The organism is Martinezella tropici, from assembly GCF_008370325.1.
GTDB lineage: Bacteria > Pseudomonadota > Alphaproteobacteria > Rhizobiales > Rhizobiaceae > Rhizobium > Rhizobium tropici_B.
Genome location: NZ_VNIP01000006.1, coordinates 54,893 through 170,235, shown reverse-complemented (window position 1 = coordinate 170,235; position 115,343 = coordinate 54,893). Strand labels below are relative to the sequence as shown.

Below are 115,343 nucleotides of genomic sequence, written 5' to 3'. Positions count from 1 at the left end.
CTTGGCAACTGCGCCCGACAGCATGGCGCCGGCCGAACGGTCGACGTTCCTGATATCGACCTCAAAGGCAACGGGCGTCTTCGAAGAAAGCGCCGGCTCCGCCTTCTCGATCAGCTTGCGGTCGAGAATGTCGTCGATCGGATGCTTCTGCACCGTCGTCCAGTAGGTCTCTTCCTTCGGCGCATCGACCTTATGGAAGATGCGGCTGAAATCGAGGCCTTTGGCCTTCCAATGGGCCAGCATCTCATCCTTCTCGAGAAGCTCGGAAGCGCCGATGATATCGTCCAGCTTGGCGACGCCAAGCGAGGCAAGGATCTCGCGCACTTCTTCGGCCACGAAGAAGAAGTAGTTGATGACATGCTCCGGCGCGCCCTTGAAGCGCTTGCGCAGAACCGGATCCTGAGTGGCGACGCCAACCGGACAGGTATTGAGGTGGCACTTGCGCATCATGATGCAGCCGGCCGCGATCAGCGGCGCGGTGGCGAAGCCGAATTCGTCGGCGCCGAGCAGCGCGCCGATGATGACGTCGCGGCCGGTCTTCAGACCACCATCCACCTGCAGGGCGATGCGCGAACGCAGGCCGTTCAGCACCAGCGTCTGCTGGGTTTCGGCAAGGCCGATTTCCCAAGGCGAACCGGCATGCTTCAGCGAAGTCAGCGGCGAAGCGCCGGTGCCGCCGTCATAGCCCGAGACGGTGATGTGGTCGGCGCGCGCCTTGGCGACGCCGGCGGCAACCGTGCCGACGCCGACTTCCGAGACGAGCTTGACCGAGACATCCGAAGTCGGGTTGACGTTCTTCAGGTCGTAGATCAGCTGCGCCAGATCTTCGATCGAATAGATGTCATGGTGCGGCGGCGGCGAGATGAGGCCGACGCCCGGCGTCGAATGCCGGGTCTTGGCGACCGTGGCATCGACCTTGTGGCCGGGCAGCTGGCCGCCTTCGCCGGGCTTGGCACCCTGCGCGACCTTGATCTGCAGCACATCGGCATTGACCAGATATTCGGTCGTCACGCCGAAACGGCCGGAGGCGATCTGCTTGATGGCGGAACGTTCCGGGTTCGGCGAGCCGTCAAAGAGCGGCATGTAGCGGTCGGACTCTTCGCCGCCCTCGCCGGTGTTCGACTTGCCGCCGATGCGGTTCATGGCGATTGCCAGCGTCGTATGCGCCTCGCGGCTGATCGAGCCAAAGGACATGGCGCCCGTCGAGAAGCGCTTGACGATATCGGCGGCCGGCTCGACCTCATCGACCGAGATCGGCTTGCGGCCGAGGGCTTCCGCACCCTTGATCTTGAAGAGACCGCGGATGGTGTTCATCCGAAGCGCCGACTCGTTGACCATTTCGGAGAATTCGCGGTAGCGGTCCTCGGCATTGCCGCGCACGGCATGCTGCAGGGCAGCCACGGCGTCCGGCGTCCAAGCGTGGCTTTCGCCGCGCATGCGGTAGGCATATTCGCCGCCGATATCGAGCGTGCTTGCAAGCAACGGATCGCGGCCGAAAGCAGCCTTGTGACGGGAGACGGTTTCCTCGGCGATCGTCTCGAGGCCGATGCCCTCGATCATGGTCGCCGTGCCGAAGAAGTACTGGTCGACCAGCTCCTGCTGCAAGCCCACAGCATCGAAGATCTGCGCGCCGCAATAGGACTGATAGGTCGAGATGCCCATCTTCGACATGACCTTGAGGATGCCTTTGCCGACAGCCTTGATGTAGCGGTAAACGACCTCGGTCGCGTCCACTTCCTTCGGGAACTCGCCGCGCTGATGCATGTCGAGCAGCGTGTCGAAGGCGAGGTAGGGGTTGATCGCTTCCGCGCCATAGCCGGCCAGCAGGCAGAAATGATGCACTTCGCGCGGCTCGCCGGTCTCGACGACGATGCCGACGGAGGTGCGCAGGCCCTTGCGGATCAGGTGATGGTGGACGGCGGCCGTCGCCAGCAGCGCCGGGATCGCGATGCGGTCCGGACCGATCTGGCGGTCGGAAAGCACGATGATGTTGTAGCCGCCGCGAACGGCCGCTTCCGCCCGCTCGCAAAGACGGTCGAGCATCTCAGGCATGCCTTCGGCGCCACGTTCGACATCATAGGTGAAGTCGAGCGTCTTGGTGTCGAAGCGATCCTCGGTGTGACCGATCGAGCGGATCTTTTCGAGATCGCCATTGGTCAGGATCGGCTGGCGCACTTCCAGGCGCTTGGCGTTGGCCATGCCGGTATGATCGAGCAGGTTCGGGCGCGGGCCGATGAAGGAAACGAGGCTCATGACGAGCTCTTCGCGGATCGGGTCGATCGGCGGGTTCGTCACCTGCGCGAAGTTCTGCTTGAAATAGGTGTAGAGCAGCTTCGGCTTGTCGGACATGGCCGAGATCGGCGTATCCGTACCCATGGAACCGACGGCCTCCTGCCCCGTCGTCGCCATCGGCGACATCAGGAGCTTGGTGTCTTCCGTGGTGTAGCCGAAGGCCTGCTGGCGATCGAGCAGCGACACGTCGCGGCGCAGCGCCCGCGGCTCCACCGGCTTCAGGTCCTCGAGGATCAGCTGCGTGCGATTCAGCCAGTTGCGATAGGGGTGCTTGCTTGACAGTTCCGACTTCACCTCGTCGTCGGAGATGATGCGGCCCTTTTCCATGTCGATCAGCAGCATCTTGCCCGGCTGCAGACGCCACTTCTGGATGATCTTTTCTTCCTCGACAGGCAGAACGCCGGCTTCGGAAGCCATGATGATGCGGTCGTCGTTGGTGACGAGATAACGGGCCGGACGCAGGCCGTTACGGTCGAGTGTCGCACCGATCTGCTTGCCATCGGTGAAGGCGACGGCGGCCGGGCCGTCCCACGGCTCCATCAGGGCGGCGTGATATTCATAGAACGCCTTGCGTTCCGGCGCCATCAGCTGGTTGCCAGCCCATGCCTCCGGGATGAGCATCATCATGGCATGCGCCAGCGAATATCCGCCGCGCACGAGGAATTCGAGCGCGTTGTCGAAACAGGCCGTGTCCGACTGTCCCTCATAGGAGATCGGCCAGAGCTTGGAGATATCCTCGCCGAACAGCGGCGAAGAGACCGATGCCTGGCGGGCAGCCATCCAGTTGACGTTACCGCGCAGCGTGTTGATTTCGCCGTTATGCGCGACCATGCGGTAGGGATGCGCGAGCTTCCACGACGGGAAGGTATTGGTCGAGAAACGCTGGTGTACGAGCGCGACCGCCGTTTCGAAACGCGGGTCGGACAAATCCTTGTAATAAGCGCCGACCTGATAGGCGAGGAACATGCCCTTGTAGACGATGGTCGAGCTCGACAGCGACACGGGGTAGAAGCTGCTCTCCTCGCCCTCATATTCCGCATAGATGCGGTTGGAGATCACCTTGCGGAGGGTGAAGAGGCGGCGCTCGAATTCTTCGTTCGTGCCGGCATCGCGGCCGGCACCGATGAAGACCTGCACATGGTAAGGCTCGGTGGCAGCAATATCGGGTGCCTTCGACAGCGACGAATTGTCAACAGGCACGTCGCGGAAGCCGAGCAGCACCTGGCCCTCTTCGGCAACGACCTGCGTGATAGCGGTCTTGAAATGCTCGATCAGCGCCTCGTCGCGCGGCAGGAAGAAATGGCCGACGCCGTACTCGCCAGCCTTCGGCAGGATGACGCCCTGCATCGCCATCTCCTCGCGGAAGAAGCGGTCGGGAATCTGCACGAGAATGCCAGCGCCGTCGCCCATCAGCGGATCAGCGCCGACGGCGCCGCGATGTGTCAGGTTCTCGAGAATGAACAGGCCGTCGCGCACGATCTGGTGCGACTTCTGGCCCTTCATGTGCGCGACGAAGCCGACACCGCAGGCGTCATGTTCGTTGCGCGGATCGTAGAGGCCCTGTTTCGGCGGGAGGCCGCCCGATGTCGGACGATTGGCGCGTTTCGACGTCTTGGCCGTAGCGGCAGCATTCACTGCAGCGGCCTGGTCAAAACTCGTGGACGTCGTCCTGTTCGTCATCGTCTTCCCTCCGGTAAGGCCCGCGTCGCGGGCGCTCCTTCGTCCCGCGCGGTCCGTTTCCGGGGCCGACGCGCGACAGCGCTGTTGCATTGTGAAGATCCGGCCGCGAACCGCGACTCCCTAAGTGGAGCCCGTCGTCAGCGTTCCGCGCCTTGCTATTCCACCGCCGCATTGCCCCCGCCTGAAAGGCTTGAAAGGGCACGCTCCGGATAACTATAGCTCGAAATCCCGACATCGTCAGGACCCTGGGGCACATCTTCGGCCTCGGCGGCCAAAATAGGACAGCAACCCTGTCCTAATTCATCAGCTCTATGCCAGAAAGCTCAGGCCTTCGCAAGAGCAAAACGGCAAAAATTCGTCAACGAAAGACGGAAGATTGCCTTTGTTGTGTAAATCGAGCAATAAAGTTTCGCTGCGACGCATCATTTTATTTGTTGATTGCGTAGATCAATTTCTGTGATGCATTCTTCAGCTTCAGGCTCTTGATAGGTTTTTGCATTGGCATAATGTCCGGCCGATCCTATTTATCACGCCGTAACTCACTCTTTTTAATTGGTGCATTTCCATGTTCTTTGCCTCCGATAATTGGGCGGGCGCCCATTCCAAGATCGCTGAACGTCTGCTTGCCGAGTCCGGAGGCTTTGCCACCGCCTATGGCTTGAGCGAACTGGATCAGAAGGTCGAGGCAAAGTTTTCGGAGATCTTCGAGCGCGAAGTCGCCGTCTTCTTCGTCGCGACCGGTTCCGCCGCCAATTCATTGTCGCTCGCCAGCGTCCAGAAGCCGGGCGGCATCACCTTCTGCCACAGCGAGGCGCATGTCGCCGAAGACGAATGCGGCTCGCCGGACTTCTTCAGCTCTGCGCGTCTGGCAACTGTTAAGGGTCCGGCCGGCAAGATCGATCCTCGGGCGCTCGCCGCCAAGATCGCCCGCTTCCCGCAGGATGCCATACATCACGGTCGTGCCGCTGCTGTGACAATCACGCAAGCAACGGAAATCGGCACCGTCTATTCACTTGACGAGATCGATGCCGTCGCTGCCGTCGCCAAAGCGAACGGCCTGCCGCTGCATATGGATGGCGCGCGCTTCGCCAACGCCCTGGTTGCGCTCGGTACAACCCCGGCCGAAATGACATGGAAGCGTGGCGTCGACATTCTTTCTTTCGGCGGCACCAAGAACGGCTGCTGGTGCGCCGAAGCGATCGTCGTCTTCGATCCTGAAAAGGCAAAGGAGATGCATTTCATCCGCAAGCGCGCCGCCCAGCTCTTCTCCAAGTCGCGCTTCATCGCCGCCCAGTTCGACGGCTATTTCCAGGATGGTCTTTGGCTCGATCTGGCCCGCCATTCCAATGGCATGGCCGATCGTCTGCGCGCCGGCATCGAAAGGGCGGGGGGCGCCCGCCTCGCCTGGCCGACGGCTTCGAACGAGGTTTTCGCGATCATACCGAAATCCTCCGCCAAGACAGCCGAGGACAAGGGGGCAAAATTCTACGAATGGCCAATCCCGGAATCGCAACCGGATCTGATCGGCAATGATGAAACCCTGATCCGTCTCGTGACGAGCTTCGCCACGACCGAGGCCGATGTGGCGAACTTCCTCGCCTGCCTGGCGTGACCCGCACGAAAAAAGCGCCGGAGCCGGATTCGGACCGGACGGCGCTCAAAATGGCGACAACGAGGGTTAGTTTTGATTCCGATGGGCGAACATTGCAAAGTTCGATAAATCCTCGCGATCGGACGCGGGCTTATGATGAGCAATCATCGTCATTGCCACGACGCAGGCTACAAGTCCGGAAATGAAGATGGCACCATATATCACCGAGACGAATATCCTCCCGCAGTTCACCCATCGCCACCTAAGATAGCAGCGGAAGCTGACTTTGAACTGAATCCGGCGCCCCGAAAGGCAAAGGAAACGACAGCCGGCAATGAAAATCCCGGAAAATTCCCAGCGTTATCCGCAAGATCCGTATTGCTTTTATCGAGAGGCCGTGAGCGGTATCGTTCTCAGTGCGATCTCGGCCCTCGGACCTTTGTCAGAATGTCTTCCGACAGGGCGTTGATCAGGAGTTGATTGGCACCCTTGCGCGGCACGAGCACGAATTCGACATCCTCCAGCGCCGGCAGCCAGCCCGGCGCAATTTCGCTCAGGCCGGCGGGCGCCATGCTCTGCGGCTGAACGAGAACGCCCATGCCGGCGCGGGCAGCGGCCGTCAGCCCGCTGAGGCTGCCGCAGGTGCAGACGATCCGCCATGGCACCTGCTGCCGGCGGAGTGCCTCCAGCGCTGCCGCACGGGTGACGCTGGGCGCGGGAAAGGCAATCAACGGCAAAGGTGCCGCAAGCCTGCGAATGCGCTCCGGATCGCGCGCCAGCCAGACCAGCGGCTCGCGATAGACGAGCTTGCCCCTGGTATCGCCGAGCCGGCGCTTGGCAAGCACTAGATCGAGATCGCCATTGTCCTGCATCTCATAGAGCGTACCGCTGAGCGCGACCGTCAGTTCGAGATCGACCGACGGATGCGAACGCACGAACTCCTCCAGCACGTCAGGGAGCTGGCTGGTGACGAAATCCTCGGAAACGCCGAGCCGAAGATTGCCGCGCAGGCTGTTGCCGGCAAAAAGCTGCCGCACCTCCCCTTCGATCGACAGCATCTGGCGTGCATGTCCGAGCAATGCCTCACCGTCATCGGTCAAAACGACGCGATGTGTGTCCCGCGCCAGTAATTTGCGCCCGATCTCCGTTTCCAGTCGCTGTATATGCTGGCTGACGGTCGATTGCCCGAGACCGAGCCGCTCCGCCGCCAGCGTGAAGCTGCCCATCTGCTCGACGGCGACAAAGCTGCGCAACTGCGTGAGATCAAGCATAGCTTATCCTGTATCACGATAACTGTTATTCCTTGCATCGTGGATCACAATAGGTCTATCTGCAAGAAGTAATCATCAAGACTTGCAATGCGATTGGGGTAGGCACGATGCGCCGCTTTCTTCCAGACACCTTCACCATGCTGCTGGTGCTCACCGTTCTGACGGCATCGCTCTTTCCGGTGCAGGGGGCAAGCGCCCACTATTTCGGCATCGCCACCAATTTCGCCATCGGGCTCTTGTTCTTCCTGCATGGTGCGCGCCTGTCGCGCGATGTCGTTATCGCCGGCATACTGCATTGGCGGCTGCACCTCGTTATCCTGCTGACGACCTTCGGGATCTTTCCGTTGCTGGTACTAGCTATGGGCCATGTCGTCCCGAACAGCATCCTGCCCGTGTCGCTCTATACCGGCATGCTATTCCTGAGTGTGCTGCCCTCGACGGTGCAATCCTCCATCGCCTTCACCTCCATCGCCGGCGGAAACGTGTCCGCCGCGATCTGTGCTGCCTCCGCCTCCAACATCTTCGGCATGTTTCTGACGCCGCTGCTCGTCGGCATCCTGTTTTCCGTCGGCGGCCAGGGCGGCTTTTCCTGGGATGTCCTATGGCAGATCATGCTGCAGCTGCTCGCTCCCTTCATCGCCGGCCAGGTGCTGCAGCCATGGATCGGCGACTGGATCCGCTCGAAGAAGAAGATCCTGATGCCGGTCGACCGCGGTTCGATCCTGATGGTCGTCTATTCGGCCTTCAGCGAAGCGGTGGTCGAGGGGCTGTGGCACACGTTTTCGGTGGCCGACATCGCCACCGTGATCGTCGCGAACATGGTACTGCTTGCCATGGTAATCTGCATCACCATGTTCGGCAGCCGCGCCCTCGGTTTCACGAAGGCTGACGAAATTACCATTACCTTCTGCGGTTCGAAGAAGTCTCTGGCGAGCGGCGTGCCGATGGCCAACGTCATTTTCGCCGGCCAGGGTATCGGCGCCATCGTGCTGCCGCTCATGCTGTTCCATCAGATCCAGCTGATGACCTGCGCCGTGCTTGCCCAGAAATATGCCGATGCGGCCAAGCGGCGCGAGGCTGCTAAGGCACAGGCGGATGCAAAATCCGGCGAAGCCACCAACGCGGCCTGAGTCCTTCGACATCGCGACAAAACAAAAGCGGCGCCCCCCGATGGAGCGCCGCTTCTTTTTGATCTTGGGAGGATCAGAGGCGCGACGGTTTAAGTCCGTCAGCCCGGACATGACGGTCGGGGACCGCCAGCTCGCGTTAGTTGATGTGAGCCTCGATGGACTTTGGAGCATCCACCTGTTCGGCCGCGATGGAGATGCGGCGGGGCTTCATGGCTTCCGGAATGTTGCGCAGCAGATCGATGTGCAGCAAACCATTCTTCAGCGAAGCAGCCTGGACCTCGACATGATCGGCGAGCTGGAAGCGACGCTCGAAGGCGCGCTTGGCGATACCGCGATAGAGATATTCGCTGGTTTCAGCCGGCTCTTCGCTCTTTTCGCCCTTGACGTGAAGGACATGGGCGTGAGCCTCGATGCTCAGTTCCTTTTCATCGAAACCGGCAACGGCCATGGTGATGCGATAGGTGTTTTCCCCGGTGCGCTCGATGTTGTAGGGCGGATAGGTCTGTGCCTGATCCGGCTGGGCCAAGCTGTCGAGCATGGTGAACAGACGGTCGAAACCGACGGTGGAACGATAAAGGGGAGAGAAGTCTACGTGACGCATGGAGTCCTCCTGTGAGCGACAATTGCGATTTCAAGTTTTGCCCCACGGCCCCACTCCGGGCAGCCTCGGGACGGTTCTGCGAGCCCGTTTGGCGCCCGCGAAAAAGAGATGGTGATCGCTTTTGCAGAGTTCAAGACCCCTGCGCGGTTCGGGAAATTCCAAGGAAAAACCTGCGTGAACCGCAGATGAACGCATGGTTCGGAACCGGTTCAGGCTGGCAGCCCTATCTTCAAATCATCGGAACACCATCGTCCGATGACTGAAGTGTATCGTCCCTTCTTCTTCAGTCCTTGCTCGGCCGGCGAAGCGGATCTCTCTATCTCCGCAAGCCGGCCTTTTTTCTTTTGAGCGCCCAAGCAATTCCAGGACCCAAGCAATTCCAGGAAAAGTGTAAAACGGTTTCCGCCCGGAATTGCATCAAAGCCCGCAGCTACCGCAGCAATTTCAGCGAGCCAGTCAGCGACTTCACCCATTTCGAAGGCCCCGCCAGCCCCAGGCCGTCGATCGCCTCGCCGGCGAGGTCGCGATCGGGAAACGTCGCCTCATAGTCCCTGTAATCGTGCAGCGAGCGGGCAAAGGCAGGAAACGGAACGATCGCTCGGTCGTTTTCTACCGGCAAGGTCTTCAGCAACAGAGATCGTATGGTTTCCGCATCCGCCTGCAGTATCGGAACGGGCATGTTCGAGCTGATGTCGATCGTACGTTCCTCCCTGTCGGTCAATTGCCTGGCCGCGAGCGCGGGAAACTTTGCACCCAACCCGATCGAGATGGCGCCGGCGGTGTTGGCGATCAGACCGAGCGGCAATGCCGGATTGATGACGATGGCAAGACGAATATCGGGAAGCATGGAGACCTGCTGCTGTTGAGATTATGTGCGTACAGGATATCCCCGAGATCCGGGACATTCTTACCTTTCATTGCAGCCAGTAACGCGATTATGGTAGAGCCTACCAAATTTCACTGAAATTGAGATCGGATATGCCTGAAGCCCTTGAACCCATCGATCTGCGGATCCTCGGAGCGCTGCAGAAGGACGGGCGCCTGACGAATCAGGCGCTTTCCTCCGAAGTCGGGCTCTCGACGTCGCCATGCTGGCGGCGCGTGCGCCAACTGGAGGAAACAGGCGTGATCCAGGGTTATGCGGCAACCCTGGACAGGCGCCGGATCGGCCTTGGCGTTCTCGCCTTCATCAGGGTGAAGATCGACAGCCATAGCGAAGTGGAGGCCGAGGAATTCTCGCGCGACGTCCTGAAGCTCAGCGAAGTCGTAGCCTGCTACAGCATCGCCGGCGACGCGGATTTCCTGCTGCAAGTGGTCGCGACCGATCTCGACAGCTATGCGGATTTCGCCATGGCGGTCGTTCGCCGGCTGCCGCGCATCAAGGAAATGCAGACGACCTTCGTGCTCAAGGAAATCAAGCCTTTCAAGGGGTTTCCGCTCGAGGTCGGGCAGCGATAACACACAACGCTTGGCCGCTGCGCATATCCTGCCAGCCCTTTACGTTTGGATCGAAGCCATCCTATTCTAGAGCAATTCCAGGAAAAGTGCGTAGCGGTTTTCCGTCCGGAATTGCGTAAAAACAAGAGGATAGAGCGTTTTTGCGTTTCGAAGAAAGGCGGAAAGGCTTTAGGTAAGTGGCAGCCCACCCCGGGGTATTGAATGTCGGCGCTCCCTTTTTCGAAGATTTCCGCATCGCTGAACGCGGTGCTCGCCGCAATCGGCCTGTTGACCGTGGCGGCACTGACGACGCCTGATATAGCTGGACAGACCAGGCTCATCCTGCAAGTTCTGCTCGCCGGCATCTGGGTTGCCTTCGGCCTGCAACTGATTGAGACGCTGATCGTGCAGCGGACGAAAGACATTCGCGGCAGCACACCGGAAATCGCCGTCGACATACTGGCTGTTTTAGTCCCTCTGGCCGCCTTCCTTCTCGTCCACGGCCGCGACCAAAGCCTCTATTGCGCCATATGGCTCTTGAAGCCGCTGCGCGGCTCGATCTTCTTCCGGCTGCTGGGGAGGGTCCTGACCAAGGAAGCGCGCAACCTCATCGGCGTCACCTCGATCTTCGGCATCGTTCTGTTCGGCGCGGCGCTCGTGGCTTATGTCATCGAGCGCGACGTCCAGCCGGACAAGTTCGGCAGCATCCCGCTGGCGATGTGGTGGGCGGTGGTGACGCTGTCGACGACGGGTTATGGCGACGAGATTCCGCAAAGTTTCGCCGGCCGCGTCCTCGCGGGGCTGGTCATGATGAGCGGAATCGGCATCTTTGCGCTCTGGGCCGGCATCCTCGCCACCGGCTTCTACGAAGAGGTCCGTCGCCAGGACTTCGTGCGAAATTGGCAGCTGGTTGCGGCGGTGCCGCTCTTCCAGAAACTTGGTTCGGCCGCGCTCATAGAGATCGTTAGAGCGCTAAGACCGCGTGTCGTGCCGGCCGGCGGCATCATCTGCCGCAAGGGCGAGGCCGGTGACCAGATGTATTTCATCGTCGAGGGCCGCGTCAGCGTCGCCACGCCGAACCCTGTTGAGCTCGGCTCCGGTAGCTTCTTCGGCGAGATGGCCCTGATCAGCGGCGAGCCCCGTTCGGCCACCGTCAGCGCCGCGACCGAGGTCTCCTTGCTGTCGCTCTATTCGTCGGATTTCCAAATGCTGTCGAGCAGCAGCCCTGAGATCGCCGACGTCATCCGCAAGACTGCGCTCGAACGACGCGGCGCGACACCGAAGGCCTGATGCGGACGGATATCGCGATCGAGATCATGCCGCAGGCGCCTTCAAGGGCACCGCGAATTACGGGCACCGTTGGCCAGCTTTTTTCTGATCTTCCGGCGACCATCCCGTGTTGCATTGACGTCGATATAGGGGATGTGGCAGCCTGACCGGTATTGGCGTCGCCTCGCTTTAAATGGCGGTCTCACTTTAAATGGCGCTTGTCACTTTGGTTCGGCACGACTCGATGCACCCCCGATTACTCAAGACATTCCTGGCGGTCGCCCGGACCCGGAATTTCACCCGCGCAGCCGAAGAGGTCCATCTCGCACAATCGAGCGTGAGCGATCAGATCCAGTCGCTCGAAGCCGAATTAGGCGCCGCGCTTTTTATCCGGTCGAGATCGAGCTTGGAGCTGACGGCAGCTGGCGAGGCACTGAGACCCTATGCCGAAGAAATACTGGCAATCGGCAACGAGGCGCGCGCTGCCGTTGAAGCAGTCTTGGGGGCTGCGGTTGGGACGGTGACGATCGGCGCACTCGAGACCATTGCTTCCATGAAGCTTCCGCAATGGTTGCCGGCCTTTCAGCGCGATCACCCCGATATCGATCTGCGGGTTAAGGTTGCGGGCAGTGGCGATCTGTTGCGCAAGCTCGAAGTCGGTGAGATCGATGTCGCCTTCTGCTTTGACAGAGGCGACGTCGATGAACGCCTCGCAAAGCGGGTGATATCGACGGAGCCGATGATCCTCATTACCCCTCCCACACGGGAGGCATCATCGAAGACAAGCGGTCTGGCAGCACCTGCTTCGATGAGCTTCGTGGCAACAGAAATCGGCTGCGTCTACCGGCACCTGTTCGACAAGGCATTCGAGGCGGCAGGGACAGCAGTACCAAAGCTCGCCGCCGAAGTCGGCAGCATCGGTACCATTGCTCGCCTCGTGGCTGCCGGTACGGGCTCGAGCCTCGTTCCGCGGTTTGCCATCGCGGACGCACTCCATCGTGGCGAACTTGACGAAATGCCCTGGCCGGGGCCAATGCGGACAGCCTCGCTTGTGATGATCTGGCGGCGCAAGCGTGTTCAGCCGCAAGCTCTGAAGCTGCTGCTGGCGGTCGCAAGCACCGGCTTTGCATCCGCTAAATCAGCCGATGTCCGCCCTCGACATGCAGTATCGTCCCCGTTGTAAAGGCGTTGCCCATCAGGAAGCTGATGGCATCGGCGATATCTTCCGGTTGTCCTACCCGCCCGACCAACAGCCGTTTTGCCATGGCGCCCAATGTTTCTTCTTTCTGGTCACCGGCAACGAACGTCCAGATGGGCGTATCGACCCAGCCAGGTGAAACGGCGTTTACCCGAATGGGCGCCAACTCGACTGCGAGTGCGCGAACCAATCCTTCCAGTCCAGCATTGACGGCAGCGACCACCGACCCTCGTGCGGCCGGTCGATAAGCGGCAATGCCTGACGTGAACGTGATGGAGCCAGTGGCAGAGAGTAAGGGTGACCCATATTTTGCAAGCAGTAACGGACCGTAGAATTTACTTTCCACGACCCTCTGCGCAGCCCTGAGGTCCAGCGAAGGCAGCAGCTCGTAAGCACCTTCGATATCGGCGGCAGTGCTTACGATATGATCGAGCCGGCCGATGCGTTCAAACAGATCGGCGACTTGGCTTTCTTGCGTGATATCGACTGTCTCAATGGAAAGCGATGGGTTTTGGAGTTCCGCGCAAGCGCGCTGGAGCTTGTCCGTGTTCCGTCCAGCGATGATGACCTTAGCGCCGGCGGCAAGCGCGCGTTTTGCCAGCGCCAGCCCCATTCCGGAGCTACCGCCGATAATAAGAATTCTTGGTTCCGCAATTTCGGTGATTGGCATGTCTTTTCATTCCAGCAGATGATGACCACGGCCGAACATTCGCAAAGACGTGCAAGAAGATGAAACGGAGAAAAACGATAATGTCATCGGAACCTCCGATGAAAGGAATACCGTCTTTGGGGGCACCGAGTTCGATTGCCGGAACCGCCAACAAACCTGTTGCAATTCCTCCGGGCTGCGCTATCCCCTTGAGACGAGACATTTGTCAGCGAGGCGCGACACCGTCATGGATTCGGTCCTCTATTCCACAGCAGACAATCCTGTGCCGGAGAACCGCACCGAGGGGTTCTTCGAGAGCTTCGACGGGCGCAAGCTGCGCTATGCCATCTTCCGCTGCGAGCAGCCGGTCGCTAGAGGAACCGTGGTTCTGCTGCAGGGCCGCAACGAATTCATCGAGAAATATTTCGAGACGATCCGCGACCTTAACGCCAAGGGTCTCTGGGTTGCGACATTCGATCTTCGTGGCCAGGGCGGATCGGAACGGCTGCTGAAGGATCCCTTGCGCGGCCATATCCGACACTTTTCCGATTATGAACGCGATCTCACGGCTTTCCTCGACAAAATCGTCCTGCCGGACACGCGCCTGCCCTTCTTTCTGCTGGCCCATTCGACGGGCGCGCTGATCGCGCTCTCGGCGGCACCGGGGCTGGCAACGCGCATCGACCGGATGGTGCTGTCCGCCCCCTTCATCGGCCTGACCGGTCACGGCGTATCGCCGGCCTTCATCCGCTTTCTTTCCGGCACCGTCAGCGGCATCGGCCTTGGCCGAATGCAATTCAGCAAGAAATTCAAGGAAAGACCCTTCGCCGACAATCCATTGACGACGGACGAGCAGCGCTATCGGCGCAACATCGGCATCGGTACCGCCTATCCGCAGCTTTGCCTGGGTCCGCCGACGGCGCGCTGGCTGTCGCAGGCCTTGCGGGCGATCGAACGGGTCAACAGGCCCGAACACCTGTTTTCGATTCACGTCCCCACTGTCCTGCTCGCGCCGACGCGGGACGGTGTCGTGCCCTATGCCGATCAGGAGCGGCTGTCGCGTTATTTCCGCGCCGCACAACTCGTGCCCATTCACGGCGCCAAGCATGAGATTCTGCAGGAGCGCGATATCTACCGAAATCAGGCTCTCGCCGCGATCCATGCCTTCATCCCCGGCAGCGATGCGAAGACGAATGCTTATGAGGCGGAAGCGGAAGCCTGACGCCAAGCGAATGGAGTGATTTGGCTATTCGGTGAAACGCCAAATCGCTCCATTCGCTTGTTTCCACAACTGCGGACGGAAACCGCTACGCACCTTTCCTGGACTTGCTCTAGCGAGACAGGACAGCCAAAGCCTGTTCATAAACGGCGCGGCTGCCGGCTGCGATGATCGTTCCACCCATCTCCGGTCGGCCGCCATTCCAGGTGGTCATGATGCCACCGGCCTGCTCGACGACGGGAATGATGCCGCCGACATCGTAGGGTTTCAGCGAATTCTCGATGACGAGATCGATATGGCCTGCGGCCAGCAGCGCATAGGCATAGCAATCCGTGCCATAGCGGAAAAGCCGGACCTGGCTTTCGATCTCGCGATATCTGGCAAGCTCCTCGCCAACGAAGAGATGCGGCGAGGTGGTGAAGAGGATGGCGTTCGAAAGGCTGCCGCAATCGCGGACCTGCAACCGCTTTTCACCATCCGGCCCCGAATAGGTAGAACCATTGCCATCGGCAAAATAGCGCTCACCCGTAAAAGGCTGATCGATCATCCCCATGATGGCGCGGCCGTTCTTCTGCAGGCCGATCAGCGTTCCCCAAACCGGAACACCCGAGATGAAGGCGCGCGTGCCGTCGATCGGATCGATCACCCAGACATGTTCGCGATCAAGCCCGACGCTGCCGTGCTCCTCGCCCAGAATGCCATGCTCGGGAAACTCGGCCTCGATCAATGCGCGAATCGCCTCTTCGGCGGCGCGGTCTCCTTCCGTCACCGGATCGAAGCCGCTGGCTTCCTTGTTGACCACATCGACGCCGGCGCGGAAGCGCGGCAGGGTTTCGGCCTTGGCCGCCTCGGCCAGACGATAGAAGAACGAGCGATCGGGAAGCATGGTCAATCCGCGTAAATGACAGGATGGGCGATGTCATATCCCATATGAGCCGTGAAGCAAACCGGATGATGACGCGGCGGGTACCTGCCCGCCAATCAGGCATGATCTTCAAATCTGCCCAAATATTTTGCAGCGCAATAAAATGCTTGACATTTGTGCAATGCGATATCAATATCCAGCTACAGTCTTCTGACTGTAAATACCCTCCTTGGGTGTTTCCTCCCTAGACTTAACCGCGCCACGAGCGCGGTTCTTTTTTTGGAATAGCACGGCAGGCGCAAAGCCATTCGCCTCTCGCGCGATCTAGGCCTTTTACGGCACCGCAACCGGCACTTTAGATCGTAGAAAGTCACGGTCCTCGGCTGATACCGCTTGGAGGGGGAGCGTCATGAACTGGTTTGGAGCCGTGAATATCATCCAGTAGGCCGGTCGCTCCCAAATCTCGGTAATGCCAGACCATGGGATTTTCGCAGACCCCAGTTCGGATGCCACCTCAAGCCCTTCGTCAAGAAACGTGAAGTCCGCCCGACGGCTCGGCATCCTGTGGAATTTTCCCACTGTGTTGCGATGATGTGCAATCCACATCGCGATGATCAGGCAAGGAGGAAGAAGGGCGACAACGCTGATGACCCCAAGCAGCCAACCTTGCTCACCCCTCAAAGGCAGCCAAATGAGGAGAGCGATCAGCATGGCCTCTGCGGCCCATAGCCCTTTCTGACGCACCACACCCTGCCGCCAAACACAAGTTCGAACGGCGTCACGCAGGATTTCCTCGCTATAGGTGACTTCAACGGCTCTCTTACACATCAATCCTCGTCGCGCTTCACGTTGTCGCCAATGTCCCGCGGACCGTCCGAAAACCCAAGCAAGGACTCCGAAAGTTAGAGCATTTCCGCTTTTCTTCGAATCGCGAAAACGCTCTATCTTCTTGTTTTTACGCAGTTCCGGACGCAAAACCGCTTCGCACTTTTGCTGGAACTGCTCTAGCTCGCGCCCTGGTTTTCGGATCGCTTGCGGGACTGCCGCGATATTTCGGTGATCTTCCTGACTTGCCCTTAGCTTTTTCCTGTAGATATTCAGTGGATCATTACCGGGTCACCGGCGAATTATGAAAAAACGTTCGAGCGCTTTCCATCACATTACCCAATAATATGACTGCCGCTCCCGTGAATGGCGAACCACTCTGGAATTTAGCTCGATATGCCTGGTACGAAAATCCTGATTTTTTCGTCGTGAGGCTCTGCGCTTCAGGATGACTTGGCCTCGGAAAGGAACTCTGCTTGAACCTTGATCATCCTTTGCTCGGACTAATTAAGAATTGCGAGACTATGTGTGAAGCCGCTTGTTGCGGGCGTGATGCTTTCGATTTTTCTCCCATTCACGTCGCGTCGTTTCTTCTTCGCTATTCAGGATGCGCCGAGGATGATGAAGTTGCGAAGATTCGCCTTCAACTGGATAGACTTGCTGAAGACAGTCGACAGCTGCCAACCGAAGGCGGAACAATATCGATTGCGGAAATGAACCAGCTTTTTACCGGGGAAGAATTGGCAGAGCTCAGCGCCATAATCTCAACTGCATTGGATCAGGCGTTGCAGCTTATCTCGATCGCGGAGCAGATGCCCCGAATATCCTGACTTGCGATCGTGATTGAGTTCCATAGACAGCCGCGGTGCCTCGCAGCCAAGATTAAAGGTTGATTTTCCTTGCCGCTCGCCCCTCCGACAAGCCCGGAGTGCGAGATATCCCTACTCCGCAGCCAGTGCCGGATCGCCCGTATAGGATTCCACGTGCTCGGCCATGCGCTTCATGAACAGCGTAATGGCGGCGGCCACCTCATTGAAGTCCGGGCGCTTCTCAAGCGTCGTCTCGTCGACATAAAGCGAACGGTTGACTTCGATCTGCAGGGCGTGAAGCCCGCGCGTGGGACGGCCGTAATGCTCGGTGATGAAGCCGCCAGCATAGGGCTTGTTGCGCACGGCGTTGAAGCCGAGCTCCTCGAGGATCTGCATGGCCGCGCGCGAGAGCTCCGCCGAAGCGCTGGTGCCGTACCGATCGCCGAGGATGAAATCAGGCCGCATATTGCTGCCGGCGATCCGGATATTGCCCGGCATGGAATGGCAATCGACCAGCACGCCGAAGCCGAATTTGACATGGGTGCGCGCAATCAGCCGCCGAAGCGTCGCATGATAGGGCTTGTAGATCGTGTCGATGCGCCTCAGCGCGTCCTCGACCGGCACGCGGCGCGCATAGATCTCCATGTTTTCGGCGACGATGCGCGGGATCGTCCCGAGCCCGCCGGCGACCCGCAGGGAATTGATGTTCGCGTAAGGCGGCAGGGCACCCTCGAACATGCGCGGATCGAGCTCATAGGGCTCGCGATTGACGTCGATATAGGCGCGCGGAAAATTGGCAAGCAGCAGCGGTGCGCCCAGGGAACTCGCCGCCGAAAAAAGCTCGTCGACGTAATGATCTTCCGAGCGGCGGATGGCGATGCCCTGCAGGCGGGACTGGGCGATGAAATCGGGAGGATAGATGCGACCACTATGAGGCGAGCTGTAGACAAACGGTATGGTCTGGGAGGCGGGCTCCAATACCTCGAAAATCTCGAAACTACGCATTTCCGCGGACATCAACGTCTTTACCATGTCAACAACTTGTCGCAGTAATCATGTTGCCAGTTGCATGACCGCAAGTCCATAGTAACTTGACCGAAATGGCCTTAATCCAAAGCGCCGTATTCGAAATCTCCCGATGTCCGCTCAGCGGAAACGCAGGGCGTTTTCGCAGAACGAAGTCATGCTTTGAACAAAAGCAGGATTGGCGCGTTTTGGCCGACTATTCACGGCTTGTTTACGGCGTGGCGCTAACCTAAAAGCTGGACAAGTCCAACAGACAAAGTTGATTAGCGATAGAGATGATGACCCAGAAGATACTTCTTGCCGAAGACGACAACGACATGCGTCGCTTTCTCGTGAAGGCACTCGAAAAAGCCGGCTACAAGGTCTTGTCCTTTGACAATGGAGCAAGCGCTTACGACCGGCTGCGCGAAGAGCCGTTCTCGCTGCTTTTGACTGATATCGTCATGCCGGAGATGGACGGCATCGAGCTGGCGCGGCGCGCCACCGAACTCGATCCTGACCTGAAAGTGATGTTCATCACCGGCTTTGCCGCCGTCGCGCTGAACCCCGATTCGAAGGCGCCGAAGGATGCCAAGGTCCTTTCCAAGCCTTTCCACCTCCGCGAGCTGGTCGACGAGGTCAACAAACTCCTTGCCGCGTAAGGCTTTCGGCGGCAACGTCACAAAACCGAAAAAAAGCCTATTGACGGCCACCGAGGTTTTGTGATCTATGCGCCGCCATCGGATGGGCGTGTAGCTCAGCGGGAGAGCACTACGTTGACATCGTAGGGGTCACAGGTTCAATCCCTGTCACGCCCACCATCCTAATTCGCTGAAAAGCAAAGGCCTTTCGAGAAATCGAAAGGCCTTTTTAGTTTGCGACAATCTGCTGAGTTTCAAGTTTGCCTTGGAGCGGATCGCCCAAAGAGCTCGCCGGGAACCAGGGCGAACGGAAAGCGGTCAGCGATCCAGAAAATGCCGGAACACCGCCGTCGTCGGGTATGCGTAGGCACCGCGATCGATAAAGCCCTGACGATAGAGGCAGGCTCTCAGTGCCAGCCAATAGAGCGTGCTGTTCGGATCCGGCGAGCCGCGGTGCCAGGAATAGGCCTCGGGCTCGCAGCGATTGAGGGCCCTGTCGTATTTTGCCAGCACCACCGGATCGCTGTCGGCGCGAATGCCGTGATAGGTCTGATAGTTTGAAGGCGCCTCACCTGCGGAGACGCATGCCAGGCTCAAAATCGCTCCCAGCGCTAACATCATTCTCATGTGCTTCGATCTCCAACTTGCCGCGTCTCGAAAATTCGAGCGCAGGTCGAGAATAATCGCCTTTTGGAAGATAGCCAATCACATGCTGATGTTCGTGGCGATTGCGAGTTGCGCGCCGCCTGCGACACAAGTTCCCGCCAGAAGCCGCTTGACTTCCGGCCGCGCCGTCATCCTACTGTCATATCAGCGCATCGATCATACGGGAGGATGAGATGACGGTGATGAAGCGGCAGTTCTACAAGAACCATAAGTCCAATGGTGATGAATACATGTTCCATCTCGCCCGCGACACCGAGAGCGGCGAGGTCTACGTCATTCGCCAGGCGGATTATGTCGTCGACGGCGGCAGCGAGAAAACCATGACCCTCTACGAATTCCTGGCTGGCGGCGGCAACCGCCAGAATGCCTTGCTGCAGCTGATCGGCTCGCTCGTTCAGGAATCAGCCCCACACTGAGATCCTCACAACCCTGAGCGGTCGTTTTGCGATAACGGCGTGCTCTGATCACCAGCCTGAAGCGCAATGAGCGATCGGATCGACGCCGGTTGCCTGGGCTTGCGCCGCGCCTTGGGTTGACTGCCACATTTTGATCGGCGAACCTGTATGGGCTTGAAAGGAGCCCTTCTTATGCGATTCGCAGGCATTGCTTTTGGATTGACCGTCTTGGCCGCCACCTCGGCCGGCGCAGTGGAAAATTTTCCGTCGCAAGGCGTCACCGTCGTCAGTGGAAAATGTTCCAAACTCATGGTCGGCAAACTCGATGCCTCCAAGGGGTGTAAGGCTGAGATCGCCAGCGTGACGGGTCCCGACGGCTCGGTGACCTTCATCTTTACGTCAGGCGGCAAGATGCTGGGATTCCAGGGCAACGGCAAGGGCATCAAGCCCGGCAACGAGAAGGGAACCGCGCAGCTGCCGATCGATGTCATTTCGACCGGGGCCGGCAGCAAGATATCCAGCCAGGTCGAAGCAAAGGGTACATGCACCTTTGCCAATCCTTATGCAGGCAAGCCGGTTGCCATCCAATGCTCGGCAAAATCGACGGAGATGAGCTTCAACGGCAACTTCACCTCCGACGGCAAGGCGCCCCAGCACAAATAAATAAGCATTGTCGTCGCACTAGCCGCGGCCCGGCTAATGCTGCGAGCCGCTCTTCCGCTTGTGGCCATGGTTGGCATCGGCCGGCGCTTCGCGCGAGAGGTCGGCGCCGTTGACATGGGCGGGGACATGCACGTCCTCGTGGGTCACGGGATGCAGCGTCAGATCTACTTGATGCGGCGGCAAGACCTGAGCCTGGCGAAGCGTATTCGGCCGCGCCTTCTTCTGCCGCTCCGTCAATTCCGGCTTCTGCGATTGTTCCTTGCGGTAAATGGGGTCAGGGCTCATCGGAGCTTCTCCTGTCGATTGCTGTTTTGAAGGTGATGGATACGCCCGAGGGATCCGCTTGGCGGACGGCACAAACGTGCTTGAGGGCCAAACGCAGCCTTTTCCGTTTGGTTCCCAAAATTCGCAATTATGAGTTCGCAATTATTGGGAGCAGTCCGAGCGACCACTATTTCAACTCTTGACCTGTGTCGCGACTTCACTAACTATGGACTATCTCCGCGCCTTCCTGACATCGGCGACGGATTGAACTTTGGTGCCGGGCCCCTCTGGCGAGAGTTTTTACGGCGCTCTCGCGATGTCGGTACCGCCTGCAGATGAGCCGGCGGACTTCTTTCATGAACAGCTTGACCATGCCTCGCCCGCATGCCGTCCTCGGCATACGGCTGCCCGCCCCATCCGAAAATCATCAGTTCCTTTGTGGCGAGGTGCGCCCATGACACCGCAAGCCGCCTCCAAATCCGTACTCGGCTATTTCGGCTGGGCCTTCGTCGTCACCATCGGCGGCCTCGCTCTCGGCGCCTTCCTGGGCTGGAACACCACCGGCACGATGGGTGGCCTCGCCACGGCCTTCTTCATCTGCGCGGTTCTCGCCGTATTGGAAATTTCACTCTCCTTCGACAATGCCATCGTCAATGCCAACAAGCTGAAGGAGATGACGCCAGTCTGGCAGCATCGCTTCCTGACATGGGGCATCATCATCGCCGTCTTCGGCATGCGCATCGTCTTTCCGCTGGCAATCGTCGCGATCGCCGCCTGGATCAATCCGTGGGAGGCGCTGAAGCTCGCCGCCACCAGGCCGGAGCAATATGCTGAGATCATGCAGAATGCGCATCTGCCGATCGCCGCCTTCGGGGGCACATTCCTGATGATGGTCGGCCTGACCTATTTCTTCAATCACGAAAAGGATGTGCACTGGATCGGCTTCATTGAGAAGCGCATGGCGCATTTCGCAACCGTCAAGGGCGTTGAAATCGCCTTCGTGCTGGTTCTTGTTCTCATCTTCAGCTCCGTGCTCGACGGCGGCGATTCAACGGCCTTCCTGCATGCCTCCATCTACGGTCTCCTGACCTTCCTCCTGGTCGAAGTCCTGGCCGGGTTCCTGGATGCCTCGCAAAAGACGATGAGTGCTGCCGCAAGGGGCGGCTTCGGCGCATTTCTCTATCTGGAAATCCTCGATGCCAGTTTCTCCTTCGACGGCGTCATCGGCGCATTCGCCCTGACGCAGAATCTGTTCATCATCGCCATCGGCCTCGGTATCGGCGCTATGTATGTCCGCTCCATGACGATAATGCTGGTGGAAAAGGGCACACTTGCCCATTACCGCTATCTCGAGCACGGTGCCTTCTATGCCATCCTGATCCTCTCGGTGATCATGTATGTGCAGACGCTGTTCCACATTCCGGAAGTCATCACCGGCCTCGGCGGCGCGGCTCTGATCGGCATCTCACTCTGGTCGTCGATCCGCTACAACAGGCGCAACGCCCTCAACCATGTGCCCGCACATGGCGAACAGCACGAAGAACAGCACGACAGGGCGGAAGCGTAGACAGCGAAGCGCTGAAGACTGCTGTTTGCGAGTGAGCAATCCTGCATCAATGGCGGAGACCGTTTCCCGACGGCCTCCGCCTTTTCATTCAGAACAGCGCCTTGAACGGATTTTCATTGGAGTTTCCGAGCCGAGATCGCCGAATGTTTACATTGCCGGCATATTAGCGCTAGCGTTTTGCCGAAAAATATCGCAATGGCGATTGACGTTGTCGAAGGAGCATGGCGGAAAGCGCAGCGGTTGCGCTTCCTAGCGGCCGGCTCTCGAATGAAGTGTCTAGGAGAGGCAGAGTATGGCAGCAAAGATCGTTCCGGTGATTATGGCAGGCGGCAAGGGTACACGGCTGTGGCCGCTATCGCGCGCATCCGCTCCGAAGCAATTCATCCAGTTCATCGGCGACAAGACGCTGTTTCAGAACACGTTGGAGCGCGTTGCCGATCCTGAGCTTTACGAAGCGCCGATCGTCCTGACCAATGAGGAATTCCGCTTCCTCGTTGCGGAACAGGCCCGCGAGCTCGACCTTAAACTGGCAGCCGTGCTGCTGGAGCCGGTCGCCCGCAATACCGCTGCCGCCGTCGCAGCTGCAGCCGCGCTCGTCACCGAGCTTTTCGGCAAGGACGCGATCATGCACGTCCTCGGCTCGGACTATGAGATCGACGCCAACGCGACCTATTACGATTGCGTGCGCCAGGCGCGCGACACCGCCCTTCAGGGCAAGCTCGTCACCTTCGGCATCAAGCCGACGGAACCGGCCACCGGCTATGGCTATATCGAAAGCGGCAAGGCGCTTTCGACCGGCGCTCATGCCGTCAAGCGCTTCGTCGAAAAGCCGGCGCTGGACAAGGCTCAGGAGATGGTGGCAAGCGGCAGCTTCTACTGGAACTCCGGCATGTTCATGTTTTCGGCCGCTCAGCTTCTGGACGAAATGAAGGAATATGCGTCCGACGTCGAGAAGACCGCCAGCAAGGCCGTTTCCAAGGCAACCCGCGACCTCGATTTCACCCGTCTGGATGCCGACGCCTTCTCCAAGAGCCCCAACATTTCCATCGACTACGCGCTGATGGAAAAGACGGCGAATGCCGCCGTCGTTCCCTCGCCCTTCACCTGGTCCGACCTCGGCAGCTGGGACGCGGTCTGGAAAGTCGGCAATCGTGACGAAAGCGGCAACGTGTCGGCCGGCGCCACGACACTGGTGAACACGAAGAATTCGCTCGTGATGACGCATAGCCTTCACGTCGCCGTGCAGGGGCTTGAAGACGTCGCCGTCATCGCCAGCGAGGACGCCGTCTATGTCGGCCATCTCAAGGACAGCCAGGAAGTCGGCAAGCTCGTCAAGCTGCTCGCAAGCGAGAAGAAGACGGCCAAGCTCACCGAGACGCATCCGACCTCCTATCGCCCGTGGGGCGGCTACACGTCGGTGCTGAACGGCGAGCGTTTCCAGGTCAAGCGCATCTTCGTCCTTCCCGGCAAGAAACTGTCGCTGCAGAAGCATCACCATCGCTCCGAGCACTGGATCGTCGTCAAGGGCACGGCCGAAGTGACGGTCGGCGAAAACGTGCAGATGCTGCGCGAAAACGAGTCGGTCTATATCCCGCTCGGTGAAGTGCATCGCCTGTCGAACCCCGGCAAGATCCTGCTGGAGCTCATCGAAGTGCAGACCGGCTCCTATCTCGGCGAGGACGATATCATCCGCCTCGTCGACGAGTTCGGCAGAAGCTGATTGCAAGCAGCAAGCCAGGGATTTCAGAACGGCGGGCGAAAACCCGCCGTTTTTGTTTTGGCGTTACACGGCAAGAGCTTCCCAAGCACCGAGAGATGCCTTGCTTTCTTTCGCTGCATTGCACACACTGCCTTCGGGAACAGCAATCACCGCACAACGATGCGGGCTAGGCGAAGAGACATATGGCGATCAAGGCAAGCATCTATCATCTCACCCATTATAAATACGACAATCCGGTTCGCCTCGGTCCCCAGATCATCCGCCTGAAACCCGCCTCGCATTCCAAGACGCGCGTGCTGAGCCACGCGCTGAAGGTCACGCCGTCAAATCATTTCGTGAACCTGCAACAGGATCCCTACGGCAATTATCTCGCCCGCTTCGTCTTTCCCGATCCGGTGACCGAGCTGAAGATCGAGGTCGATCTCGTTGCCGACATGACGGTCTACAATCCCTTCGACTTTTTCGTCGAAGAGGAGGCCACGAAATGGCCCTTCGACTATCCCGAGACCATCCGCGAGGATCTGTCCATCTATATGAAGCCGGAAGAGCCCGGCCTCCGGCTGAAAGCCTTCCTCGCCACGCTCGACCGCTCGGAACAAAAAACCGTCGACATGATCGTCGGCCTCAACGCACGGCTGCAGCAGGAGATCGGCTATGTCATCCGCATGGAAGCCGGCGTCCAGATGCCTGAGGAGACCTTGGAAAAGGCGAAAGGCTCCTGCCGCGATACGAGCTGGTTGCTCGTTCAGGTTCTGCGCCATCTCGGCCTCGCCGCCCGCTTCGTCTCCGGCTACCTCATTCAGCTGACACCCGACCTGAAGGCGCTCGATGGCCCTTCCGGCACCGAAGTCGATTTCACCGACCTGCATGCCTGGGCCGAAGTCTACCTTCCCGGCGCCGGCTGGGTCGGCCTCGACCCGACGTCGGGCCTTTTGACCGGCGAGAGCCATATCCCGCTTGCGGCCACGCCGCATTACCGCAACGCCGCGCCGATCTCGGGCGGCTATTTCGGCGAGGCCAGGACCGAATTCGACTTCGCGATGAGGGTCGCCCGCGTCGCCGAGCATCCTCGCATCACCAAGCCTTTCTCCGACGAAAGCTGGGATGCGCTGAATGCGCTCGGTGAGGAGATCGATCGTGTCCTGCAAGCCGACGACGTGCGCCTGACCATGGGCGGCGAGCCGACCTTCATCTCGATCGACGACTTCGAGTCGGACGAATGGAACACGGCCGCCGTCGGCCCGACCAAGCGTGAAAAGGCCGATACGTTGATCCGTCGCCTGCGCGAACGCTTCGCGCCTGGCGGCTTCCTGCATTATGGTCAGGGCAAATGGTATCCGGGCGAAAGCCTGCCGCGCTGGACCTTCTCGCTTTACTGGCGCAAGGACGGCAAGCCCGTCTGGCAGAACCCCGCCTTGATTGCGCAAGAGACCGTCAAGACCGGCGCAAGTGCGGACGACGCCGGAAAGCTTCTGACTGCGATTGCCAAAGAGCTGGCGATCGAGCCAGAGATGGTGCTGCCGGCCTATGAAGACCCGGCCGAATGGATCATCAAGGAAGGCAGCCTGCCGGAAAATGTCGACCCGTCCAATTCGAAGCTGAAGGACCCCGAGGAACGCAGCCGTATTGCCCGCGTCTTCGAGCGTGGCCTGACAACGGCGACCGGCTATGTCCTTCCCGTGCAGGCATGGAATGCGCGCGCCTCAGGCACACGCTGGGTCAGCGAAAAATGGAGCACGCGCCGCGGCAAACTTTATCTGGTGCCGGGTGACTCGCCGATCGGCTACCGTCTGCCGCTCGGCACCCTGCCTTATGTACCGCCGTCGCGGTATCCCTATATCCATACCGTCGATCCCTCCATTCCGCGCACGCCATTGCCTGAAGTCATCGTGCCCGCCGGCCGTGCCATGCCGGAAGCCTCGTTCCAGGCCGATGAAGGCGCGCAATCACGCGTAGAACAGACGCTTGGCGATATCCGCGGCGCGGTGCGCACAGCCATCTCTGTCGAGCCGCGCGATGGCCGGCTCTGTGTCTTCATGCCGCCGACCGAAGGGATCGAGCAGTATCTCGAACTTTTGGCTGCAGCGGAAAATGCAGCGGCTGAGCTCGGACTACCGGTCCATATCGAGGGCTATTCGCCGCCGCAGGACGAACGCATCAATGTCATCCGCGTCGCGCCCGATCCGGGCGTGATCGAGGTCAACGTCCATCCCGCATCGAATTGGCAGGACTGCGTCAACATTACGACGGCGGTTTACGAAGAGGCGCGGCAGACGCGTCTAGGCACCGACAAGTTCCTGATTGACGGCCGTCACACCGGCACCGGCGGCGGCAACCATGTCGTCGTTGGCGGGGCCAATCCGAACGACAGTCCCTTCCTGCGCCGTCCCGACCTGCTGAAGAGCCTGGTGCTGCACTGGCAGCGACACCCCTCGCTCTCCTATCTCTTCTCCGGCCTGTTCATCGGCCCGACCAGCCAGGCCCCACGCATCGACGAAGCGCGCCATGACAGTCTCTACGAGCTGGAAATTGCGGTAGCCCAAGTGCCTGCGCCCGGCCGCGGCAACCCGCCGCTGCCCTGGCTGGTGGACCGCCTGTTCCGCAATCTTCTGACCGATTCCAGCGGCAATACCCACCGCTCGGAAATCTGCATCGACAAGCTCTTCTCGCCGGATGGGCCGACGGGACGCCTCGGCCTCGTCGAATTCCGCGGCTTTGAAATGCCGCCCAACGCCCGCATGAGCCTTGCCCAGCAATTGCTGGTCCGCGCCCTTATCGCCCGCTTCTGGCGCAATCCCCTCGACGGTAAATTCACCCGATGGGGCACGACGCTGCATGATCGTTTCATGCTGCCACATTATGTCTGGCAGGATTTTCTCGATGTGCTCGCCGATCTCAGTGAGAACGGCTTCGGCGTGCTTCCGGAATGGTTCCAGGCGCAGCTCGAATTCCGCTTCCCCTTCTGCGGCGAGGTCGAATATGAAGGCAACAAGCTGGAGCTGCGCCAGGCGTTGGAGCCATGGCATGTGCTCGGCGAAGAAGGCGCGGTTGGGGGAACCGTCCGCTATGTCGATTCGTCGGTCGAACGCCTGCAGGTGCGGTTCGAAACATCAAACCCATCGCGTTATACGGTGAGCTGCAACGGCCGCCCCGTGCCGCTGACGGCAACGGGCGTGTCCGGCGTTTCGGTCGCCGGCGTGCGCTACAAGGCATGGCATCCGGCCTCGGGCCTGCATCCCGTTCTCCCGATCGATACGCCGTTGACCTTCGATATCTATGACACATGGTCACGGCGCTCGATCGGCGGCTGCATCTACCATGTCGCCCATCCGGGCGGCCGGAACTATGAGACATTCCCGGTCAACGGCAACGAGGCGGAAGCGCGACGACTTGCGCGATTCGAACCTTGGGGGCATACAGCGGGTGGCTACGCCTTGAGACCGGAGACTGCGTCGGTGGAATTCCCGCTGACGCTCGACCTCAGGCGGCCGGCAGGAATTTGAGACGGAACTGTGAATGGCTAGAAAACCGGCGACGGAACGGCGGGGCGACGTAAAGACCGGAACCGGCAAGGATCCGGCCTTTGCCTATCGTCCTTTGCCCGGCGTCGCCGACGAAATGGTCGACAACAAAGGCGCTGTGCGCCCGGTCTGGCAAAACCTCCTTTCGGCGCTGTCGCGCATGTCGGAACTGGAGCTGACGGAGCGTTTCGCCCGGGCCGACCGCTATCTGCGCGATGCAGGCGTTTTCTATCGAGCCTATGGAACGGCTGGCGTCAGCGAACGCGGCTGGCCGATCTCGCATATTCCCGTGCTTATCGATGAACGCGAATGGCAATCGCTTTCGGAAGGGCTGCGCCAGCGCGCCGATCTGCTCGAAGCGGTCATGGCCGATATCTACGGCGACAGCCGGCTTGTGAGCGAGGGTTTGCTGCCACCGGCCTTGATCGCGGCCAATCCGGAATTCCTGCGTCCGCTCGTCGGCGTCAAGCCCGCGAACGGTCACTATCTGCATTTCCTGGCGTTCGAAGTCGGCCGCGGCCCGGATGGAAACTGGTGGGTGCTGGCCGACCGCGCGCAGGCTCCGTCAGGCGCCGGCTTCGCGTTGGAGACCCGCGTCGCCACCACCCGCGCTTTCTCCGATATCTATGCGGAAACCAAGGTTCATCGCCTCGCCTCCTTCTTTGGCGCTTTTCGCGATGCCCTGCTGGGCGGCAAGCGCGGTGGCGAGGGACGCGTCGCTGTGCTGACGCCCGGCCCGGCCAACGAGACCTATTACGAACACGCCTATATTGCCCGCTATCTCGGCTTCATGCTGCTCGAGGGCGAGGACATCACCGTCGTCAACGACCAGCTGATGGTGCGCACCGTCGCCGGGTTGCGGCCGATCAGCGTGCTCTGGCGCCGCCTCGATGCGGCCTATGCGGACCCGCTGGAACTCAACCAGCACTCTCATATCGGCACGCCCGGCTTGGTCGAGGCCCTGCGGGCGCAGACCGTGACCATCGTCAATGCGCTCGGCTCCGGCATCCTTGAGACGCGCGCCCTGCTCGCCTTCATGCCGACCATCTGTCGGCATCTGCGCGGCGAGGAATTGAAGCTGCCGTCGATCGCGACCTGGTGGTGCGGCCAGAAGAGCGAGCGCGAACATGTCGCCGAAAACATCGAGAAGATGGTCATCGGCCCGGCCTATTCCCGCATGCCCTTCTTCGACGACAACGGCCAATCCGTGCTCGGCTCGACGCTGCGCAGCACCGCCCGCGATTCGATCGCGGACTGGCTGGCGACAGAGGGTCACAAGCTGGTGGGCCAGGAGGTCGTGACACTTTCCACGACGCCCGCCTGGGTCAACAACAAGCTGACGCCGCGGCCGATGAGCCTACGTGTCTTCGCCGCCCGCACGGAAAACGGCTGGCAGATCATGCCCGGCGGCTTTGCCCGCATCGGCAGCGGCGACGATGTTGCCGCCATTGCCATGCAGGCCGGGGGGGCGGCTGCCGATGTCTGGATCGTCTCCGACAAACCCGTCGAGGCGCACACGCTGCTGCCCGCCGAAGAGACCTTCACCCGCAATATGCCGGGAAGCCTACCAAGCCGCGCCGCCGATAACCTCTTCTGGCTCGGCCGCTATATCGAGCGGGCCGAAGGGGCCCTGCGCATCCTGCGCGCCTGGCATGGGCGGTTTGCCGAATCGGCGGACCCGACACAGCCGCTACTTGCCGACGTCAGCGCCTATCTCGCCGCCATCGACATCGATACCAAGCAGGCCGTGCCGGAAAACCTGCTTCGCAACATCGACAGCGCCGTCTATTCGGCCAGCAACATCCGCGACCGGTTTTCCCCGGACGGCTGGCTGGCGCTGAACGACCTCGCCAAGACGGCACGCCGCTTCAAGGAACGGGTGAAGCACGGCGATGACGCCAGCCATGCCATGACGATCCTGTTACGTAAGCTCGCAGGCTTTGCCGGTCTCGTGCATGAAAACATGTACCGCTTCACCGGCTGGCGCTTCCTGTCCCTCGGCCGCTATATCGAACGCGGCCTGCACATGACGCGGCTGCTCGGCCATATGTCCGGCCCCGATGCCCCCGATGGCGCGCTCGACATGCTGCTGGAAATCGGCGACAGCGTCATGACCCATCGCCGCCGCTACAATGTCAATACCGCCCGCCTGACAGTGACCGACCTTCTGGCGCTCGATCCCCTTAATCCGCGCTCGATCCTCTTCCAGATGAACGAGATCCACCGCGAGGTCGAGCAACTGCCGAATGCTTTCGTCAACGGCCAGATGTCGCCCTTCTTCCGCGAAGCCATGCGCCTGCATTCCGGCCTGGCAGTGATGACGCCCGAAGCAATGACTGTTGAAGTCTATCAGCAGCTGGCACGGGAACTGGAGCGGCTTTCCGACCTGCTGGCACGCACCTATCTCGGATGACGTAATGCTCTACGATCTCTCGCTTCACATGGGCTATATCTATGACGTGCCGGCAAGCGGCGCGCGGCATATATTGCGCGTCATGCCGCTATCCCTGCCCCATCGGCAACGGCTGATCGCCGGCTCGGTGAAAATAACCCCAGGCCCGGACGAGCAATCGAACTTCACCGACTTCTTCCAGCACCCGGCAACCTCGATCCTGATGCGCGAGCCGCATGAAAGGCTCGATATCCGCATGCAGGCGCGTGTGCAGGTGGAAAGCCAGCCCGTCGGGGCAGACTTCTCGCCCCTGCTCGCCAAATTGCCTGAAGAAATCGACGATTGCTGGTCAATTGATCCTTCCTCGCCCCATCATTTCCTCGGCAGCAGCCCGCGTCTGCCTGAGACGAGTGAAATCACCGATTACAGCAGGCAGTGGCGATCGACCAATCTGACGACGCTGCAGATCGCCCATGCGGTCTGTGCGCAGATACACAAGGATTTCACCTACGACGCGAAGGCGACGACGGTGGATACCACGCCGAAGGAAGCCTTTCGTCTCAAGCGCGGTGTCTGCCAGGATTTCTCGCATGTGATGATCATCGCGCTGCGCAGCCTCGGCATCCCCGCCGGCTATGTCAGCGGCTTCCTGCGCACCATCCCGCCGCCCGGGAAGGAACGGCTTGAGGGCGCCGATGCCATGCACGCCTGGGTGCGCGTCTGGTGCGGGGAGACGGCAGGCTGGATCGAGCTTGATCCGACCAACAATATTCCCGCCGGAATGGACCATATCGTCGTTGCTTATGGCCGCGATTATTCGGACGTTGCCCCCGTCATCGGCGTGCTCAAAGGCTATGGCAGCCAGAAGGCCGTTCAGGCCGTAGATGTTATTCCACTAAAATAGAATATACTTAAAGTAGTAAAAGCCAGAAGCAAATCGCGCCAGATTATGTAGTTTGTTAAAAATCAACTGGCCGCTTAAACCTTCAACTAATATTTGTAATTGATAGTCCCGCTGTTCTTAGAATCTAACTCTTTCTAATAGGCGGACATGATGATTGCCGGCTCTGATATACTTTGCGCATTAAAACAACTTCTACGCGACAGAGCCGGGAATTTTGGCATCCTAACGGCGATTGCCGTACCCGTATTGGTAGCGGCGGGCGGCATGGCGGTAGACGTCACCAATATGTCGCTGTCGCACAGCGAGCTTCAGGAAGCAACGGACTCCGCCGCGCTCGCTGCGGCGACAGCGCTCGCCGACGGTAGCGCGACCACGACATCAGCCAAGGATCTCGCCAACAACTTCGTCCTTGGCCAGATGTCTAATTATCTCGGCGGGGATACAAATACTACGAGCTCGCTGAAGGCCGGCACCAACACCGCAGTAACAAAGACCACTGATTCCTCCGGAAATTCCGCCTACTCAGTCGTCGTGAGTGCGTCATATTCAATGCCCGTGAACGGCATGACCCGCCTGCTCGGCCAAAGTTCAATGAATATCGCCGCCTCTAGTACCTCGATCAGCGGCAAAACTTCCGAAACCCAGAAAAACGCGTTGTCGATGTATTTCGTTCTGGACCGCTCCGGCTCAATGGATGAAGCCACCGATACCGTCAACACCGAGCAACCCACCAAAACCTATACGTATGGATGTTTAAAAACAAATACGAACGGCTGGCAGGTGTGGGGTACATGCACCGCAACCACGGCGAATTACTATACGAAAATGGAATCGCTAAAAATTGCGACGTCCAATCTCGCCGCGCAACTGAATAGCGCCGATCCCAACATGATATACGTTCGCACCGGTGCGGATTCCTATAATTCTGTCGCCCAGACCGCGACTTCTCTGGCTTGGGGCGAGAGCGGCGTCACAAGATATGTCAACAACCTGACGTCAGATGGCTCTACAAATTCGGCGCCCGCTTTTACGGCGGCAGTCGATGCGTTGACGAAACCGTCTACAACAGCAGGACTGACGAATGAGCAGCTCCAACATAAGAATAAGAGCGGCGTCACAAATCCGACCATGTACATCGTGTTCATGACCGACGGCAACAACAACGTAGCAAATGCTGACACAGATACCAAAATCCAATGCGATAAGGCACGCCGCAACGGCATCCATGTATATACCATTGCCTTTATGGCACCAGAAAATGGCCAAGCACTGCTGAAGTACTGCGCTACCTCGCCTTCCGACTATTTTACGCCCCAAAGTGCGGCCGATCTCTTCAAGGCCTTTGCGACAATCGCCACCGAAACATCGAAGCAAATGACGCTCCTGACCAAGTGATCGCGCCCGGCATTCATGCCAAGCAACCACAGATACCCATCAAAGAAAAAGCCGCGCGATACGAGTATCGCGCGGCTTTTCGTTTGTTCGATGCGCGAATAACAGCCCGAAACATTATCGAAATCAAGTCTTTTCCCGCAAAGGGGAAATCTTTCGCGGCTATTTTCGCATCCGCTCAACTCGCGTGTTGCAACTGCTTTACATCAGTGCGTAAACTGATAGTGAAACGGAAAGGCAATTTGATTTTACGCAGGCGTAACACCCTGAATATAAATCACAAATGGCGAGAGTTGATAATATGAATAACTTGACGACGGCCGATCTCCCCGTTCCAGCCCCACGCAGTTCCCGCCCCGAAATCCTTGCTGAAGAAATCATCGAGCGCCTGACCTATCGTATCGGCAAGGACGCCAAGGTCGCCAAACCGCATGACTGGCTGACGGCAACAATCCTCGTCATTCGCGACCGCGTCATCGACAAGTGGATTGAATCGACCCGCAAGACCTATGAGACCGGTGCCAAGCGTGTCTACTATCTATCGCTCGAATTCCTGATCGGCCGCCTGATGCGCGATGCCGTCTCCAATCTCGGCCTGATGGAGGAGATCACCAACGCGCTTTCCTCGCTCGGCGTCGACATCCGTGTCATCGCCGGCATCGAGCCCGATGCGGCCCTCGGCAATGGCGGCCTCGGCCGTCTCGCCGCCTGTTTCATGGAATCCATGGCAACGGTCGATGTGCCGGCCTATGGCTACGGCATTCGTTATGTCCACGGTCTGTTCCGCCAGCAGATGGCCGATGGCTGGCAGGTGGAACTGCCCGAAACCTGGCTGGCGCACGGCAACCCCTGGGAATTCGAACGTCAGGAAAGCTCCTATGAAATCGGCTTCGGCGGCGCTGTCGAGACCGTCAACGGCCATGACGATCAGCCGCGTTACGTCTGGAAGCCGGCCGAGCGCGTCATTGCCACCGCCTTCGACACGCCCGTCGTCGGCTGGCGCGGCAAGCGCGTCAACACGCTGCGCCTCTGGTCGGCGCAGCCGATCGATCCGATCCTGCTCGATGCCTTCAACGCCGGCGACCATATCGGCGCGCTGCGCGAGAGCAACAAGGCCGAAAGCCTGACGCGCGTCCTCTATCCGGCCGATGCGACGCCCGCTGGCCAAGAGCTGCGCCTGCGCCAGGAGTTCTTCTTCTCTTCCGCATCCCTGCAGGACATCTTGCGCCGCCATCTGCAGCAATATGACGATCTGACCAATCTCGCCGACAAGGTTGCGATCCAGCTCAACGATACGCATCCGGCCGTTTCCGTCACCGAGATGATGCGCCTGCTGGTCGATGTCCACGGCTTCGACTTCGACAAGGCCTGGGATATCACCAGAAACACCTTCGGCTACACCAACCATACCCTGCTGCCGGAGGCGCTGGAAAGCTGGCCCGTTCCGCTGATCGAGCGGCTTTTGCCGCGCCACATGCAGATCGTTTACGCCATCAACGCCAAGATTCTTGTCGAGGCACGCAAGCTGCGCAACTTCAGCGATACGGAAATTCGCTCGATCTCGCTGATCGACGAAAACGGCGATCGTCGTGTGCGCATGGGCAACCTTGCCTTTGTCGGCTCGCATTCGATCAACGGCGTTTCGGCGCTTCACACCGACCTGATGAAGGTCACGGTCTTCGCCGACCTGCACAAGCTCTACCCCGACCGCATCAACAACAAGACGAACGGCATCACGCCGCGCCGCTGGCTGATGCAGTGCAATCCGGGCTTGACCAGCCTCGTGCGCGAAACCATCGGCGACGCGTTCCTCGACGATGCCGAGCAGTTGAAGCCGCTGGATCAGTTCGCCCGCGACAGCGCCTTCCAGGAGAAGTTCGCCGCCGTCAAGCGTGCCAACAAAGTGCAGCTCTCCAACCTCGTCGCCAGCCGCATGGGCATCAAGCTCGATCCGAATGCGATGTTCGATATCCAGATCAAGCGCATTCACGAATACAAGCGCCAGCTTCTGAACGTCATCGAAGCCGTGGCGCTCTACGATCAGATCCGCTCGCATCCCGAACTGGATTGGCAGCCGCGCGTCAAGCTCTTCGCCGGCAAGGCGGCACCGAGCTATCACAACGCAAAACTGATCATCAAGCTGATCAACGATGTCGCCCGCGTCATCAACAACGATCCATCCGTGCGCGGCCTGCTGAAGGTCGTCTTCGTGCCGAACTACAATGTCTCGCTTGCCGAGGTCATGGTTCCGGCCGCCGACCTCTCGGAACAGATCTCCACCGCCGGCATGGAAGCATCAGGCACCGGCAACATGAAGTTCGGCCTCAACGGCGCCTTGACGATCGGCACGCTTGACGGCGCCAATGTCGAAATGCGCGACAATGTCGGCGAGGACAATATCATCATCTTCGGTCTCAAGGCCGATGAGGTCGCCAACCTCCGCAGCGACGGCCACGATCCCCGCGCCATTATCGAGCGTTCGCGCGAGCTCGCGCAGGCGCTATCGGCCATCGCCTCGGGCGTCTTCTCTCCTGATGACCGCAATCGCTATGCCAGCCTGATAGACGGCATCTACAGCCACGACTGGTTCATGGTCGCCGCCGATTTCGACGCCTATGCGTCGGCGCAGCGCGAAGTCGATATTCTCTGGGCCAATCCGTCGGAATGGTATGCCAAGACGATCAACAACACCGCTCGCATGGGTTGGTTCTCTTCCGACCGTACGATCCGCCAATACGCCAAGGAAATCTGGAGAGCCGGATGAAGAAGCCGAAAAAGCCCGGCGATGGCGCCAGCTTGAGGGATATTTCGGCAGACGAGATCGCTGCGATTCTCAAAGGCACCCATTCCGATCCGTTCGCCGTCCTCGGCACCCACAAGACGGATGACGGCTATGTGGCACGTTGTTTCATCCCCGGCGCGGAAGCCGTTACCGCCTTGGCGCTGGATGGCTCGGTCATCGGCGAGCTGGATTGCCTCGATCCGGCGGGCTTCTTTTCCGGTGTCGTGAAGCTCGGCAAGCAGCAGCCGCTCCGTTATCGCGCCAGGCGCGGCGATGCCGAATGGGCAGTGACCGATCCCTATAGCTTTGGCCCGATCCTCGGGCCGATGGATGACTATTTCGCCCGTCAGGGCACGCATCTGCGCCTGTTCGACAAGATGGGTGCGCACCCGATGAAGCATGAAGGCGTCCAGGGCTTCCATTTCGCCGTATGGGCGCCGAATGCGCAGCGGGTTTCGGTGGTCGGCGATTTCAACAATTGGGATGGCCGCCGGCATGTCATGCGCTTCCGCTCCGACTCCGGCATCTGGGAAATCTTCGCTCCGGACGTGCCGGCCGGCGTGGCCTACAAGTTCGAGATCCGCGGCCATGACGGCGTGGTGCAGCCGCTGAAGGCCGATCCCTTCGCCCGCCGCAGCGAATTGCGCCCCAAGACCGCTTCGGTCACGGCCGCCGAACTCAGCCAGGCCTGGGAGGATTCGGCTCACCGCGAGCATTGGGCAAGCGTCGACCAGCGCCGCCAGCCCATCAGCATCTACGAGGTGCATGCCGGCTCCTGGCAGCGTCGCGATGACGGCTCGATGCTCTCGTGGGACGAGCTTGCCTCGCGTCTCATCCCCTATTGCGTCGACATGGGCTTCACCCATATCGAATTCCTGCCGATCACCGAGCACCCCTATGATCCATCCTGGGGCTATCAGACCACCGGCCTCTATGCGCCAACCGCCCGCTTCGGCGAGCCGGAGGGCTTTGCCCGTTTCGTCAACGGTTGTCACAAGGTCGGCATCGGCGTCATACTGGACTGGGTGCCGGCTCATTTTCCGACCGACGAGCATGGCCTGCGCTGGTTCGACGGCACGGCGCTTTATGAGCACGAAGATCCGCGCAAGGGCTTTCATCCCGACTGGAACACGGCAATCTACAATTTCGGCCGTACCGAGGTGCTCGCCTATCTCCTGAACAATGCGCTCTACTGGGCCGAAAAATTCCACCTGGACGGTTTACGCGTCGATGCCGTCGCCTCGATGCTCTACCTCGATTATTCGCGCAAGCATGGCGAATGGATACCGAACGAATATGGCGGCAACGAAAATCTCGAGGCCGTCCGCTTCCTGCAGTCGATGAACGCCCGGATCTATGGGGCTCATCCCGGCGTCATGACGATCGCTGAGGAATCGACCTCCTGGCCGAAAGTGTCGCAGCCCGTCCATGAAGGCGGCCTCGGCTTCGGCTTCAAGTGGAACATGGGCTTCATGCACGATACGCTGAGCTATCTCTCCCGCGAGGCCGTGCATCGTAAGTATCACCATAACGAGCTGACCTTCGGGCTGATCTACGCCTTCTCGGAAAATTTCGTCCTGCCGCTCTCGCATGATGAAGTCGTCCACGGCAAGGGATCGCTGATCGCCAAGATGTCAGGCGACGACTGGCAAAAATTCGCCAACCTGCGCGCCTATTATGCCTTCATGTGGGGCTACCCCGGCAAGAAGCTGCTGTTCATGGGTCAGGAATTCGCCCAATGGAGCGAGTGGAGCGAAGAGCGCGCGCTCGACTGGAACCTTTTGCAATACCGCATGCATGAGGGCATGCGGCGTCTCGTGCGCGATCTCAACTTCACCTATCGCAGCAAGCCGGCGCTCCATGCCCGCGACTGCGAGGGAGACGGCTTCGAATGGCTTGTCGTCGATGATTTCGAAAACTCGGTCTTCGCGTGGCTGCGCAAGGCGCCGGGCGAAAAGCCGGTTGCCGTAATCACCAATTTTACGCCAGTCTATCGCGAGAACTATACCTTGCGCCTGCCAGCTGAGGGGCGGTGGCGCGAAATATTGAATACCGATGCCGATATCTACGGCGGCAGCGGCAAAGGAAATGGCGGGCGCGTACAGGCCGTCAGTGCAGGTGGGGGCGTACAAGCGATAATAACGCTGCCTCCGTTAGCGACCATCATGCTCGAACCGGAATTTTGAGACCATTACGGACAGGGAGGAATAAAATGGTAGAAAAACGTTTCCAGCCGCTGGCGCGCGATGCCATGGCCTACGTTCTTGCCGGCGGGCGCGGGAGCCGCCTGAAAGAACTGACCGACCGCCGTGCCAAGCCGGCCGTCTACTTCGGCGGCAAGACGCGAATCATCGATTTCGCGCTATCCAATGCACTCAATTCCGGTATCCGCCGCATCGGCGTCGCCACGCAGTACAAGGCGCACTCGCTGATCCGCCACATGCAACGCGGCTGGAACTTCTTCCGTCCGGAACGGAACGAAAGCTTCGACATCTTGCCGGCATCGCAGCGCGTCTCGGAAACACAGTGGTACGAAGGCACGGCCGACGCCGTCTATCAGAACATCGACATCATCGAGCCCTATGGTCCGGAATACATGGTCATCCTCGCTGGCGACCATATCTACAAAATGGACTATGAGTGGATGCTGCAGCAGCATGTCGATTCCGGCGCCGAAGTCACCATCGGCTGCCTGGAAGTGCCGCGCATGGAGGCTGTCGGCTTCGGCGTCATGCATGTCGATGAAAAGGATCAGATCATCGACTTCGTCGAGAAGCCGGCCGATCCGCCTGGTATTCCGGGCAATCCGGATTTTGCGCTGGCTTCGATGGGCATCTACGTGTTCCACACGAAATTCCTGATCGAATGCCTGCGGCGCGACGCGGCCGATCCGAACTCCAGCCGCGACTTCGGCAAGGATATCATTCCCTACATCGTCAAGAACGGCAAAGCCGTCGCCCACCGCTTCGCGCAATCCTGCGTTCGCTCCGATTTCGAGCGCGAAGCATACTGGCGCGACGTCGGCACGATCGATGCCTACTGGCAGGCCAATATCGACCTGACCGCCGTGGTGCCGGAACTCGACATCTACGACAAATCCTGGCCGATCTGGACCTACGCGGAAATCAGCCCACCGGCCAAGTTCGTCCATGACGATGAAGACCGCCGCGGTTCGGCCGTCTCCTCGGTGGTGGCAGGCGATTGCATCATCTCCGGCGCCAGCCTCTACAACAGCCTGCTCTTCACCGGTGTGCGCGCCAATTCCTATTCCAAGCTGGAGGGTGCCGTCGTGTTGCCGAGCGTTAAGATCGGCCGCCGCGCGCAGCTCAAGGACGTCGTCATCGACCACGGCGTCACCATTCCGGAGGGACTGATCGTCGGTGAGGACCCGGAACTCGATGCCAAGCGCTGGCGCCGCACGGAAAGCGGCATTTGCCTGATCACCCAATCGATGATCGACAAGCTGGATTTGTAACCTATGAAGGTTCTCTCGGTTTCGTCCGAAGTCTTCCCTTTGATCAAGACAGGGGGCTTGGCCGATGTGGCTGGCGCCCTGCCTATCGCGCTGAAGCCCTATGGCGTCGAAACCAAGACCCTCATTCCGGGCTATCCCGCCGTTATGAAAGCCATCCGCGATCCTGTTGCTCGCCTGGAGCTTCCGGATCTCCTCGGCGAGCCGGCCACCGTTCTCGAAGTCGAGCACGCGGGCATTTCCTTCCTCGTCCTCGACGCGCCGGCCTATTACAGCCGTACCGGCGGCCCCTACGTCGATGCGACGGGCAAGGATTATCCCGACAACTGGCGGCGTTTCGCCGCGCTGTCGCTGGCCGGCGCGGAAATTGCCGCCGGCCTTCTGCCGGGCTGGCTGCCGGATCTCGTGCATGCCCATGACTGGCAGTCGGCCATGGTGCCGGTCTATATGCGCTACTATCCGACGCCGGAGTTGCCGAGTGTCCTCACCATCCACAACATCGCTTTCCAGGGCCAGTTCGGCTCCGATATCTTCCCGGGCTTGCGCCTGCCGGCGCATGCCTTTTCGATGGAGGGTGTGGAATATTACGGTGATGTCGGGTTTCTCAAGGGCGGGCTGCAGACCGCGCATGCACTAACCACGGTCAGCCCTTCCTACGCCGAGGAAATCCTGACGCCGGAATTCGGCATGGGTCTCGAAGGCGTCATCACCAGCAAGGCCTATAACCTCTACGGCATCGTCAACGGCATCGACGGCGACATCTGGAACCCGGCGACCGATCCGATGATCGCACAGACCTATAGCGCGGCGACGCTGAAGGATCGCGCCGTCAACCGCCACCGGGTCATCGAACATTTCGGCCTCGACGACGATGATGGTCCGATCTTCTGCGTCGTCAGCCGGCTCACCTGGCAGAAGGGCATGGATCTTCTGGCAAGCGTTGCCGGCGAGATTGTCCACATGGGCGGCAAGCTTGCCATTCTGGGCGCGGGCGATGCGGCGCTAGAGGGCGCACTGTTTGCTGCAGCCGGCCGCCATCGCGGCCGTGTCGGCGTTTCCGCCGGCTATAACGAGCCCATGTCGCATCTGATGCAGGCCGGTTGTGACGCGATTATCATCCCCTCGCGCTTCGAACCCTGTGGCCTCACGCAGCTTTATGGCTTACGCTACGGCTGCCTGCCGATCGTTGCGCGGACGGGTGGGCTCAACGATACGATTATCGACGCCAACCACGCCGCACTGCAGGCAAAAGTCGCGACTGGCATTCAATTTTCGCCCGTCACCGCCGAAGGGTTGCTGCAGGCCATACGCCGTGCCATGCACCTCTTCCAGGATCGAAAGGTCTGGACGCAGATGCAAAAGCAGGGCATGAAATCCGACGTATCCTGGGGCAGGAGCGCAGAACGCTACGCCGCACTCTACTCCAGTCTAGTCTCGAGAGGCGCTTAACCCGATGATTAAAACTGTACCCACCACCCCCTACGCGGATCAGAAGCCCGGCACCTCGGGCCTGCGAAAGAAGGTTCCCGTATTCCAGCAGCCGAATTATGCGGAGAACTTCATCCAGTCGATCTTTGATTCGCTCGAAGGCTATCAGGGCAAGTGCCTGGTCATCGGCGGCGACGGCCGCTACTACAATCGCGAAGTCATCCAGAAGGCCATTAAGATGGCCGCCGCGAATGGCTTCGGCAAAGTGATGGTCGGCAAGGGCGGCATCCTCTCGACGCCCGCGGCCTCCAACATCATCCGCAAGTACAAGGCCTTCGGCGGCATCATCCTGTCCGCGAGCCACAATCCCGGTGGCCCGACCGAAGACTTCGGCATCAAATACAACATCAGCAATGGCGGTCCCGCGCCGGAGAGGATCACCGACGCCATCTATGAGCGCTCGAAGGTCATCGACAGCTACAAGATATCCGATTTCCCGGACATTAACCTCGATCGCATCGCCCGCGAAGATGTGGGCGGCATGATCGTTTCCGTCATCGATCCCGTCGAAGACTATGCGGCCCTGATGGAAGAGCTGTTCGATTTCGGCGCGATCCGCAATCTGATCAGCCTCGGTTTCCGCCTGAGCTTCGACGCGATGAGCGCCGTCACCGGTCCCTACGCCAAGGAAATCTTCGAGATCCGCCTCGGCGCGCCGGATGGGTCGGTTCGCAACTTCCTGCCGCTGCCGGATTTCGGCGGCCATCACCCGGATCCGAACCTCGTCTACTGCAAGGAGCTTTACGACGACATGATGAGCGACGATGCGCCCGATTTCGGCGCGGCATCGGATGGCGACGGCGATCGCAATCTCATCATCGGCAAGGGCATCTACGTCACCCCGTCTGACAGCCTGGCGATTCTCGCGGCCAACGCCAATCTCGCTCCCGGCTATTCGCATGGCATTGCCGGCATTGCCCGCTCGATGCCAACAAGCGGCGCCGCCGATCGCGTTGCCGAAAAACGCGGCGTCGGCATCTACGAAACGCCGACCGGCTGGAAGTTCTTCGGCAACCTGCTCGATGCCGGCATGGCCACCATCTGTGGCGAGGAAAGCTCCGGCACCGGCTCCAACCACGTTCGCGAAAAGGATGGGCTCTGGGCCGTGCTGCTCTGGCTGAACATCCTGGCCGTTCGTGGCGAGAGCGTCATCGATATCGTGACGCAGCATTGGGCCACCTATGGCCGCAACTATTATTCCCGCCACGACTATGAGGGCGTCGACACAGATGCCGCCAACGGCCTGATCTCGGCGCTGCGCGAAAAGCTGCCGACCCTTCCGGGCACGAAGTTCGGCGATCTCACCGTTTCCGCCGCCGACGACTTCGCTTATCACGATCCGGTCGACAAGTCGGTCAGCCAACATCAGGGCATCCGCATCCTCTTCGAAGGCGGCTCCCGCGTGGTCTTCCGTCTCTCCGGCACCGGCACGACGGGCGCGACGCTGCGCGTCTATATCGAGCGCTACGAGCCCGATCCGACCCGTCACAATATCGAAACCCAGGAAGCGCTGGCCGACCTCATCGTCGCCGCCCAGGATATCGCCGATATCAAGGGCCGCACTGGCCGTGACGCACCGACGGTGATCACCTGAATCTGCGATCTAAGCTCCTTCTCCCCGCGGATGCTGGGAGAAGGTGGCCAGAAGCTGCCGAACGAAGCGAGGCGGCGACTGGTCGGATGAGGGGCTTTCCCAAAATTCACCGCGACTGCACAATTCGCCGAACGCTCCGCCCCTCACCCTAGCCCTCTCTCCGCTGCCGGGGAGAGGGGATCACCCTAGCTATCCGGAAAGTCCGACATGTCAGAGCCGACAACCCGCTGCCTTGGCGCGACCCTCACCGACTCGGGTGTCGAATTTGCCGTCGCATCCAAACATGCCGAGCGCATGGAACTCTGCCTGTTCGACGCGGAAGGCCACAAGGAAATCGCGCGGCTGCCGTTCACCCGCGACGGAGATGAGCATCGTCTTTTCGTCAAGGACGCAAAGGAAGGCACGCGCTACGGTCTGCGCGCCCATGGCGCCTATGATCCCGATCGCGGCCTGTGGTTTGACCCATCCAAACTGCTGGTCGATCCCTATGCCAGGGAAATAGACCGGCCGTTTCGCTATGATCCGCGCCTGGGGGTTTTCGGTGCCGACACGCAGGATCTGATGCCCAAAGCGCTCGTCTCGCGCGATGTCGCCGTCAAGCCGGCCAAGCCTTTGTTTCAGCCCGGCGGCCTGATCTACGAAATCGCCGTGAAGCCCTTCACCATGCTGCATCCCGATGTGCCTGCAAAACAACGCGGCACGCTCGGCGCCCTCGCCCATCCCTCGATCATTGCGCATCTCAAGCGCCTGCAGGTCGCCGCCATCGAGCTGATGCCGATCACCGCATGGATCGACGAACGGCACCTGCCGTCGCTCGGCCTTACCAATGGCTGGGGCTACAACCCGGTCGCCTTCATGGCGCTCGACCCACGCCTCGTGCCCGGCGGCATGAAGGAGTTGCGCGAGACGGTCGCCGCCCTTCACACCGTAGGGATCGCCGTCATCCTCGATCTCGTCTTCAACCATACCGGCGAAAGCGACCGCCAGGGACCGACCCTGTCATTGCGTGGCCTCGACAACCCCACCTATTTCCGCCATTTGCCTGACCAGCCCGGCACGCTGGTCAACGATACCGGCACGGGCAACACCATCGCCTGCGACCAGCCGGCGACGCGCAAGCTCATCATCGACAGCCTGCGCCATTTCGTCCGGAATGCCGGCATCGACGGTTTCCGCTTCGATCTCGCCACGGTGCTCGGACGCAACGGCAAGGGCTTCGATCCGGAAAGCATGACCCTGCGCACCATGCTGGCGGATGATGTGCTGCAGGACCGGATCATGATCGCCGAACCCTGGGACATCGGTCCCGGCGGCTATCAGCTCGGGAATTTCCCCGCACCTTTCCTCGAATGGAACGACCGTGCCCGCGACGACCTGCGCCGCTTCTGGCGCGGCGATGCCGGCATTGGCGATCTCGCGACCGTGCTTGCAGGCTCCTCCTCCATCTTCGGCCGTGACGGGCGCGCGCAGACGCGCACGGTCAATTTCCTCGCCGCCCATGACGGCTTCACGCTGATGGACCTCGCTTCTTACGAGAACAAGCACAATGAGGCCAATGGCGAGAACAACCGCGACGGTCACAACGAGAACTTCTCCTGGAACAACGGCGTCGAAGGCAAGACGGATGACCCGTCGATCCAGAGCAAGCGCCGCGCCGATATCGAAGCCATGCTATCGACGCTCCTTGCCACGCGCGGCACGATCATGCTGACGGCAGGCGATGAAGCCGGGCGCAGCCAGCAGGGCAATAACAATGCCTATTGCCAGGACAATGCCATCACCTGGATGGACTGGAAGACGCTGGACGAGGAACTGATCGGCCATACCGCTTGGCTTGCCGGTCTGCGTCGCCGTTTCACCGCCTTTGACGACATGGATTTCTTTCACGGCGATGGCGATGTGCTCTGGTTCTCAAGCACGGGAACGCCGATGGCGGTGCGCGATTGGGAAGCGCCGAAGGCGGCCGTGTTCGGCATGGCGCTCAAAACGCGGGATCTCGCCACGAACCGATCGACGCGGCTCGTCGTATTATTCAACCGCGCTGCCGACGAGTGTCCAGTCACACTGCCCGCCTCTGAAAGCGGCGGCTGGTCTCTGCTGACCGCGACAGGCGAGAATGCGGTAAGCGACCAAATCACCGTATCAGCACGTTCCGTCGCCTTCCTTCTCGAAAACTGATCGCGGTTGCACTTTCCGTTTCGATTCGCCAGAAAGGATTCTGACGACGCAGACTGACGAGGATGGAATGCCCGGCGATATCTCGCTTGTAGAGATCATGAAACTTGCGGGAACGGAGATAGGCGTTTCCGACTGGATCATCGTGGACCAGACGATGATCGACACCTTTGCCGACGCGACGCTCGATCATCAGTTCATCCACGTCGATCCAGAACGCGCCAAGGCGGAAACGCCCTATGGCGGCACCATCGCCCACGGCTTCCTGACACTCTCGCTGCTCTCGGCGATGAACTACAGCGCCCTGCCGAAGATCCGCGAACAGACCATGGGCATCAATTACGGCTTCGAGAAGATCCGCTTCATGTCGCCGGTCAAGTGCGGCGCGCAGGTTCGCGGGCGTTTTACACTCGCTGAAACGCGACTGCGCGGCGCCAATATGCTGATGCTGACCTACGATGTGACCGTCGAGATCGAAAACGAGCGCAAGCCGGCACTGACTGCAACATGGACGACCATATCGCAGTTCGACCCGAAAGATCGGCCGGAATAGGGTTAGAGCATGATGCCGAAAAGTGTGCTCGGTTTTCGGACGACATCATGCTCTACTTCTTTGAGTTTAGAGCGGATTCAGATTTTAGGTCGATCCGACCTAAAATCATCCGGCTCTAATGCTCGCATCCTCCGCGCCCTCGGCCAGAAGACCGAAAGCGAAGTCGGAGAAGGAGCGCCAGACTTCGACGCGGAATGTCTCTTCATCGAGCCGCAAGATCACGACTTCCGCCTTGCCGAGCAGCGTGCGAGAGCAGGCGCCGACGGGGAATGCGATCAACGAAACATCCTGCGGGCAACCTGCGGCAAGCGTCGCTTCCGCGCCGGGACCGGACACGATGACAGCCGTATTGCGATGCGAGACATCGGTCGCCGAATGCAGAGCGCCAGCCGATGCCGCCAGACCGACCAGCTCGGCACCGTTCTCATCGATGACGAGCCATTCGTCCGGGCCGAGCCACAGGGCATGACGCCCGTTGGCGCTGGCCGAGGTCTTCGGCCGGGTCGGTAGCTGAAGGCCAAGCGCCTGCGAAAGAGCGCCGACGGAATCGGCGGGTGCACGCAGCGAAATGCGGCTTGCGGGTGCTGCCGGCATCAACCGGACTGTGGAAGAACCGCCGTGGCGGCCGGCGAGCGGCAGTTTGCGGGTAGCGAGATCAGCCATTGATCCGGCCTCCTTCCTTGTCAAAGAACACCAGATCCGTCACCTCGACGGCAATTGTCTTGTCGGGCATCGGTACATAGAGCGTCTTGGCCATGCGCTCGCGCCCACCTGCAACCAGCGCGAAGGCGATGGAGCGGCCAAGATTTTCGGACCAGTAGGAAGAGGTGACATGGCCGAGCATGGTCATCGGCTTCTGCTCGTTCGGATCGGCGACGATCTGTGCGCCCTCCTCCAGCACCACCTTCGGATCGCGGGTGACGAGACCGACGAGCTGCTTGCGGCCTTCCTTGACGAGATCCGGCCGCTTCAGGCCACGGATGCCGACAAAATCGGTCTTCTTCTTGGAAACGGCCCAGGAAAGCCCGGCGTCATCGGGTGTCACCGTACCGTCGGTATCCTGGCCGACGATGATGTAGCCCTTCTCGGCGCGCAGCACGTGCATGGTCTCGGTGCCGTAGGCGCAGGCGCCCAGCGGTTCAGCGCGAGCCCAGACGGCCTCCCATACGGACTGGCCGTAATCGGCCGGCACGTTGATTTCATAGCCGGCTTCACCGGTGAAGGAGACGCGGAACAGCCGTGCCGGCACGCCGCAGACCTTGCACTCCGCCACGCTCATATGCGGGAAGGCCTCGTTGGACAGATCCTGACCTTCGATGAGCGGCTCGATGATCTCGCGCGCCTTCGGTCCCTGCACGGCGATAACGGCCCATTGCTCCGTGGTGGAGGTCAGCCATACTTTCAGATGCGGGAATTCGGTCTGCAGATAGTCCTCCATATGATGCAGCACGCGTGGCGCGCCGCCGGTCGTGGTCGTCACATGGAAGCGATCGTCGGCCAGACGCCCTACAACGCCGTCGTCATAGACGAAGCCGTCTTCGCGGGTCATGATGCCGTAACGGCAGCGGCCGGGCTTCAGCGTATCCCAGGCATTGGTGTAGAGGAGGTTCAGGAATTCCGCCGCATCCGGCCCGACTACTTCGATCTTGCCGAGCGTCGAGGCATCGAACACGCCGGCCACTTCGCGCGCCGTGCGGCACTCGCGATTGACGGCCTGATGCATGGTCTCCCCGGCGCGCGGATAGAACCAGGCGCGCTTCCAGTTGCCGACATCTTCGAAGATCGCGCCATGTGCCTCTTCCCAGGCATGCATCGGCGTCTTGCGGGTAGGGTCGAACAAGGACCCACGCGAATGGCTGATCAGCGTGCCGTAGGTGACGGGCGTGTAGGGCGCGCGGAAGGTGGTGAGACCGACCTGCGGAATATCCTTGCCGAGCATTTCGGCGGCAATCGCCAGCCCGTGCATGTTCGAAAGCTTGCCCTGGTCGGACGCCATGCCGTTGGTGGTGAAGCGCTTGATATGCTCGATGGAATGCATGCCCTCGCGCACGGCAAGACGGATATCCTTGGCGCAGACGTCGTGCTGGAAATCCACGAAGGCCTTCGCATTCGTGTCCGGTCCAGCGCCTTCCGCCGCACCGATCATGCCGCCCGTCCACTCGAAAGCCTGCTCGGCATGGAGCTGGATCTTCTCGCCGCCATTGGTGCTGCCTGTGGCACGCGCCATCAGCTCGCCGGCGGCAAGCGATTCCTCGATCGCGGCCTGCAGCCCGTCCGTGCCGTTGCAGGCACCGACCGAAAGGCAATCCTGAACATAGGTGCCCGGCAGGAAGCGCTGCTTCTCGGCATCGAACTTCAGCTTACCGCGCGACTGCGAAAACATGTGGACCGACGGCGTCCAGCCGGCTGAAACGAGCAGAGCGTCGATCGCGATCTTGCGCTTGGCGGAGCTGCCGTTGCGCGCGACCGTCATGGAGGAGACGCGAAGCTTGCCGGCGGTGTCGATGACGGCATAATCGGTCATCACCTCGATGCCGAGCCGCTTTGCCTCGGCGAGCACAGCCTCGCCCGGCCGCACGCGGCTGTCGACGATGGCGGCGACGGAAACGCCGGCACGCTTCAGATCGAAAGCTGCCTCATAGGCCGAATCATGTGCCGTATAGACGCCGATCTTGGCGCCGACGGCGACACCATAGTGATTGAGATAGGCGCGTGCGGCAGACGCCAGCATGATGCCCGGGCGGTCATTATTCGGAAACACCATATGGCGCTCTATGGCGCCTGTCGCCAGGATGGCCCGCTTGGCGCGCACCTGCCACAAGCGCTCACGCGGCAGGTCGCGGCCTGGCCTTGCCAGGTGGTCGGTCACCCGCTCGGCAAGGCCGAAGAAATTGTGGTTATAATAGCCGAAGGCCGTCGTGCGGGTCAGCACCTGCACGTTCGCCATTGCCTTGAGCTTGGCGAGGATAGTCTGCGCCCAGTCATAGCCTTCGATGCCATCGATCTTGATGCCGGTATCGAAGCGCAGCGCGCCGCCGACCTCCGGCTGTTCATCGCAGAGGATGACCTTGGCGCCGGTTTCGGCAGCCGCGAGCGCCGCGGAAAGACCGGCAACTCCGGCACCGACGACGAGCACGTCGCAATGCGCATAGCGGCTGGCATAATGATCCGGATCTTCTTCCGTCGGCGCGACACCGAGGCCTGCCGCACGGCGGATGAAGGGCTCGTAAATATGCTTCCAGGCCGACTTCGGCCACATGAAGGTCTTGTAGTAGAAGCCGGCGGCAAAGAACGGTGACATCAAATTGTTGACGCCGCCGACATCGAAGACGAGCGACGGCCAGCGGTTCTGCGACTGCGCCTTCATGCCGTCGAAGACTTCCTGCACGCTGGCGCGCACGTTCGGCTGCCGCCGCGCCGCATCGCGGGAGATATCGAGCAGCGCGTTCGGCTCTTCGGCGCCGGCTGACAAGATGCCGCGCGGACGGTGATACTTGAAGGACCGGCCGACGAGATGGACGCCATTGGCAAGCAGCGCCGAGGCGACGGTATCGCCTTCGAGCGCCGTATAGCTCTTGCCGTCAAAAGTGAAGCGAGCGGTTCTGGCCGGCGTCAGACGTCCCTTGCCCGCGATACGATTGGCGCCGCTCATTCAACAAATCCCTCTGTTTGTGCCGTCTGTTCTTGTTCGTTCTTAGGCTGCGCAACTGGCTCGGACGCCCCCGGCAGCAGCGTCGCGGCATTCGGCTTCGGCTCGCCGGCTTTATACGTGCGATAGAAATGATCACTTACCGTGTCGCGTGCGGCATTGAAGAAGCGGCCGCAGCCATGGATATGCCGCCAGCGCTCGAAGATCAGGCCCTTCGGATTGTCGCGCAGGAAGAAATATTCCTCGAACTCCTCATCCGAGATTCCGGCAATATCGGCCGGCCGCACGATATGCGCATCGCCGGCGTTGCGGAATTCGAGTTCCGAACGCTCTTCCTCGCAATAGGGGCAGTAAATCAGCAGCATCGTTTTCTACCTGTGTTAAAGCTCGGAGCCCGTAAGGCTTGTGCCGGGAGGCTGAGCGCAAAGCCGCCGTCCCATGATGACGAAAGGTGTTATGCGCTTCAGCAGCGCTTCCAGCGATCCATAGGGTTTCAGCACGTCGGTCATCCCCATATTGACCAGGCTCATGCCGAGCAGATCGGTATCGAGCACGAAAGCGCGCGTTGCCTCGGGCTTCTGCTCCGGCAGGAAATAAACGGCCGGCTTGTTCAGCACCTTGGCGCAGGCAAGCACGCCGCTTTCGGCCACGAAGGGCCATTCGGCCTCATCCTTTGCCTTGTGGATCACCTGCATGCGAAAATCCTTGGCCCCTGGAACGAGATCGTTGACTGCGGTCACGATCGTTCCGGCCGGCAAGGAAAGCCCCACCGCAAGAACGATCCCGACCGCCGCCGGCATCAGTGCGCCACGGCGGCCGCTGCCGCCTCATCGATCAGGCGGCCAGTGCGGAAGCGATCCAAATTCAGCCCGGCATTGAATTTGTGCGGCTCGTCGCGTGCGATGAGATGGGCAAAGAGATTGGCCGAACCCGGCGTCGCCTTGAAACCGCCCGTGCCCCAGCCGCAATTGACGTAGAGCCCCGGCACCGGTGTCTTCGACTGGATCGCAGAACGATCCGGCGTATTGTCGACGATACCGCCCCAGGAGCGCATCATCTTGACGCGGCGGAACATCGGGAAGAGCTCGCAGATCGCATCCAGCGTATGGGTGATGATCTGCAAGCCGCCGGTCTGGCTGTAGGAATTATACTGGTCCGTGCCGGCGCCGATGACGAGCTCGCCCTTGTCGGACTGCGAGATATAGGCATGCACCGTGTTCGACATGACGACGCAAGGGAAGATCGGCTTCAGCGGTTCGGAGACCAACGCCTGCAACGGGCTAGACTGCAGCGGCACGCGCACGCCGGCCATCTGCATGACGACGGTCGTGTGTCCTGCCGCGGAAACGCCGATCTTCTTGGCGCCGATGAAGCCCTTGCTGGTATCGACACCGGTGACGCGGCCGTCCGGACCGCGGCGAATGCCGGTCACTTCGCAATTCTGGATGATATGCACGCCGCGATCGGAAGCGGCGCGAGCAAAGCCCCAGGCAACCGCATCGTGCCGCGCCGTGCCGCCGCGACGCTGCAGGGCGGCGCCGTTGATCGGATAGCGCGCCGTCTTCGAAATATCGAGCGGCGGACAGTAAGCCTTGGCCTGCTCCGGCGTCAGCCATTCATTGTCGATGCCATAGAGACGGTTGGCGTGGATATGCCGCTTGAAGGACTGCTGATCGTGCACATTGTGCGACAGCATCATCACGCCGCGCGGCGAATACATGACGTTATAATTGAGATCCTGAGATAGCCCCTCCCAGAGCTTCATCGAATGCTCGTAAATGTGCATGCTCTCTTCATAGAGATAGTTCGAGCGGATGATCGTCGTGTTGCGGCCGGTATTGCCGCCGCCGAGCCAGCCCTTCTCGATGACGGCGACATTGGTGATGCCGTGCTCCTTGGCGAGATAGTAGGCGGCACCCAGGCCATGACCGCCGGCGCCGACGATGATGACATCATACTCCTTGCGCGGCTCCGGCGAGGTCCATTGAGCCTCCCAGCCCTTGTGAGCCCGCATCGCTTCCCGTGCCACGGCAAAAACCGAGTATTTACGCATTCGCCCTCAACTCCTTCAGGCAAGACGCCCTTCTTGTGGGTCATACAAATCGCAAATCGAAAACCGACACAACGGCTCTTTTGCGACGCATTAGGGACCGTCTTTCGACACGGCTAAAATTGCCGCGTTCCCGGCTGCCCTGCTTATGACTTCTTAACGATTCTATTTCCGCTGTAGATGGCAGACCTTCACTCGACCGCCATGACCATCCTTGCGCCAGACACATCCCTCTTTCCGCGGCTTCCCATTGTAAAGATAGATCCTCGCACGATGCTTGCTGTCGAAGGTCTGATTGGAAAAGTCGTGGCCGCCGATGCGGACATTCTTGCCGAGCCGCACTTCGCCGGCCACGGCAGGCGCAAGCGCTGCGGCGAGAATGACGAGGACAAGCATTGGCGCTGCAAGCAATCTTCCAACGACAGCAAAATCGAGCGATTTCATAAAGCGATTCTCCTTGGCTTCCGGCAATTGCCTAAATCCCGCACCTGCCATAACGCATGAACGACTGTGATCCCAAATACTCACATGAGCATGTCAATGCCGCAAAGACCGGGGCGGTTAATCCCAAATTCAATAGCTTCGATGCACCGACATAGGCAGCGCCGGCTCGACTCTCCCCTCGACAAACCGCTTTTTCCTCTGCAAACTCACGATCTGGCTAGACTTTGACAAACCGATCTGCTATCTCGCCTAACCAATCGCAAGGCTGCGGCTGCGCGAACGTTATATTTTTGCCTCCTGGCGCTGCAGTCGCCGCCGGCATCAACCAAACCAAAGGAACGTGATTCTCGTGCAGGTACTTGTCCGCGATAACAATGTCGACCAGGCTCTCCGCGCTCTCAAGAAGAAGATGCAGCGCGAAGGTATTTTCCGCGAAATGAAGATGCGCGACTATTACGAAAAGCCGTCGCAGAAGCGTGCTCGCGAGAAGGCTGAAGCTGTTCGTCGCGTTCGCAAGCTTGCTCGTAAGCGCGCTCAGCGCGAAGGCCTGGTTGCCAAGTAATCGCCGTTTTTTCGACGTTTTCAGATGCATGTGTGGCGGGGGCGAGTCGTTCGCCGCCGCCTTTTTGATTTATTCTCTGGGCAAATCGGATTAAATCAGAACAGCCTGATATGACGCATGGGGAAAGCGACCCGATAATGGCAATGACGACTTCCGTAAAGTTCCGCACTTCGAACCTCTCCTTACTCGTTTCGAAGCGCGCCGCGGTGCTGCCTGCTTTGGCGATGCTTGCCGCAATCAGCCTTTCCGGCTGCCAGACCGCCTCCACCGATAACGTGATCCAGATCGACAAGGCGCAAGGCTCCTCGGGAAATATCGCGTCGCTGACTTCGGTCATCAATTCCAATCCGCAGGATCCTGAAGGTTACAATGTTCGCGGCACGGCCTATGGCCGCGGCGGCGATTTCAACCGGGCCCTCGGCGACTTCAATCAGGCGATCCAGCTCAATCCGAAGTTCTACCAGGCCTACGCCAACCGCGCGCTCATCTATCGCAACATGGGCAAGCTGCCGGAAGCGATCGCGGACTATAATGCCGCGCTGCAGATCAACTCCAATTACGACGTCGCCTATATCGGCCGGGGTAACCTCTACCGCCAGGCCGGCCGCGACAACGACGCCTTCAACGACTATTCGAAGGCCATCAGCCTCGGCACCACGGACGGCCGCGCCTATAATGGCCGCGGCGTGATCTTCCAGAAGCGCAATCAGCAGGACAAGGCGATCGACGATTTCTCCAAGGCGATCTCGCTGTCGCCGAACTCGCCGGAGCCATACAACAGCCGCGGCATCTCCTATCTCGCGCAGAACGACGACGACAACGCCTTCGCCGATTTCAACCATGCCATCGAGCTCAACAACAAGGTTGCCGAATCCTGGGCGAACCAGGCCTTCGTCTACGAGCGCAAGGGCGACAAGGCGAAAGCACGCCGCTCCTATCAGCACGCGGTCAATCTCGATCCGAACTACCAGCCGGCCAAGGACGGCCTGGCGCGTGTCGGCGCCGGCGCCTGATACGAAGATCGCATAGCGATAAGACATCCAGCCGCCGGCGATCCTTCGCCCGGCGGCTTTTCTTTGCCTCGGCGAACGCCTAGTCTCGGTCCATTCCATCCGAACGAGACAGAGACATGCCCTCCCCCCAGAAGATCATAGTCATCGGCGCCGGTATCATCGGTGCGTCCATTGCCTGGCATCTCCAGCGCAAGGGCGCGTCCGTCACCGTGGTCGCGGAGCAGACCGGCGGCGTGGCGACACCGAATTCCTTCGCCTGGATCAATGCGAGCTGGGGCAATCCGGAATTCTACTTCCATTTCCGCCGCCGCTCGATGCGCGAATGGTCTAGGCTTGCAGCCGAGCTTCCGGGTCTGCCGCTATCCTGGTGCGGCGGCCTATGCTGGGATCTCCCGGAGACAGAACTGGATGCCTATGCGGCCCAGCATCACGGCTGGGGCTATGGCATACAGCCGGTCAATCGAGCCACCAGCGCGATGATCGAACCGAATCTTATCAATCCGCCGGACTATGCGCTGCACGTCGCCGAAGAAGGCGCCGTCGAACCCGTCGCCGCGGCAGAGCAGCTCTTGAAAGATGCCGCACGGCATGGCGCGATCCTTTTGTTCGGCGTCGAAGTCAATCGCCTGCTGAAACAGGGCGAGCGAATCATCGGCATCGAAACGAGCGAAGGTGAGATGCGCGCCGACCATATCGTTCTTGCCGCCGGCGCGGGCACCGCACCGCTTGCGGCATCGGCCGATATCCACGTGCCGCTGGAAACGCCGCCGGGGCTGATCGTTCATTCCCGCCCCGCGCAGAAGTTGCTGAACGGCCTGGTGATGGCGCCGGAACTGCATCTGCGCCAGACGGCGGAAGGGCGGATCATTGCCGGTGGCGACTTCGGCGGTACCGATCCCGGTGATAATCCACAGGCGGCTGCTCGCGAACTTTTCGCCAAGGTCCGGGCAACCTTGAAAGGCGGCGAGGCGCTGGAGCTCGATTTCCATACTATCGGCTATCGTCCGACACCCAAGGATGGCCTGCCCATTCTGGGCGGCGTCGATCGCGTAGCCGGCCTCTATCTCGCAGTGCTGCATTCGGGCGTCACGCTGGCGCCACTGGTCGGCCTGCTTGCGGCCGAGGCAATCGTCGATGGCACGGACGACGATCAACTCGCTCCTCTCTGCCTTTCACGCTTTGCTTAACCCTCAAAAGGCAGGGGGCAACGCAACTCAGGGGATGCATTGCCACAGCCGTAAATACCCGGGATCGCTTATGATTTCAAAGCAATGACTTTTCAGATGTTGCAAGGCAATTTACCGAGCCCTAACATGGAGACTTCGAGAGCATGTAGCTCGGGACTGGGGCACGGGGGCGCTTGGCATGATGACCAAAACCATTCTTTTCGCGTTTGCCAGCGCTTTGGATTGTCTCGGGGGCACGATCGGTTGATCGGCCTATGAGGAAGCCGTATTTCCCGAAAGCGTCGATTGGCGCCTATCTGATCGCCATAGCCCTGGCGATTGCCTTGCCTATCCTGGCCTTCGTCGCTCTCCTCCTCGTTCAGCTGGAAAACAATGAACGCGATGCGCTGAAAGGCGATACGGTTCAGGACGCCCAGGCTCTGGCACGCGTCATCGACCGCCAGCTGCAGGACATGGCGACAACGTTGCGGCTGCTGTCCTCTTCGCCCGAACTCGAGCGCAACGATATCGCCACTTTCTTTGCCCGGACGGAAACGGTTCTGCGCACCGACTCTCTTTTCGTCCTGCTCATGGAAAAGGATGGCGAGCTGAGGCTGAATACCCGCTGGCCGCTCGGTAAGCCGCTCGGCAAGACCGGCAATATGGCGGCGCTGCAATCGGCGCTGACCTCCGGACGAATCGAGGCGTCCGATGTTTTCATCGGTACGAATGCCCGCCGCTGGGTCTATAACGTCACCCTGCCGCTCGAACATTCCCCCGCCGGAGCTGCCTTGGCGGTAACCCAGGATGCGGACGAACTCGCCAAGCTCGTGACCACGGAAGCCCTGCCACCCGGCTGGTCGGCTGCCGTGTTGGACAAGTCCGGCCACGTCGTCGCCGCCGGCGGCCCGACGACCCTCGCGCCGGGCGACGCATTCAAAAAGGACATCCTGCCGAAGCTGATCGCATCCAGCGGCGTTTACCAGGATGACAAGATCCTGCCGAATGCGGTGCTCGGCTATGCGCAAATTTCCGGCTGGTCCTGGAAGGCCGTCGTCTGGGGGCCGATCGCATCGGCGCAGGCGTCACTGATGAGCACCTGGCGCTTTCTGATCTATGGCGGCGTGACCCTGCTGTTGATCGCCCTGATCGCCGTCTATGCCCTGGCGCGGCAGGTGCGCATCACCATTCAAAGCATTGCCGACATGGCCGACCGCATGGGCCGGGGCGAGATCGTATCGCCGATCGACACCAGTGTCGTCGAGGCGAACCAGGTGGCTGTGGCGCTTTCCAACGCGTCCTTCGACCGTAGCGTCACGGAAGATCGGTTGCATTTCGTCATGCACGAACTCGTCCATCGTACCAAGAATCTGCTGGCGCTCGCCCAGGCGATGACGCGGCAGCTCGCGCGCCAGACCGATAGCGTCGACAGCTTCCAGCGCGCCGTCGCCGACCGGCTGGAAGGGTTGGCGCGTTCGATCGAGGTCTTGACCAGCGAACAATGGTCCGGCGTTTCGTTGCGCCGCGTGATCGACATCCACCTTGCGACCTTCCTGCAGGGACCGCAGCAGCTCGATGTTCTCGGCAACGATTTCCTGCTGAAGCCGGAGGCCGTGCAGAACCTCGGCCTCGTCCTGCATGAGCTCGCGACCAATTCAGTGAAATATGGGGCGCTTTCGGCTCCCGAAGGCAAGATCACCATCGAATGGACGACGGAGGCCGGTGAAAACGGGCCGATGATCCGCTTCGTGTGGACGGAAAACGATGGCCCCCCGGTCAAGCCGCCAAAGGAAACCGGCTTCGGCACCACCGTGACGAAAACGCACGCCGCTGCGTCCTTCAGCGGCAGCGTCGAGGTCGATTTCCGCCCAACCGGCCTCGTCTGGAGATTGACCGCCCTGCGCAGCACGATGGAACGCGAACGGAGCTGAAGCAGCGTCCGCGAGCATTGGTTTCACATATGCCGTTTTTCCAAAACCTACTCGTTCATCGCCTTGACGATTTCCTCGGTCACCTTCTTCGCATCGCCGAGCAGCATCATCGTGCCGTCCTTGTAGAACAGCGTATTGTCGATGCCGGCATAGCCGGAGCCGAGCGAGCGCTTGACGAAGAGGCAGGTTTTGGCCTTGTCGACGTCGAGGATCGGCATGCCATAGATCGGCGAGGTCTTGTCGTCGCGCGCCGCCGGATTGGTGACGTCGTTCGCGCCGATGACATAGGCGACATCGGCCTGGGCGAATTCCGAATTGATATCCTCGAGTTCGAAGACCTCGTCATAGGGCACATTGGCTTCGGCGAGCAACACGTTCATATGGCCGGGCATGCGACCGGCAACGGGATGGATGGCATATTTCACCTCGACGCCATGCGCCTTCAGCCTGTCGGCCATCTCACGCAGGGCATGCTGCGCCTGTGCCACAGCCATGCCATAGCCCGGCACGATGATGACCTTGGAGGCATTCGCCATCAAATAGGCGGCATCCTCGGCAGAACCGAGCTTGACGGTCTTGTCGGAATTATCGGCCCCACCCGATGCCGTCTCGCCGCCGAAGCCGCCGAGGATGACCGAGACGAAGGAGCGGTTCATGCCCTTGCACATGATGTAGGACAGGATCGCGCCTGAGGAACCGACAAGCGCGCCGGTGATGATAAGCGCCAGGTTACCGAGCGTGAAGCCGATGCCGGCGGCTGCCCAGCCGGAATAGGAATTCAGCATCGACACGACGACGGGCATGTCGGCGCCGCCGATCGGCACGATCAGCAGCACGCCGAGCGCCAGCGACAGCAGCACGACGGCCCAGAAGGCGAAATGGCTCTCGCTTGCCGCGAGGCTGATGATGAAGAACACGATCAGCACAAGTAGGGCAGCATTGATGATATGTCGGTTCGGAAGCAGGATCGGCTTGCCGGACATGCGCCCGTCAAGCTTCAGGAAGGCGATGATCGAGCCGGTAAAGGTCAGCGCACCGATCGCCACACCGATCGCCATTTCTATGAGCGCTTCCGTATGGATATGGCCGATTTCGCCGATGCCGAAGGAAGACGGCGCATAAAGCGCCGAAGCAGCCACGAGCACGGCGGCAAGGCCGACCAGCGAATGGAAACCGGCAACGAGCTGCGGCATCGACGTCATCGGAATGACGCGGGCAATATAGGCGCCGGCCCCGCCACCGATGGCAAGGCCGAGAATGATCAGCACGAGGCCGCCGAAGGATGGCGTCGCCAGCACCAGCGTGGTGGCGATGGCAATGCCCATGCCGATCATGCCGTAGAGATTGCCGCGCCGGCTGGTTGCCGGATGGGAGAGCCCGCGCAGTGCCAGGACGAACAGGACACCGGAAACGAGATAGAGGAAAGCTGCGATATTGCTCAGCATGCCGCCCTCACTTGTCCTTCTTCTTGTACATCGCCAGCATGCGCTGGGTGACAAGGAAGCCGCCGACGATATTGACCGAGACAAGCACCAGCGCCACGAAGCCGAAGCCGGTGGCGAGACCGCTCGCCGAAATGCCGACGGCCAACAAGGCACCGACGACGATGACCGAGGAAATGGCATTCGTCACCGCCATCAGCGGCGTGTGCAGGGCCGGCGTTACCGACCAGACGACGTAATAGCCGACGAAGATTGCCAGCACGAAGATCGCAAGCTGGAAGACGAAGGGATCGATCGTCCCGCCCGTTGCGGCGCTGGCGACCTGCGGTGCCTGTGCGGCGGCGGTCGTGACAGCGGCAACGGCATCATTCAGTTGCTGGAGTGCCTGGTCCATTGCTTGGCTGGCCATCTCAGAGATCTCCCTTATTGACGGTCGGCTGGTCGGGATCGACGAAACTCGGGTGCACGACCTCGCCGTCATCGGTCAGCATCGTCGCCTTGATCAGCTCGTCGAGGCGGTTGAGGCCGAGGCTCTTGCTATCCTTGTCGACCATCGTTTCCAGGAAGGTGACAAGGTTTTTGGCGTAGAGGGCCGAAGCGCTGGCTGCGATCCGGCCTGCCATATTGGGATAGCCGACCACTCGAACGCCTTCGACTTCGGCGACCTTGCCGTATTCGGCGCCCTCGATATTGCCGCCACGCTCGACCGCGAGGTCTACGGCAACCGCACCCGGGCGCATCGCTTTCAGCATGTTGCGACTGACGAGCCGCGGCGCAGGACGGCCGGGGATCAGCGCCGTCGTGATGATGATATCCTGCTTGGCGATGTGATCGGCAACGAGCGCGGCCTGCTTGGTCTGATACTCCCCGGACATTTCCTTGGCATAGCCGCCGGCGGTCTCCGCCGCCTTGAACTCCTCGTCCTCGACGGCGATGAATTTCGCGCCGAGCGAGGCCACTTGTTCCTTGGCCGCCGGCCGCACGTCGGTCGCCGATACCAGCGCACCCAGACGCCGCGCCGTGGCGATCGCCTGCAGGCCGGCAACGCCGGCACCCATGACGAATACCTTTGCCGCCGGCACCGTGCCCGCAGCCGTCATCATCATCGGAAGCGCGCGATCGTAGACGGCCGCAGCCTCGATGACAGCTTGATAACCGGCGAGATTGGCTTGCGACGACAGAACGTCCATCGACTGAGCCCTGGTGATGCGCGGCATCAACTCCATGGCGAAGCTCGTGAGCCCCGCGCGCGCCATCACGGCAAGTGCTGCCTCGTTGCCATAGGGATCCATGATGGCGATAACGATCGCGCCGCTCTTGTAGCCGGCGATTTCCTTGGTCGTCGGGCGCCTGACCTTGAGGATGACATCCGCCGCCTTCGCATCCTTGACGGAGCCGATCCGCGCGCCGGCAGCTTCGTATTCCGCGTCCGGAATACGCGATGAAGCCCCCGCGCCGGCTTCGATCACGATATCGAAGCCGAGCCCCCTCATCTTCTTCACCGTCTCGACGGAGGCTGCAACACGCGTCTCTTCCGTCACGCTTTCCTTGGCCACGAAAACCAGATTGCTCAACAGCACCACCCCACATGAAACCGCAGCCCTGCTTGACGCAGCAGGGCAAACACCTGCGAAATCAGGTCATAATTTTCAGCAAAGGCGCGGGCCGGACGGCCCGGCGTGGGTCAACGTGACAATAGGAAGCCAAGGAACGAGAGGACGACGAAAATGATGAAGCCGCCCAACAAGCCGGCATGACCGAAAAAACCGGCCGCCATAGCAATCAGCAAAGCAGCGACGATCGCCGATCCCAGCCTGGCCACGAACAGGAACCCGTTATAGGTTTTCTGATGTTCCTTGTAGTCCATGGCGGCGCCAGTTTCGACTGGTCCGGTATGATGTTCGGCCATTCAGAAGTCTCCCCTCAATTCCCTCTTCGACCGGCCATGCGGGCCGGCGGCTGGAGCTAATCCTCAAAGGCTGAGGCATGGCAGATGCCGCAGCCGAATTTCCTCCATCGAGGGGTTACACAAAGCGAGGAAAAATGCAATGCACGAGAAGGTCGCACAGGCGCGCAGCCTGGAACAGGATGCCGAAAAGTCGATTTCGAACGACATCATGCTCCAGCTGTCTGATTCCAGCGCGGATACGGATTTTGGGCCATTCGACCCAAAATCATCCAGTGCTAGCCGAATTGCCCGCGAATTTCGCGGCGACCGCCATTTGCCAGCCGCGCCGTCGGCAGGATGGTCAACGGAGGCGAGCCGTTGTCCTCGTTGCGGGAAAACATCATGCGTCTTTCATAGGGCTCTGAATCAAAGAACGGATATCGCTGCATCAGCTTGCCCCGAATTTCCCTCGAGCGTGACGCCAGCAGCGTCAGCTCGAAGCCATAGGTCTTGGTCATCCGCGGCGGCACGATCGTATCGGCATAGAAGACGCGCTTGTAGAAGGCGGCATGCGCCGGGCGGATGTGCTGCATCACGCGATCCGTGTTGAAGTAGACGGCGCCGACGATCGCGGGCCGCAGCGTCAGATAGGGCAAAGCCGGCAGCTCCAGCTCGAAATCGGGATCGACGGCAAAGCGTGCGGGGTCGATCAACGTCATGCCGGCATCGAGGAAGGCGTGAATTTCCTCGGGAAAAATACCGGTCGATTGACATACACGGTGATCCGGCGTGACATGGTGTATCCGCACCGTGCTCACCAGTTCTTCGTCATAATAGACCCCGAAAATATAGGCGTGATCGTCGAAATCGATGTCGTCGATCAAGTTCTTGGCCGCCACCGGCAAGACGTCGCGGGCCTTGTAGGCCTTGTAGCGTAGCCGCGCGACACCCTCCATGTCCTCGCTGCTTTCGATCCGGCGGTATTCTACGTGATCGAGCACCTCCATCAGCTTGCCGGCAAAGCTGTCTTTCCAAGCACTCATATGAGTCATGATGAATGTTCCATGATGGTTAACGGAACATAATTGGTATTAACTCGCAGTTTGATCAATATTTGATTTAATTTTTATTAACTATTAATTCCATTAAGGTTAATTTTTTTAACAAATACCGGTATAAGCTCGGGCACGCGCTGCAACCAAGTTTTCGTTGTTACGACATGGGAAATAAGCAGATTTGCCCGTCTATCTGATCCGCACAAAACAAGCGCGGATCTTCAACTTACAATTCTCATAAACAGCCTGCGGCAGGATGATCGATTGATCCGGGTCATTATGGTGGCGTGATACGATCGCCAGCTTCCGGATTATTTTAGCGTCAGCGCAATGATACGCGTTGGCTCCTTGCGTCAGGCGACATGATCCGCGCGCACGCCCGACTGCCGGCGGCTGAGGCCACCCATCATCTCAACCACCTGTTCCCGTGCCACGGGTGCGGAAAATACATAACCCTGGATGATATCGGCTAGGTTCTTCTCAACGACGAGCGCCAGTTGTTCGAGCGTCTCGACACCCTCGATCACGATATGGAGGCTGAGCGCGCGGGAAAGATCGACGATGCCGCACAACAGCTTGAAACGGCGGCTGTCCGTCGTGATGTCACGAACGAAGGACCGGTCGATCTTGACGACATCCACCGGCAGCGAATCCAGGTAGCTGAGGCTGGAAAAGCCCGTTCCGAAATCATCGATCGCGATCGTAATGCCTTTGGCGCGCAGATCGGCAAGGATTGAGCGAACGGTTGCCACCTCATCCATCAGGCAGCTTTCCGTGATCTCGAGATGCAGCCGCGACGGCTCCAATCCCGACGCCTCGAGCGCCTCCACGACGACGGTGACAATATCGTCGTTGCGCAGATCCTGCGCCGATAGGTTGACCGAGACCGCAAGCGGCGCCGGCCAGGAAACGCAATCCCGACAGGCCTGGTTGACCATGAAGCGGGTGATGCCGGCAACGATGCCCATTTCCTCGGCGATCTGCACGAAGATATTGGGCGGGATCGAGCCCTTTTCCGGATGGACCCAGCGCGCCAGCGCCTCGCAACAAACGATGCGGGAGCCGTCCGGCATAAACATCGGCTGATAGACGGCGTGAAGCCTGCCCGCCTCGACGGCTTCGCGTAGGTCTTCCTTCAGCTTCTGGCGCTCGACGTAGCGCGCATCCATCTCTTCTTCGAAGGCGCTGCATCCGCCTTTCAAGCGCGACTTGGCGTCGAACAGCGCCAGATCGACCTTGACCTGCCATTCCTCCGAGCGGAACTCCCGGCTCGGCATGGTCACATATCCGCCGCTGAAGGAAATGCGGAAGCTGTTGCCGTCGACATTGTAAATGCCAGTCATCGCCGCGTGCAGCGCGCGAATGTGGCCATCGATCTCCGGAGCATTGTCCTCGTTCGGAAAGAACAGGACGAATTGATCGCCCACCAGCCGTGCCGCAAGCGCCGCCGTACCCGCGAGCTCCTTCAGGCGCTCGGCTATGGCAACCAGAAGCCGATCGCCGGCCAGATGTCCCTTTGTATCATTGACATGCTTGAAGTCATCGACATCGAGAACCAGGATGCCGATCCGGCCGTCCCGCATGCGCGTTGCAAGCTTTTCCTTGACCAGCTCGATGAAATATTCGCGGTTCGGCAGCCCCGTCAGGGGATCATAGCGCACCATATGCAGGATCTTGCGCTCCGCCCGGATACGCACGGTGACGTCTTCGAAGATCAGAATGACGATGCCGTCGGCGCGACGGCTGGCCGAGAATTCCAGAAATTGATCCTCGTTGAACTGAATAAGCGTGCGGGAAAGCGTACCGCTGACGAGCTGCGCCATTTGCCGGTGGATGAGCCCGGGCAAGGATCCGTCGATGAAGGCGTGGCGCGCGCCGTAACGCAGAACGACGTCGAATTCGCAGTCCTTGAGCTGCTCCGGATGCGCGAAATTCAGGAGTTCGCAAGCCTTGCGGTTGACGACGAGGATGCGGTTCTGGGCATCCAGCATGAAGAGCCCATGCGTCATATTGTTGAGCGCGGTATCGAACCGGTCGGCGATCAGGGATATCTCGCGCGAGGCGATGACGTTCTTGTAGAGAAATTCGCGCACACCGTTCGCCATCGCACGCGTCGTCAGCCCGAAGGGGACGAGCATGATGGAGACGATCGCCTTGTAAAGCTGCTGCGACATCAGGCAGGCGATGATGATCGGCAGGCAGCAGGCGAGCGTCTGCAGATCGATCGCCTTCTGGGACCCGTAGTTGCGGCCGACGATCGACACCATCGACGCCATCGTCACGGCGATGCAGATGAATTCCGCCAGCGGATCCTGCACGATCAGGATGGCATAGCCGCTGCCGATGCCGAGGATGGATGCCGTCGCGGCGGCGCCGATCACATAACGCGTTTCCCATCTGGCGATATCGGCCCGCGTAAAACTATGCTTGTCCGCCGCATCGAATTGCCGGAACGAATACATTCGCAAGGCAAACACGGCAGCGAAAGCCAGGCAAAGCGTGAGATAGATATTTGCGCGCGTGCTTAGGAAAACGATGACATAGGTGAGGATATGAACGAACACTCCCGTAAACAGCGTTTTACGGTTTCCGAAAAGCGAACTGACGAACGACAGATAAACATCCGTCGGCACAGTGTCCGGGCTTGGAGGCTTCATTCAGACTTCCCCTGATGCGGCGGACACCCTAGTGGAAACGTTTTAAAATTTGATTGCCCAATAGCACCCATCTGGACAGATTTATCAATCGTGTCGGTAACTTACATCGAAGTTAGGCTACGGTCCGCATCGTATTAGTGCAATTGCTCCCGGCTCATTCTACCTCGAATATAACGTTTAAGTCACTAATGCATAAAACAAGACATCACTAAAGACTTATAGAATACGATTACAACTTGCCCGCCCGCTGCTGGATCATCATAAAAGTATCGAAAGTATACTCCGAAAGCTGCATCCAAAGATACGCATCTTTTTTATAGGAAACCTGATCCTCATAGATACGCTTGAAATAAGCGTTGGATTTGGAAAGATCGGCATAGAGGGCGCCGGCTGCCTGGAAACACGCCTCCATGATCTCCTGGCTGAACGGACGCAGCGTCACGCCCTGCTGCACGATATCCTTCAGCGCCTGGGGGTTCTTCACATCGTATTTCGCCAGCATGTTGGTATTGGCGAAGGCACAGGCATCCGTGAGGATTGTCTGGTAATTTTTCGGCAAGGCATTCCATTTCTCCAGATTGAAGAAAGCGTGCACTACCGCGCCGCCTTCCCACCATCCGGGATAGTAGTAGTATTTGGCGATCTGCTGCAGCCTGAGTTTCAGGTCGTCATAAGGGCCGACCCATTCGGCGGCATCGATCGTGCCCTTGCTCAGCGCATCGTAGACCCCGTTGGCCGGAATATCCTGCTGAGGCACCACGCCGATCTTTTCGATCACCTTGCCGGCTAGGCCGGCGATGCGCATCTTCAAGCCCTTGAGATCGTCGAGCGTATTGATTTCCTTGCGAAACCATCCGCCCATCTGCGCGCCGGTGTTCCCCGCAGGCAGGCCCAGTATGCCCTGCGTTGCGTAGAACTCGTTCATCAGCTTGTTGCCGTTGCCCTGATAGAACCAGGCATTGGTCAGCCGGGCATTGAGGCCAAACGGCAGCGCCGTGCCGATGGCGTAGGTCGGGTCCTTGTTCCAGAAATAGTAGGAGCAGGTGTGCGCCGCATCGACGCTACCGGCGCTGACCGCATCGGCGGCCTGAGCGCCGGGTACGATTTCGCCGGCTTCGTAAGTCTGGATGACGAAATTGCCGTTCGTCGCATCGGAAACATGCGAGGCAATATCTTCCGCACCGCCATAGATCGTATCCAGGCTCTTCGGAAACGACGACGTCATTTTCCAGGTGACCTTCGGAGATTCCTGGGCCAGGGCCGGGCTCGCAAGCGCGGAGGCTGCAGCGCCTGCGCCAACGGTCCCTGCCCGCCTCATGAAGGAACGGCGATCCATCGAATTCTCCCATACGGACGGCATTGCTGGGAAACGGCTCGTTCCCCCATCATGGCGCAAGCGATGGAACTAACCACGCCGCACCCAGTCTTTCAAGCTAGCTCTCTTGCACCGCATTATGGCGATTCCTGTACATCCGCATGACGAAAGGAAACAAAGCCTTATGGAAGCCGCCGCACGTTGCCGCCTGCGCCGTCTTCGCGTAAATTCATGACGTGGATAACATGCCTTTGGATTGACATCGTGATCATCCAGAGGTCTTGCCGCTTAGAGCCGGATGAATTTAGGTCGGTGCGACCTAAAATCTGAATCCGCTCTAGAATCGAGAAAGCAGAGCATGATGTCATCCGAAATCCCCTGACACTTTTCGGCATCATGCTCAACCGTTTCGCATCCTTCGGAGCCCTGAATGCCCAGACCGATCATCGCCATCCCCGCCGACATTCGCGAATTCGACGGCACGCGCTGGCACGCGGTGCAGCTGCAATATGTCCATGCCGCCGTGAAGGCTGCGGGATTGATGGCGCTGATCGTGCCGGCGCTCGAAGACGGCCCCGAAGACGGCAATAATGCGGATGCCATCCTGGACCGGGTCGACGGGCTGCTCGTTTCCGGTTCGGCCACCAATGTGCACCCGTCCCTCTACGGAAAGGAAGCACTTGACAGCGACGGCCCCTTCGATCCGGCGCGCGACGCGACATCGTTGCCGCTCATCCGCCGCGCCATCGACCGCGCCATTCCGATGCTCGCCATCTGCCGCGGCATTCAGGAGCTGAACGTCGCCCTCGGCGGCACGCTCGCAAGCGAAATCCAGGACCAGCCAGGCATCTGGGACCACCGCAAGCCTCAGGATGTCGATCGCGACACGATGTATGCGATCCGCCAGAGCGTTTTCGTCAAGGAAGGCTCCTGCATCGCCCGTGTCGTCGGGCCGGGTGAAGTGCGCGTCAATTCGCTGCATCGCCAGGCGATCGCCGATACCGCGCCGAGATTGCAGGTCGAGGCCCTGGCCGAGGACGGCACCATCGAGGCCGTCTCCGTCATCGGTGCAAAGGCCTTTGCCGTCGGCGTACAATGGCATCCGGAATATTGGGCGGAAACGGATTCGTCGTCGCGCAAGCTCTTCATGGCCTTCGGCGATGCCGTGCGCGACTATGCGGCGGGCAAGGAGCGGCTCAAGGCCGCTCCCTATCAGCAGAAAGCCTTGTGATCAGCCGCGCGGCTTGACCGGCGTTTCGGGCACCGGCGCGACAGGCCTGCCCTTTGCGAACCATTCGATGATATTGTCGGAGACGAGATCGGCCATGGCATCGCGCGTCGGCACCGAGGCGGATGCCACATGCGGCAGCAGCGAAACATTCGGCAGCGTGAGATAACCGGCCGGGACATTGGGTTCGTCATAGAAGACGTCGAGGCCGGCAGCACCCAACGTTCCATTACCGAGGGCTGTTATCAGCGCGTCGTCATCGACGGACCAGCCGCGTCCGACATTGATGAACACGCCCTGCGGCCCAAGCGCCGACAGGATCTCAGCATTGATCACCTTGTGCGTTTCCGGCGTCTTCGGCACGATGGAGATCAGTGTATCCACCGATTGCGCCATCTCCTTCAGGATCGGATAGTAGTCGTAAGGCAACGAGTCGCGCGGCGAGCGGGTGTGATAGCCGATCTTCACCTTGAACGGTTCCAGCCTTCTTGCGATCTCCAGCCCGATGCGACCGAGCCCGTAAATGCCGACGCGGCGCCCTTTCATGGAAAAAGGCGAGAGCGGAAACGCCCCTTCCTTCGCCCAACGCCCCTCGCGCAGCCAGGTCTCCGCCTTCGAAAACTGCCGCAGCGTGTTCAAGAGCAGGGCGATCGCAGTATCGGCGACCTCGTCGTTCAGGACGTCGGGCGTATTGGTAACGACGATCCCCTTCGAGGCGGCATGCTTGACGTCGATCCCGTCATAGCCGACGCCGAAATTGGCGACGATCTCGACATTCGGAAAGGCATCGATCCAGGCGGCATCGAACCCGCCTGCGACAGCAACGCCGCGGATGCGGGCCGCGCTCTCCGCATCGATCTTCGGACCGCCACCGCGTTCGACGGAAACGATATCGAACTGTTTCTCGAGCCTTTCGAGAACACGCGGGTGTATCTTCCCCGGAACGAGGATGGCGATGCGACTGTCGGACATGGATCTTTCCTCTTGAGAGACGGTTCGGCGCCGAACCGCTGCTAGCGAGCTTTGTAGGGCGCCGTGGATTGGCGGATGCGCATTTCCGGTTTGATAAGATGGATACCATCCGGCTCATGGCTTCCTGCCAACCTATCCAAAAGCGCCCGCGCCGCAAGCCTTCCGACTTCGGCCTGACCGTTCCAGACGGTCGTCAGCGCCGGCGTCGCAATCGCCGCTTCCTCCAGATCGTCGTAGCCGGTAACCGAAATATCCCGTCCTGGCACAAGGCCGGCGCGTGAAATGCCGTTCATCAGGCCGATGGCGACCAGATCGTTCCAGCAGACGGCAGCCGTCGGCTTCTGCGGCAGCGACAGGAAATGCACGGCAGCCTCGAAGCCGCCCTGCTTGGAGCGCGCGCCGGGAATACGCAGATTGGGATCGACCTCGATGGCAGCCTTGCGCAGCGCATTGACATAGCCCTGGTAACGGTCGCGCCCCGTCGAGGTCTGGTCGGTACCGCCGATCATCGCGATGGAGCGGTGGCCAAGGCTGATCAGGTGATTGGTCGCAAGCGAAATGCCGTAGCTGTCGTCGCCGCGAAAAGTCGGCAGATCCAGCGCTTCGATCTGTCGTGCCACAAGGATGGCCGGCATGCCGTTTTCTTCCGCCAGCTCGAAATCTTCCGGCGGCGTCCCGATCGCCGGCGACATGATGACGCCATCGCCGCCGAGCTGCAGCAGCGTCTCGATGAAGGTCCGCTGCTTCTCGACCGAATCATAGTGATTGGAGAGAATGAAGGTATGGCGGCTACGGTCGAGCTCGCTTTCGATCGCCTTCAGAATCTCCCCGTAGAAGGGGTTCATGATGTCGTGCACGACGACGCCGATAATGCCCGACCGCGATGTCCTGAGGCTCGCCGCGCGGCGATTGTAGATATAGCCTAGCGCGCGGGCCTGGTCCTTGATCTTCTCGCGGGTATTGACCGCGACCAATGGGCTGTCGCGTAAGGCCAGGGATACAGTTGCCGTTGAAATACCGAGCGTTTCCGCAATCGTAGAAAGCTTAATCTTTTGCGCCACGCACTCCCTCCCCCGTGAAACGCAGCCGTCAACATATTCCGTCCTTTTACAATTCCGGAATTTAAAATCTTTAATTAAAAGCTTTAATCACATCGCGCAACACGAATTCGCGAGGATTCTCAGAATTCCTCGTCGTCGTCTTCGTCGTCGCCGGCCTGAAGATTACTCTCGATCGTCTTGAGAAGGCGCACGAGCGAGCGGATTTCCTTTTCGGAGAAGCCGCGGGTGGCCAGTTCATCGCAGGTAGCGGCGGAGCTTTCGATCTCGCTTACGCTATTGCGGCCGGTCTCGGTGAGATAGACCTTCGTCAGCCGCGCATCCTCCGCATCCGGCCGCCGCTCGACGAAGCCTTGCGCCTCCATGCGGCCGATCGTCCTCGTCATGGTCGGCGCCTTGACGCCGAGCTTCTGGGCCAGCGTGCCAGCCGGAAGCCCGTCATTTGCCGCCAGCGCCAGAATGACGCCGTCCTGCCCGGCATAAAGACCGCTCGCCGTCAGGCTGCGCGTCATCACCGTGCGCATGGACCGCGCCGCCTGCGTCAAGGCCGGCGACAGATCGGCAAGCGTATAGTCCCGGTGATCCTTCTTTTTACCTGACTTACTTTTCTTCCCGACCTTGTTCTTCTTGCCCATCGTGATTCCATTGACCTTTTCGCCGCTAAGTCATCACGCTATGACATTGCGCAGGTTACTGACATAAACAAGAGGAACATCCTCAGATGGCGTATCCTTTGCCATGTTTCGATGACAATGATGAAACATTGACACCGCAGGAGCGATCAAAATGGATCGCCGTGCTGCCGCTTGGCGCCTATGAGCAACATGGGCCGCATCTGCCATTCGAAACCGATACGCTCATTGCCGAGGGAATCGTTTCACGTCTCAAGGTTGCTTTGCCGGCCAAACTGCCGGTTACCTTCCTTTCCGTCGAGGCCGTCGGCTACTCGATCGAGCATATGGATGTCGCCGGCACGAAGACGCTGACCTTCGACGAGGCTATCGGGCGCTGGCTCGGTATCGCCGAGCGGTTGAGCGGGCTCGGCATCCGCAAATTCGTCATGCTGAATGCCCATGGCGGCAACTCGCCGCTGATGACCATCGTCGCGACGGAGGCGCGCGTGCGCTTAGGCATGCTGGCGGTCGCCACCAGTTGGACCCGCTTCGGCGTGCCGGACGGACTGATTAGGCCTGACGACAAGGCCATCGACATTCACGGCGGCGACATCGAGACATCGGTCATGCTCGCCCTCCATCCGGAGAAGGTTGATATGTCGAAGGCGGCGAACTTCCCGTCGCGCCAATCGGAGTTCATCGAGGGCTTCAAGCATCTGCGGGCCTACGGCCCGCATGCCTTCGGCTGGAAGATGTCCGATCTGAGCACGCAGGGCGTTGCCGGCAATGCAGGCGTCGCGACGGCTGCCAAGGGCGAGCGACTGATCGCGCATGCGGTGCAAGGCCTGTTGGAACTCTTGCAGGATGTCAATGAGTTTGATGTGAAGGCGTTCAGATAGCGGATTGCTTGTATCAAGCGGCACAATCCATCATATTATCGGCAATCTTCTTTATCCGCCGGGAGGCAGATATGCGTATTTCCCTCGATGATGCTGAGGGCCAACTCAAAGAATTGGTGCGACTTGCAAAGCAAGGCGAGGAAGTTGTGCTGACACAGGATGGTATGCCGGCTGCGCGCATACAGCCGATGAAAAGGCCCATGACATCAGCAGAAAAGGGAAACCTCATCAAAAAGCTGCAAGAGGAGGTTAAGAGGAAAAACTTACCTCCAGGCCCCGATGCCGCCAGAAGCCAAGACTTCTTATATGATGAGCATGGTTTGCCCAAGTGATTGTCGTCGATACTTCGGCTCTTGTTGCGATGCTTGCAAATGAGCTGCACGCTTCGGCATGCGAAATCGTGTTTCAGAGTGAAAATCGCGTTCTTATTTCAGCAGGAACAATGCTTGAAGCACTCATCGTTGCGACACGGCGGGGCTTCGATAAGCAAATGCGAGAACTTCTGACTTCGCCTGCGGTCGAAGTGATCGAAGTCACGTCGGAACGCTCGCAGCTTGCGGCTGATGCGTATTCACGTTGGGGTAAGGGAATTCACCCGGCCGCCCTAAATTATGGCGATTGCTTTGCCTATGCGACCGCCAAGGAATTTGGATGCCCTCTTCTCTTTGTCGGCGATGATTTCTCGCAAACCGATATTCAGCCAGCCATCCCGGACCTAATGTGATCTTATAACATATAAAAGCCTTTGAACTGGCGTCCTCAACTCCTTATATGGAACCCGACCAATATCTGCTCCCCGGGGCAACCTTCCATATTTCGAGGCTCCCATGACCGAAACAGCCACGCAAAAGCCCGTACCCGTCACCGTTCTCACCGGCTATCTCGGCGCCGGCAAGACGACGCTGCTCAATCGCATCCTGTCTGAAAACCACGGCAAGAAATATGCCGTCATCGTCAACGAATTCGGCGAGATCGGCATCGACAACGATCTCATCGTCGAATCGGACGAAGAAATCTACGAAATGAACAATGGTTGCGTCTGCTGCACCGTCCGCGGCGATCTGATCCGCGTCGTCGAAGGCCTGATGCGCCGCCCCGGCCGCTTTGACGGCATCATCGTCGAAACGACAGGCCTTGCCGATCCGGTTCCCGTCGCCCAGACCTTCTTCATGGACGACGACGTCCGCGCCAAGACCGAACTCGACGCCGTCGTCGCGCTCGTCGATGCCAAGCACCTGCCGCTGCGCCTGAAGGACAGCCGCGAGGCCGAAGACCAGATCGCCTTTGCCGATGTCGTCGTCATCAACAAGTCCGATCTCGTCTCTCCGGAAGAACTGGCGCAGATCGAGGATATCGTTCATGCGATCAACCCGGCTGCCCGCGTCTACAAGACGACTCGCTCCGGCGTCGATCTCGCCCGCGTGCTCAACCAGGGCGCCTTCAACCTGGAACGCGCTCTCGAAAACGACCCGCATTTCCTCGAACACGGCCATGAGGATCATGTCTGCGGCCCGGATTGCGACCATGACCATGATCACCACCACCATCATGATCATGACCACGATCATCACCACCATGATCACGACCATCACCACCACCACGCTCCTTCGCCGATCCACGACGTGACCGTGCAGTCGGTTTCGCTGCGCGGCGGCGAGATGAATGCCGAGCGCTTCTTCCCCTGGATCCAGAAGATCACGCAGACGCAAGGCCCGAACATCCTGCGCCTCAAGGGCATCATCGCCTTCAAGGACGACCCGGAACGCTATGTCGTCCAGGGCGTCCACATGATCATCGAAGGCGATCATCAGCGTCCCTGGAAGGATGGCGAAAAGCATGAGAGCCGCCTCGTCTTCATCGGCCGCGAGCTCGATCGCGAAAAGCTGGAACAGAGCTTCAAGGCGTGCGAGGCGTCCGCCTGATGCCGACTGTTGCTCCGCTTGATATCGACGGCCACGTTCTGGCCGTCGAATTTTTAGGTGACACCCCCTTCTTCGCCAGCGCCGCCGGCGCAGTCCATCGCCTCGAAGGCGGCGAGAAGGTCACCGAAGCCCATCACGGAATGCTGACCTGTATCCGCGATCCCCATAGCGAGAGCCTGATTTCGGGCGGCGAGGACGGCAAGGTCCTCCGGATTACCGCGGACGGCAGCGCGGCAACGCTGGCTGAAGCGCCGCGCAAATGGATCGGCCAGGTCGCCGCCGGACCGCAGGGCGCCGTCGCCTATTCCTATGGCAAGAGCACCTTCGTGCGTCTCGCCGACGGCACGACGAAGGAATTTACCGAGGAGCGCACCGTCGAGGGTATCGCCTTTGCGCCCAAGGGCATGCGGATCGCCGTCGCACGCTACAACGGCGTGTCGCTGCATTGGGTCGGCATGAGCGCCCAGCCGATCAATCTGGAATGGAAGGGCGCCCATACCAGCGTCACCTTTTCGCCGGATGGCCAGTTCATCGTGACGACGATGCAGGAAAATGCCCTGCATGGCTGGAAGATGGATGCGAAGCCGGGCGCCGAAGCCAGGCACATGCGCATGACCGGCTATCCCGCAAAGGTGAAGTCGCTCTCCTGGTCCAATAAGGGCAAATGGCTCGCTTCGTCGGGCGCGCCGGCAGCGATCGTCTGGCCCTTCCAGGGCAAGGATGGCCCGATGGGCAAGGCGCCGCTGGAGCTCGGCACGCGCGCCAACATCATGGCGACTTCGGTGAAGTTCCATCCTGCCGAGGATATCCTCGCAATCGGTTTCATCGATGGTATGATCCTTGCGGTTCGCATCGGCGACGCCAAGGAGGCGCTTCTGCGCAGGCCTGGCAAGGGTGCGATCACGTCGATGAGCTGGAGCAAATCCGGCAAGCTGCTCGCCTTCGCCTCCGAAGCCGGCGATTGCGGCGTCATCGACATTTCCGCCTAAGAGCAATTCCAGGAAAAGTGCGTAGCGGTTCTCCGTCCGGGATCGCGTAAAAGCAAACAGATAGAGTGGTAGAGCAATACAATGAAGCGTCCAACCACTCTGAGCAGAAAGGCAGGATCATGCCCCAGTCAGGAACGGTAGCCGCCGGAAATAATCCTGCCTCCGTCCAGAATGTGTGGGACGTGATCCGTTGCGAAGCCACTGAGCTTGCGGCGCGCGAGCCGACGCTCGCCCCGCTGCTGCAGGCGCAGGTACTAGCCAGCCGCTCCGATGCGGAAAGCCTTGCCAATGTGCTCGCCGCACGGCTCTGCGTCGTCGGGATCGACCACGGAGATCTGCTTTCGCTATTGTCCGATGTGCTGGCTCGCCACGAAGCAATCCTGCGGGCAACGGAAGCCGATCTCGTGGCGGTGCGAACCCGCGATCCGGCCTGCACCACCTATCTGCATGCGCTTCTGAACCTGAAGGGCTTCCACGCCCTGCAGGCCCATCGCATCGCCCATGCGCTCTGGACCGAAGGCCGCACGGAAATCGCCAGCTGGCTTTCCAACCTCGTCTCGCTCGTCTTCGGTCCGGACATCCATCCGGCTGCTGAGATCGGCACGTCGATCATGCTCGATCATGGCTCCGGCATCGTCATCGGCGAAACCGCCGTCATCGAGGACGAGGTGTCCATTCTGCAGAACGTCACTTTGGGCGGCACCGGAAAGGAAAGCGGCGACCGCCATCCGAAGATCCGCCACGGCGTGATGATCGGCGCCGGCGCCAAGATCCTCGGCAACATCGAAGTCGGCGCCTTCAGCAAGGTCGCGGCCGGCAGCGTCGTGGTGAAGCCCGTCCCCCCCCATTGCACCGTCGCCGGCGTTCCCGCCACGGTCGTCCGCATCCATCGCGCCGATGAAATTCCGGCCGAGACGATGGATCAGAATATCTAGCTTTCGTATTTGGGTGACGGGGCCGCCTCGTCCTTCGAGGCTCCGCTCTTCGAGTTCCGCACCTCTGGAGGGGCGGAGCAAATCATGTGGTTGGGTAACATCCGGCGCAAACCCGGCCATCTCGTGGTTCGAGGCATCGCCGTTTTCGCTGCGCTTAACGTCGATGCACCTCACCATGAGGTGGAGCAAGTTCCGTCGCGAAGCACACAAGATCAGCCCTCATGCTGAGGAGGCCCGAAGGGCCGTCTCGAAGCACGATGGCGAATGGAAGGCACCGACGCCGTCCGTGACATAAGGTAGCATCGCAAACACACAAGACGGGTACCTCCCGCATGCTTCCTGCCAACACAGCAAAATCAATTGCTTGCCAGAAATGCGATGGCAAAAGCTGAATGGCCTCACCTCACCCTTCATGGAACTGTCATGCTCCGTTGATAGCTCGAAAGGGTTCTCTATGCCCGGCGTGGCGCAACATGCGCCGGAGCAATGCCCCCACTCGAAGAGGATATGACGATGACCAGTCTTTCACGTCGCGCCGCCCTTACCGCCGGCAGCGCGCTTACCCTTGTTTTGCTCTGTTCTACCGCCGGTGCCGCCGACGTGGCGCCGGCGCCGAATACTGCGACGCCGATCAAGCATCTTGTCGTTATCTTCCAGGAAAACGTTTCTTTTGACCATTATTTCGCGACCTACCCCAAGGCCGCAAACGTCGCCGGAGAGCCGGAATTCAAGGCGGCCGACAACACGCCGACCGATATCAATACGCTCGCCAATGCCGGTCTTCTCGACACCAATCCGAACAAGACCAACACGGCGAACGGCGCCGATGCGGCCGCCCCCTTCCGGCTCGACCGTACGCAGGCGGCGACCCAGTCGCAGAACCACGGCTATACCGCCGAACAGGCGGCTTATGACAACTTCGCCATGGACCTTTTCCCGGCCAACACCGGCAAAGGCACCAAGGGTGCCGCCGGCGCCTTCGGCACCAAGGGTCAGGTCATGGGCTTTTATGACGGCAATACCGTCACGGCCCTCTGGAACTACGCCCAACACTATGCGCTGAGCGACAATTCCTTCTCCACCAATTTCGGCCCCTCCACCCCCGGCGCGCTGAACCTGATCTCCGGCCAGACCAACGGTGCAATCCTGCCGCCCGGCTATACGCTGGAAAGCGACGGCACCTATTCCAAGGGTCGCATCGTGCCCGACGGCAATGGCGGCTGGACCGTAATCAGCGATTTCGACCCGACGGGCGACGTCTGTTCGGTCGGCCAGACGGCGCTGATGTACGGCAAGAACATCGGCGACATGCTGAACGAGCATAAAATCACCTGGGGCTTCTTCGAAGGCGGCTTCGACCTCTCGCTGACCAACCCGGACGGCACGACCGGCTGCAAGCGCGCGACGACCTCGGCCGTCACCAAGATCAATTACGGTGATTACATCCCGCATCACCAGCCGTTCCAGTACTACGCCTCGACCGCCAATCCGACGCATGCGCGTCCGTCTTCGGTCGCTGCAATCGGCACCACCGATGCAGCCAACCACCAGTATGACATGACAGACTTCTATGCGGCCCTGAAGAACGGCAACATGCCGACTGTCAGCTTCCTGAAGGCCCCCGCCTATCAGGATGGCCATGCCGGCTATTCCGATCCGCTCGACGAGCAGGAATTCGTGACCGAAGTGGTCAACACCGTGCAGAATTCGCCGGACTGGAAGGACACCGCGATCATTATCCTCTACGACGATTCCGACGGCTGGTATGACCATACCCATGCGGTCGTCAATCCGTCGAAACTCCCGGTCAAGGGTTACGACGTGCTGAGCGGCGACGGCTGCTCCACCGGCACACCGCTGCCCGGCGTCAACGGCCAGCCGGCTCAGGGACGTTGCGGTTATGGCACGCGCCAGCCGCTGCTCATCATCTCACCCTACGCCAAGGTCAACTTCGTCGACCATACGCTGACCGACCAGACCTCCGTCATGCGCTTCATCCAGGATAACTGGATGGCCGGGGCCCGTCTCGGCGGCGGCTCCTTCGATGTGCTCTCGGGCTCGCTGAACAGCATGTTCGACTGGTCCAAGGGTGATGCACCGAAGCTGATCCTCGATCCGAAGACCGGCAACCAGGCATCTTAAAATTACAGGGGAGACGGAAATGCCCTCGATCAACCGCCGTCTCCTGCCGCTCCTCGCACTCGCGGGCCTTTCGCTTGCGGGTGCGGCTATCGGCATGGCAAACGAACCGGCGGCCAGTGCTTCGGCAACCGGCGGCTATGATGACCAGGCGCCACTGAGTGCGGTTGCCCAACTCGGCAAGAAGCTGTTCTTCGATCCGTCGCTCTCGGGCGGCGGCCAGATGTCATGCGCGACCTGCCATGATCCCGCCAACCACTACGCGCCCGCCAACGACCTTACGGTCCAGCTTGGAGGCGCGCATCTCGATCAACCTGGCATCCGCACGGTACCCAGCCTCGCCTACAAGATGTCGACGCCTTCCTTCTCGATCGGAGAAGAGAGCGCCGCCGATGAGGCAGCGGAAGCCTCGCCGATGACCGAAGCATCGGGCGTAGCTCTGGCCAATGCTCCCGCAGCCGTCACCGGTCCGCTGACGGCCCAGGCCGTGATCAAGGCCGATGCAGCGGCCGCGAACCTCGTGCCGCAAGGCGGCATGTTCTGGGACGGGCGCGTCGATTCACTCGAAGAACAGGCGCTGCAGCCGATGATCTCGCCCTTCGAGATGGCAAATGCCGATGCCGCCACCGTCTATGCCAAGTTGAAAAAGGGATACGGCAAGGACATTTCGGCGCTCTTCGGCGACAATGTCCTCAACGATCAGGACATGACGATTTCGGAGATCGGCTTCGCGCTCGCCCGCTATCAGATCGAAGAGCCTTCCTTCCATCCCTATACGAGCAAGTATGATTATTACCTGCGCGGCAAGGCAGTGCTGACGGATGCGGAAACGCGGGGATTGAAGCTGTTCGACGATGCGAACAAGGGCAATTGCGCCTCCTGCCATCTGGATAAGATGACGGGCGACGGGCAGATGCCAAACTTTACCGATTTCGAATTCGAGGCGCTCGGGGCGCCGCGCAATCCGGCCATTCCGGCCAATGCCGATGCGCGCTATTATGACACCGGCATTTGCGGCCCGCTGCGCAACGATACATATTCGGCCCAGCAACAGAATTGCGGGCTCTTCAAGACACCGACCCTGCGCAACGTCGCCACCCGCCATGTCTTCTTCCACAATGGCATCTACCGCACGCTCGAGGATGTGACCCGATTCTACGTCAAACGCGACACCAATCCGGACGAAATCTATCCGAAGGATGCGAGTGGTAAGGTCCTGAAATATGATGACCTGCCAGCCCAGTACCAAGCCAATATCGACGTCATCGACGCACCGATGAACCGCAAGCCCGGCGACACCCCTGCCCTGAACGATGCCGAGATCGCCGATGTCGTCGCCTTCCTGAAAACGCTGACGGATGGCTACGAGCCGGCAACGGATGGCATGAAGGCTGCCAAATAAAAACGCCTTCGCTCAGGCGGGCGAAGGCGTAGCAGAATCTCAAAGCTGTTCGTGCGTTTTACGCAGCCTTGGCGACCGGCGGCTGTGCGAGCTTGCGGCCGCTGGCAACGATCATGCCGGCGGCGCTGTCAAGCCAGCCTTCCTTGAGCTCGAGAGCCAGGAAACGATCGCGCTGGAACGGACCCGGCATGACAAGATGGCGGGTCTTCACGGCAAAGAAGCCGAAACGCTCGTAGTAGGGCGCATCGCCGACGAGCAGGATGGCGCCATGCCCGCGTTTCTTGGCTTCCATGATGGCGGCACGCATCAGTGCCGAACCAATGCCCTTGCCTTCATAGGCAGGATCGATCGCCAGCGGGCCGAGCAGCAACGCATCGACCGGACGCGTCTCGCGATCGACACCGGCTTCGACGTTCCACAGGCGGACCGTGCCGATGACATGGCCGGCACGATCGCGCGCGACCAGCGCCAGACCTTCGGCCGGAACACGGCCGTGGCGCAGCTTTTCGGATGACTTCTTGCGGCGATCTGCGCCCATGGCGCGATCCAGCAGGTTTTCGCGCGCGACGACATCGCCTGCGTTTTCCAGGTCGAGGGTGAAAGTGGACGGCGCAAAGAATGCGCGGACAGAATCAAGAACAGCGGCCATCTCGGCCTCCCGTACCCAATACCGTTATCAGCGGTGGTGACGAACTATTGTGAGGGTGCCGCCCCGGTTGGCTACGGGGGCGGCGATATCGGACTCAGATAATATAAGCCTTCAGAGGATCGAACCCGTTGAAGGCAACAGCCGAGTAGGTCGTGGTATACGCGCCGGTGCCTTCGATCAGGACCTCGTCGCCAATGGTGAGCGTCACCGGCAGCGGGTAGAGGTTCTTCTCATAGAGCACGTCAGCGGAATCGCAGGTCGGACCGGCGATAACGCAGGCTTCCATCTCGTCGCCGTCGCGCTCCGTGCGGATCGGGTAGCGGATCGCCTCGTCCATGGTTTCGGCGAGGCCGCCGAACTTGCCGATGTCGAGAAAAACCCAGCGAGCGGCGTCATTGTCGGACTTCTTGGAAATCAGGACGACTTCAGCCTTGATCACGCCGGCATTGCCGACCATGCCGCGGCCCGGCTCGATGATCGTGTGCGGGATCTGGTTGCCAAAATGGGCGCGCAGAGACGCAAAGATCGCCTTGCCATAGGCTTCGGCCGACGGAACGTCGCGCAGATACTTGGTCGGGAAACCGCCACCCATGTTGACCATCTGCAGGTGGATGCCCTGCTTGGCGAGCGAAACGAAGACGCGCTTGGCATCGGCAAGAGCATCGTCCCAGGCATCGACCTTGGTCATCTGCGAGCCGACGTGGAAAGACACGCCGTAGGATTCCAGACCCAGCTGATGGGCGTAGACGAGAACGTCGACGGCCATCTGCGGCACGCAGCCGAACTTGCGCGACAGCGGCCATTCCGCACCTTCGCCATCCGTCAAGACGCGGCAAAACACGCGAGCGCCGGGGGCTGCACGCGAAATCTTCTCGACTTCCTCGTGGCTGTCGACGGCGAAGAGGCTGATGCCGAGTGCATGCGCACGGGCGATATCGCGCTCCTTCTTGATGGTGTTGCCGAAGGAAATGCGAGCCGCGGTCGCACCGGCATCGAGCGCCATTTCGATTTCGGCGACGGACGCGCAATCGAAATTGGAGCCGAGGCTTGCGAGCAGGCGCAGCACTTCCGGAGCCGGATTGGCCTTGACGGCATAATAGATGGCGCTGTCCGGCATGGCATGACGGAAGGCGTGAAAATTGTCGCGGACGACATCGAGATCGACCACCAGGCAAGGACCGTCCGGACGTCGGGTAGCGAGGAAATCGCGAATACGTTGCGTGGTCATGTCAATTCCCTTTCAAATTCCAAAGGCTCCGGGAAAACCCAGAGGACAAAGGGCGACGCTCATTCGCTCAGGAACCAGCCGGTGGAGACCCCGGTACCGTGCAAATGCGCGAAGCGCGGATAATGAACGAGTGCCGCAAGCGGCGCTAATTCGCTTTGTCTGCCATGGATTGGAGGGAATATCCCAACCGCACTTCCGGCAATGAAGGTGTGCCTCTTCAGTATCCCCAGCTGATGGAAAGCCGGGAGAGAACAAAAAGGCCCGCACCGTCGTTGCTTCAGATGTCCTCGCATTTTTCGGTTGGCCGAAATAGCGACTGGAGGGGTTAGTTCCAGGTACCTTACCGATTTTCTCACCACATCGAGGATCGGCGGACACCCACGGGCACGTGCGACTTTGGGCTGATCGGGAAATAGGAATATTCGCCGTAATAATCAAGAAAATTTTTCAGCCATGCCCTAAAAAAATAATTGAACAAATCAGCACGTTTTGTTCAACATCCAGAAACAGTTAACGGGAGGCTTCGCCATGGACACTTTGACCCGGATTCGCGCCTTTATCGACGTGGTCGAAGCGGAAGGATTTTCGGCCGCCGCGCGCAAGACGGGACGATCCAAGGCGCTGCTGTCGAAATATGTCCGCGAGCTTGAAGACGAGCTCGGCGCGCTGCTGCTCAACCGCACGACACGCCAGTTCTCCATGACGGAGGCTGGCCATACCTATTATCGCACCGCTTCCGACATATTGAAGGAGATCGACAATCTTGCCGACCTCGTGCGCGAGAACAATCAGCAGCTCAAAGGTCGGCTGCGCGTTTCCGTGCCGCGCACCTTCGTCGATGCCGATGTCGGACAGTCGTTGATCGATTTCGCCAAGGAGAACCCCGATCTCGCGCTGGAAATCTCCGCCGACGACCGTTTCGTCGATCTGATCGAGGAAGGATTCGATGTCGCCGTGCGCATCACCAAGCTCGAGGATTCCGGCATGATCGCCCGCAAGATCTCCGACTTCCGCATCCATCTCTGCGCGACCCCGGCATTCCTCGATCGCTATCCAACGCTGGTGCATCCGACCGATCTTGCCCGCGTGCCTTTCATCATCGATACCAACACCCGCTCGCAGGGCAACATCCGCTTCGTCGATGCCGACAGCACCAATTTCAACGTCGCGATCAACGGAACGCTCGAGGTCAACAGCCCGCATGCGACGCTGCGTGCAGCACTTTCCGATCTCGGCGTTGCCGCCGTCCCGGATTTCATCGGCCGCAAGGCGATCGAGAGCGGGCGGCTGCTGACCTTGTTCAACGACTATCTCCCCACCGACCGCGGCATCTATGCGGTCTATCCGCACCGGCGCTATCTCCCGGCCAAAGTGCGCATCTTTGTGGACTATCTGCACAACTGGTTCCGCAAGAACGGCTGAACGACGCTGGACGCAAGGGCCGGTCCCAATTCCGTCTCATTTCCTGACCAGAAAACGAAGCGAATCAATGCTCACGAAACCTATCGGACGCATGAGAAAATCCACGACCGCCTATGCTCTTGCCCTAACCGGCGGCCTGCTTCTCGTGCCGGCCGCAGCATCCGCGCATCCGCATATTTTCGTCGAAGCCCGCCTGGAAGTACTGGCAGGCGCAGACGGCAATGTGCAGGAGCTGCGCAACGTCTGGCGCTTCGACGAGGTCTTCTCCTCTTCCGTATTGATGGATTTCGACAAGAACACCAATCTGAAGCTCGACCCGGACGAGCTGAAGGAGGTCGGCAAGACGGTGCGCGAGTCGCTTGCCGACTACGATTACTACACGAACCTGACGCTGAACGGCAAAACGATCAAGGTGGCCAAGCCCGACGTCATCAATGTCGATTATCGCGACGGCCAGCTCTTGATGTTCTTCGCCGTCAAGCCCTCCGAGCCGATGCCGCTCGCCAAGGGCAACAAGCTGAGCTTCGGCATTTACGATTCGACGCTCTATACCTCCATCGATTTCCCGAGCGACAACGAGTTGGTGACGGAGGGCAATGCCTTCAAGAGCTGCACGCAGAAGGTCGTTCGCCCCAATCCGGACGAGGTTATCGCCGAAAACAGATCGACATTGACGGATGCCTTCTTCAACGATCCGACGGGAACGACCATGTCGAAACTCTTCGCAACGCGGATAGACGTCGAATGCTGATTTCGAGACTAAGGAAGCTCGCTCCGGCCGCAGTACTCGCCCTTTTGGCGGCCGCCGGTCTGGCACATGCCGCAGGCTCGCCGCTCGGCATCGGCACGGCGGAACCGAGCTTCCAGCCGATCGGCGGCCCGCTTGCGCCGATCTTTCTCTATGTGAACTACGAGCAGCAGGCTTTCTACCGCGCGCTCACCAAGTCGATCGAAGCCATGCGCCAGGACCCCTGGCAACTCTGGACGCTGATCGGCCTTTCCTTCGCTTATGGCATCTTTCATGCCGCCGGCCCGGGCCACGGCAAGGCTGTCATTTCCTCCTACATGGTCGCCAACGAAATCGAGCTGAAACGCGGCATCGGTATCTCGTTCGTTTCCGCGCTCATCCAGGGCCTTGTCGCCGTCCTTGTCGTGGGCGCTGCCTATTTCGTCCTGCGCGGCTCGGGCATCACCATGACGATGGCGACCAACGCCATGGAAATCACCAGCTTCGTCATGGTCATCCTGTTCGGCAGCTGGCTGCTGTTCCGCAAGCTGCGGGCGATGCTGCAGAGCCGGGCGCAGCGCCAGGAAATGCAGCTCGCGACATCGGCCGGCCCGATCGGCCTCTCTCTGTTCGAAGGAGCGGCAACGGGCACGGATTCAAGAAGTTTTGCACGCGCCCGCGCAACGATGCCGGCGCCCGGCGGCTATCACTGCTATGATCCCGCACATGCAACAGGCGATGGCGGTTATTGCGAGGCATGCGGGCACGCCCACCTTCCCGATCCGAAGATGCTGTCGAACGAGAAATTCAGTGTCCGCGAAGCCTGGTCGGCCATCATCGCCGTCGGGCTGCGCCCGTGCTCTGGCGCACTGCTGGTCATGACTTTTTCGATGCTGAACGGGCTCTATCTCGGCGGGCTTCTGTCCGTGCTGGCCATGTCCATCGGCACGGCGCTGACCGTCTCGCTGCTTGCCATCATCGCCGTCTTCGCAAAAGGCACCGCAGTCCGTTTCACCGGCAAGGGATCGAGGCTTTCGGCCTGGGTTGGCAATGGCATCGAAATTCTCGGCGCGCTGCTGGTCATCGGCACCGGCGTCATTCTACTCGGCGCCTCGCTGCAGAACTGACGGCCGCTAGAGCAATTCCCGGAAAAGTGCGAAGCGGTTTTCCGTCCGGAATTGCGTAACAACAAAACGATAGAGCGTTTTCGCGATTCGGAGAAAAGCGGAAAGGCTCTAGGAGTCCCTGCGCCGCTGGTAGCGGGCTCTCAGCCAGAACACCAGGAAGAAGGCCAGGATGACCAATACGCCGAAGCCAGTGCCGAGCCATGGCGAGATCGAACCGAGCCGGACGATGACATTCGGCATCAGGTAAAGCGCGACCGTCGCCACCACCAAAATAATGCCGGCGGCGATCGCCGCCGAGCGGGTGTTGCTTTTTTTGTCCGTCAAATCGCCGATCCCTAGCACGCCATGAAATGTTTCGGCGAAGGCTTAGGCCAGCCGCTGCCGAAAGGCAATCGGCGCTATCCGTCAGAGCTGGACTTTGGCGCCCGCAACCGTCGCCTCGATATGGTCGACCAGGGCATCGGCCAAACCGAGCCTGCCGGCCAGCAGATCGAGATAGCCGCGCTCAGCCCGGGAATCAGGCTCGATCGCCAGCCGCGACGCGGTATAGACCTGCACCCGCTGCTCCTCGGTCTTTGCCGAAGCAACGATGGCATCAAGATCGACGGGATTGGCAAGCTCGCGCTGGAAGAAGGCTTCCGCCTCGGACCCGACGCCCGCCTCCTGCACTTTGCCGAGAATACGCTGACGCTCCACATCGTCGATATGGCCATCGGCGCGCGCAGCAGCGATCATGGCCCGCACGAGCGAAAGCGTAAAATCATTGCTGGCGACGGCCGGCGCTGTGCTGAAACCGGAATCTGACGGCGGCGGCAGGAATTGCGGCTCGGCCTGCTGGGTCGATTGGGATGTCGGCTGAGGCTGATTGCCATCACGATAATTCTTGTAGGCTTGATAGCCAAGTCCGGCGATAGCGGCGAGGCCGCCGAGCGCCAACGCATTGCCGGCAACCTGACGCCCGGTTTTCGTCCCGAGCAGCACGCCGGCGATAGCGCTTGTCGCCATCGGATTATCCCTGGCGAGATTGATGGCCTGCGTTGCCCTGTCTTTCACCGTTCCTTGCATTCCAGGGACCTGCGATCCCAGGAACTGGTCAAGAAGCTTGCGGGCGTCGATCATATGGATGGTCCTCCGTCCTTGTGATGGTGAAGGGGAGATAGGAAGCGCAACCGCAAATACCAATCCACATCATGCAAAAAGGCGCGCAGAAAGCTCCACGCGCCTTTGAAATTGGACAGAGGGATGTCTTAACCCTTGAGGGCTGCGGCCTCGGCGGCAAGCTTGGTGATACCGGCCCAGTCGCCGGCGGCAACCAGCTCCTTCGGCGCCACCCAGGAGCCGCCGACGCAGATCACGTTCGGCAGCGACAGATAATCATGAGCATTCTTCAGCGAGATACCGCCGGTCGGGCAGAACACCGTACCGGCGAGCGGCGAAGACAGAGCCTTGAGATAGGACGCGCCGCCGGCCTGCTCGGCCGGGAAGAACTTGAGCACCGTATAGCCCTCCTCCCGCAGCGCCATGACTTCGCTTGCGGTCGCAGCACCCGGCAGCAGCGGCACATGTGAGGAGCGCGCGGCGTCCAGCAGTTCCTGGGTCGTGCCGGGGCTCACGATGAACTTGGAACCGGCTTCGACGGCTGCATCCCACTGGCTGACATTGAGGATCGTACCAGCGCCGACTTCGGCCCCTTCCACCTCTTCGGCGACCGCCTTGATGGCATCGAGCGCGCCAGCCGTGCGCAGCGTGATCTCGATGGCCTTCAGACCGCCGGCAACGAGCGCCCGCGCGAGCGGCACGGCCGATTTCGCATCATCGACGATCAGCACCGGAACGACGGGCTGCAGTTTCAGAATGGAAAGAAGCTTTTCGGTTTTCTCGCCCATGGTCGGTGCGCTCCTTTAAAACGATTGAAACCGGCTCTCGAATAACCTCCCCGAGAATGCTTGTCGAGACAAAAGCACGCTTTGGACAGGACGGGTAGGAATTCGTCGTGACATACTATAGTCTGCCTCGGTCTGTGCCGGTGGAGCATGTTAAACGCATGGCAAAAGAGATCGAGCGAAAGTTTCTGGTGCGCGGCGATCATTGGCGTGAATTCGCCTCGGAAAAGCTGATCCTGCGACAGGGATATATTGCCTCCATGAACGACCGCTCCGTGCGGATAAGGCTGACGAACGAGACCACGGCGACTTTGACGATCAAGATCGGCAAGGCGATGACGAGGGATGAGTTCGAATACGAGATCCCCGTCGATGACGCCGAGGAGCTTCTGGGAACGGCGATCGGCCTCGTCATCGAGAAGACCCGCCACAAGGTGCCCTTCAAGGGATTTGTCTGGGAGGTGGATGTCTTCCGTGGCGCCCATCGCGGTCTTGTGATCGCCGAAGTGGAGATGGAAGACGAAAGCGATGATCCGGAACTGCCGGACTGGATCGGCCGCGAAGTGACCGGCGAATACCGCTATTCCAATCAGGCTCTCGCGACGCAGTTCGAACAGGAGTACGATGAGCTATCGCGTACGGCCTGACCGGGCTCTTGATGGCGAGGTGCACAAAGCCGCCGCGCATCAACTCGGCAAAGCGATGGCTGTTCTGACGGATAGGCCCCAAGGCCTGCACGAAGCGGTTCACGCCGCGCGGAAGAACATCAAGCGCGTGCGCGCGCTTTACCGGTTGATGGCGCCCATCGCGCGCGAATTTCAACAGCAGGAGAATGACCGGCTTGGCGACATGGCCCGCTCGCTTTCCGGCGTACGCGACGCGACCGCGCTGATTGAGGCCGGCCACGACCTGCAGACGACGGCGAAATCCGAAGATGAATTGCAGGCGCTTACCCGCGTAACCGATGTCCTGACCAGCAGGCGCGACCGCCTCGCTGAGGCCGAGACCGATCTCGAAGCCAAGGCACGGCTGGCAATCACCACCTGCAGCGAGGCACTCGAGGCGTTGAAGGATGCATCATTCGAGGGAGGGCGGCGCGATACGGCCCGTCTTTTCCAGAAAGGCTGGCGCAAGAACGTCCGCAAGGCAATGCAGGCGCTTTCCGAATGCCATGCGGAAGTGGCCCATGCCGAGTGTTTTCACGATCTGCGCAAGCGCAGTCAGGATTACTGGATGCATCACATGCTGCTGCGCGAGGTCTGGCCCGCCGCCATGCATGCGAAGCAACTGGAGGCCAAGATATTGGTCGATGTGCTCGGCCGCTATCTCGACATGTCGATATTGTCTGACGTCGCGGACCGCGAGCCGCATCTCTTCAACGGGAGCGACGATCACGCGCGTCTGCTGGAGGCGATCATTTCCCGGCAGCAGATGGCCCGTGAGGAAGCACTGAACCGGGCGCGCTGGGTCTTTGCCGACAAGCCCGAGCGCGAGGCACGAACTATAAAGCGCCTCTGGCTGGAAGCTGCGGATTGAGGCGGCGACATGCCGAGCATGGACGATTCAATCGGTCTTTCAGCCTGTTGGCCTAACTTTGCCGTCATCCTGCCCGGTCAATGCACCAGGCAATCGGGATTGCGACGTAAATCCCGATTGCCTGAAAGCCCACAAAATTGTATTTCCCCGCCATGACCGACATGCTTTCAGATCCACGGCGCGACACGACCGGCGCATTCCTCGTTGCCGCGCTCTATCATTTCGTTTCCTTTCCGCGCTTCGAAAGTCTGCGCGAGCCTTTGCTTGCGCTCTGCGAGGAAAATGGCGTCAAGGGCACGCTGCTGCTCGCGCATGAAGGGATCAACGGCACCATCGCCGGCACGGATGCTGCCATCGGCGCAGTCCTCGCCTTCCTGCGCGCCCAACCGGAATTTGCCGGCCTGGAGCATAAGGAAAGCCGTGCCACGAAAATGCCTTTCGTACGCATGAAGGTGAAGCTGAAGAAAGAGATCGTCACCATGGGCGTCGAGGATGTCGACCCCACCAAGGTGGTCGGCACCTACGTCGCGCCGAAGGATTGGAATGCGCTGATCTCCGATCCCGATACGATCGTCATCGACACCCGCAACGATTATGAGACCGCCATCGGTGTCTTCAAGGGCGCGGTCGATCCGAAGACGAAGACCTTCCGCGAGTTTCCCGAATGGGTGCGTGAGAATACCGGCCTGCACAACAAGCCGAAGATCGCCATGTATTGCACCGGCGGCATCCGCTGCGAGAAGGCCACCGCCTTCATGAAGCAGCAGGGTTTCGACGAAGTCTACCATCTCAAGGGCGGCATCCTGAAATATCTGGAGGAAGTGCCGGCGGAAGAAAGCCTTTGGGAAGGCGCCTGCTTCGTCTTTGACGAGCGCGTCTCCGTCGAGCATGGCCTGAAGGAAGGCAATCACAAGCTTTGCCACGCCTGCCGCAATCCCATCACGGCCGAGGAAGTGACCTCGCCCTTCTACGAAGCCGGCGTCTCCTGCAGCCATTGCTATCACGAGCGCAGCGAAGAGGATCGCGAACGTTATCGCGAGAGGCAGCGGCAGATCGCGCTCGCCCGCAAGCGCGGCCACGAACATATCGGCTGAAGCAGTTCCAGGGAAAACAGAAATGCTTTGAGCATATCAAGCGGCGGCGTGCTCTTCGTCCAGCTCCATGGCCATCTGCACGGCGAGCCGCTTGCTGATCTCGGTTTCCGGCATGGGCTTGCCGTAGAAATAGCCCTGCAGCTCGTCGCAGCCGAAGCCTTCCAGCGCCCTTCCCTGCGCCTCGGTTTCGATGCCTTCGGCCGTGACGGGAATATCGAGCGAACGCGCCAATGCCACCGTCGCCTGCAGCATTTCGCGGGCGCGGTCGTCTTCGAGCACATTCATGGTCAGTGAACGATCGATCTTGATGCGATCGAAGCCGAACTGGCGCAGATAGCCGATAGAAGAGAAACCGGAGCCGAAATCGTCGAGAGCCACCTTGACCCCGAGCCTCTTCAGCCGCTCGATCGACTGACGGGTGCGCTCCGGATTCTGGATCATATAGCCTTCGGTGATTTCCAGCGTTACGCGCTCAGCCTCGATTTCCGTCCTGTTCAGCACGCTGCGGACGTAATCGGCGAAGGCAGGATTACGGAACTGCCCCGGGGACACATTGACGGCAATGCGAAGATCCGGCCATTGCCGCGCGGCTTCGCAGGCCTTGCGCAGGACGAGCAAGCCCAATGCCTCGATCAACCCGCTGGTTTCCGCAATAGGAATGAAGACCTCGGGCGAAATCGGACCATGGCCGGGACGGTTCCAGCGCACGAGCGCCTCGACGCCGGTCATTTCGCAGCTCGACGCATCGACCAGCGGCTGATAGGCGAGCGTCAGCTCCTCCATCTCGATGGCGCGGCGCAGGTCGAGCTCCAGTGCGTTGCGCTCCTCGCGATCGGCATCCATGGCCGTGTCGTAGCAGGTCATGCGGGCACGGCCCGCCTCCTTGGCCTTGTACATGGCAAGATCGGCCCGGCGCACCAGTTCCTCTCTGTCGATACGGCCTTCCGGCGAAGTGGCGATGCCGATGCTGGTGCCGACGACGACCACTCGCTGGCCGATTTCCAAGGGCTCGGAGAGAAAATCCAAAATCTGTTCCGCCAGCTGTAAGGCAGGCGCGTCGTTGAGTTCCTTGGTCGGGAAGACGATGGCGAATTCGTCTCCTCCAACCCTGGCCAGCGCCGCCTGTGGCGGCACGAGCACGCTGAGGCCAGCCGCCACGGCGCGAATGAGCTGATCGCCCATGCCGTGCCCATAGGAATCGTTGATTTCCTTGAAACCATCAAGATCGAGATAGAGAAGCAGGACATTGGTGCCGTCGCTGCGCGCCCGTTCGACCAGCCGGTCCACATCGAGCCGCAGCCCCTCCCGGTTGAGGAGGCCGCTCAACCTGTCGCGCAGTGAAACCTGACGCGCCTGAACCTCCTCCGACCGCAACCGGCGCCCTGCCAATGACCCCAAGATCAGCAGCACGACGAAGAACAGGCCGACAAGGCCGAGCGCACCGAGAACCAGTGGGCGGACCTTTTGGTAGCTCATGTCGCCCGGTTCGCGCGAGCTCCAGACCAGCCGCCCAAGCGACTTGCCCAGCGGATCGACGATGGAAACGGCGTAGCGAGCCACGGTTTCCGGCGGCATCAGCTTCAGGCCGCTGATGACATAGGTGTTGGAAAGCATCTTGATCCGGGCAGCGTCGAGATAGCGCACGAGGATCAGATAACGCCGCTGGCCCTCCGGCGCGGGAATGCGGCCGGACCTTTCGCGAATCGTCGCAGCGCCGGCAGCGGCGATGCCATTCCTGGTCATGATGTAGCCCGAGGCTTCCGGCACCCCCGTCACACGCATGGTGCGCGCCTGATCGACCAAGGCCCAGATGGCGGTGCCGAGGACGTCCTCGATATTCTCCGTCAACGGAACGCCGTCGTGATAGGCAATAATCGGCTTATTGTGGTCGTCGACGATGACGGCGGTATCGAACAGGGCGCCATTGGAGGAGATGTCGCCGTAATTACCGGCAATCCAGCCCCGGTCGTTCGTCCCGTAGACGCTTCGCGCCGCGTCGTTGCGCGCGGAATGGTCATGCAGCGTCGCTTCCAGCTGCCCCTGGAAGGTTTTCAGGGCGCCGACGGTCGTCTCCCAGGAACGTTCGTCATCCAGCTTGTTGGAGTAATCAGCGACGCGCCCGATTGCGGTCAACACCATCAGGGTCACGACGGCAACCACGAGAGCAAAGGAAATCAAAACGGCCGTCACAATGGAATGACGACCGATCCGAGTCGCTTGCCGCAGTGAATTGAAAGTTGCTCCCACGCCTTTTCTCCTTGGCCCGGAAGTCTGCCGTCAGGTCTTCAACAAACGGTTAAGGCGTATCGGAGATTCCTACAGGAAAGGGTTGCATATTTGCCGAAGCCGGGAAAATTCATGACGTGGCGGCAATCGTTTGCGCGAAACGGCTGAGACTCCCGGACAAGAGGCCATTTTCGCGCGCCTCCAAAAGCATGGCCGCCTGCGTCTCATCGCTCTTGCCCGCAACCGGCAGGCGCACGAAAGCGTCGGCGACGATGTGCAGCGACATGGTCTGCAGGACCTCGGTCAGCTGTGCCAGGACAAGATCGCCGCGATGCGAGGCATGGGCAAACATTAGCGGCTTGAACGGCACCTCGTCGCGCGACACCAGCCAGTCCAGCGCATTCTTGAAGCCTCCGGGAATGCCATGGGCGTATTCGGGACAGGAAATGACGAGGCCATCGGCCCGTCCAATCTTCGCCGCGAATTCCAGAACGATGGGTGGCGTTCTCTCACCCTCATTGTCCGGATTGAAGATCGGCATTTCGCCGATCAGGTCGCAGATCTTCATGGTGACGCCGCCAGGACAGGCAAGCCGCAACGCCTCCAGCAGCCTGCGGCTGCTCGAGGCCTGTCGCTGGCTGCCGCAAAGTGCATAAAGGGAAATCGGCCGCTGGATCATGCCTGACGTCTATCAGGCCCCGTCGATTCGAGCGATAGCTACCCTCCCCTCAACGGGAAGGTAGAACCGCATTAATCCGCCTTGTGGTTGCCCTTCGGAAACTGCGAGGCAAGCTCCTTATACCACTTGCCGCTCTTCTTGATGGTGCGCACCTGCGTCTCGTAATCGACATGCACGAGGCCGAAACGCATGCGATAACCTTCCGCCCATTCGAAATTGTCCATCAGGCTCCAGGCGAAATAGCCTCGCATCGGATAGCCGTCCTTAATGAGATCGGCGACGACCCCGAGATGCTCGATATAGTAGTCGAGGCGCGGCTGGTCATCGACCTCGCCATCGACGACGCCCATATTGTAGCAGGCACCGTTCTCGGTGATGTAGCACTCCGGCAGCTCATAGCGCTTGTTGAGATCCTCAACGACATGCTTCAGGCCTGGTGCATAGATTTCCCAGCCGATATCGGTCTTCACGTCGCTTGCCGGCGGCGCTTCCTTCGTCCAGGGGAAATCGCCGCTCTTGGAAGAGTCATCGAAGACGCGCATCGGCATATAGTAGTTCAGACCCCACCAATCGAGCTTCTGGTTGATGGTCTTGAGATCGCCATCCTCGACAACAGGCATGCGATCGCCCAGAGCCTCGACGAATTCCTTCGGATACTCACCCTTGAAGATCGGATCGAAGAAAGCGCCGTTATGGAACTGATGGGCGCGCTCGACGGCGGCCAGATCTTCCGCGCGGTCCGAGCCCGGCAGGATGGAGGCAGCGTTGAGCACGATGCCGACGGGCACCTTCGGCGCGACGGAGCGGATCGCCTCGACACCGAGGCCATGCGCAAGGTTCATATAGTGCATGGCATAGAGTGCGGCCTGCATATTGCGCTCGCCCGGCGCATGAACGCCATAAAGGTGGCTCAGCCAGACGATGCACCAGGGCTCGTTGAAGGTGGCGACCGAATCCAGACGATCGCCGAGGCGGCTCACGACGGTCTTGGCATAGCGCTGGAAGGCATGTGCCGTCGATCGCGCCGTCCAGCCGCCGTCGCCGGCGAGCGCTAGCGGCAGATCCCAGTGATAGAGGGTGGCGAAGGTCTTGATCCCCCGCGCCTTGCAGCCATCGACCAGGCGGTCATAGAAATCGAGGCCGGCTTCGTTCACGGGGCCGGTGCCTTCGGGAATGATGCGCGGCCAGGCGATCGAGAAGCGGTAGGCCTCGACGCCCATCTCCTTGATGAGATCGAGATCCTGCTCCAGCCGATTATAGTGATCGCAGGCGACATCGCCATTGTTGCGCTGATAGACCCGGCCGGGCATGTTGGCGAAGGCATCCCATATGGATGGCTTGCGGCCGTCGGCCTTGGTGGCACCTTCGATCTGGAAGGCAGCGGTGGCAACGCCGAACGTGAAATCGCCTGGGAAGCGATCGGCAAGAAGCTTCGGATCGATCATGATGAAAATCCCGTCTGTTTTGGCTTCGTTGGCTGCGGTTTAGCCAACCCGGCTGGCAAAGTACAGTGTCGAATTGAGGAAACTGCAACGTTACAGATGCCAAGAAACGCAGCCGGCTAACGGCTCTGCCAGCGGCTCCTCGCGGCGCGATAACGTCAATGTCAACAGTCGTGACTTGTCTTTTCGAGGTGGATCAATTGAGGGTAGCATTCAAACTTGACAACGAAAGGATAGAAATGCTCGCTGTGCTCCATACGCTCCATCCCTATCTGCTGAGCCTTCTGCGCATCGTCGCCTCGCTTGTGCTGTTCAGCTATGGAACGCAGAAGGTGCTGCATTTCCCGGCAGCCGAAAACGTGCCTGATGTCGGGTCGCTTTCCTGGATCGCTGGCCTGCTTGAACTGACCCTCGGCTTCCTCGTCCTGATCGGCTTCCAGACGCGGCTCGCTTCCTTCGTCCTGTCAGGCCTGATGGCTTTCGCCTATTTCCTGCGCCACGCGCCGCAGAGCTTCTATCCCGCGCAGAACGGCGGCGTCTCCGCTATCCTCTTCTGCTTCATCTTCCTGTTTCTCGTCGGCGCCGGCGGCGGGCCCCTGAGCCTAGATGCGCTGACGAAGCGCAAGCAGGAAGTTGCGGCCTGAATGAAAAGGCCCGAGGCGGTTTCGCCGACTCGGGCCTCGCCAAAGATCAGAGCTTGACCCAGGCGCCGTTGCGCTTCGAGGAAGCAACGCAAGCTTCGACGAAAGCCACACCCTTCACGCCATCATCGACGGTCGGATAGACCACGGCCGGATCGATCGCCACGCCCTTCTTGCGGGCGTTGATGGCGCGCGCGGCCTCGGTGTAGATCGTGGCGAAGGCTTCGAGATAGCCTTCCGGATGACCGGACGGAATGCGCGAGACACGGGCTGCCGCAGCGCCGGAACCGGCGCCGTTGCGGGTGATCAGCCGCTTCTGATCGCCGAACGGCGTGTACCACAGATAGTTCGGATCGGCCTGCGTCCACTCGATGCCGCCCTTGGTGCCATAGACGCGGAGCTTCAGGCCGTTCTCGTGACCGGGTGCGACCTGGCTGCACCAGAGCATGCCCTTGGCCGGCTTTTCCTTGCCCTTCGCCTTGAAGCGCAGCAGCACATGGCCGTTGTCATCGAGGCGACGTCCCTCAACGAAGCTGTCGAGATCGGCGGCAAGGCTGTCGAGTTCGAGGCCGGTGACGAAGGAAGCGAGGTTATAGGCGTGCGTGCCGATATCGCCGGTGGAGCCGCCGGCGCCGGATTGGGCCGGGTCGGTGCGCCAGGCCGCCTGCTTCTGGCCGGATTGCTCGATATTCTCCGTCAGCCAATCCTGCGGATATTCCGCCTGCACGATGCGGATATCGCCGAGTTCGCCATTCTCGATCATCTCGCGCGCTTGGCGGATCATCGGATAGCCGGTGTAATTATGCGTGAGGATGAAGAGCGCGCCGCTTTCATCGGCCACCTTCTTCAGCTTCTTGGCGTCGGCGAGATTGGATGTCAGCGGCTTGTCGCAGATGACATGGATGCCGCGCCGCAGGAATTCCTTGGCAGCGTCATAATGCACATGGTTCGGCGTGACGATCGAAACGGCCTCGATGCCGTTCTTCAGCTTTGCCTCGCGGATTGCCATGTCACGATAGCTGGAATAGGTGCGCGAGGGATCGAGACCGAGATCGCGGCCGGAAGCCACGGCCTTTTCCGGCGAAGACGAGAGCGCGCCGGCGACAAGATCGAACTGGTCGTCAATGCGCGCGGCGATGCGATGCACAGCGCCGATGAATGCGCCGGCGCCACCGCCCACCATGCCAAGCCGGATACGAGGCTCCCGCGTCTGTTCCGATGATCCTTCGATTGCCATTTTGTCCTCCTGAATGAATTGAATTGTATGAACGCGATCGCCTGCCGCAATCGTCCCCTCTCCCCGCCTGCGGGGAGAGGGTTAGGGTGAGGGGCCGAGCCTTCTGCAAGCTCTGAATTGGTGAAAATAGCGAGAAGGGCCCTCATCCGTCCTCAAACGATTTCGCTCCGCTCAATCGTTTGAGTCCACCTTCTCCCCCGCACTTGCGGGGCGAAGGATTCGGATTACAGCCCCAGCATGCGCCGGTTGGCCGCCTGGTCCGTGCCGCTGCCGGCAAAATCGTCGAAAGCCTTTTCCGTGACACGGATGATGTGCGCCTTGACAAATTCGGAGCCTTCCCGTGCGCCGTCTTCAGGATGCTTCAGCGCGCATTCCCATTCGACCACGGCCCAGCCGTCAAAATTGTTGGCAGTCATCTTCGAGAAGACGGCGCCGAAATCGACCTGGCCGTCGCCCAGCGAACGGAAGCGGCCAGCACGTTCGACCCAGCCCTGATAGCCGCCATAAACGCCCTGACGCCCGGTCGGATTGAACTCCGCATCCTTGACGTGGAACATCTTGATGCGGTCTTTGTAGATGTCGATGTTCTCGAGGTAGTCGAGGCATTGCAGGACGTAATGCGAGGGATCGTAGAGCATGTTGGCGCGCGGATGGTTCTTCACGCGCTCCAGGAACATCTCGAAGGTAATGCCGTCATGCAGGTCTTCGCCGGGATGGATTTCGTAGCAGACGTCGACGCCGTTTTCGTCGGCATGGTTGAGGATCGGCGTCCAGCGGCGCGCAAGCTCCTCGAAGGCGGTTTCGACGAGACCGGCCGGGCGCTGCGGCCAGGGATAGATGAAGGGCCAGGCAAGCGCGCCCGAAAAGGTCGCATGCGCCTTGATGCCGAGATGCTTGGAAGCCGTCAGCGCCATCTTCACCTGCTCGACGGCCCATTCCTGGCGCGCCTTCGGATTGCCTCGCACTTCCGGCGCTGCAAAGCCGTCGAAGGCTTCGTCATAGGCAGGATGCACGGCGACCAGCTGGCCCTGGAGGTGGGTGGAAAGCTCGGTGACCTCGACGCCGTTGGCGCGGGCGACGCCGGCGAATTCGTCGCAATAATCCTTCGAGGAGGCCGCCTTCTTCAGGTCGATGAGCTGGCCTGCCCAGGTCGGAACCTGCACGCCGATATAGCCGGCATCGGCAGCCCATTTCGTAATCGAATCCCACGAGTTGAATGGCGCCGTATCACCGGCGAACTGGCCGAGAAACAGGCCCGGACCCTTGATCGTCTTCATCAGTAATTCCTCCCTAATCGCGTTCTGTAAACGTTTCCGATGCCTTTCCAACCCGCATCCGAGGCGGCTTGGATGCCGTAACCTCAAAAAACTATAGGGTCGTCGGGCTGAAAGTCGAATGCCCCGTGACCTAATCACGGCCCGTGGCCGACGGCAAGAGGTACGTGCCGCAAAAATTACCACAGGATGCGAAACGAAGCGGCAGCCGCATAAAAAACGCCCGCCAGAACCGGCGGGCGCATCTGTCAGGATCAGCCGATCAGAATGGTGATTCGGCGAAGTAGAAGTCCTTGGCGTTATCCTTCGTGACGAGCGTCGCATCGAGGATGTAACTGCCGCGGACCGGAACCTGATCGTAGAAATTGGCGGCGGTCAGCTCCATGGCCGTGCCGATCATGGCCGGCGGATAGAGCACGTCGACGGGGATCAGCTTGTCGCCATCCATGACCTTCTTGATCATGTCCTTCGAACCGGCGCCGGCGACGACATATTTGATGTCGGTGCGCTTGGCCTGGTCGATTGCCTGCAGAACGCCGACGGCCATGTCGTCATCCTGGCACCAGACGACGTCGATCTTCGGGAACTTGGTCAGGTAATCCTGCATCACCTTGAAGGCGTCGTCGCGGTTCCAGTTGCCGTATTGACGGTCGAGAACCTTGACGTTCGAGCCCGCGATGCCCTTGTCGAAGCCATCCTGGCGCTGCTGGTCGATCGGGATCGGCAGGCCGCGGATGACGACGACCTGAGCATCCGGCGTATTCTTCTTGATGTATTCGCCCGCGGTCTGGCCAAGCGCCGGATTGTTGCCGGCGACATAGAGGTCACGGACGGAATTGTCGTTGTTGCTCGGCGCACGGTCGACGAGCGCTACGAACTTGCCCTTGTCCTTGACTTCCTTGATGGCGTTGACGAGCGGATCCGGATCCGACGGCAGGATCACGAGAGCATCGATGCCTTGTGTCTCGAGGTCCTGTACGGCATTGGCCTGGCTCGCAGCGTCAGGCGAAGTCTTGACGATGACGTTGAGCCCCGGATGCTCCGCCATCAACAGCTTGGCGACGCGCTCGGCATGAAACACCACGCCCGAGGTCCAGCCGTGGTCGGCTGCCGGAATGGAAACGCCGATCGTTACCTTCTTGTCCGCGGCATGGACCGTGCCGGCCAGAGCCGCCATCACGACGGCCACGCCCAATAGTCTTTTTCGCATGTTCTTCCTCCCAGATAGAGACAGGGCCTTGTCACCAAGAACCGGGCGCCCCCTACCCGGCTATTCACTATTTGCGAGCAAGCGAGCGCTGAACCAGCATGGCGATAATGATGATCGCGCCCTGGATCGCACTGAGCAGATACTCGCTGATAAAATTGGAAAGCAGCATGATGTTGCCGACCAGCTCAAGGATGAAGGCGCCACAGATCGTGCCCCATACCCTGCCCGCTCCGCCCTTCAGCGCCGTGCCGCCGACGACCACGGCGGTGATCGCCTGCAGCTCCCACAAGCTTCCCGTCGTCGCCGACGTCGAGCCAAGCCGCGGCACATAGAGAAGCACGGCGATTGCTACGCACAGGCCCTGGATGACGAAGGCGATGGTACGCACGCGGTTGACTGCTACGCCGGAATAGCGCGCAACATCGCGATTGGAGCCGACGGCGATGACGTGTCGCCCATAACGGGTGCGGTAGAGAATGAAGGCCGCAATGCCGGTGACGACAAGGATGACCACGATCGGTACCGGCACACCAAGCACCGAGCCGTAGTAGGCAGGCTTGTAGAGCGCCTGCAGATCCGCCGGTCGCAAGGTGATTGCGCCGCCCTGCGACAGCCAGGTCGTCAAGCCGCGGTAGACGCCCATGGTGCCGAGGGTCGCGATGAACGGCTCGATCTTACCCATGGTCGTGATCAGGCCGTTGGCCAGGCCGCACAATATGCCGGCGACGATCGAAAACAGCACGGCGGCGGCCAACATCAGGGCGGGATCGGCGATAACACCCGAATTCATCAGGAGGATCATCAGGCTTGCGACGAAGGCAACCATCGCGCCGACAGACAGATCGAGATCACCCGCCGAGATGACGAAAGTGGTACCGACAGCGATGATCGCAATATAGGCGCATCTCGTCGCGACATTGGTGAGATTGGTGATGCCGATGAAATTCGGGTTGACCAGTGCGCCTACGATCAGAAGCAGCACCAGCGCTGCAAACGGCGCAACGGCCCTGAGATCGACATCCCGCCAGGAGCGCCCCCGCCGACCGGCTTTTCCGCTGCTGTCTTCACCCACGCTCATAACCAAAACCAACCTCCCGTCCCATGACTTCTGGGAATTCGCCCTGCCCTGTGCCGCCCGTTCAGGCAGCGGTCTTTTTCTTCAGGCCCGCCGCATAACGCATAATTTCCTGCTCGGAGATCTCTTCGCCTTCGAGCACGCCGACGATCCGGCCCTCGCGCATGACCGCGATCCGCGTGCACAGCCCGATCACCTCGGGCATTTCCGAAGAGATGACGATGATCGAGTGCCCGTCGCGCGCCAGCGCCGAAATGAAATGATAGATCTGCTGCTTCGTGCCGACGTCGATGCCGCGGGTCGGCTCGTCGATGATGACGATCTGCGGCTCGGTCTCCATGACCTTCGCCAGCAGCAGCTTCTGCTGGTTGCCGCCGGACATGCGGCCGGCAACGATATTTCCGTCCCTCACCCGGATGTCGAAGCGGCGGCGCGCCCGCGCCAGCGCATCGGCCTCGCTGGAGGCGCTCAGATAGCCGAACTTGCCGTGTCGGTCGAGCGACTGCAGGGTCAGATTGACGACCATGCCCGAATTCAGAAGCAACCCCTTCGACTTGCGGTCCTTGGTCATATAGGCAAGCCCGGCGTCGATGGCCGCATGCACGTCATGCGCCGGCACCGTTTGGCCGTTGGCAACGACGTCGCCGGCAGCGCGCGAGCGCAGACCGACGATTGCCTCCATCAGCTCTGTCCGGCCCGAGCCGATCATGCCGGAAAAGCCTAATATCTCGCCCTTGCGCAGCTCGAAGCTTGCATCATGGACGTAGCCCGTCGAAAGGGAGACAACGCTAAGCACCACCTTTTCGTCGACATCGGGCTCGTTCTTGGCCGGATAGAGGCTCGAGAGCTCGCGCCCGACCATCAGCTGGGCGATCGATTCGCCGTCGAGCAGCGAGGTCGGCGATGTCTTCACCCATTGGCCGTCGCGCAGCACCGTGACCCGATCCGTCAGTTCCATGACCTCATCGAGCTTATGGGAGACGAAGACGAAACTCGTTCCCTGATCGCGCAGCTTGCGTACCTGCTTGAACAGGAAATTGGTCTCCTCGCGCGAAAGAACGGCGGTCGGCTCGTCCATGAAGACGATGCGCGCATCACGGCTGATCGCCTTGGCGATCTCCACCATCTGCTTGTCGGCGATGGAGAGCGTGCTGATTATGGCGTTCTCGTCGACATGCGAGCCGAGAAGGTCGAGCACGCGCCGCGTTTCGGCCCGCATATACTTGCGATCGAGCACACCCAAGCGCGTAACTTCGCGGCCGAGAAACAGGCTCTCGGTAACGGTCAGATGCTCCGCAAGATTGAATTCCTGATGGATGATGACGATGCCGAGCGCCTCGGCGGCTCCGTTCGGCGGCAGCTTCACCGGCTTGCCGTCGAGCAAAATCTCGCCGGAGGTCGGCTGCTCGAAACCGGACAGGACCTTGACCAGCGTCGACTTGCCGGCGCCGTTTTCGCCCATGAGCGCATGGATCTCGCCAGCCCGAAGATCGAAGTTGACGCTGAACAGCACCTGCACGCCGTTGAAGGATTTCGATATCCCTCTCGCAGACAGCACGACCGTACCGTCGACGGCTTCCGAACTCATTGAATCCTCCCTGCGGTCCCACCCGCTTTCTATGCTGTGTAAACCTTTACATAATCTGTGTAAAGGTTTACATCGTTGGATATCGCATAAATTTTCGCGGTCACCTTTGACCTCCACCGAAGTCTGTGTAGTCTCCAGCCCCAGACGAGACCCAAGGCAGAGCGCAGTGTCGAATTCCACGCCCGCAACTATCGAAGACGTCGCCCGAATTGCCAATGTTTCGATAGCAACGGTTTCGCGGGCAATCCATATGCCGGAGAAAGTCGCCAATTCGACGCGGCTGAAAGTCAATCAGGCGATCGCCATTACTGGCTATACCACCAATGCCATGGCGCGCAGCCTCCGGCTCGGCCGATCGAACATGATTCTCGTCGTCGCACCCGATATCGGCGACCCGAATTTCTCCAATATTCTTATCGGCCTGGAGAATGAGGCGCGTTCGCACGGCTATGGTATCCTCATCGGCCACACACAGAACGATGCGCAGCGCGGGCTCGAATATCTGAAGTTCCTGAATTCCAACCAGGCGGCCGGACTGATCCTCTTCACCGGCATCCTGCCCTTCGGGCATCAGACGATGACGGCGCGGCTGCCGCCGAGCGTCGGCGTTTTCGAGCCGGTCTTCAATGGCGGCATTCCCTATGTCGGCGTTGACGATGTCGCAGGCGCGCGCAAGGCCATCGATCTCCTGATTACCGAGGGTCATCGCAGGATTGCATTCGTCGGCGATTCCCGCACTCGCCTTGCCTATAGCCGCCGGCGCACGGGTTATGAGGCAGGCTTGGATGCCGCAGGCATCAGCCCCGATCTGCGCATCGTGCTCGAAGGCGACGGCACCATCGAAAGCGGGCGGCTCGCCGTCGAGCAGCTCTTCATGCGCGACACGCTGCCGACAGCCTTCATGTGCGTCAACGATCAGACCGCGATCGGCGTGATGATCGGCCTGAAAGCGCGCGGCTACGACATCCCTGAGGATTTTTCGGTGACCGGCTTCGACGACGTGCCGCAGGCCGTCTTCATGACGCCGTCGCTGACGACGATCCGGCAGCCGCGCACCGCCATCGGCAAACACGCCATGGCGCTGCTGCTCGAGCTGCTGTCGGATGGCGAGCCCGCCGAAACGGAGATCCTGCTGCGGCCGGACCTTGTGGTGCGAAACTCGGTTGCGGCTCCGGCGCGCTTTCGGCGGTAGGCAGGCGCAGCGATGCCACTCGGCAGAGTCACCCTCTACGTCCGCGATGTCGAAGCGACGATCAGCTTTTATGAGAAATATTTTGGCTTCAGGTCGCTCCGTCTGGAGGGCGATCGGATCGTCGAACTGCTGGCGCGGGATGGCGGCGCCAATCTGATGATCCATCCTGCGGGCAAAGCGCAGAAAATGGGTCAGGTACTGGTAAAACTGGTCTTCGACGTCGAGCATGTCGAAGCTTTCCGCGCAAAGTGTGCCGAAGAGGGCCTCGTGTTCGGCCCCTTGCACCAGGCCGACGGTTATGTCTTCGCCAATGCCAAGGACCCCTCAGGGAATCCCATAGCCATTTCCAGCCGTGCCTTCAGGCTGAAGTCGGGAGGCGATGAACCACCGCCTCCCGAACCTATCGATCAAACGTAACGATTGACGATGTTTTCCAGGAGTTCCTGCTTGCCGGACTTCGGCTGCGGGTTGACGTCCTTGGTCTCGACCCACTGGGCGATCTGGTCGAGCGAGTATTCGCCGCGCAGCAGCTTCTGGCCCTCGGCGGAATCCCAGCCGGCGTAACGGTCGGCCAACGGCTTGGAGAGTGCCTTGTCCTCGATCATCTTGGCAGCAGCCTTCAGGCCGCGGGCGCAGCAATCCATGCCACCGATGTGGCCGATGAGCAGGTCTTCCGGATCGAGCGACTGACGGCGCAGCTTGGCGTCGAAGTTCGTGCCGCCAGTCTTGAAGCCGCCGCCTGCCAGAACCTGGTAATAGGCCAGCGTCATTTCCGGAACGTTGTTCGGGAACTGGTCGGTATCCCAGCCGGACTGATAGTCGTTGCGGTTCATGTCGATGGAGCCGAAGACGCCGAGCGCGTTGGCGAGCGCCAATTCGTGCTCGAAGGAATGGCCGGCGAGGATCGCATGGCCCTGCTCGATATTGAGCTTCACTTCGTTTTCCAGGCCGTACTTCTTGAGGAAGCCATAGACCGTAGCGACGTCGTAGTCATACTGATGCTTGGTCGGTTCCTGCGGCTTCGGCTCGATCAGGATCGTGCCCTTGTAGCCGATCTTGTGCTTGTACTCGACGACGAGATTGAGGAAGCGGCCCATCTGGTCCATTTCCCGCTTCAGGTCGGTGTTGAGCAGCGTCTCATAGCCCTCGCGGCCGCCCCAGAGAACGTAGTTTTCGCCGCCGAGCTTGTGCGTGGCGTCCATGCAGGTCTTCACGGTCGCAGCCGAGAAGGCGAAGACGTCCGGATCCGGATTGGTCGCAGCGCCCGACATGAAGCGGCGGTTGGAGAAGAGGTTCGCCGTACCCCAAAGCAGCTTCACGCCGGTTTCGGCCTGCTTCTGGGCGAAGTAGTCGACGATCTCGTTGAGGTTCTTGGTGTTCTCGGCGAAGTTCTTGCCTTCCGGACGCACGTCGGCATCGTGGAAGCAGTAGTAGGGAGCGCCAAGCAGGGTGAAGAATTCGAAGGCAACGTCAGCCTTCAGCTTGGCGGCTTCCATGGTTTCGTGGAACCACGGGCGCAGGAAGGTCTGGCCGCCAAAGGGATCGCCGCCCGGCCAGGTGAAGGTGTGCCAGTAGGCGACGGCGAAACGCAGATGGTCTTCCATGCGCTTGCCGGCAACAACCTCGTCCTTGTTGTAATAGCGGAAGGCCAGCGGATTGGTGCTGTCGGGGCCTTCGTATTTTATCTTGCTGATGTCACCAAAAAATCCGGTGCTCATGTCTTGTCTCCTTGGGTTGGTGTTTCGGTATTGCTGTTCGTTTCATGCGGCTCTGCCCCTCACCCTAACCCTCTCCCCGCTTGCGGGGAGAGGGAACGACCTCTGTATCCTCGCCGAGCAAAGTGTTAGGGGCGGGCAGTAGGTGCCTCTTTCCCCTTCTCCCCGTCAGAACGGGGAGAAGGTGCCCGACAGGGCGGATGAGGGGCTCTCACGCGCGGTTTTCAATGCGCCGACAACGGCTTGATCGCCGGATAAACCGCCCGATAGCGCTTGTAGGCATTTGTATAGGCATCCGTCAGCGACGCCACGGGATCGATCGTGCCAGCCGTCTGCGGCGGTGTGCAGACCGCGACCGGATCGGCACCGGTGGCGGCAATCAGGCCGAGGCGCGCAGCGCCGAAGGCGGCTCCGAAATCGCCGTCCGCCGGCAGGTCGACGGGTACGCCGAGCGCGGTCGCGATCGAGGCCAGCCAATAGCGGGAGCGCGAGCCGCCGCCGATGGCGGTCACGCGTGCGATGTCGGTGCCGGCCGAGCGCAGCGCTTCCAGATTGTCGCGGATGGCGAAGGACACGCCTTCGAGCACGGCTTGCGTCAGCACGGCGCGGCCGCTTTCATGGCCGAGACCGATGAAGGCGCCGCGGATCGTAGCATCGTTATGCGGCGTGCGCTCGCCCGAGAGATAGGGAAGAAATGTAACGCTAGTCGGCGCCTGCAGCGTCTCGCCAAGCTCGGTGGTGAGTTCGGCGGCAGACTTGCCTGTCACATGCGAATGCCAGTTGAGCGCATCGGTTGCCGACAGGATGACGCCCATCTGATGCCAGGTGTTCGGCAATGCATGGCAGAAAGCGTGAACGGCGCTTTCCGGCTTCGGCAGATAGGAGCCGTTGGCCGCAAAGAGCACGCCCGACGTGCCGAGCGAAACGAAGGCAGCGCCGTGGCTCACCGTGCCCATGCCGCAGGCCGAGGCAGCATTGTCCCCTGCCCCGCCGGCAACGACGACATCGCTGGCAATGCCCCATTTCGAGGCAAGCTCGCCGCGCAGCTTACCAGCAACGTCGGTGCCTTCGACCAGAGCCGGCATCTGCTTCTCATCGAGATTGGTCGCTGCCAACAGCTCGGAAGACCATTTGCGCTTGCCGGTATCGAGCCAGGACGTGCCGGCCGAATCCGACATTTCCGACATGTGCTCGCCGGTCAGCCAAAGGCGCAGATAATCCTTCGGCAGCAGCACCCAACGCACCCTCGCGAAAATCTCCGGCTCATGCTTGGCGACCCATGCGAGCTTCGGGGCGGTAAAGCCCGGAAAGACGATATTGCCGGTCAATGCGCGGAAACGTGGGTCGGCGTCGAGGACAGCAGCCTCATGATAGCTGCGGGTATCGTTCCAGAGAATGCAGGGGCGCAACACCTTGTCGTCTGCGTCCAGCAAGGTCGCGCCGTGCATCTGGCCGGAAAGGCCGATGCCGCGCACGGCGGCCAGCTCTTTCGGATGCGCCGCCTTCAGGCCGGCAACGGCTTCCTCCGTCGCCCGGATCCAGTGGGCCGGATCCTGCTCGGACCAGCCGGGATGCGGGCGCGACACGTCAAGCCCGCCATTGGCCGAGCCGATGATCTTCTGATTGCCGTCGATCAGCATCGCTTTGACGCCGGACGTTCCGAGATCGAGACCCAAATACATCAGATAGTACTCCCTATGCTCTGCCGCGTTCGAATGTTCAGGGCAGATTGTCCTTCAAGAAAATATCGAGGCGGATGCGCTCCTGATCGGCGATGACGGCCTGGCCATCGGCGGTCGCCTTCATGACGCGGATGGCGCTGCGCACCTCATGGCCGGCATCCTGATTAAGAACGGCGTCGATCGTGCCGTCCACCAGCGCTGCGCGCGTGTGCTGCGTCAGTTCATGCACGACGACGGTCAGTTCGCGCTCGGGCCTGACGGCTTTCAGCGCCGTGATCAGGCCGCGGTTGCCGGCACCGAGATTATAGATGCCGATAATGTCCCTGCTTTGGGCCAATGCCCTGGAAACGAGCGATCCGGCGAGTTCCGGGTCGTCACGCCCTTCCAATACGGGCAGCAGCCGCAGCTTGGGAAACTCCTCGGCCATGACGTCAGAGAAACCCTGCAGACGCTCGCGATGGTCGCGCACCAGCATGGAACCGGCGAGAACGGTAATCTCACCCTCGCGCCCCCCAAGGAATCGCCCCAGCAGCCGGGCGGCTGTGCGGCCGGCGGCGATGTTGTCGATGCCGGCATAGTGATGCCGGGCGGAATCGGTCAGATCGGAGACAAGCGTAACGACGGGGATGCGCTCGGAGACCAGCCGGCCGACAGCGGCCCGCACCTCGGGCGCATCAGTCGCCACCAAGGCGACACCGGCGATATCCTGGCCCAGCAACGCGTCGAGCGCCGACACCAGCGCCGGGACATCGAAAGGTGGCACCTCAACGATGCGGATATCCGTGCGCTCTATGCTCGCCCGCAACGTCGCATGATGCACCTCTGAACGCAGCCCATGCATGAAGGAGTTGTCGCCTGTCGGCACGATGAATACGAGAGGATAGACACGGCCCTTGGCCAGATTGGCGGCAGCGACGTCGCGGATATAACCGATCTCTCGAATAGCGGTCTCCACCTTCTCCCGCGTTACCAGCCGCACGCCCGGCCGCTGGTTCAAGACGCGATCGACGGTGGCGAGGCTGACGCCCGCGGCGGCGGCGATATCATGCACGGTCGGTCTCATCGGCTCCTCCTGCCGAAATCCTTTACCGCCATTTCTGATGTACGTAAATCAAAAATTTCCGGCCGCTCGATTTTCCCCCGATGACCATAAACAAAAAAGGCCCCTCACGAGGAGGGGCCATGCCTTGGGAGCATTCATTAAGCGCTGGATCAGTGGCCTCCGCCGCCGCCGCCTGTCGGACTCGGTTTGCTCAGCATGAGGACGCCGAGGATCATCGCCAGGAACAGTATGGTCAGCATCAGAAAGATATCCCCAAAGGACATGACGACCGCCTGCCGCGTCGCCATGTTGACCATCTGCTTCAATGCGGCCTGCTCGCCGTCGAGGCCGGATGCGTTGAAATTGGCGGCCATGTTGTTCAATTGAGTGACGGCGGCATGGCTGCCCCAATGAATATGGTCGCGCAGACTGAAATAATGCTGGTCCTGCCGGTTCGTTAGCAGGGTGTTGATAATGGCAAGGCCCACGGCACCGCCCAGGTTACGGGTCAGGTTGAACAGACCGGATGCGCCGCGCATCCGCGCGGGCGGCATGGTTCCGAGTGCGATATTGTTGATCGGCACCATGCAGAGCATCAGGCCGAAGCCGCGCAGGATCTGGGGAATCATCAATTCCCAGAAATCCCAGTCCGTCGTCAGGTGCATCATGATGTAGGTACCGGCCGAGAAGCTGGTGAAGCCGATGATCATCAGGATGCGAAGATCGACCCTGCCTGCCAGGAAGCCGGCCAGCGGCGCGGTGAAGAACATGGCAAGGCCCGACACGAACATCGTCTCGCCGATCTGCAGGGAATCGTAGCCGCGGATACGCGCGAGGAAAAGCGGATAGATATAGGTCAAGCCATAGAGGCCGATACCCATCACGAAAGAGAACACCGAGCCGAAAGAGAAGTTCTTGTTCGTGAAGGCCCTGAGATCGACCACGGGAAATTCGACCGTGAAGGCACGATAGAAGAAGATCACCGCACCGACCGCGGAGGCGATAGCACCGGCAACGATATAATTATCGTTAAACCAGTCGTTGGTATTGCCCTCTTCGAGAACATATTCCAGCGCGCCCAGAAAAACACCCATCGAAATCAGGCCCCACCAGTCGAACTTTTTGAAAAGCGACAGTTCGGGCTTGTCGAAGTCGATGAAATTCCAGGTGACGATGGCAACAATGATACCGGGCGGAATATTGACCAGGAATAGCCAATGCCAGGAGAAGGCGTTGGACAGATAGCCGCCGACGGTCGGGCCGATCGTCGGCGCAAGCGTGGCGATCAGGCCGATGATCGGCGAGACGACATTGCGCTTGGACGGCGGGAAGATCGTGAAGGCTGCCGCAAACACCGACGGGATCATGCCGCCGCCGATGAAGCCCTGCAGGGCGCGGTAGATGATCATCTGATCGATGTTGGTGGCGGTCGCGGCAAGCGCGCTCGCCGCTGTGAAGCCGGCCGCCGAAATCGCGAAGAGATAGCGCGTGGAAATGATACGCGCCAGCGTTCCCGAAAGCGGGATCATGATGACTTCGGCGATCAGATAGGCGGTCTGCACCCAGCCAATTTCATCCGAGCCGGCGCTGAGGCCCGCCTGGATTTCGCTGAGCGAGGCGGAGACGATCTGAATATCGAGGATCGACATGAACATGCCGAGCACCATCGCCAGAAAGGCGATAAGTTTTTTCGTGTCGATATGATCCGCCGCGGGTGCGGCAGGCCCGGCCGCGCGTGGAGGCGACCCGGCTGTAGTGCTGGCGGACGACATGCTGCGTCTCTCCCGAGCTTGATCGCTTACTTGCCCGGCGCCGTGCGGGTATCAACGTCGACGACGACGCTGAGGCCTGCGCGCAGACGGCCGGTATTGAGCGCATCCTGCGGCAATGCGATGCGGACAGGCACGCGCTGGATGATCTTGGTGAAATTACCAGTCGCATTCTCCGGCGGCAGCAGCGAGAAGACCGAGCCGGAAGCCGGCGAGATCGACTCGACGGTGCCGATGATCGGATGGTCGCTATAAGCATCGACGTGAATATTGACCTTGGAACCCGGAACCAGATGCTGGATCTGTGTTTCCTTGAAATTCGCGTCGATATAGAGCTGGCGGATCGGCACGATCGCCATCAGCTTCTGGCCGGGAGAGACAAGATCGCCTTCCTGAACGGAACGATTGCCGACAATGCCGTCATAAGGCGCCTTCAGCACGGTGAACGACAGGTCGCGAGAGGCCTTGTCACGAGCGGCCTCCAATCCCTTGATCGTGCTCTCGGCCTGCCGGCGCTGGGCCTGCAGCAGGTTGATGTTCGCCTGCGCCGAAGCGATCGCGGCATCGCCGCCGACCAGGTTGGCCTTGGCTTGGTCGAGCGCGATGTTGGCGCTATCCAAGGCGGCCGTGGTGCCGACCGACTTCGACTGCAGTTCGGCAGAGCGCGTCTGGGTGATCTGCGCGCCACGGACGGTGGCTTGCAGGGCAACCTTCTGTGCCTGCGACTGCGCAAGAGCGGCCTGGCCGGCTGCGATCTGTGCATCGATGGTATGGAGTGAAAGCTGTTCGGTATCGAGCGAGGCCTGGGCCTGTTCCAGCGCCAGCTTATAGTCGCCGTCGTCGAGCGTGGCGAGCACGTCGCCGGCCTTGACCTGTTGGTTGGCGACGACGTTCACCTTGGAAACGTAGCCGGTGACCTTCGGCTGGATGGCCGCGATGTCGCCGCCGATATAGGCGTCGTCGGTCGAGACCATGAAGCGGCCGTTCGTCCACCAGTCATAGCCGTACCAGCCGCCGGCCGCGAGAGCGACGACGAGGATAATCGGAAAAGCCAGGCTGCGCCGCTTCTTCTCCGGCGGCGGTGGGGCCGCAGGGACCGGAGCAGTGGGCGCAGCCTGGGCGGGGGCAGGGTTGCCGCGCGTTTCAGCCGCAGGAGCCTCAGCAGACACGCCGGCTTCGCGGGCTTCCACCTCAGCATCTGCAGGCTCGTCCACGATGCGCGCTACATTGTTTCCATGACTTGACGACATTGCCTTACCACCGAAATTCTGGCTAAATTAATCGAACCGAACGGTTCAGTTCAATTGACATAAAGCCTTTTTCATTCCATATCAAGAGATATCGAACTGAGCGGTTCGATTTATTTGGCGAATCTGTTTAAGATTCAGAAAAAATGATCGATGAAGGAGACGATGAAACACGAATCGCAAAATGCCATTGTATTGAACGCGCCCGCGCCTGCATCCGGTGGACGTTGGGCCGCCGGCGAAGATCCGGTCAAGCGCCATCAGATCCTTGAAGGCGCCAAGCGCGTCTTTATGAAGATGGGCTTCGATGCGGCGAGTATGAACGACGTCACCCGTGAGGCCGGCGTTTCCAAGGGCACGCTCTACGTCTATTTCGCCAACAAGGAAGACTTGTTCGCCGCCATGATGGAGAGCGAGCGCACCTATTTCGTCAACCTCGTGCGCAACGCACTTGCAGACGAAGCAGATGTCACGACGTCTCTTTATGATTTCGGCATCGTATTCGTGACGCATGTCACGTCGGACAAGACCATCAGCGCCATGCGCACAGTCATCGGCGTGCGCGAACGCATGCCTTCGCTCTGTCAACGCTTCTTCACAGGTCCGGAAAACCTGCGAACCGTCCTGCGCGGCTTTCTCGAGCGTCAGGTGGCAGCCGGCCATCTCAAGATCGATGACTTCGACATGGCCGCCCGCCATTTTCTCGAAATGGCCAGTGGCGGCTATTTCAAGCTGCGGCTGTTCGGCGACATGGAAGAGCCCCCATCGAAAGAAGAGATCGATTATGTCGTGCGCGGTGCCGTACGCGTTTTCCTGGCGGGCTATGGCCCCGACCGCAAGGATTGATAGCGAAAGCTTTCCCGTGTTGCCGATAAGCAGCTAGCGGTCCAACTCCGCAACGGCGATCAAGCATCGCCGCTACCGGAAGCCCATGACTGGCCCGGCAACCAGGGGAGTTGAAGATGAGTGCGATCGGCAGAGCGATATGGTTCATCGAAAGCCATTTTGCGTCCGACATCTCGCTGGACGAGATTGCCGAAACGGCCGGTCTGTCGCGCTATCATCTGTCGCGCGTCTTCGGCCTAACGACAGGCCATTCGATCAGCAGCTATATCCGAAGCCGCCGCCTCAGCGGGGCCGCCCTCGCGCTGATCGACAGCTCTTCTTCCATTCTCCAGGTTGCCCTCGATGCCGGTTACGGCTCGCACGAGGCATTCACCCGTGCCTTCCGCGAGCAGTTCGGCATGACGCCGGAAAGCCTGCGCAAGCAAGGGCACGTTCGCAACCTCGCTCTACAGGAGCCGATCAGAATGGACGACACCCGCCTTCCCAAGCTCGAAGCACCGCGCTTCGAAACCCATCCCGCGATGCTGCTTGCCGGCCTTGCGGAAACCTATGCCTATGAGGCCACGCAGGCGATCCCCTCGCTCTGGCAGAAGTTCAACCAGCATTTCGGCCATATTCCAGGCCAGGTCGGCAATGTCGCCTATGGCGTCTGTACCCCGGCGGAGGAAGGCAGCGAAGGTTTTCGCTACATGTCAGCCGCCGAAATCTCCGCCACAGACGACCTGCCCGAAGGTTTCGTGACCACGAAACTGCCGCAGCAGCGCTATGCGATCTTTGCGCATCGCGGCCATATCTCCGGCATTTCCGCCACCGTGCATCAGATCTTCGGCGAATGGCTTCCGCAGTCGGGCCAGCAGCATGGCGGCACACCCGACATGATGGAACGCTACGACGAGCGCTTCGACCCGCGCACGGGCACGGGCGTGACGGAGATATGGATCCCCCTGAAAGCCTAGAAACCAAGCCTCGAAACAAGACCTGAAAACAAAAGGCCGCCGCCACGAAATTGGCGGCGCCGCTTGTACGGGCAACTGTGCTCCTTACATTACGGCCATTCTGGAAAGGCCGGAGCTGGGGGTCAGCATCGGCGAATGCTGACAAAAGGGGAAATCGTCTATGGATATTGTTGGGCTGCTGCAGGATCCCAGCGCGTGGGTGGCACTCATTACGCTCGTCGTCATGGAGGTCGTCCTCGGCATCGACAACCTCATCTTCATCTCGATCCTGACCAACAAGCTTCCGGCCGAACATCGCGACAGGGCGCGCAAGATCGGTATCGGCCTTGCCCTTGTCATGCGCCTTGCCCTGCTCGGCACCGTCGCCTGGATCGTGCAGCTCACGCAGCCCGTCTTCGAAATCTTCGGCCAGGGCTTCTCTTGGAAGGACATGATCTTGATCGGCGGCGGCCTTTTCCTCGTCTGGAAGGCGACGAAGGAGATCCATCACAATGTCGACCCTCAGGAACAGGGTGAGGATTTCATCGCCAAGTCGACGACCTCAAGCTTTGCCTCGGCCATCGGCCAGATCCTGCTGCTCGACCTGGTCTTCTCGATCGACAGCATCATCACCGCCGTGGGCATGACGCCGCATCTGCCGATCATGTTTGTCGCCGTGATCGCCGCCGTCACCGTGATGCTGGTGGCCGCAAAGCCGCTCGCGAATTTCATCGAGCAGAACCCGAGCATCGTCATGCTCGCGCTCGCCTTCCTGCTGATGATCGGTACGACGCTGATCGCCGAAGGCATGGGCGTGCATGTGCCCAAGGGCTACATCTACGCCGCCATGGCCTTCTCGGCTCTGGTGGAAGTGCTCAATATGCTGGCGCGCAACCGCCGGAAAAAGGCGTCCGGCGGCCATTGATCGAGAAAGCCGCACGCCGAAACGGTGCGGCTTTCACGACACCTGATCAGTCCTGGACAGTGATATCGACCCACTGGCCGATATCACCGTGTCCATAGATATCGACCGTGATCCAGACATTGCCGCGAACGATGAGGTTTCCGGCGTCGTTGGCAATATTGCCGTTTGCCAGCATGGCTTCCAGATTCTGGCGATTGGACGCCTGCGAGAAGAAGCTGTCTCCCTGGTCGCCACGGTCGCGGCGGCGATAGGCGTGATAGTTCGCGCGATCCTGTCGGATGATCTGCCAGGGCGCCATCAGGCGCTCGCCCTTGGAATTGTAGAGATCGTCGCTGCCGATATAGGCGCGGTAGGATTCGATCAGGCGCGCCGAACCGTCACGCTTAATTGTCGACTGCGCCGCGGCTGCATCGAACATGGCGACCGTCAATAAAAGGCTCAAAATCAATTTCTTCATTGTTTCCTCGCGGTGAACGATTGAAGACCTATTTCGCCACTGCCGCGAAAATTGCAAATGAAATTCGACGGGCGGCCCGCTTTTATTCCGGTAGCCTTATGAAGAGTAAAGAGATCCCACGAAACAGAGAGATCGGCTCAAATCGATGCGGAACACCGCAGGCAACCAGGTGCAAGCGGCCTCGCAGCGCAGTTTCCCTTGACGTCACCCGTTGAATATGGCCTAAGGCCAGCCATACGGAAACGCGGAACTGAAGCGTTAAGAACGCCCTTTTCCGGCCGGTTTCCTGATCCAGATACACATTTTCGGCTGGACGGCGCTTGTCCCAAGCGCGGCCCGGCCTTTTATGACGGGCAAACAAAATGACCACATCAGGCGTTCGCGTCCGCATCGCACCCTCCCCCACCGGCGAGCCGCATGTCGGCACCGCCTATATCGCGCTGTTCAACTACCTCTTCGCCAAGAAACACGGCGGCGAGTTCATCCTGCGCATCGAGGACACCGACGCGACCCGCTCCACCCCGGAATTCGAGACCAAGGTGCTCGACGCGCTGAAATGGTGCGGCCTGAAGTGGTCCGAAGGTCCCGATATCGGCGGTCCCTACGGCCCCTATCGCCAGAGCGACCGCAAGGACCTCTACAAGCCTTATGTCGAGCAGATCGTCACAAACGGACACGGCTTCCGCTGCTTCTGCACCCCGGAGCGTCTGGAAAAGATGCGCGAGGCGCAGCGCGCCGCCGGCCTTCCGCCGAAGTATGACGGCCACTGTCTGAACCTCTCGGCCGAGGAAGTTTCGACGCGCGTCGCGGCCGGCGAGCCGCATGTCGTGCGTATGAAAATCCCGACGGAAGGCTCCTGCAAGTTCCATGACGGCGTCTACGGCGACGTCGAAATCCCGTGGGATGCCGTGGACATGCAGGTTCTGCTCAAGGCAGACGGCATGCCGACCTATCACATGGCCAACGTCGTCGACGACCATCTGATGAAGATTACCCATGTGGCGCGCGGCGAAGAGTGGCTCGCCTCGGTGCCGAAGCATATCCTGATCTATCAGTATCTCGGCTGGGAACCGCCCGTTTTTATGCACCTGTCGCTGATGCGCAATGCCGATAAGTCGAAGCTGTCGAAGCGCAAGAATCCGACATCGATCTCCTATTATACGGCCCTCGGCTATATCCCCGAGGCGTTGATGAACTTCCTCGGCCTGTTCTTCATCCAGATCGCCGAGGGCGAAGAGCTTTTGAGCATGGACGAGCTTGCCGGAAAGTTCGACCCCGAAAACCTCTCCAAGGCCGGCGCCATCTTCGACATCCAGAAGCTCGACTGGCTAAACGGCCGCTGGATCCGCGAAAAGCTCTCGGAAGAAGAGTTCCAGCATCGGGTTCTGATCTGGGCGATGGAAAACGACCGCCTGAAGGAAGGCCTGAAGCTGTCGCAGTCGCGCATCACCAAGCTTGGCGAACTGCCTGATCTGACCGGATTCCTGTTCAAATCCGATCTCAACCTCGACCCGTCGGCCTTCGCGAAGATCAAGTCGACGCCGGAAGAACTTCTGGAAATCCTGAACACGGTTCAGCCTGATCTCGAGAAGATCCTCGAATGGAACGTCGAGACGATCGAAGCCGAGCTGCGCGCCATCGCCGACCGCATGGGCAAGAAGCTGAAGGTCATCGTCGCGCCGCTTTTCGTCGCCGTATCGGGCTCCTCGCGTTCCCTGCCGCTTTTCGATAGCATGGCGATCCTCGGCCGTTCCGTCGTGCGCCAGCGGCTGAAATTGGCTGCGCAGACCGTTGCGACCCTCGTCGGCCCGAAGAACTGAACCGGACTTTAGAACCATGAACGACAAGACCGAAACCGCTACCCTTTCCTCCGACGCAACGGAAGTTCGCGCGCAGAAGCTGAAGCTGCTGCGCGAGCAGATCGGCGACGTCTATCCGGCGCATTTCCACCGGACGCTGACCAATGCCGAACTCGCCGTGAAATACGAAGGCCTGGAGCCGGATACGGAAACCGGCGATGTCGTCACTGTTGCCGGCCGCGTCTATTCCTCGCGCAACTCCGGCATGTTCATGGACATCCATGACGCCTCGGCCAAGATCCAGATCTTCAGCCACAAGGACGTAACCTCGGAAGAGGCCCGCAACCTGCTGCCGATGATCGACATCGGCGACATTATCGGCGTCACCGGCGTCGTGCGTCGCACCAAGCGCGGCGAGCTGACCATCAATGCCCAGCAGATCACCATGCTGACAAAGTCGTTGCTGCCGATGCCGGAAAAGTGGCACGGCCTGTCCGATATCGAACTGCGCTACCGCAAGCGTCACCTCGACATCATGACCAACGAGGAATCGAAGCTCCGCTTCCAGCAGCGCAGCCGTATCGTCTCCGGTATCCGCCGCTTCATGGAAAATGACGGCTTCATGGAAGTCGAAACGCCGATGCTGCATTCGGTCTATGGCGGCGCCACCGCCGAGCCGTTCAAGACGCATCACAACACGCTGAAGCTCGACATGTACCTGCGCATCGCGCCGGAATTGTTCCTGAAGCGCACGCTGGTATCCGGTCTCACCGACAAGGTCTTCGAGATCAACCGCAACTTCCGCAACGAAGGCGTCTCCACCCGGCACAATCCCGAATTCACGATGATGGAGTGCTATTGGGCCTATGCCGACTACGAGGACATCATGGACCTCGTCGAGCGGCTGTTCTCGACACTCGCCATGTCGATCCACGGCAGCACGGAATTCGCCTTCGGCGACAAGCAGATTTCCTTCAAGGGTCCGTTCCGCCGCGTGCCGATGCCTGACGCCGTCAAGGAAGCCACCGGCATCGACTTCCTGGCGATCAAGACCGATGAAGAAGCGCGCGATGCCGCCAAGGCTGCCGGCTTTGCTGTCGAGAAGGACGCGACCTGGGGCGAATGCCTGGCCTTCATCTTCGAAGAGAAGGTCGAGGGCACGCTGATCCAGCCGGCGCACGTCACGCATTTCCCGAAGGACATCTCGCCCTTCGCCAAGGAAGTGCCGGGCGAACCGCGCCTCGTCGAGCGCTTCGAGACCTATTGCAACGCCTGGGAACTCGGCAATGCCTTCTCGGAACTCAACGATCCGGAAGAGCAGCGCGCCCGCATGGTCGAGCAACTCGAGCAGGCGCATGCGCGCGGCGAAAAGCAGAAGGAACTGGACGAAGAGTTCCTCGATGCGATCGACCAGGGCATGCCGCCCGCAGGCGGCCTTGGCATCGGTGTCGATCGCCTCATCATGCTTTTGACCAACTCGCCGTCGATCCGCGACATCATTCTCTTCCCGGCCCGTCGCAACAAGGCAGATTGATCAAGCCGGCAATTTCAGGCGCTAGAGCAATTCCAAGAAAAGTGCGTAGCGGTTTTCTGTCCGGAATTGCGTAAAAACAAAAGGATAGACTGTTTCCGCGATTCGAAGAAAAGCGGAAACAGTCTAGGCCAGCGAAGGAAACGACGCTGCCTGGCGCTTTTCGTTTCACTGGAAGAGTGGCGACGGCGTCAATTCGTGATGGGCGATCGGCGGTCGGCGGCACCCGTCATGGTCGGGTCCAGCCGCGGTGACGGGGTTTTTTCGTTGTCGCGGGCATCAGCGCCGATAAATTCACCGCTCTCGTCATAGCCGGGCCGCACATTGCCAGTCGATTTCGGCTCCGGCAGCGACGGCTTGGCATCACGCTCTTCTTCTTTCGCCGTTGCCTTTTCTTCAGCGGCAATCGCCGCTTTCATCTTATCCTTCTTCGCACTCCCGGCACCGTTGTCGGCTGTCAGCGCATTGTCGCAATCGCTATAGTCCTTCAATCCGGCAAGCTCGGCATTGATATCCTGCGGCAACATGGTGATCTGCTCGCCTGAGAACAGGCCGGCATTGCTGGCGCCGCCATCGTAGTAGCGTGCCGTCACCGGCGCCTCGGAGCTGCCGTCGACGAGTTTGTCCGGGTGCGGCACGTAGACTACGTCGGCCCCCAGCGCCCGGCCGCGTATGTCGGAGCGCAGCGTCGGTCCGTTCTTGTCGAGAACCACAACCTGAACGAGATCCGGCTTCTGCTCCTGATACACAGCCTTGGCGACCCTGAGCGCGGTCCTGACCCGTGTCAGGCCATCGGTCGGTTCCGTGCGGATATATTTACGCACCCAGAAGCGGTTTTCCTTGCGGATGGAGACGAGATTGACATCCATGCACTGAAGCCCGTTGGGGGAAGCGGATGCGAAGCCGAGCAATCTGTCCTTGCCGATACAAAGCGCCAAGACGCCGGAGGAGCCCACGAGAAAGGCCACTCCGCCGATCATGACGACAAACTTCCGGTGTGCCCGGAAAATATGCAGTAAGGCGCTCACGCCAACTGCTCCAGCATAGACCACTCCAAGCCGACAAAGATGATCAACCCTCACGTTAGGCAGAGGGCGTTTCTGAATACTTAAAACGGACGCGAAACTTGCAACTCTGACGGCATAGCTACCAAAAAAGGTCCAAACTTTCACAGAAATGCCGGGTGCTTGCCTTTCACGCCGCGAACATGCTCTAACCAAAGCATGGCTTTCACCTTGAGACAGCTGCAATACTTCGTCGCCGTGGCGGAACAAGGCTCCGTGACGCGCGCCGCCCAGAACCTGTCCATATCGCAATCGTCCGTCACCGAAGCCCTCAAGGAACTGGAAAGCGATCTAGGCGTCGAGCTCTTCGAGCGTCATCCACGCGGTCTCTCCATCACCCATAACGGCCACCAGTTCCTGCGCCATGCGACGAAAATCCTGGCAACCGTTTCCGATGCTCGCACCAGCTTTTCCGGCAAGCGGAACGAGGCCGGCGGCACGCTGAATATCGGCGTGACATCGCTCGTCGCCGGCTATGTTCTGTCGGATCTTCTGGCCCGCTATCGCCGCGCCTGCCCCGGCGTCGAGGTCAGCGCCATCGAGGATAATGGCGGCTATCTGGAGCATCTTCTGGTTGGCGGCGAGCTCGACGTTGCCGTTATGGTCATTTCCAACTTGCGAGACCGCATGGCCCTGCAGGCGGAGATCCTCGAGACTTCGCCCTATCGCCTCTGGCTACCGATGGGCCATCCCCTCGTCTCGGCCGACATCATCAGCGTCGCCGACATCAGCCGCGAACCGTTGATCATGCTGACCATCGACGAGATCGAAGAAAACACCGGCAAACTGCTGACCGCACTCGGCGCTCGCCCGCATGTCGCCTTCCGCACGCGCTCGGTCGAGGCGGTGCGCAGCCTGGTTGCCACCGGCGCGGGCGTTGCTCTCCTTCCGGATCTCGTTTATCGCCCCTGGTCGCTGGAAGGCGATCGCATCGAGAGCCGCGACGTCTCCGGCTCGCTGCCCGTCGTGCAGGTCGGCATGGTCTGGCGCAAGGGCTCGAGCCTGCCGCAGGCCGCCCGCGACTTCGTCGGCGTCGCCGAAAGCATGCGCTCGGGACGCCAGCGGTAACGAGCGCAAGCTTCCGGCGCCGGCATGAATGGCAATCGAAGATTATCTTGACAAGGAGGATCAGGCGTGAAGACCGCAATCATATTCGACTGTGAATTCCTTTGCCTCGAAGGGTCGCAACGCCGGTTCTGGTGTGCCGCTCACGATCCGGATCCGGTTATCGCGCAAATTGGCGCCGTCAGGCTTGGTCTCGACGGCGATTTCCAGATCTTGGGCACCTACAAGGCCTATGTTCGTCCCATCGACAGGTTCGGCAATCAATATAAACTCGACCCATTCTTTACCACCCTCACCGGCATCACAGAGGAAAACATAAGGTCCGAGGGCGTCTCGTTGCAGGATGCACTCGCCAGTCTGGACCGCTTCTCAGGCGGTGCTCGCTTCTGGTCCTGGGGCAAGGACGAGCTGAATATGATGGCAATCAGCTGCTATGTCGCCGGAATTCAACCCTCCATTCCGGCGCATCGTTTCGACAATGCAGTGAAGCTCCTGCTGGCAGCGGGAATGCCTGTCGCAGACCTGGCTAGAACACCGAGCAACAAGCTTGCGGACTACTATGGCGTGCAGCACCCACCCCTGCAGGGCCATGATGCGCTCGATGATGCACTTTCGATTTCCTACACGCTGCAGCAGCTGATGAAAGCAGGAGATTTGCGGCCTGGAGCCTTCGATCTCACGCATATTAGCGGTTAGGAATCGGAATTTCCGATATCGACTTTCTGATAAATGAATTTGCGAATACGGCGAAATCGCGTCACCTTTTCTCCCGGGAACAAAACGCCAGTCACTGGCTCCAAGAGCAAGACTTGGAAAAAACCGGGAGAGTCCGATGAAGCATCTGCTGAAATCATGCACGGCTGCACTTGCATGCCTTAGCTTCGCAACGCAGGTCATTGCCGCCGAGCCGTTGAAGACGCTCGGCAAAGGCGAAGGTGCCGTCAGCATCGTCGCGTGGGCGGGCTATATCGAGCGCGGCGAAAGCGATAAGAATTACGATTGGGTCACAGGCTTCGAGAAGGAAACCGGCTGCAAGGTCAGCGTCAAGACCGCGGCGACATCGGACGAAATGGTGGCGCTGATGAACGAAGGCGGTTTCGACCTCGTAACAGCTTCCGGTGACGCATCACTTAGGCTCGTGGCCGGCAAGCGCGTCCAGCCGATCAATACCGACCTGATCCCGAGCTGGAAGAACCTCGACGACCGCCTGAAGAATGCACCCTGGCACACGGTCAACGGAGTCCACTACGGCGTTCCCTATCTCTGGGGACCGAACGTACTGATGTACAATACCGCCGCCTTCAAGGATCAGGCGCCGAAGAGCTGGAACGTCGTCTTCGAAGAAATGAACCTGCCTGACGGCAAGTCCAACAAGGGCCGCGTGCAGGCCTATGACGGCCCGATCTATATCGCCGATGCCGCCCTCTACCTCATGGCCCACAAGCCGGAGCTAGGCATCAAGGACCCTTACGAGCTTAACGAAGACCAGTATAAGGCCGCTCTGGAACTGCTGCGCGGCCAGCGCAAGCTTGTCAGCCGCTATTGGCATGACGCGATGATCCAGACCGACGACTTCAAGAACGAAGGCGTCGTCGCTTCCGGTTCCTGGCCATTCCAGGTGAACTTGCTGCAGGCCGACAAGCAGAAGATCGCCTCCACATTCCCGGATGAGGGAA

Annotated in this window: 99 protein-coding genes and 1 tRNA gene (2 of these 100 running past the window's edge); 54 read left to right on the top strand and 46 right to left on the bottom strand. The window is 60.2% G+C overall.

All coding sequences use genetic code 11. The features are described from left to right. Window positions 1-3,972, bottom strand: the 5' portion of a protein-coding gene (gene gltB / locus FP026_RS09195; protein ID WP_149634324.1) for a glutamate synthase large subunit. 768 nt of this gene lie to the left of the window's left edge; the window shows 3,972 of its 4,740 coding nt (coding positions 1-3,972); the start codon lies at window positions 3,970-3,972; its stop codon lies off the left edge, out of view. Between the two features lie 565 nt (window positions 3,973-4,537). Between gltB and FP026_RS09190 the strand changes: the two genes are divergently transcribed. After that, window positions 4,538-5,584 carry a threonine aldolase family protein gene (locus tag FP026_RS09190; RefSeq protein WP_149634323.1) on the top strand — a complete coding sequence of 349 codons (1,047 nt, stop codon included), beginning with the start codon at window positions 4,538-4,540 and terminating at the stop codon, window positions 5,582-5,584. A gap of 392 nt (window positions 5,585-5,976) precedes the next feature. Here FP026_RS09190 and FP026_RS09185 read toward each other — a convergent pair whose 3' ends face one another. After that, window positions 5,977-6,834 carry a LysR substrate-binding domain-containing protein gene (locus FP026_RS09185; RefSeq protein WP_149634322.1) on the bottom strand — a complete coding sequence of 286 codons (858 nt, stop codon included), beginning with the start codon at window positions 6,832-6,834 and terminating at the stop codon, window positions 5,977-5,979. A 107-nt stretch (window positions 6,835-6,941) separates the two neighbouring features. On the opposite strand from FP026_RS09185, the gene FP026_RS09180 reads away from it, so the two are divergent. Further along, complete coding sequence (locus FP026_RS09180; RefSeq protein ID WP_149634321.1) at window positions 6,942-7,964, top strand: bile acid:sodium symporter family protein; 1,023 nt, start codon at window positions 6,942-6,944, stop codon at window positions 7,962-7,964. A gap of 136 nt (window positions 7,965-8,100) precedes the next feature. Here FP026_RS09180 and FP026_RS09175 read toward each other — a convergent pair whose 3' ends face one another. Then, window positions 8,101-8,565: an Hsp20 family protein gene (locus FP026_RS09175; RefSeq protein WP_112343314.1), complete on the bottom strand. Its 465-nt coding sequence runs from the start codon at window positions 8,563-8,565 to the stop codon at window positions 8,101-8,103. 430 nt (window positions 8,566-8,995) lie between these two features. Next, window positions 8,996-9,412: a DUF2000 domain-containing protein gene (locus tag FP026_RS09170; protein ID WP_149634320.1), complete on the bottom strand. Its 417-nt coding sequence runs from the start codon at window positions 9,410-9,412 to the stop codon at window positions 8,996-8,998. Between the two features lie 131 nt (window positions 9,413-9,543). On the opposite strand from FP026_RS09170, the gene FP026_RS09165 reads away from it, so the two are divergent. The 3 genes from FP026_RS09165 (at window position 9,544) to FP026_RS09155 (ending at window position 12,454) form a co-directional block, all read left to right on the top strand. Beyond that, the gene (locus FP026_RS09165) at window positions 9,544-10,023 is read left to right on the top strand and encodes an Lrp/AsnC family transcriptional regulator (RefSeq protein WP_149634319.1); all 480 of its coding nucleotides are present in this window, start codon (window positions 9,544-9,546) and stop codon (window positions 10,021-10,023) included. A gap of 201 nt (window positions 10,024-10,224) precedes the next feature. After that, window positions 10,225-11,292, top strand: a complete 1,068-nt coding sequence (locus tag FP026_RS09160) for a cyclic nucleotide-gated ion channel (RefSeq protein WP_149634318.1) — start codon at window positions 10,225-10,227, stop codon at window positions 11,290-11,292. Window positions 11,293-11,515: 223 nt separating this feature from the next. After that, window positions 11,516-12,454 carry a LysR family transcriptional regulator gene (locus FP026_RS09155; protein ID WP_149634317.1) on the top strand — a complete coding sequence of 313 codons (939 nt, stop codon included), beginning with the start codon at window positions 11,516-11,518 and terminating at the stop codon, window positions 12,452-12,454. Here the strand turns inward: FP026_RS09155 and FP026_RS09150 are convergent. Beyond that, complete coding sequence (locus FP026_RS09150; protein ID WP_149634316.1) at window positions 12,405-13,139, bottom strand: SDR family oxidoreductase; 735 nt, start codon at window positions 13,137-13,139, stop codon at window positions 12,405-12,407. The two genes, FP026_RS09155 and FP026_RS09150, sit on opposite strands and share 50 nt — an antisense overlap. A 226-nt stretch (window positions 13,140-13,365) precedes the next feature. Here FP026_RS09150 and FP026_RS09145 point away from each other — a divergent pair, with 226 nt between their 5' ends. Further along, a complete protein-coding gene (locus FP026_RS09145; RefSeq protein ID WP_149634315.1) occupies window positions 13,366-14,340 on the top strand; it encodes an alpha/beta fold hydrolase in 975 nt (324 codons plus the stop codon). Between the two features lie 109 nt (window positions 14,341-14,449). On the opposite strand, the gene hisN is transcribed toward FP026_RS09145, so the two are convergent. Both hisN and FP026_RS09135 read right to left on the bottom strand, forming a co-directional pair. After that, window positions 14,450-15,223 carry a histidinol-phosphatase gene (gene hisN, locus FP026_RS09140; protein WP_149634314.1) on the bottom strand — a complete coding sequence of 258 codons (774 nt, stop codon included), beginning with the start codon at window positions 15,221-15,223 and terminating at the stop codon, window positions 14,450-14,452. Between the two features lie 312 nt (window positions 15,224-15,535). Then, entirely contained in the window at window positions 15,536-16,177 is a 642-nt protein-coding gene (locus tag FP026_RS09135) for a YcxB family protein (protein WP_149634313.1), read from the bottom strand. A gap of 326 nt (window positions 16,178-16,503) precedes the next feature. Here FP026_RS09135 and FP026_RS09130 point away from each other — a divergent pair, with 326 nt between their 5' ends. Then, a complete protein-coding gene (locus tag FP026_RS09130; protein WP_149634312.1) occupies window positions 16,504-16,857 on the top strand; it encodes a DUF6331 family protein in 354 nt (117 codons plus the stop codon). Between the two features lie 111 nt (window positions 16,858-16,968). Here the strand turns inward: FP026_RS09130 and FP026_RS09125 are convergent, their stop codons facing one another. Further along, the gene (locus FP026_RS09125) at window positions 16,969-17,868 is read right to left on the bottom strand and encodes an N-formylglutamate amidohydrolase (RefSeq protein ID WP_246665299.1); all 900 of its coding nucleotides are present in this window, start codon (window positions 17,866-17,868) and stop codon (window positions 16,969-16,971) included. Window positions 17,869-18,140: 272 nt separating this feature from the next. On the opposite strand from FP026_RS09125, the gene cpdR1 reads away from it, so the two are divergent. Both cpdR1 and FP026_RS09115 read left to right on the top strand, forming a co-directional pair. Next, window positions 18,141-18,503 carry a response regulator CpdR1 gene (cpdR1, locus tag FP026_RS09120; protein ID WP_004117561.1) on the top strand — a complete coding sequence of 121 codons (363 nt, stop codon included), beginning with the start codon at window positions 18,141-18,143 and terminating at the stop codon, window positions 18,501-18,503. 84 nt (window positions 18,504-18,587) lie between these two features. Then, window positions 18,588-18,662, top strand: a tRNA-Val gene (locus tag FP026_RS09115). A gap of 138 nt (window positions 18,663-18,800) precedes the next feature. Here the strand turns inward: FP026_RS09115 and FP026_RS09110 are convergent. Continuing rightward, window positions 18,801-19,109 carry a hypothetical protein gene (locus FP026_RS09110; protein WP_149634311.1) on the bottom strand — a complete coding sequence of 103 codons (309 nt, stop codon included), beginning with the start codon at window positions 19,107-19,109 and terminating at the stop codon, window positions 18,801-18,803. Window positions 19,110-19,321: 212 nt separating this feature from the next. On the opposite strand from FP026_RS09110, the gene FP026_RS09105 reads away from it, so the two are divergent. Together FP026_RS09105 and FP026_RS09100 are read left to right on the top strand one after the other, a co-directional pair. After that, window positions 19,322-19,564 (top strand): hypothetical protein, encoded by a 243-nt coding sequence (locus FP026_RS09105; RefSeq protein WP_149634310.1) that lies wholly within the window; start codon window positions 19,322-19,324, stop codon window positions 19,562-19,564. Between the two features lie 171 nt (window positions 19,565-19,735). Further along, the gene (locus FP026_RS09100; protein ID WP_149634309.1) at window positions 19,736-20,206 is read left to right on the top strand and encodes a hypothetical protein; all 471 of its coding nucleotides are present in this window, start codon (window positions 19,736-19,738) and stop codon (window positions 20,204-20,206) included. Window positions 20,207-20,239: 33 nt separating this feature from the next. Here FP026_RS09100 and FP026_RS09095 read toward each other — a convergent pair whose 3' ends face one another. Beyond that, complete coding sequence (locus tag FP026_RS09095; protein WP_149634308.1) at window positions 20,240-20,491, bottom strand: hypothetical protein; 252 nt, start codon at window positions 20,489-20,491, stop codon at window positions 20,240-20,242. A gap of 433 nt (window positions 20,492-20,924) precedes the next feature. Here FP026_RS09095 and FP026_RS09090 point away from each other — a divergent pair, with 433 nt between their 5' ends. The 13 genes from FP026_RS09090 (at window position 20,925) to FP026_RS09030 (ending at window position 44,030) form a co-directional block, all read left to right on the top strand. Continuing rightward, window positions 20,925-22,037, top strand: coding sequence for a DUF475 domain-containing protein (locus FP026_RS09090; protein WP_149634307.1), 1,113 nt, complete (start codon window positions 20,925-20,927; stop codon window positions 22,035-22,037). Window positions 22,038-22,329: 292 nt separating this feature from the next. Beyond that, entirely contained in the window at window positions 22,330-23,757 is a 1,428-nt protein-coding gene (locus FP026_RS09085; RefSeq protein WP_149634306.1) for a mannose-1-phosphate guanylyltransferase/mannose-6-phosphate isomerase, read from the top strand. Window positions 23,758-23,939: 182 nt separating this feature from the next. Beyond that, complete coding sequence (locus tag FP026_RS09080) at window positions 23,940-27,260, top strand: DUF2126 domain-containing protein (protein ID WP_149634305.1); 3,321 nt, start codon at window positions 23,940-23,942, stop codon at window positions 27,258-27,260. A gap of 13 nt (window positions 27,261-27,273) precedes the next feature. After that, window positions 27,274-29,691 carry a circularly permuted type 2 ATP-grasp protein gene (locus tag FP026_RS09075; protein WP_149634304.1) on the top strand — a complete coding sequence of 806 codons (2,418 nt, stop codon included), beginning with the start codon at window positions 27,274-27,276 and terminating at the stop codon, window positions 29,689-29,691. Between the two features lie 4 nt (window positions 29,692-29,695). Next, window positions 29,696-30,574 (top strand): transglutaminase family protein, encoded by an 879-nt coding sequence (locus FP026_RS09070; RefSeq protein WP_149634303.1) that lies wholly within the window; start codon window positions 29,696-29,698, stop codon window positions 30,572-30,574. Between the two features lie 147 nt (window positions 30,575-30,721). After that, entirely contained in the window at window positions 30,722-31,969 is a 1,248-nt protein-coding gene (locus FP026_RS09065) for a vWA domain-containing protein (RefSeq protein WP_246665298.1), read from the top strand. 298 nt (window positions 31,970-32,267) lie between these two features. Then, window positions 32,268-34,730 carry a glycogen/starch/alpha-glucan phosphorylase gene (locus FP026_RS09060; RefSeq protein ID WP_149634302.1) on the top strand — a complete coding sequence of 821 codons (2,463 nt, stop codon included), beginning with the start codon at window positions 32,268-32,270 and terminating at the stop codon, window positions 34,728-34,730. Then, window positions 34,727-36,934 carry a 1,4-alpha-glucan branching protein GlgB gene (gene glgB, locus FP026_RS09055; RefSeq protein WP_149634301.1) on the top strand — a complete coding sequence of 736 codons (2,208 nt, stop codon included), beginning with the start codon at window positions 34,727-34,729 and terminating at the stop codon, window positions 36,932-36,934. Before FP026_RS09060 ends, glgB begins: the two co-directional genes overlap by 4 nt. 26 nt (window positions 36,935-36,960) lie before the next feature. After that, window positions 36,961-38,223, top strand: a complete 1,263-nt coding sequence (gene glgC, locus FP026_RS09050) for a glucose-1-phosphate adenylyltransferase (protein WP_149634300.1) — start codon at window positions 36,961-36,963, stop codon at window positions 38,221-38,223. Between the two features lie 3 nt (window positions 38,224-38,226). Then, window positions 38,227-39,669 carry a glycogen synthase GlgA gene (gene glgA, locus FP026_RS09045; protein WP_149634299.1) on the top strand — a complete coding sequence of 481 codons (1,443 nt, stop codon included), beginning with the start codon at window positions 38,227-38,229 and terminating at the stop codon, window positions 39,667-39,669. A gap of 4 nt (window positions 39,670-39,673) precedes the next feature. Beyond that, window positions 39,674-41,302 carry an alpha-D-glucose phosphate-specific phosphoglucomutase gene (locus tag FP026_RS09040; protein ID WP_149634298.1) on the top strand — a complete coding sequence of 543 codons (1,629 nt, stop codon included), beginning with the start codon at window positions 39,674-39,676 and terminating at the stop codon, window positions 41,300-41,302. Between the two features lie 207 nt (window positions 41,303-41,509). Further along, the gene (gene glgX, locus FP026_RS09035; protein ID WP_149634297.1) at window positions 41,510-43,480 is read left to right on the top strand and encodes a glycogen debranching protein GlgX; all 1,971 of its coding nucleotides are present in this window, start codon (window positions 41,510-41,512) and stop codon (window positions 43,478-43,480) included. A 67-nt stretch (window positions 43,481-43,547) separates the two neighbouring features. After that, window positions 43,548-44,030: a MaoC family dehydratase gene (locus FP026_RS09030; RefSeq protein WP_149634296.1), complete on the top strand. Its 483-nt coding sequence runs from the start codon at window positions 43,548-43,550 to the stop codon at window positions 44,028-44,030. A gap of 105 nt (window positions 44,031-44,135) precedes the next feature. On the opposite strand, the gene FP026_RS09025 is transcribed toward FP026_RS09030, so the two are convergent. From FP026_RS09025 to FP026_RS09000, 6 genes are all read right to left on the bottom strand, one after another. After that, complete coding sequence (locus FP026_RS09025) at window positions 44,136-44,693, bottom strand: sarcosine oxidase subunit gamma (RefSeq protein WP_149634295.1); 558 nt, start codon at window positions 44,691-44,693, stop codon at window positions 44,136-44,138. After that, window positions 44,686-47,682 carry a sarcosine oxidase subunit alpha gene (locus FP026_RS09020; protein ID WP_149634294.1) on the bottom strand — a complete coding sequence of 999 codons (2,997 nt, stop codon included), beginning with the start codon at window positions 47,680-47,682 and terminating at the stop codon, window positions 44,686-44,688. The genes FP026_RS09025 and FP026_RS09020 overlap by 8 nt, the downstream gene beginning before the upstream one ends. Next, window positions 47,679-48,044 carry a sarcosine oxidase subunit delta gene (locus tag FP026_RS09015; RefSeq protein ID WP_149634293.1) on the bottom strand — a complete coding sequence of 122 codons (366 nt, stop codon included), beginning with the start codon at window positions 48,042-48,044 and terminating at the stop codon, window positions 47,679-47,681. The genes FP026_RS09020 and FP026_RS09015 overlap by 4 nt, the downstream gene beginning before the upstream one ends. Window positions 48,045-48,059: 15 nt before the next feature. Continuing rightward, a complete protein-coding gene (locus tag FP026_RS09010) occupies window positions 48,060-48,482 on the bottom strand; it encodes a hypothetical protein (protein WP_432444112.1) in 423 nt (140 codons plus the stop codon). Beyond that, window positions 48,479-49,732, bottom strand: a complete 1,254-nt coding sequence (locus FP026_RS09005) for a sarcosine oxidase subunit beta family protein (protein ID WP_149634292.1) — start codon at window positions 49,730-49,732, stop codon at window positions 48,479-48,481. The genes FP026_RS09010 and FP026_RS09005 overlap by 4 nt, the downstream gene beginning before the upstream one ends. 162 nt (window positions 49,733-49,894) lie before the next feature. Then, complete coding sequence (locus FP026_RS09000; RefSeq protein ID WP_149634291.1) at window positions 49,895-50,173, bottom strand: hypothetical protein; 279 nt, start codon at window positions 50,171-50,173, stop codon at window positions 49,895-49,897. Window positions 50,174-50,522: 349 nt separating this feature from the next. Between FP026_RS09000 and rpsU the strand changes: the two genes are divergently transcribed. The 4 genes from rpsU (at window position 50,523) to FP026_RS08980 (ending at window position 54,845) form a co-directional block, all read left to right on the top strand. Beyond that, complete coding sequence (gene rpsU / locus FP026_RS08995) at window positions 50,523-50,735, top strand: 30S ribosomal protein S21 (protein WP_004117638.1); 213 nt, start codon at window positions 50,523-50,525, stop codon at window positions 50,733-50,735. A 137-nt stretch (window positions 50,736-50,872) separates the two neighbouring features. After that, complete coding sequence (locus FP026_RS08990) at window positions 50,873-51,748, top strand: tetratricopeptide repeat protein (RefSeq protein WP_149634290.1); 876 nt, start codon at window positions 50,873-50,875, stop codon at window positions 51,746-51,748. A gap of 116 nt (window positions 51,749-51,864) precedes the next feature. Further along, window positions 51,865-52,935 carry an NAD(P)/FAD-dependent oxidoreductase gene (locus tag FP026_RS08985; RefSeq protein WP_149634289.1) on the top strand — a complete coding sequence of 357 codons (1,071 nt, stop codon included), beginning with the start codon at window positions 51,865-51,867 and terminating at the stop codon, window positions 52,933-52,935. A 254-nt stretch (window positions 52,936-53,189) separates the two neighbouring features. Continuing rightward, the gene (locus FP026_RS08980; RefSeq protein WP_149634288.1) at window positions 53,190-54,845 is read left to right on the top strand and encodes a sensor histidine kinase; all 1,656 of its coding nucleotides are present in this window, start codon (window positions 53,190-53,192) and stop codon (window positions 54,843-54,845) included. Window positions 54,846-54,892: 47 nt separating this feature from the next. Here the strand turns inward: FP026_RS08980 and FP026_RS08975 are convergent, their stop codons facing one another. The 7 genes from FP026_RS08975 to FP026_RS08945 all read right to left on the bottom strand — a co-directional run bounded on the left by FP026_RS08975 (window position 54,893) and on the right by FP026_RS08945 (window position 63,223). Then, on the bottom strand, window positions 54,893-56,287 hold the full coding sequence (locus FP026_RS08975; protein WP_149634947.1) for an NAD(P)(+) transhydrogenase (Re/Si-specific) subunit beta: 1,395 nt from the start codon (window positions 56,285-56,287) through the stop codon (window positions 54,893-54,895). Between the two features lie 10 nt (window positions 56,288-56,297). After that, complete coding sequence (locus tag FP026_RS08970) at window positions 56,298-56,696, bottom strand: NAD(P) transhydrogenase subunit alpha (protein ID WP_149634287.1); 399 nt, start codon at window positions 56,694-56,696, stop codon at window positions 56,298-56,300. A 1-nt stretch (window position 56,697) separates the two neighbouring features. Next, a complete protein-coding gene (locus FP026_RS08965; protein ID WP_149634286.1) occupies window positions 56,698-57,861 on the bottom strand; it encodes a Re/Si-specific NAD(P)(+) transhydrogenase subunit alpha in 1,164 nt (387 codons plus the stop codon). A 110-nt stretch (window positions 57,862-57,971) separates the two neighbouring features. After that, window positions 57,972-58,196 (bottom strand): aa3-type cytochrome c oxidase subunit IV, encoded by a 225-nt coding sequence (locus tag FP026_RS08960; RefSeq protein ID WP_149634285.1) that lies wholly within the window; start codon window positions 58,194-58,196, stop codon window positions 57,972-57,974. A 275-nt stretch (window positions 58,197-58,471) separates the two neighbouring features. After that, window positions 58,472-59,227, bottom strand: a complete 756-nt coding sequence (locus FP026_RS08955; protein ID WP_149634284.1) for an N-acyl amino acid synthase FeeM domain-containing protein — start codon at window positions 59,225-59,227, stop codon at window positions 58,472-58,474. A 356-nt stretch (window positions 59,228-59,583) separates the two neighbouring features. Continuing rightward, window positions 59,584-61,887, bottom strand: coding sequence for a putative bifunctional diguanylate cyclase/phosphodiesterase (locus FP026_RS08950; protein ID WP_149634283.1), 2,304 nt, complete (start codon window positions 61,885-61,887; stop codon window positions 59,584-59,586). 229 nt (window positions 61,888-62,116) lie between these two features. After that, a complete protein-coding gene (locus FP026_RS08945) occupies window positions 62,117-63,223 on the bottom strand; it encodes a TRAP transporter substrate-binding protein (protein ID WP_149634282.1) in 1,107 nt (368 codons plus the stop codon). A gap of 409 nt (window positions 63,224-63,632) precedes the next feature. Between FP026_RS08945 and FP026_RS08940 the strand changes: the two genes are divergently transcribed. Next, window positions 63,633-64,433, top strand: coding sequence for a gamma-glutamyl-gamma-aminobutyrate hydrolase family protein (locus FP026_RS08940; protein ID WP_149634281.1), 801 nt, complete (start codon window positions 63,633-63,635; stop codon window positions 64,431-64,433). Here FP026_RS08940 and FP026_RS08935 read toward each other — a convergent pair whose 3' ends face one another. The 3 genes from FP026_RS08935 to FP026_RS08925 form a co-directional block, all read right to left on the bottom strand. Then, complete coding sequence (locus FP026_RS08935) at window positions 64,434-65,402, bottom strand: 2-hydroxyacid dehydrogenase (RefSeq protein ID WP_149634280.1); 969 nt, start codon at window positions 65,400-65,402, stop codon at window positions 64,434-64,436. A gap of 41 nt (window positions 65,403-65,443) precedes the next feature. Next, complete coding sequence (locus tag FP026_RS08930) at window positions 65,444-66,463, bottom strand: LacI family DNA-binding transcriptional regulator (RefSeq protein ID WP_112335169.1); 1,020 nt, start codon at window positions 66,461-66,463, stop codon at window positions 65,444-65,446. 119 nt (window positions 66,464-66,582) lie between these two features. Then, a complete protein-coding gene (locus FP026_RS08925) occupies window positions 66,583-67,095 on the bottom strand; it encodes a MarR family winged helix-turn-helix transcriptional regulator (RefSeq protein WP_149634279.1) in 513 nt (170 codons plus the stop codon). An 86-nt stretch (window positions 67,096-67,181) separates the two neighbouring features. Here FP026_RS08925 and FP026_RS08920 point away from each other — a divergent pair, with 86 nt between their 5' ends. The 8 genes from FP026_RS08920 to FP026_RS08885 all read left to right on the top strand — a co-directional run bounded on the left by FP026_RS08920 (window position 67,182) and on the right by FP026_RS08885 (window position 75,360). Beyond that, window positions 67,182-67,973, top strand: a complete 792-nt coding sequence (locus FP026_RS08920) for a creatininase family protein (protein ID WP_149634278.1) — start codon at window positions 67,182-67,184, stop codon at window positions 67,971-67,973. 71 nt (window positions 67,974-68,044) lie between these two features. After that, on the top strand, window positions 68,045-68,305 hold the full coding sequence (locus FP026_RS08915; RefSeq protein WP_149634277.1) for a type II toxin-antitoxin system Phd/YefM family antitoxin: 261 nt from the start codon (window positions 68,045-68,047) through the stop codon (window positions 68,303-68,305). Beyond that, window positions 68,302-68,697 (top strand): type II toxin-antitoxin system VapC family toxin, encoded by a 396-nt coding sequence (locus FP026_RS08910; protein WP_149634276.1) that lies wholly within the window; start codon window positions 68,302-68,304, stop codon window positions 68,695-68,697. Before FP026_RS08915 ends, FP026_RS08910 begins: the two co-directional genes overlap by 4 nt. A gap of 103 nt (window positions 68,698-68,800) precedes the next feature. Beyond that, window positions 68,801-69,895, top strand: a complete 1,095-nt coding sequence (locus tag FP026_RS08905; RefSeq protein ID WP_149634275.1) for a CobW family GTP-binding protein — start codon at window positions 68,801-68,803, stop codon at window positions 69,893-69,895. Continuing rightward, a complete protein-coding gene (locus FP026_RS08900; RefSeq protein ID WP_149634274.1) occupies window positions 69,895-70,884 on the top strand; it encodes a WD40 repeat domain-containing protein in 990 nt (329 codons plus the stop codon). Before FP026_RS08905 ends, FP026_RS08900 begins: the two co-directional genes overlap by 1 nt. Window positions 70,885-71,003: 119 nt before the next feature. Then, window positions 71,004-71,819, top strand: coding sequence for a serine O-acetyltransferase (cysE, locus tag FP026_RS08895; RefSeq protein ID WP_149634273.1), 816 nt, complete (start codon window positions 71,004-71,006; stop codon window positions 71,817-71,819). Window positions 71,820-72,332: 513 nt separating this feature from the next. Next, complete coding sequence (locus FP026_RS08890; RefSeq protein WP_149634272.1) at window positions 72,333-73,961, top strand: phospholipase C; 1,629 nt, start codon at window positions 72,333-72,335, stop codon at window positions 73,959-73,961. Window positions 73,962-73,980: 19 nt separating this feature from the next. Then, the gene (locus FP026_RS08885) at window positions 73,981-75,360 is read left to right on the top strand and encodes a cytochrome-c peroxidase (RefSeq protein WP_149634271.1); all 1,380 of its coding nucleotides are present in this window, start codon (window positions 73,981-73,983) and stop codon (window positions 75,358-75,360) included. A 58-nt stretch (window positions 75,361-75,418) separates the two neighbouring features. Here FP026_RS08885 and FP026_RS08880 read toward each other — a convergent pair whose 3' ends face one another. Continuing rightward, on the bottom strand, window positions 75,419-76,009 hold the full coding sequence (locus FP026_RS08880) for a GNAT family N-acetyltransferase (protein WP_149634270.1): 591 nt from the start codon (window positions 76,007-76,009) through the stop codon (window positions 75,419-75,421). Window positions 76,010-76,103: 94 nt separating this feature from the next. Then, window positions 76,104-77,237 (bottom strand): ornithine/lysine decarboxylase, encoded by a 1,134-nt coding sequence (odc2, locus tag FP026_RS08875; RefSeq protein WP_149634269.1) that lies wholly within the window; start codon window positions 77,235-77,237, stop codon window positions 76,104-76,106. Window positions 77,238-77,765: 528 nt separating this feature from the next. Here odc2 and FP026_RS08870 point away from each other — a divergent pair. The 3 genes from FP026_RS08870 (at window position 77,766) to FP026_RS08860 (ending at window position 80,513) form a co-directional block, all read left to right on the top strand. Continuing rightward, entirely contained in the window at window positions 77,766-78,659 is an 894-nt protein-coding gene (locus tag FP026_RS08870; protein WP_149634268.1) for a LysR family transcriptional regulator, read from the top strand. Between the two features lie 91 nt (window positions 78,660-78,750). Continuing rightward, window positions 78,751-79,410, top strand: coding sequence for a DUF1007 family protein (locus FP026_RS08865; protein ID WP_188112544.1), 660 nt, complete (start codon window positions 78,751-78,753; stop codon window positions 79,408-79,410). Then, window positions 79,404-80,513, top strand: a complete 1,110-nt coding sequence (locus tag FP026_RS08860; RefSeq protein WP_149634266.1) for a nickel/cobalt transporter — start codon at window positions 79,404-79,406, stop codon at window positions 80,511-80,513. Before FP026_RS08865 ends, FP026_RS08860 begins: the two co-directional genes overlap by 7 nt. Window positions 80,514-80,621: 108 nt before the next feature. Here FP026_RS08860 and FP026_RS08855 read toward each other — a convergent pair whose 3' ends face one another. From FP026_RS08855 to FP026_RS08845, 3 genes are all read right to left on the bottom strand, one after another. Further along, window positions 80,622-80,837: a hypothetical protein gene (locus FP026_RS08855; RefSeq protein ID WP_188112543.1), complete on the bottom strand. Its 216-nt coding sequence runs from the start codon at window positions 80,835-80,837 to the stop codon at window positions 80,622-80,624. 81 nt (window positions 80,838-80,918) lie between these two features. Beyond that, on the bottom strand, window positions 80,919-81,632 hold the full coding sequence (locus FP026_RS08850) for a tellurite resistance TerB family protein (RefSeq protein ID WP_149634264.1): 714 nt from the start codon (window positions 81,630-81,632) through the stop codon (window positions 80,919-80,921). A 128-nt stretch (window positions 81,633-81,760) separates the two neighbouring features. Further along, window positions 81,761-82,399: a 2-dehydro-3-deoxy-phosphogluconate aldolase gene (locus FP026_RS08845; RefSeq protein ID WP_149634263.1), complete on the bottom strand. Its 639-nt coding sequence runs from the start codon at window positions 82,397-82,399 to the stop codon at window positions 81,761-81,763. Between the two features lie 158 nt (window positions 82,400-82,557). Between FP026_RS08845 and FP026_RS08840 the strand changes: the two genes are divergently transcribed. The 3 genes from FP026_RS08840 to FP026_RS08830 all read left to right on the top strand — a co-directional run bounded on the left by FP026_RS08840 (window position 82,558) and on the right by FP026_RS08830 (window position 85,026). Continuing rightward, window positions 82,558-83,043 carry a CYTH domain-containing protein gene (locus FP026_RS08840; protein WP_149634262.1) on the top strand — a complete coding sequence of 162 codons (486 nt, stop codon included), beginning with the start codon at window positions 82,558-82,560 and terminating at the stop codon, window positions 83,041-83,043. Next, window positions 83,021-83,932 (top strand): CHAD domain-containing protein, encoded by a 912-nt coding sequence (locus FP026_RS08835; RefSeq protein ID WP_149634261.1) that lies wholly within the window; start codon window positions 83,021-83,023, stop codon window positions 83,930-83,932. The genes FP026_RS08840 and FP026_RS08835 overlap by 23 nt, the downstream gene beginning before the upstream one ends. Window positions 83,933-84,093: 161 nt before the next feature. Next, window positions 84,094-85,026 carry a rhodanese-related sulfurtransferase gene (locus FP026_RS08830; protein ID WP_432444111.1) on the top strand — a complete coding sequence of 311 codons (933 nt, stop codon included), beginning with the start codon at window positions 84,094-84,096 and terminating at the stop codon, window positions 85,024-85,026. A gap of 36 nt (window positions 85,027-85,062) precedes the next feature. Here FP026_RS08830 and FP026_RS08825 read toward each other — a convergent pair whose 3' ends face one another. The 3 genes from FP026_RS08825 to FP026_RS08815 all read right to left on the bottom strand — a co-directional run bounded on the left by FP026_RS08825 (window position 85,063) and on the right by FP026_RS08815 (window position 89,376). Beyond that, on the bottom strand, window positions 85,063-87,273 hold the full coding sequence (locus tag FP026_RS08825) for a putative bifunctional diguanylate cyclase/phosphodiesterase (RefSeq protein ID WP_149634259.1): 2,211 nt from the start codon (window positions 87,271-87,273) through the stop codon (window positions 85,063-85,065). 109 nt (window positions 87,274-87,382) lie between these two features. Next, window positions 87,383-87,931, bottom strand: coding sequence for an NADPH-dependent FMN reductase (locus FP026_RS08820; RefSeq protein ID WP_188112542.1), 549 nt, complete (start codon window positions 87,929-87,931; stop codon window positions 87,383-87,385). A gap of 71 nt (window positions 87,932-88,002) precedes the next feature. Then, complete coding sequence (locus tag FP026_RS08815) at window positions 88,003-89,376, bottom strand: GH1 family beta-glucosidase (protein WP_149634258.1); 1,374 nt, start codon at window positions 89,374-89,376, stop codon at window positions 88,003-88,005. Window positions 89,377-89,612: 236 nt separating this feature from the next. Here FP026_RS08815 and FP026_RS08810 point away from each other — a divergent pair, with 236 nt between their 5' ends. Continuing rightward, complete coding sequence (locus FP026_RS08810) at window positions 89,613-90,017, top strand: DoxX family protein (protein ID WP_149634257.1); 405 nt, start codon at window positions 89,613-89,615, stop codon at window positions 90,015-90,017. A gap of 46 nt (window positions 90,018-90,063) precedes the next feature. On the opposite strand, the gene FP026_RS08805 is transcribed toward FP026_RS08810, so the two are convergent. The 5 genes from FP026_RS08805 to FP026_RS08785 form a co-directional block, all read right to left on the bottom strand. Next, window positions 90,064-91,251 carry a Gfo/Idh/MocA family protein gene (locus FP026_RS08805; RefSeq protein WP_149634256.1) on the bottom strand — a complete coding sequence of 396 codons (1,188 nt, stop codon included), beginning with the start codon at window positions 91,249-91,251 and terminating at the stop codon, window positions 90,064-90,066. Window positions 91,252-91,475: 224 nt separating this feature from the next. Next, window positions 91,476-92,528, bottom strand: a complete 1,053-nt coding sequence (locus FP026_RS08800) for a sugar phosphate isomerase/epimerase family protein (RefSeq protein WP_149634255.1) — start codon at window positions 92,526-92,528, stop codon at window positions 91,476-91,478. 259 nt (window positions 92,529-92,787) lie between these two features. Then, window positions 92,788-93,735, bottom strand: coding sequence for a substrate-binding domain-containing protein (locus tag FP026_RS08795; RefSeq protein WP_149634254.1), 948 nt, complete (start codon window positions 93,733-93,735; stop codon window positions 92,788-92,790). Between the two features lie 67 nt (window positions 93,736-93,802). Continuing rightward, window positions 93,803-94,813 carry an ABC transporter permease gene (locus FP026_RS08790; protein WP_149634253.1) on the bottom strand — a complete coding sequence of 337 codons (1,011 nt, stop codon included), beginning with the start codon at window positions 94,811-94,813 and terminating at the stop codon, window positions 93,803-93,805. 61 nt (window positions 94,814-94,874) lie between these two features. Beyond that, the gene (locus FP026_RS08785) at window positions 94,875-96,398 is read right to left on the bottom strand and encodes a sugar ABC transporter ATP-binding protein (protein WP_149634252.1); all 1,524 of its coding nucleotides are present in this window, start codon (window positions 96,396-96,398) and stop codon (window positions 94,875-94,877) included. Between the two features lie 166 nt (window positions 96,399-96,564). Here FP026_RS08785 and FP026_RS08780 point away from each other — a divergent pair, with 166 nt between their 5' ends. Together FP026_RS08780 and FP026_RS08775 are read left to right on the top strand one after the other, a co-directional pair. Next, a complete protein-coding gene (locus FP026_RS08780; RefSeq protein WP_149634251.1) occupies window positions 96,565-97,590 on the top strand; it encodes a LacI family DNA-binding transcriptional regulator in 1,026 nt (341 codons plus the stop codon). 12 nt (window positions 97,591-97,602) lie between these two features. Then, a complete protein-coding gene (locus FP026_RS08775) occupies window positions 97,603-98,007 on the top strand; it encodes a VOC family protein (RefSeq protein WP_149634250.1) in 405 nt (134 codons plus the stop codon). Here the strand turns inward: FP026_RS08775 and xylA are convergent. The 5 genes from xylA to FP026_RS08750 all read right to left on the bottom strand — a co-directional run bounded on the left by xylA (window position 97,998) and on the right by FP026_RS08750 (window position 105,048). Next, window positions 97,998-99,308 carry a xylose isomerase gene (gene xylA / locus FP026_RS08770; protein WP_149634249.1) on the bottom strand — a complete coding sequence of 437 codons (1,311 nt, stop codon included), beginning with the start codon at window positions 99,306-99,308 and terminating at the stop codon, window positions 97,998-98,000. The two genes, FP026_RS08775 and xylA, sit on opposite strands and share 10 nt — an antisense overlap. Before the next feature lie 221 nt (window positions 99,309-99,529). Beyond that, on the bottom strand, window positions 99,530-100,987 hold the full coding sequence (gene xylB, locus FP026_RS08765) for a xylulokinase (RefSeq protein ID WP_149634248.1): 1,458 nt from the start codon (window positions 100,985-100,987) through the stop codon (window positions 99,530-99,532). A 37-nt stretch (window positions 100,988-101,024) separates the two neighbouring features. Next, complete coding sequence (locus FP026_RS08760) at window positions 101,025-102,050, bottom strand: LacI family DNA-binding transcriptional regulator (RefSeq protein WP_149634247.1); 1,026 nt, start codon at window positions 102,048-102,050, stop codon at window positions 101,025-101,027. Window positions 102,051-102,199: 149 nt separating this feature from the next. Further along, the gene (locus FP026_RS08755; RefSeq protein WP_149634246.1) at window positions 102,200-103,801 is read right to left on the bottom strand and encodes a DHA2 family efflux MFS transporter permease subunit; all 1,602 of its coding nucleotides are present in this window, start codon (window positions 103,799-103,801) and stop codon (window positions 102,200-102,202) included. A gap of 26 nt (window positions 103,802-103,827) precedes the next feature. Then, complete coding sequence (locus tag FP026_RS08750; protein ID WP_149634245.1) at window positions 103,828-105,048, bottom strand: HlyD family secretion protein; 1,221 nt, start codon at window positions 105,046-105,048, stop codon at window positions 103,828-103,830. A gap of 162 nt (window positions 105,049-105,210) precedes the next feature. Here FP026_RS08750 and FP026_RS08745 point away from each other — a divergent pair, with 162 nt between their 5' ends. The 3 genes from FP026_RS08745 to FP026_RS08735 all read left to right on the top strand — a co-directional run bounded on the left by FP026_RS08745 (window position 105,211) and on the right by FP026_RS08735 (window position 107,751). Next, a complete protein-coding gene (locus FP026_RS08745; protein WP_149634244.1) occupies window positions 105,211-105,891 on the top strand; it encodes a TetR/AcrR family transcriptional regulator in 681 nt (226 codons plus the stop codon). Window positions 105,892-106,007: 116 nt separating this feature from the next. Then, entirely contained in the window at window positions 106,008-106,847 is an 840-nt protein-coding gene (locus tag FP026_RS08740; protein ID WP_149634243.1) for a GyrI-like domain-containing protein, read from the top strand. Window positions 106,848-107,007: 160 nt separating this feature from the next. Next, window positions 107,008-107,751, top strand: coding sequence for a TerC family protein (locus FP026_RS08735; RefSeq protein ID WP_149634242.1), 744 nt, complete (start codon window positions 107,008-107,010; stop codon window positions 107,749-107,751). 46 nt (window positions 107,752-107,797) lie between these two features. On the opposite strand, the gene FP026_RS08730 is transcribed toward FP026_RS08735, so the two are convergent. Beyond that, window positions 107,798-108,208: a hypothetical protein gene (locus FP026_RS08730; RefSeq protein WP_149634241.1), complete on the bottom strand. Its 411-nt coding sequence runs from the start codon at window positions 108,206-108,208 to the stop codon at window positions 107,798-107,800. 362 nt (window positions 108,209-108,570) lie between these two features. Between FP026_RS08730 and gltX the strand changes: the two genes are divergently transcribed. Next, window positions 108,571-110,028 carry a glutamate--tRNA ligase gene (gltX, locus tag FP026_RS08725; protein ID WP_149634240.1) on the top strand — a complete coding sequence of 486 codons (1,458 nt, stop codon included), beginning with the start codon at window positions 108,571-108,573 and terminating at the stop codon, window positions 110,026-110,028. 16 nt (window positions 110,029-110,044) lie between these two features. Further along, window positions 110,045-111,541 (top strand): lysine--tRNA ligase, encoded by a 1,497-nt coding sequence (gene lysS, locus FP026_RS08720; RefSeq protein WP_149634239.1) that lies wholly within the window; start codon window positions 110,045-110,047, stop codon window positions 111,539-111,541. 188 nt (window positions 111,542-111,729) lie between these two features. Here lysS and FP026_RS08715 read toward each other — a convergent pair whose 3' ends face one another. Beyond that, window positions 111,730-112,566: a hypothetical protein gene (locus FP026_RS08715; protein WP_149634238.1), complete on the bottom strand. Its 837-nt coding sequence runs from the start codon at window positions 112,564-112,566 to the stop codon at window positions 111,730-111,732. Between the two features lie 195 nt (window positions 112,567-112,761). Between FP026_RS08715 and FP026_RS08710 the strand changes: the two genes are divergently transcribed. The 3 genes from FP026_RS08710 to FP026_RS08700 form a co-directional block, all read left to right on the top strand. Further along, window positions 112,762-113,670, top strand: a complete 909-nt coding sequence (locus FP026_RS08710) for a LysR family transcriptional regulator (RefSeq protein WP_112343236.1) — start codon at window positions 112,762-112,764, stop codon at window positions 113,668-113,670. A 66-nt stretch (window positions 113,671-113,736) separates the two neighbouring features. Beyond that, window positions 113,737-114,363, top strand: a complete 627-nt coding sequence (locus tag FP026_RS08705) for a 3'-5' exonuclease (RefSeq protein ID WP_149634237.1) — start codon at window positions 113,737-113,739, stop codon at window positions 114,361-114,363. Between the two features lie 136 nt (window positions 114,364-114,499). Next, window positions 114,500-115,343, top strand: the 5' portion of a protein-coding gene (locus tag FP026_RS08700; protein ID WP_149634236.1) for an ABC transporter substrate-binding protein. 317 nt of this gene lie beyond the right edge of the window; only the first 844 of its 1,161 coding nucleotides appear in the window; the start codon lies at window positions 114,500-114,502; its stop codon lies off the right edge, out of view.

What these genes read in the sequence shown, in the direction of transcription:
- FP026_RS08740 (WP_149634243.1), top strand. Translation starts at nt 106,008, where the DNA reads ATGAGTGCGATCGGCAGAGCGATATGGTTCATCGAAAGCCATTTTGCG.
- FP026_RS08760 (WP_149634247.1), bottom strand. Translation starts at nt 102,050, where the DNA reads ATGAGACCGACCGTGCATGATATCGCCGCCGCCGCGGGCGTCAGCCTC.
- FP026_RS09185 (WP_149634322.1), bottom strand. Translation starts at nt 6,834, where the DNA reads ATGCTTGATCTCACGCAGTTGCGCAGCTTTGTCGCCGTCGAGCAGATG.
- FP026_RS09085 (WP_149634306.1), top strand. Translation starts at nt 22,330, where the DNA reads ATGGCAGCAAAGATCGTTCCGGTGATTATGGCAGGCGGCAAGGGTACA.
- FP026_RS08845 (WP_149634263.1), bottom strand. Translation starts at nt 82,399, where the DNA reads ATGGGCGAGAAAACCGAAAAGCTTCTTTCCATTCTGAAACTGCAGCCC.
- FP026_RS09175 (WP_112343314.1), bottom strand. Translation starts at nt 8,565, where the DNA reads ATGCGTCACGTAGACTTCTCTCCCCTTTATCGTTCCACCGTCGGTTTC.
- FP026_RS08955 (WP_149634284.1), bottom strand. Translation starts at nt 59,227, where the DNA reads ATGACTCATATGAGTGCTTGGAAAGACAGCTTTGCCGGCAAGCTGATG.
- FP026_RS09040 (WP_149634298.1), top strand. Translation starts at nt 39,674, where the DNA reads ATGATTAAAACTGTACCCACCACCCCCTACGCGGATCAGAAGCCCGGC.
- glgC (WP_149634300.1), top strand. Translation starts at nt 36,961, where the DNA reads ATGGTAGAAAAACGTTTCCAGCCGCTGGCGCGCGATGCCATGGCCTAC.
- FP026_RS08785 (WP_149634252.1), bottom strand. Translation starts at nt 96,398, where the DNA reads ATGAGTTCGGAAGCCGTCGACGGTACGGTCGTGCTGTCTGCGAGAGGG.
- FP026_RS09020 (WP_149634294.1), bottom strand. Translation starts at nt 47,682, where the DNA reads ATGAGCGGCGCCAATCGTATCGCGGGCAAGGGACGTCTGACGCCGGCC.
- FP026_RS09105 (WP_149634310.1), top strand. Translation starts at nt 19,322, where the DNA reads ATGACGGTGATGAAGCGGCAGTTCTACAAGAACCATAAGTCCAATGGT.
- FP026_RS09145 (WP_149634315.1), top strand. Translation starts at nt 13,366, where the DNA reads ATGGATTCGGTCCTCTATTCCACAGCAGACAATCCTGTGCCGGAGAAC.
- FP026_RS09150 (WP_149634316.1), bottom strand. Translation starts at nt 13,139, where the DNA reads ATGCCAATCACCGAAATTGCGGAACCAAGAATTCTTATTATCGGCGGT.
- FP026_RS08805 (WP_149634256.1), bottom strand. Translation starts at nt 91,251, where the DNA reads ATGGCAATCGAAGGATCATCGGAACAGACGCGGGAGCCTCGTATCCGG.
- FP026_RS08925 (WP_149634279.1), bottom strand. Translation starts at nt 67,095, where the DNA reads ATGGGCAAGAAGAACAAGGTCGGGAAGAAAAGTAAGTCAGGTAAAAAG.
- FP026_RS08735 (WP_149634242.1), top strand. Translation starts at nt 107,008, where the DNA reads ATGGATATTGTTGGGCTGCTGCAGGATCCCAGCGCGTGGGTGGCACTC.
- FP026_RS08870 (WP_149634268.1), top strand. Translation starts at nt 77,766, where the DNA reads ATGGACACTTTGACCCGGATTCGCGCCTTTATCGACGTGGTCGAAGCG.
- xylB (WP_149634248.1), bottom strand. Translation starts at nt 100,987, where the DNA reads ATGTATTTGGGTCTCGATCTCGGAACGTCCGGCGTCAAAGCGATGCTG.
- FP026_RS09155 (WP_149634317.1), top strand. Translation starts at nt 11,516, where the DNA reads ATGCACCCCCGATTACTCAAGACATTCCTGGCGGTCGCCCGGACCCGG.
- FP026_RS08835 (WP_149634261.1), top strand. Translation starts at nt 83,021, where the DNA reads ATGAGCTATCGCGTACGGCCTGACCGGGCTCTTGATGGCGAGGTGCAC.
- FP026_RS09170 (WP_149634320.1), bottom strand. Translation starts at nt 9,412, where the DNA reads ATGCTTCCCGATATTCGTCTTGCCATCGTCATCAATCCGGCATTGCCG.
- FP026_RS08905 (WP_149634275.1), top strand. Translation starts at nt 68,801, where the DNA reads ATGACCGAAACAGCCACGCAAAAGCCCGTACCCGTCACCGTTCTCACC.
- FP026_RS08800 (WP_149634255.1), bottom strand. Translation starts at nt 92,528, where the DNA reads ATGAAGACGATCAAGGGTCCGGGCCTGTTTCTCGGCCAGTTCGCCGGT.
- gltX (WP_149634240.1), top strand. Translation starts at nt 108,571, where the DNA reads ATGACCACATCAGGCGTTCGCGTCCGCATCGCACCCTCCCCCACCGGC.
- FP026_RS08730 (WP_149634241.1), bottom strand. Translation starts at nt 108,208, where the DNA reads ATGAAGAAATTGATTTTGAGCCTTTTATTGACGGTCGCCATGTTCGAT.
- FP026_RS08890 (WP_149634272.1), top strand. Translation starts at nt 72,333, where the DNA reads ATGACCAGTCTTTCACGTCGCGCCGCCCTTACCGCCGGCAGCGCGCTT.
- FP026_RS08790 (WP_149634253.1), bottom strand. Translation starts at nt 94,813, where the DNA reads ATGAGCGTGGGTGAAGACAGCAGCGGAAAAGCCGGTCGGCGGGGGCGC.
- FP026_RS09110 (WP_149634311.1), bottom strand. Translation starts at nt 19,109, where the DNA reads ATGAGAATGATGTTAGCGCTGGGAGCGATTTTGAGCCTGGCATGCGTC.
- FP026_RS08830 (WP_432444111.1), top strand. Translation starts at nt 84,094, where the DNA reads ATGCTTTCAGATCCACGGCGCGACACGACCGGCGCATTCCTCGTTGCC.
- FP026_RS09100 (WP_149634309.1), top strand. Translation starts at nt 19,736, where the DNA reads ATGCGATTCGCAGGCATTGCTTTTGGATTGACCGTCTTGGCCGCCACC.
- FP026_RS08795 (WP_149634254.1), bottom strand. Translation starts at nt 93,735, where the DNA reads ATGCGAAAAAGACTATTGGGCGTGGCCGTCGTGATGGCGGCTCTGGCC.
- FP026_RS08945 (WP_149634282.1), bottom strand. Translation starts at nt 63,223, where the DNA reads ATGGATCGCCGTTCCTTCATGAGGCGGGCAGGGACCGTTGGCGCAGGC.
- FP026_RS09160 (WP_149634318.1), top strand. Translation starts at nt 10,225, where the DNA reads ATGTCGGCGCTCCCTTTTTCGAAGATTTCCGCATCGCTGAACGCGGTG.
- FP026_RS08815 (WP_149634258.1), bottom strand. Translation starts at nt 89,376, where the DNA reads ATGATCGATCCGAAGCTTCTTGCCGATCGCTTCCCAGGCGATTTCACG.
- xylA (WP_149634249.1), bottom strand. Translation starts at nt 99,308, where the DNA reads ATGAGCACCGGATTTTTTGGTGACATCAGCAAGATAAAATACGAAGGC.
- FP026_RS08920 (WP_149634278.1), top strand. Translation starts at nt 67,182, where the DNA reads ATGGCGTATCCTTTGCCATGTTTCGATGACAATGATGAAACATTGACA.
- FP026_RS08775 (WP_149634250.1), top strand. Translation starts at nt 97,603, where the DNA reads ATGCCACTCGGCAGAGTCACCCTCTACGTCCGCGATGTCGAAGCGACG.
- FP026_RS08755 (WP_149634246.1), bottom strand. Translation starts at nt 103,801, where the DNA reads ATGTCGTCCGCCAGCACTACAGCCGGGTCGCCTCCACGCGCGGCCGGG.
- FP026_RS09165 (WP_149634319.1), top strand. Translation starts at nt 9,544, where the DNA reads ATGCCTGAAGCCCTTGAACCCATCGATCTGCGGATCCTCGGAGCGCTG.
- FP026_RS08880 (WP_149634270.1), bottom strand. Translation starts at nt 76,009, where the DNA reads ATGGCCGCTGTTCTTGATTCTGTCCGCGCATTCTTTGCGCCGTCCACT.
- FP026_RS09015 (WP_149634293.1), bottom strand. Translation starts at nt 48,044, where the DNA reads ATGCTGCTGATTTACTGCCCCTATTGCGAGGAAGAGCGTTCGGAACTC.
- FP026_RS09180 (WP_149634321.1), top strand. Translation starts at nt 6,942, where the DNA reads ATGCGCCGCTTTCTTCCAGACACCTTCACCATGCTGCTGGTGCTCACC.
- FP026_RS08840 (WP_149634262.1), top strand. Translation starts at nt 82,558, where the DNA reads ATGGCAAAAGAGATCGAGCGAAAGTTTCTGGTGCGCGGCGATCATTGG.
- FP026_RS09060 (WP_149634302.1), top strand. Translation starts at nt 32,268, where the DNA reads ATGAATAACTTGACGACGGCCGATCTCCCCGTTCCAGCCCCACGCAGT.
- odc2 (WP_149634269.1), bottom strand. Translation starts at nt 77,237, where the DNA reads ATGACCACGCAACGTATTCGCGATTTCCTCGCTACCCGACGTCCGGAC.
- FP026_RS08865 (WP_188112544.1), top strand. Translation starts at nt 78,751, where the DNA reads ATGAGAAAATCCACGACCGCCTATGCTCTTGCCCTAACCGGCGGCCTG.
- FP026_RS08985 (WP_149634289.1), top strand. Translation starts at nt 51,865, where the DNA reads ATGCCCTCCCCCCAGAAGATCATAGTCATCGGCGCCGGTATCATCGGT.
- FP026_RS08900 (WP_149634274.1), top strand. Translation starts at nt 69,895, where the DNA reads ATGCCGACTGTTGCTCCGCTTGATATCGACGGCCACGTTCTGGCCGTC.
- FP026_RS09095 (WP_149634308.1), bottom strand. Translation starts at nt 20,491, where the DNA reads ATGAGCCCTGACCCCATTTACCGCAAGGAACAATCGCAGAAGCCGGAA.
- FP026_RS08940 (WP_149634281.1), top strand. Translation starts at nt 63,633, where the DNA reads ATGCCCAGACCGATCATCGCCATCCCCGCCGACATTCGCGAATTCGAC.
- FP026_RS08850 (WP_149634264.1), bottom strand. Translation starts at nt 81,632, where the DNA reads ATGATCGACGCCCGCAAGCTTCTTGACCAGTTCCTGGGATCGCAGGTC.
- FP026_RS08915 (WP_149634277.1), top strand. Translation starts at nt 68,045, where the DNA reads ATGCGTATTTCCCTCGATGATGCTGAGGGCCAACTCAAAGAATTGGTG.
- FP026_RS09070 (WP_149634303.1), top strand. Translation starts at nt 29,696, where the DNA reads ATGCTCTACGATCTCTCGCTTCACATGGGCTATATCTATGACGTGCCG.
- glgX (WP_149634297.1), top strand. Translation starts at nt 41,510, where the DNA reads ATGTCAGAGCCGACAACCCGCTGCCTTGGCGCGACCCTCACCGACTCG.
- glgA (WP_149634299.1), top strand. Translation starts at nt 38,227, where the DNA reads ATGAAGGTTCTCTCGGTTTCGTCCGAAGTCTTCCCTTTGATCAAGACA.
- FP026_RS08745 (WP_149634244.1), top strand. Translation starts at nt 105,211, where the DNA reads ATGAAACACGAATCGCAAAATGCCATTGTATTGAACGCGCCCGCGCCT.
- FP026_RS09075 (WP_149634304.1), top strand. Translation starts at nt 27,274, where the DNA reads ATGGCTAGAAAACCGGCGACGGAACGGCGGGGCGACGTAAAGACCGGA.
- FP026_RS09005 (WP_149634292.1), bottom strand. Translation starts at nt 49,732, where the DNA reads ATGCGTAAATACTCGGTTTTTGCCGTGGCACGGGAAGCGATGCGGGCT.
- FP026_RS08750 (WP_149634245.1), bottom strand. Translation starts at nt 105,048, where the DNA reads ATGTCGTCAAGTCATGGAAACAATGTAGCGCGCATCGTGGACGAGCCT.
- FP026_RS09080 (WP_149634305.1), top strand. Translation starts at nt 23,940, where the DNA reads ATGGCGATCAAGGCAAGCATCTATCATCTCACCCATTATAAATACGAC.
- FP026_RS09125 (WP_246665299.1), bottom strand. Translation starts at nt 17,868, where the DNA reads ATGGTAAAGACGTTGATGTCCGCGGAAATGCGTAGTTTCGAGATTTTC.
- FP026_RS09000 (WP_149634291.1), bottom strand. Translation starts at nt 50,173, where the DNA reads ATGAAATCGCTCGATTTTGCTGTCGTTGGAAGATTGCTTGCAGCGCCA.
- FP026_RS08810 (WP_149634257.1), top strand. Translation starts at nt 89,613, where the DNA reads ATGCTCGCTGTGCTCCATACGCTCCATCCCTATCTGCTGAGCCTTCTG.
- glgB (WP_149634301.1), top strand. Translation starts at nt 34,727, where the DNA reads ATGAAGAAGCCGAAAAAGCCCGGCGATGGCGCCAGCTTGAGGGATATT.
- hisN (WP_149634314.1), bottom strand. Translation starts at nt 15,223, where the DNA reads ATGCTTCCCGATCGCTCGTTCTTCTATCGTCTGGCCGAGGCGGCCAAG.
- FP026_RS08710 (WP_112343236.1), top strand. Translation starts at nt 112,762, where the DNA reads ATGGCTTTCACCTTGAGACAGCTGCAATACTTCGTCGCCGTGGCGGAA.
- FP026_RS08960 (WP_149634285.1), bottom strand. Translation starts at nt 58,196, where the DNA reads ATGGCCGAACATCATACCGGACCAGTCGAAACTGGCGCCGCCATGGAC.
- FP026_RS09030 (WP_149634296.1), top strand. Translation starts at nt 43,548, where the DNA reads ATGCCCGGCGATATCTCGCTTGTAGAGATCATGAAACTTGCGGGAACG.
- FP026_RS09190 (WP_149634323.1), top strand. Translation starts at nt 4,538, where the DNA reads ATGTTCTTTGCCTCCGATAATTGGGCGGGCGCCCATTCCAAGATCGCT.
- FP026_RS08990 (WP_149634290.1), top strand. Translation starts at nt 50,873, where the DNA reads ATGGCAATGACGACTTCCGTAAAGTTCCGCACTTCGAACCTCTCCTTA.
- FP026_RS08935 (WP_149634280.1), bottom strand. Translation starts at nt 65,402, where the DNA reads ATGTCCGACAGTCGCATCGCCATCCTCGTTCCGGGGAAGATACACCCG.
- FP026_RS08820 (WP_188112542.1), bottom strand. Translation starts at nt 87,931, where the DNA reads ATGATCCAGCGGCCGATTTCCCTTTATGCACTTTGCGGCAGCCAGCGA.
- FP026_RS08980 (WP_149634288.1), top strand. Translation starts at nt 53,190, where the DNA reads ATGAGGAAGCCGTATTTCCCGAAAGCGTCGATTGGCGCCTATCTGATC.
- cpdR1 (WP_004117561.1), top strand. Translation starts at nt 18,141, where the DNA reads ATGACCCAGAAGATACTTCTTGCCGAAGACGACAACGACATGCGTCGC.
- FP026_RS09065 (WP_246665298.1), top strand. Translation starts at nt 30,722, where the DNA reads ATGATGATTGCCGGCTCTGATATACTTTGCGCATTAAAACAACTTCTA.
- cysE (WP_149634273.1), top strand. Translation starts at nt 71,004, where the DNA reads ATGCCCCAGTCAGGAACGGTAGCCGCCGGAAATAATCCTGCCTCCGTC.
- FP026_RS09025 (WP_149634295.1), bottom strand. Translation starts at nt 44,693, where the DNA reads ATGGCTGATCTCGCTACCCGCAAACTGCCGCTCGCCGGCCGCCACGGC.
- FP026_RS08885 (WP_149634271.1), top strand. Translation starts at nt 73,981, where the DNA reads ATGCCCTCGATCAACCGCCGTCTCCTGCCGCTCCTCGCACTCGCGGGC.
- FP026_RS08860 (WP_149634266.1), top strand. Translation starts at nt 79,404, where the DNA reads ATGCTGATTTCGAGACTAAGGAAGCTCGCTCCGGCCGCAGTACTCGCC.
- FP026_RS09090 (WP_149634307.1), top strand. Translation starts at nt 20,925, where the DNA reads ATGACACCGCAAGCCGCCTCCAAATCCGTACTCGGCTATTTCGGCTGG.
- FP026_RS08970 (WP_149634287.1), bottom strand. Translation starts at nt 56,696, where the DNA reads ATGGCCAGCCAAGCAATGGACCAGGCACTCCAGCAACTGAATGATGCC.
- lysS (WP_149634239.1), top strand. Translation starts at nt 110,045, where the DNA reads ATGAACGACAAGACCGAAACCGCTACCCTTTCCTCCGACGCAACGGAA.
- FP026_RS08950 (WP_149634283.1), bottom strand. Translation starts at nt 61,887, where the DNA reads ATGAAGCCTCCAAGCCCGGACACTGTGCCGACGGATGTTTATCTGTCG.